The organism is Hymenobacter tibetensis (assembly GCF_022827545.1).
GTDB lineage: Bacteria > Bacteroidota > Bacteroidia > Cytophagales > Hymenobacteraceae > Hymenobacter > Hymenobacter tibetensis.
Window position 1 is genome coordinate 5353432 of the sequence record NZ_CP094669.1, and the last position, 115343, is coordinate 5468774.

The 115343-nt window shown below is 56.0% G+C and carries 97 protein-coding genes, 2 tRNA genes and 1 pseudogene (2 of these 100 only partly in view); 43 read left to right on the plus strand and 57 right to left on the minus strand.

Annotated features, from left to right (window positions below; translation table 11 throughout):
- Positions 1 to 825, minus strand: partial view of a hypothetical protein gene (locus tag MTX78_RS21585; protein ID WP_243798242.1) — the 5' portion only. Its footprint begins 507 nt before the window's first position; 825 of the gene's 1332 nt are visible here — the first part of the coding sequence; its start codon is at positions 823 to 825; the stop codon falls past the left edge of the window.
- 200 nt (positions 826 to 1025) lie between these two features.
- Between MTX78_RS21585 and proS the strand changes: the two genes are divergently transcribed.
- On the plus strand, positions 1026 to 2501 hold the full coding sequence (proS, locus tag MTX78_RS21590) for a proline--tRNA ligase (protein WP_243798243.1): 1476 nt from the start codon (positions 1026 to 1028) through the stop codon (positions 2499 to 2501).
- A gap of 67 nt (positions 2502 to 2568) precedes the next feature.
- Here proS and MTX78_RS21595 read toward each other — a convergent pair whose 3' ends face one another.
- Complete coding sequence (locus MTX78_RS21595; protein WP_243798245.1) at positions 2569 to 2820, minus strand: hypothetical protein; 252 nt, start codon at positions 2818 to 2820, stop codon at positions 2569 to 2571.
- A gap of 175 nt (positions 2821 to 2995) precedes the next feature.
- On the opposite strand from MTX78_RS21595, the gene MTX78_RS21600 reads away from it, so the two are divergent.
- The 3 genes from MTX78_RS21600 (at position 2996) to MTX78_RS21610 (ending at position 6032) form a co-directional block, all read left to right on the plus strand.
- The gene (locus MTX78_RS21600) at positions 2996 to 3499 is read left to right on the plus strand and encodes an NfeD family protein (protein ID WP_243798246.1); all 504 of its coding nucleotides are present in this window, start codon (positions 2996 to 2998) and stop codon (positions 3497 to 3499) included.
- Between the two features lie 138 nt (positions 3500 to 3637).
- Positions 3638 to 4639 carry a flotillin-like protein FloA gene (floA, locus tag MTX78_RS21605; protein WP_243798248.1) on the plus strand — a complete coding sequence of 334 codons (1002 nt, stop codon included), beginning with the start codon at positions 3638 to 3640 and terminating at the stop codon, positions 4637 to 4639.
- A gap of 169 nt (positions 4640 to 4808) precedes the next feature.
- Positions 4809 to 6032, plus strand: coding sequence for a glycoside hydrolase family 26 protein (locus MTX78_RS21610; RefSeq protein WP_243798249.1), 1224 nt, complete (start codon positions 4809 to 4811; stop codon positions 6030 to 6032).
- Positions 6033 to 6104: 72 nt separating this feature from the next.
- Here MTX78_RS21610 and MTX78_RS21615 read toward each other — a convergent pair whose 3' ends face one another.
- The gene (locus MTX78_RS21615; protein ID WP_243798251.1) at positions 6105 to 8147 is read right to left on the minus strand and encodes an OmpA family protein; all 2043 of its coding nucleotides are present in this window, start codon (positions 8145 to 8147) and stop codon (positions 6105 to 6107) included.
- A 282-nt stretch (positions 8148 to 8429) separates the two neighbouring features.
- Here MTX78_RS21615 and MTX78_RS21620 point away from each other — a divergent pair, with 282 nt between their 5' ends.
- Positions 8430 to 10541, plus strand: coding sequence for a hypothetical protein (locus MTX78_RS21620; RefSeq protein WP_243798252.1), 2112 nt, complete (start codon positions 8430 to 8432; stop codon positions 10539 to 10541).
- A 168-nt stretch (positions 10542 to 10709) separates the two neighbouring features.
- Here MTX78_RS21620 and MTX78_RS21625 read toward each other — a convergent pair whose 3' ends face one another.
- From MTX78_RS21625 to MTX78_RS21650, 6 genes are all read right to left on the minus strand, one after another.
- The gene (locus tag MTX78_RS21625; protein WP_243798254.1) at positions 10710 to 11132 is read right to left on the minus strand and encodes a response regulator; all 423 of its coding nucleotides are present in this window, start codon (positions 11130 to 11132) and stop codon (positions 10710 to 10712) included.
- Between the two features lie 137 nt (positions 11133 to 11269).
- Positions 11270 to 12976 (minus strand): ATP-binding protein, encoded by a 1707-nt coding sequence (locus MTX78_RS21630; RefSeq protein ID WP_243798256.1) that lies wholly within the window; start codon positions 12974 to 12976, stop codon positions 11270 to 11272.
- Positions 12969 to 13298, minus strand: coding sequence for a circadian clock KaiB family protein (locus MTX78_RS21635; protein WP_243798257.1), 330 nt, complete (start codon positions 13296 to 13298; stop codon positions 12969 to 12971). The genes MTX78_RS21630 and MTX78_RS21635 overlap by 8 nt, the downstream gene beginning before the upstream one ends.
- A 3-nt stretch (positions 13299 to 13301) precedes the next feature.
- Entirely contained in the window at positions 13302 to 13631 is a 330-nt protein-coding gene (locus tag MTX78_RS21640; protein ID WP_243798259.1) for a circadian clock KaiB family protein, read from the minus strand.
- Between the two features lie 7 nt (positions 13632 to 13638).
- Positions 13639 to 15378: a circadian clock protein KaiC gene (gene kaiC / locus MTX78_RS21645; protein ID WP_243798261.1), complete on the minus strand. Its 1740-nt coding sequence runs from the start codon at positions 15376 to 15378 to the stop codon at positions 13639 to 13641.
- A gap of 130 nt (positions 15379 to 15508) precedes the next feature.
- Positions 15509 to 16339, minus strand: a complete 831-nt coding sequence (locus tag MTX78_RS21650) for a hypothetical protein (RefSeq protein WP_243798262.1) — start codon at positions 16337 to 16339, stop codon at positions 15509 to 15511.
- A 143-nt stretch (positions 16340 to 16482) separates the two neighbouring features.
- On the opposite strand from MTX78_RS21650, the gene MTX78_RS21655 reads away from it, so the two are divergent.
- Positions 16483 to 17460, plus strand: a complete 978-nt coding sequence (locus MTX78_RS21655) for an isopenicillin N synthase family dioxygenase (RefSeq protein ID WP_243798263.1) — start codon at positions 16483 to 16485, stop codon at positions 17458 to 17460.
- A gap of 151 nt (positions 17461 to 17611) precedes the next feature.
- Entirely contained in the window at positions 17612 to 18853 is a 1242-nt protein-coding gene (gene chrA, locus MTX78_RS21660; protein ID WP_243798265.1) for a chromate efflux transporter, read from the plus strand.
- A 90-nt stretch (positions 18854 to 18943) separates the two neighbouring features.
- Here the strand turns inward: chrA and rfbA are convergent, their stop codons facing one another.
- The 7 genes from rfbA to prmC form a co-directional block, all read right to left on the minus strand.
- Complete coding sequence (rfbA, locus tag MTX78_RS21665; RefSeq protein ID WP_243798266.1) at positions 18944 to 19828, minus strand: glucose-1-phosphate thymidylyltransferase RfbA; 885 nt, start codon at positions 19826 to 19828, stop codon at positions 18944 to 18946.
- Between the two features lie 57 nt (positions 19829 to 19885).
- Positions 19886 to 20893 carry an SDR family oxidoreductase gene (locus MTX78_RS21670; protein ID WP_243798268.1) on the minus strand — a complete coding sequence of 336 codons (1008 nt, stop codon included), beginning with the start codon at positions 20891 to 20893 and terminating at the stop codon, positions 19886 to 19888.
- 101 nt (positions 20894 to 20994) lie between these two features.
- Entirely contained in the window at positions 20995 to 22050 is a 1056-nt protein-coding gene (gene rfbB / locus MTX78_RS21675) for a dTDP-glucose 4,6-dehydratase (RefSeq protein WP_243798270.1), read from the minus strand.
- A gap of 90 nt (positions 22051 to 22140) precedes the next feature.
- Entirely contained in the window at positions 22141 to 23169 is a 1029-nt protein-coding gene (gene galE, locus MTX78_RS21680; RefSeq protein ID WP_243798271.1) for a UDP-glucose 4-epimerase GalE, read from the minus strand.
- Between the two features lie 77 nt (positions 23170 to 23246).
- Complete coding sequence (locus tag MTX78_RS21685; RefSeq protein ID WP_243798272.1) at positions 23247 to 24542, minus strand: nucleotide sugar dehydrogenase; 1296 nt, start codon at positions 24540 to 24542, stop codon at positions 23247 to 23249.
- An 83-nt stretch (positions 24543 to 24625) separates the two neighbouring features.
- The gene (locus MTX78_RS21690) at positions 24626 to 25219 is read right to left on the minus strand and encodes an acyltransferase (RefSeq protein ID WP_243798274.1); all 594 of its coding nucleotides are present in this window, start codon (positions 25217 to 25219) and stop codon (positions 24626 to 24628) included.
- A gap of 199 nt (positions 25220 to 25418) precedes the next feature.
- Complete coding sequence (gene prmC, locus MTX78_RS21695) at positions 25419 to 26276, minus strand: peptide chain release factor N(5)-glutamine methyltransferase (RefSeq protein WP_243798276.1); 858 nt, start codon at positions 26274 to 26276, stop codon at positions 25419 to 25421.
- A 146-nt stretch (positions 26277 to 26422) separates the two neighbouring features.
- Here prmC and ribD point away from each other — a divergent pair, with 146 nt between their 5' ends.
- The 3 genes from ribD to MTX78_RS21710 all read left to right on the plus strand — a co-directional run bounded on the left by ribD (position 26423) and on the right by MTX78_RS21710 (position 28629).
- Positions 26423 to 27472 carry a bifunctional diaminohydroxyphosphoribosylaminopyrimidine deaminase/5-amino-6-(5-phosphoribosylamino)uracil reductase RibD gene (gene ribD / locus MTX78_RS21700; protein WP_243798277.1) on the plus strand — a complete coding sequence of 350 codons (1050 nt, stop codon included), beginning with the start codon at positions 26423 to 26425 and terminating at the stop codon, positions 27470 to 27472.
- Between the two features lie 124 nt (positions 27473 to 27596).
- Entirely contained in the window at positions 27597 to 28079 is a 483-nt protein-coding gene (locus MTX78_RS21705; RefSeq protein ID WP_243798279.1) for a GAF domain-containing protein, read from the plus strand.
- Positions 28080 to 28095: 16 nt separating this feature from the next.
- On the plus strand, positions 28096 to 28629 hold the full coding sequence (locus tag MTX78_RS21710) for a dihydrofolate reductase family protein (protein WP_243798280.1): 534 nt from the start codon (positions 28096 to 28098) through the stop codon (positions 28627 to 28629).
- Between the two features lie 148 nt (positions 28630 to 28777).
- Here MTX78_RS21710 and MTX78_RS21715 read toward each other — a convergent pair whose 3' ends face one another.
- From MTX78_RS21715 to MTX78_RS21740, 6 genes are all read right to left on the minus strand, one after another.
- Positions 28778 to 30295, minus strand: coding sequence for a RagB/SusD family nutrient uptake outer membrane protein (locus MTX78_RS21715; protein ID WP_243798282.1), 1518 nt, complete (start codon positions 30293 to 30295; stop codon positions 28778 to 28780).
- Between the two features lie 17 nt (positions 30296 to 30312).
- Positions 30313 to 33303: a SusC/RagA family TonB-linked outer membrane protein gene (locus MTX78_RS21720; protein WP_243798283.1), complete on the minus strand. Its 2991-nt coding sequence runs from the start codon at positions 33301 to 33303 to the stop codon at positions 30313 to 30315.
- A 924-nt stretch (positions 33304 to 34227) separates the two neighbouring features.
- Positions 34228 to 34908 (minus strand): phosphatidylserine decarboxylase family protein, encoded by a 681-nt coding sequence (locus MTX78_RS21725; RefSeq protein WP_243798285.1) that lies wholly within the window; start codon positions 34906 to 34908, stop codon positions 34228 to 34230.
- A 316-nt stretch (positions 34909 to 35224) separates the two neighbouring features.
- Complete coding sequence (locus MTX78_RS21730) at positions 35225 to 36514, minus strand: Glu/Leu/Phe/Val family dehydrogenase (RefSeq protein ID WP_243798286.1); 1290 nt, start codon at positions 36512 to 36514, stop codon at positions 35225 to 35227.
- Between the two features lie 272 nt (positions 36515 to 36786).
- A complete protein-coding gene (locus tag MTX78_RS21735; RefSeq protein WP_243798288.1) occupies positions 36787 to 37719 on the minus strand; it encodes a phosphatidate cytidylyltransferase in 933 nt (310 codons plus the stop codon).
- A 95-nt stretch (positions 37720 to 37814) separates the two neighbouring features.
- Positions 37815 to 38864 carry a CPBP family intramembrane glutamic endopeptidase gene (locus MTX78_RS21740; protein WP_243798289.1) on the minus strand — a complete coding sequence of 350 codons (1050 nt, stop codon included), beginning with the start codon at positions 38862 to 38864 and terminating at the stop codon, positions 37815 to 37817.
- A 168-nt stretch (positions 38865 to 39032) separates the two neighbouring features.
- On the opposite strand from MTX78_RS21740, the gene dusB reads away from it, so the two are divergent.
- Together dusB and MTX78_RS21750 are read left to right on the plus strand one after the other, a co-directional pair.
- On the plus strand, positions 39033 to 40022 hold the full coding sequence (gene dusB, locus MTX78_RS21745) for a tRNA dihydrouridine synthase DusB (RefSeq protein WP_243798291.1): 990 nt from the start codon (positions 39033 to 39035) through the stop codon (positions 40020 to 40022).
- Between the two features lie 76 nt (positions 40023 to 40098).
- Positions 40099 to 41058 carry a DMT family transporter gene (locus tag MTX78_RS21750; protein WP_243798292.1) on the plus strand — a complete coding sequence of 320 codons (960 nt, stop codon included), beginning with the start codon at positions 40099 to 40101 and terminating at the stop codon, positions 41056 to 41058.
- Between the two features lie 117 nt (positions 41059 to 41175).
- Here MTX78_RS21750 and MTX78_RS21755 read toward each other — a convergent pair whose 3' ends face one another.
- From MTX78_RS21755 to MTX78_RS21765, 3 genes and pseudogenes are all read right to left on the minus strand, one after another.
- A complete protein-coding gene (locus MTX78_RS21755; RefSeq protein ID WP_243798294.1) occupies positions 41176 to 42150 on the minus strand; it encodes a lipid A deacylase LpxR family protein in 975 nt (324 codons plus the stop codon).
- A gap of 188 nt (positions 42151 to 42338) precedes the next feature.
- Positions 42339 to 47225, minus strand: a complete 4887-nt coding sequence (locus tag MTX78_RS21760; RefSeq protein WP_243798295.1) for a DUF3320 domain-containing protein — start codon at positions 47223 to 47225, stop codon at positions 42339 to 42341.
- Between the two features lie 114 nt (positions 47226 to 47339).
- Positions 47340 to 49060 (minus strand): annotated as a pseudogene (locus MTX78_RS21765) (amino acid permease).
- Positions 49061 to 49349: 289 nt separating this feature from the next.
- Here MTX78_RS21765 and MTX78_RS21770 point away from each other — a divergent pair.
- The 3 genes from MTX78_RS21770 to MTX78_RS21780 all read left to right on the plus strand — a co-directional run bounded on the left by MTX78_RS21770 (position 49350) and on the right by MTX78_RS21780 (position 52088).
- Complete coding sequence (locus MTX78_RS21770) at positions 49350 to 50042, plus strand: carboxypeptidase regulatory-like domain-containing protein (protein WP_243798297.1); 693 nt, start codon at positions 49350 to 49352, stop codon at positions 50040 to 50042.
- 122 nt (positions 50043 to 50164) lie between these two features.
- On the plus strand, positions 50165 to 50938 hold the full coding sequence (locus MTX78_RS21775; protein ID WP_243798299.1) for a carboxypeptidase-like regulatory domain-containing protein: 774 nt from the start codon (positions 50165 to 50167) through the stop codon (positions 50936 to 50938).
- Between the two features lie 40 nt (positions 50939 to 50978).
- Positions 50979 to 52088 (plus strand): lipocalin family protein, encoded by a 1110-nt coding sequence (locus MTX78_RS21780; protein ID WP_243798300.1) that lies wholly within the window; start codon positions 50979 to 50981, stop codon positions 52086 to 52088.
- A 99-nt stretch (positions 52089 to 52187) separates the two neighbouring features.
- Here MTX78_RS21780 and MTX78_RS21785 read toward each other — a convergent pair whose 3' ends face one another.
- Positions 52188 to 53867 carry a T9SS type A sorting domain-containing protein gene (locus MTX78_RS21785; protein WP_243798301.1) on the minus strand — a complete coding sequence of 560 codons (1680 nt, stop codon included), beginning with the start codon at positions 53865 to 53867 and terminating at the stop codon, positions 52188 to 52190.
- 219 nt (positions 53868 to 54086) lie between these two features.
- Complete coding sequence (locus MTX78_RS21790) at positions 54087 to 55268, minus strand: ATP-binding protein (RefSeq protein WP_243798303.1); 1182 nt, start codon at positions 55266 to 55268, stop codon at positions 54087 to 54089.
- A 324-nt stretch (positions 55269 to 55592) separates the two neighbouring features.
- Between MTX78_RS21790 and hemA the strand changes: the two genes are divergently transcribed.
- The gene (hemA, locus tag MTX78_RS21795; protein ID WP_243798304.1) at positions 55593 to 56864 is read left to right on the plus strand and encodes a glutamyl-tRNA reductase; all 1272 of its coding nucleotides are present in this window, start codon (positions 55593 to 55595) and stop codon (positions 56862 to 56864) included.
- A gap of 224 nt (positions 56865 to 57088) precedes the next feature.
- Here hemA and MTX78_RS21800 read toward each other — a convergent pair whose 3' ends face one another.
- The gene (locus MTX78_RS21800) at positions 57089 to 57397 is read right to left on the minus strand and encodes an ArsR/SmtB family transcription factor (RefSeq protein WP_243798306.1); all 309 of its coding nucleotides are present in this window, start codon (positions 57395 to 57397) and stop codon (positions 57089 to 57091) included.
- A 247-nt stretch (positions 57398 to 57644) separates the two neighbouring features.
- Between MTX78_RS21800 and MTX78_RS21805 the strand changes: the two genes are divergently transcribed.
- Positions 57645 to 58874: a Glu/Leu/Phe/Val dehydrogenase dimerization domain-containing protein gene (locus MTX78_RS21805; protein WP_243798308.1), complete on the plus strand. Its 1230-nt coding sequence runs from the start codon at positions 57645 to 57647 to the stop codon at positions 58872 to 58874.
- A gap of 120 nt (positions 58875 to 58994) precedes the next feature.
- The gene (locus MTX78_RS21810; RefSeq protein WP_243798310.1) at positions 58995 to 60134 is read left to right on the plus strand and encodes a mechanosensitive ion channel family protein; all 1140 of its coding nucleotides are present in this window, start codon (positions 58995 to 58997) and stop codon (positions 60132 to 60134) included.
- Between the two features lie 109 nt (positions 60135 to 60243).
- Here the strand turns inward: MTX78_RS21810 and MTX78_RS21815 are convergent, their stop codons facing one another.
- Both MTX78_RS21815 and MTX78_RS21820 read right to left on the minus strand, forming a co-directional pair.
- Positions 60244 to 61158 carry a TerB family tellurite resistance protein gene (locus MTX78_RS21815; RefSeq protein WP_243798311.1) on the minus strand — a complete coding sequence of 305 codons (915 nt, stop codon included), beginning with the start codon at positions 61156 to 61158 and terminating at the stop codon, positions 60244 to 60246.
- Positions 61159 to 61346: 188 nt separating this feature from the next.
- On the minus strand, positions 61347 to 63917 hold the full coding sequence (locus MTX78_RS21820) for an AsmA-like C-terminal region-containing protein (RefSeq protein ID WP_243798313.1): 2571 nt from the start codon (positions 63915 to 63917) through the stop codon (positions 61347 to 61349).
- 142 nt (positions 63918 to 64059) lie between these two features.
- Between MTX78_RS21820 and MTX78_RS21825 the strand changes: the two genes are divergently transcribed.
- From MTX78_RS21825 to MTX78_RS21845, 5 genes are all read left to right on the plus strand, one after another.
- A tRNA-Val gene (locus tag MTX78_RS21825) sits at positions 64060 to 64134 on the plus strand.
- A 23-nt stretch (positions 64135 to 64157) separates the two neighbouring features.
- A tRNA-Val gene (locus tag MTX78_RS21830) sits at positions 64158 to 64232 on the plus strand.
- Positions 64233 to 64408: 176 nt separating this feature from the next.
- Positions 64409 to 66016, plus strand: a complete 1608-nt coding sequence (locus MTX78_RS21835) for a glycosyltransferase family 39 protein (RefSeq protein ID WP_243798315.1) — start codon at positions 64409 to 64411, stop codon at positions 66014 to 66016.
- 243 nt (positions 66017 to 66259) lie between these two features.
- Complete coding sequence (locus MTX78_RS21840; protein ID WP_243798317.1) at positions 66260 to 67921, plus strand: hypothetical protein; 1662 nt, start codon at positions 66260 to 66262, stop codon at positions 67919 to 67921.
- Between the two features lie 161 nt (positions 67922 to 68082).
- Positions 68083 to 69264, plus strand: coding sequence for a GNAT family N-acetyltransferase (locus MTX78_RS21845; RefSeq protein WP_243798319.1), 1182 nt, complete (start codon positions 68083 to 68085; stop codon positions 69262 to 69264).
- 13 nt (positions 69265 to 69277) lie between these two features.
- On the opposite strand, the gene coaE is transcribed toward MTX78_RS21845, so the two are convergent.
- The 8 genes from coaE to MTX78_RS21885 all read right to left on the minus strand — a co-directional run bounded on the left by coaE (position 69278) and on the right by MTX78_RS21885 (position 76309).
- Positions 69278 to 69883 carry a dephospho-CoA kinase gene (gene coaE, locus MTX78_RS21850; protein ID WP_243798320.1) on the minus strand — a complete coding sequence of 202 codons (606 nt, stop codon included), beginning with the start codon at positions 69881 to 69883 and terminating at the stop codon, positions 69278 to 69280.
- Positions 69884 to 69948: 65 nt separating this feature from the next.
- Positions 69949 to 70914 carry a YbbR-like domain-containing protein gene (locus MTX78_RS21855; protein ID WP_243798322.1) on the minus strand — a complete coding sequence of 322 codons (966 nt, stop codon included), beginning with the start codon at positions 70912 to 70914 and terminating at the stop codon, positions 69949 to 69951.
- 72 nt (positions 70915 to 70986) lie between these two features.
- The gene (gene yajC, locus MTX78_RS21860; RefSeq protein ID WP_243798324.1) at positions 70987 to 71307 is read right to left on the minus strand and encodes a preprotein translocase subunit YajC; all 321 of its coding nucleotides are present in this window, start codon (positions 71305 to 71307) and stop codon (positions 70987 to 70989) included.
- A 119-nt stretch (positions 71308 to 71426) separates the two neighbouring features.
- Complete coding sequence (locus MTX78_RS21865; protein ID WP_243798326.1) at positions 71427 to 71957, minus strand: DUF1573 domain-containing protein; 531 nt, start codon at positions 71955 to 71957, stop codon at positions 71427 to 71429.
- Between the two features lie 184 nt (positions 71958 to 72141).
- A complete protein-coding gene (locus tag MTX78_RS21870) occupies positions 72142 to 73146 on the minus strand; it encodes an isocitrate/isopropylmalate dehydrogenase family protein (RefSeq protein ID WP_243798327.1) in 1005 nt (334 codons plus the stop codon).
- A gap of 313 nt (positions 73147 to 73459) precedes the next feature.
- Positions 73460 to 73771 carry a YtxH domain-containing protein gene (locus tag MTX78_RS21875; RefSeq protein ID WP_243798329.1) on the minus strand — a complete coding sequence of 104 codons (312 nt, stop codon included), beginning with the start codon at positions 73769 to 73771 and terminating at the stop codon, positions 73460 to 73462.
- Between the two features lie 146 nt (positions 73772 to 73917).
- Positions 73918 to 75102 (minus strand): transcription antitermination factor NusB, encoded by a 1185-nt coding sequence (gene nusB / locus MTX78_RS21880; protein ID WP_243798331.1) that lies wholly within the window; start codon positions 75100 to 75102, stop codon positions 73918 to 73920.
- Between the two features lie 115 nt (positions 75103 to 75217).
- Positions 75218 to 76309 (minus strand): Glu/Leu/Phe/Val dehydrogenase dimerization domain-containing protein, encoded by a 1092-nt coding sequence (locus tag MTX78_RS21885; RefSeq protein WP_243798332.1) that lies wholly within the window; start codon positions 76307 to 76309, stop codon positions 75218 to 75220.
- A 260-nt stretch (positions 76310 to 76569) separates the two neighbouring features.
- Here MTX78_RS21885 and MTX78_RS21890 point away from each other — a divergent pair, with 260 nt between their 5' ends.
- The 5 genes from MTX78_RS21890 (at position 76570) to MTX78_RS21910 (ending at position 82457) form a co-directional block, all read left to right on the plus strand.
- Positions 76570 to 78354, plus strand: a complete 1785-nt coding sequence (locus MTX78_RS21890) for an ABC transporter ATP-binding protein (RefSeq protein ID WP_243798334.1) — start codon at positions 76570 to 76572, stop codon at positions 78352 to 78354.
- 242 nt (positions 78355 to 78596) lie between these two features.
- Positions 78597 to 79667: a peptide chain release factor 1 gene (gene prfA, locus MTX78_RS21895; protein ID WP_243798335.1), complete on the plus strand. Its 1071-nt coding sequence runs from the start codon at positions 78597 to 78599 to the stop codon at positions 79665 to 79667.
- A 149-nt stretch (positions 79668 to 79816) separates the two neighbouring features.
- Entirely contained in the window at positions 79817 to 81334 is a 1518-nt protein-coding gene (locus MTX78_RS21900; RefSeq protein ID WP_243798337.1) for a hypothetical protein, read from the plus strand.
- 5 nt (positions 81335 to 81339) lie between these two features.
- Entirely contained in the window at positions 81340 to 81765 is a 426-nt protein-coding gene (locus MTX78_RS21905; protein ID WP_243798338.1) for a secondary thiamine-phosphate synthase enzyme YjbQ, read from the plus strand.
- A 113-nt stretch (positions 81766 to 81878) separates the two neighbouring features.
- Positions 81879 to 82457, plus strand: coding sequence for a hypothetical protein (locus MTX78_RS21910; RefSeq protein ID WP_243798340.1), 579 nt, complete (start codon positions 81879 to 81881; stop codon positions 82455 to 82457).
- A gap of 71 nt (positions 82458 to 82528) precedes the next feature.
- Here the strand turns inward: MTX78_RS21910 and MTX78_RS21915 are convergent, their stop codons facing one another.
- Both MTX78_RS21915 and gpmI read right to left on the minus strand, forming a co-directional pair.
- Positions 82529 to 83080, minus strand: coding sequence for a hypothetical protein (locus MTX78_RS21915; RefSeq protein WP_243798342.1), 552 nt, complete (start codon positions 83078 to 83080; stop codon positions 82529 to 82531).
- 16 nt (positions 83081 to 83096) lie between these two features.
- The gene (gpmI, locus tag MTX78_RS21920) at positions 83097 to 84647 is read right to left on the minus strand and encodes a 2,3-bisphosphoglycerate-independent phosphoglycerate mutase (protein WP_243798343.1); all 1551 of its coding nucleotides are present in this window, start codon (positions 84645 to 84647) and stop codon (positions 83097 to 83099) included.
- 146 nt (positions 84648 to 84793) lie between these two features.
- Between gpmI and MTX78_RS21925 the strand changes: the two genes are divergently transcribed.
- The 7 genes from MTX78_RS21925 to MTX78_RS21955 all read left to right on the plus strand — a co-directional run bounded on the left by MTX78_RS21925 (position 84794) and on the right by MTX78_RS21955 (position 89572).
- A complete protein-coding gene (locus tag MTX78_RS21925) occupies positions 84794 to 85192 on the plus strand; it encodes a DUF4783 domain-containing protein (protein ID WP_243798345.1) in 399 nt (132 codons plus the stop codon).
- A gap of 171 nt (positions 85193 to 85363) precedes the next feature.
- Entirely contained in the window at positions 85364 to 86251 is an 888-nt protein-coding gene (gene nadC / locus MTX78_RS21930; RefSeq protein WP_243798347.1) for a carboxylating nicotinate-nucleotide diphosphorylase, read from the plus strand.
- 95 nt (positions 86252 to 86346) lie between these two features.
- Complete coding sequence (locus MTX78_RS21935) at positions 86347 to 86967, plus strand: hypothetical protein (RefSeq protein ID WP_243798348.1); 621 nt, start codon at positions 86347 to 86349, stop codon at positions 86965 to 86967.
- Between the two features lie 102 nt (positions 86968 to 87069).
- Entirely contained in the window at positions 87070 to 87447 is a 378-nt protein-coding gene (locus tag MTX78_RS21940) for a hypothetical protein (protein WP_243798350.1), read from the plus strand.
- A 12-nt stretch (positions 87448 to 87459) separates the two neighbouring features.
- Positions 87460 to 87720 carry a heavy metal-binding domain-containing protein gene (locus MTX78_RS21945; RefSeq protein WP_243798352.1) on the plus strand — a complete coding sequence of 87 codons (261 nt, stop codon included), beginning with the start codon at positions 87460 to 87462 and terminating at the stop codon, positions 87718 to 87720.
- 265 nt (positions 87721 to 87985) lie between these two features.
- Positions 87986 to 88735 carry a class I SAM-dependent methyltransferase gene (locus MTX78_RS21950; protein ID WP_243798354.1) on the plus strand — a complete coding sequence of 250 codons (750 nt, stop codon included), beginning with the start codon at positions 87986 to 87988 and terminating at the stop codon, positions 88733 to 88735.
- A 99-nt stretch (positions 88736 to 88834) separates the two neighbouring features.
- A complete protein-coding gene (locus MTX78_RS21955; RefSeq protein ID WP_243798356.1) occupies positions 88835 to 89572 on the plus strand; it encodes a ZIP family metal transporter in 738 nt (245 codons plus the stop codon).
- A 76-nt stretch (positions 89573 to 89648) separates the two neighbouring features.
- On the opposite strand, the gene MTX78_RS21960 is transcribed toward MTX78_RS21955, so the two are convergent.
- The 3 genes from MTX78_RS21960 to MTX78_RS21970 all read right to left on the minus strand — a co-directional run bounded on the left by MTX78_RS21960 (position 89649) and on the right by MTX78_RS21970 (position 91471).
- The gene (locus MTX78_RS21960; protein ID WP_243798358.1) at positions 89649 to 89981 is read right to left on the minus strand and encodes a chaperone modulator CbpM; all 333 of its coding nucleotides are present in this window, start codon (positions 89979 to 89981) and stop codon (positions 89649 to 89651) included.
- A 19-nt stretch (positions 89982 to 90000) separates the two neighbouring features.
- Positions 90001 to 90921: a DnaJ C-terminal domain-containing protein gene (locus tag MTX78_RS21965; protein ID WP_243798359.1), complete on the minus strand. Its 921-nt coding sequence runs from the start codon at positions 90919 to 90921 to the stop codon at positions 90001 to 90003.
- 214 nt (positions 90922 to 91135) lie between these two features.
- Positions 91136 to 91471, minus strand: a complete 336-nt coding sequence (locus MTX78_RS21970; protein WP_243798361.1) for a DUF3140 domain-containing protein — start codon at positions 91469 to 91471, stop codon at positions 91136 to 91138.
- 159 nt (positions 91472 to 91630) lie between these two features.
- Here MTX78_RS21970 and MTX78_RS21975 point away from each other — a divergent pair, with 159 nt between their 5' ends.
- On the plus strand, positions 91631 to 92062 hold the full coding sequence (locus MTX78_RS21975; protein ID WP_243798362.1) for a DUF6799 domain-containing protein: 432 nt from the start codon (positions 91631 to 91633) through the stop codon (positions 92060 to 92062).
- Between the two features lie 75 nt (positions 92063 to 92137).
- On the opposite strand, the gene MTX78_RS21980 is transcribed toward MTX78_RS21975, so the two are convergent.
- From MTX78_RS21980 to MTX78_RS21990, 3 genes are all read right to left on the minus strand, one after another.
- Complete coding sequence (locus MTX78_RS21980) at positions 92138 to 92332, minus strand: hypothetical protein (protein ID WP_243798364.1); 195 nt, start codon at positions 92330 to 92332, stop codon at positions 92138 to 92140.
- 99 nt (positions 92333 to 92431) lie between these two features.
- Positions 92432 to 92836 (minus strand): septal ring lytic transglycosylase RlpA family protein, encoded by a 405-nt coding sequence (locus MTX78_RS21985; protein WP_243798365.1) that lies wholly within the window; start codon positions 92834 to 92836, stop codon positions 92432 to 92434.
- Positions 92837 to 92964: 128 nt separating this feature from the next.
- Complete coding sequence (locus MTX78_RS21990; protein WP_243798367.1) at positions 92965 to 93792, minus strand: glycoside hydrolase family 25 protein; 828 nt, start codon at positions 93790 to 93792, stop codon at positions 92965 to 92967.
- A gap of 119 nt (positions 93793 to 93911) precedes the next feature.
- Between MTX78_RS21990 and MTX78_RS21995 the strand changes: the two genes are divergently transcribed.
- Entirely contained in the window at positions 93912 to 94190 is a 279-nt protein-coding gene (locus MTX78_RS21995) for a VF530 family protein (RefSeq protein ID WP_243798369.1), read from the plus strand.
- A 151-nt stretch (positions 94191 to 94341) separates the two neighbouring features.
- Here the strand turns inward: MTX78_RS21995 and MTX78_RS22000 are convergent, their stop codons facing one another.
- Complete coding sequence (locus MTX78_RS22000; RefSeq protein WP_243798370.1) at positions 94342 to 94731, minus strand: group III truncated hemoglobin; 390 nt, start codon at positions 94729 to 94731, stop codon at positions 94342 to 94344.
- 22 nt (positions 94732 to 94753) lie between these two features.
- Positions 94754 to 95245: a hypothetical protein gene (locus tag MTX78_RS22005; RefSeq protein WP_243798372.1), complete on the minus strand. Its 492-nt coding sequence runs from the start codon at positions 95243 to 95245 to the stop codon at positions 94754 to 94756.
- Between the two features lie 226 nt (positions 95246 to 95471).
- On the opposite strand from MTX78_RS22005, the gene ccoS reads away from it, so the two are divergent.
- A complete protein-coding gene (gene ccoS / locus MTX78_RS22010; protein WP_317258949.1) occupies positions 95472 to 95561 on the plus strand; it encodes a cbb3-type cytochrome oxidase assembly protein CcoS in 90 nt (29 codons plus the stop codon).
- A gap of 50 nt (positions 95562 to 95611) precedes the next feature.
- On the opposite strand, the gene MTX78_RS22015 is transcribed toward ccoS, so the two are convergent.
- Together MTX78_RS22015 and MTX78_RS22020 are read right to left on the minus strand one after the other, a co-directional pair.
- Positions 95612 to 96214, minus strand: coding sequence for a TlpA family protein disulfide reductase (locus tag MTX78_RS22015; RefSeq protein ID WP_243798376.1), 603 nt, complete (start codon positions 96212 to 96214; stop codon positions 95612 to 95614).
- 157 nt (positions 96215 to 96371) lie between these two features.
- Positions 96372 to 97232 carry an NAD(P)-dependent oxidoreductase gene (locus MTX78_RS22020; protein ID WP_243798377.1) on the minus strand — a complete coding sequence of 287 codons (861 nt, stop codon included), beginning with the start codon at positions 97230 to 97232 and terminating at the stop codon, positions 96372 to 96374.
- A gap of 594 nt (positions 97233 to 97826) precedes the next feature.
- On the opposite strand from MTX78_RS22020, the gene MTX78_RS22025 reads away from it, so the two are divergent.
- Complete coding sequence (locus tag MTX78_RS22025; protein WP_243798379.1) at positions 97827 to 98381, plus strand: 2'-5' RNA ligase family protein; 555 nt, start codon at positions 97827 to 97829, stop codon at positions 98379 to 98381.
- Between the two features lie 89 nt (positions 98382 to 98470).
- Here MTX78_RS22025 and MTX78_RS22030 read toward each other — a convergent pair whose 3' ends face one another.
- Both MTX78_RS22030 and MTX78_RS25295 read right to left on the minus strand, forming a co-directional pair.
- Complete coding sequence (locus tag MTX78_RS22030) at positions 98471 to 99496, minus strand: aldo/keto reductase (protein ID WP_243798381.1); 1026 nt, start codon at positions 99494 to 99496, stop codon at positions 98471 to 98473.
- Positions 99497 to 99868: 372 nt separating this feature from the next.
- Positions 99869 to 100003 (minus strand): hypothetical protein, encoded by a 135-nt coding sequence (locus MTX78_RS25295; protein WP_262924445.1) that lies wholly within the window; start codon positions 100001 to 100003, stop codon positions 99869 to 99871.
- A 487-nt stretch (positions 100004 to 100490) separates the two neighbouring features.
- On the opposite strand from MTX78_RS25295, the gene MTX78_RS22035 reads away from it, so the two are divergent.
- Positions 100491 to 103250, plus strand: a complete 2760-nt coding sequence (locus MTX78_RS22035; protein ID WP_243798382.1) for a TonB-dependent receptor — start codon at positions 100491 to 100493, stop codon at positions 103248 to 103250.
- A gap of 1004 nt (positions 103251 to 104254) precedes the next feature.
- On the opposite strand, the gene MTX78_RS22040 is transcribed toward MTX78_RS22035, so the two are convergent.
- From MTX78_RS22040 to MTX78_RS22060, 5 genes are all read right to left on the minus strand, one after another.
- Positions 104255 to 105367, minus strand: a complete 1113-nt coding sequence (locus MTX78_RS22040) for an efflux RND transporter periplasmic adaptor subunit (RefSeq protein WP_243798384.1) — start codon at positions 105365 to 105367, stop codon at positions 104255 to 104257.
- 86 nt (positions 105368 to 105453) lie between these two features.
- Entirely contained in the window at positions 105454 to 106695 is a 1242-nt protein-coding gene (locus tag MTX78_RS22045) for an ABC transporter permease (RefSeq protein ID WP_243798386.1), read from the minus strand.
- 88 nt (positions 106696 to 106783) lie between these two features.
- On the minus strand, positions 106784 to 108025 hold the full coding sequence (locus MTX78_RS22050) for an ABC transporter permease (RefSeq protein WP_243798388.1): 1242 nt from the start codon (positions 108023 to 108025) through the stop codon (positions 106784 to 106786).
- 64 nt (positions 108026 to 108089) lie between these two features.
- Positions 108090 to 108602 (minus strand): hypothetical protein, encoded by a 513-nt coding sequence (locus tag MTX78_RS22055; RefSeq protein ID WP_243798390.1) that lies wholly within the window; start codon positions 108600 to 108602, stop codon positions 108090 to 108092.
- Between the two features lie 49 nt (positions 108603 to 108651).
- A complete protein-coding gene (locus tag MTX78_RS22060) occupies positions 108652 to 109320 on the minus strand; it encodes an ABC transporter ATP-binding protein (protein ID WP_243798392.1) in 669 nt (222 codons plus the stop codon).
- 341 nt (positions 109321 to 109661) lie between these two features.
- Between MTX78_RS22060 and MTX78_RS22065 the strand changes: the two genes are divergently transcribed.
- From MTX78_RS22065 to MTX78_RS22075, 3 genes are all read left to right on the plus strand, one after another.
- Positions 109662 to 109994: a DUF6660 family protein gene (locus tag MTX78_RS22065; protein WP_243798394.1), complete on the plus strand. Its 333-nt coding sequence runs from the start codon at positions 109662 to 109664 to the stop codon at positions 109992 to 109994.
- Positions 109995 to 110142: 148 nt separating this feature from the next.
- Positions 110143 to 114537, plus strand: coding sequence for a CusA/CzcA family heavy metal efflux RND transporter (locus MTX78_RS22070; RefSeq protein WP_243798396.1), 4395 nt, complete (start codon positions 110143 to 110145; stop codon positions 114535 to 114537).
- Positions 114538 to 114565: 28 nt separating this feature from the next.
- Positions 114566 to 115343, plus strand: the 5' portion of a protein-coding gene (locus MTX78_RS22075) for an efflux RND transporter periplasmic adaptor subunit (RefSeq protein WP_243798398.1). 401 nt of this gene lie beyond the right edge of the window; the window shows 778 of its 1179 coding nt (coding positions 1–778); it begins with the start codon at positions 114566 to 114568; its stop codon lies off the right edge, out of view.

Genomic DNA, 115343 nt, shown 5'->3' on the forward strand with positions numbered 1-115343 from the left:
ACCTCTACCATTCGATGGTAGTGTAGTAGATTCCGTCAGGCCACCCGTTGCAGCGCGGCCACCGGTAGGCTCTGCAACTCCACCGAGTGCGCCACGGCTCCGGGAGCCAGTAACATTACCAGTACCGATGCTAGTGCCCGTACGGCCCGCGGTGCCAGCTTCTCCGCTACGGCTAGTACGAGCGCCATAACGCACGTTGCGCACAGTGCCTACACCGCCACCGTAATAGTTGTTGATGTTGTAGTAGTTGTTGTAGCCATAGCCACCATAGCCTCCGCCATAATAGCTGTCGTAGAGGCCATAGCCGCGTCCGTAGCGCCATGGGTTGTAGCCCCAGCCCCAAGGGTTACCAAAGCCAATGTTGATATTAACAAAGCTTCCGCCTAAGCCGCCGTACCCGTAGGCTGGGCCATAGAATGGGTCGTAGAAACCACTGCCGTAGTACGATGAGCCACCATACCAGAAGGGGTCATTATACACAAAGTCGTTGTAGCCGTAGCCGAATCCACGGTAGTAGGGCTGATGAAACCGACGAATGCGAGAAGAGTACGCATAGTCATCGTCGTAGTATTCAGTTGACTCCGTAACGGTAGAAGAGCTTCGCTGGCCTTCCGCCGTATAATCAGGATTTGATATCTCATCATCTGACTGCACCTCGGCGGGCGCAGTGGTAGCTACTGCAGCTCGCGCATTCTGCGTGGTACGGTCCTTAGAGGAATAATATACGCCGTCACTCTCCGTAGTAGTGAGGGCGCTAGTACCAGCACAACCACCCAGTGTAAGCAGGGCCAAGGCGGGCAATAGGGAAGGGAGGAAATTTTTCATGGCTGCTTGCGTGAAAAGGAAGGCTGGCGAAGTAAAGAGCAAGTGAAGCGACGAAAGGTTGTTTGGGGTAGCAAACATTCTATAAGGTCAGGCTTCAGTTTATTTATAACGTAATTTGGTGGCGAAACGGTGCCGTTTTGGATATGACAAATTTTAGGCCAAACCGGAACTTTTCCATCTGACCAAAGATACCTGAAAACATGAGCAAAGGTTTGCCCAAACGGAGTGAAGATTATTCCCTGTGGTACAATGAGTTGGTGAAGCGCGCAGGCCTTGCCGAAAACTCCGCAGTGCGCGGCTGCATGGTCATCAAACCCTATGGTTACGCCATCTGGGAGAAGATGCAGCGCACCCTCGACGACATGTTCAAACGCACGGGCCATCAGAACGCGTACTTCCCGCTTTTTGTGCCCAAAAGCTTGTTTGAAGCCGAGGAAAAAAACGCAGAGGGATTTGCCAAGGAGTGCGCCGTTGTGACACACTACCGCCTCCAAACCGACCCCGACAATCCAGGCAAGCTGCGCGTTGACCCCAACGCCAAGCTGGAAGAAGAATTGGTGGTACGTCCTACCTCAGAAGCCATTATCTGGAGCACCTACAAAAACTGGATCCAAAGCTACCGCGACCTACCGTTGCTCATCAACCAGTGGGCGAACGTTGTGCGCTGGGAAATGCGGACCCGCTTGTTTTTGCGCACTGCCGAATTCCTGTGGCAGGAAGGCCACACGGCCCACGCCACCGCCGAAGAGGCCGTAGCCGAAACCCGCCAAATGCTGGAAGTGTACGCGCAGTTTGCAGAGGAATGGATGGCGCTGCCCGTGGTGAAAGGAGTGAAAACCGAAAACGAGCGGTTTGCTGGGGCCGAAGACACATATTGCATCGAAGGCTTGATGCAGGACGGCAAAGCCTTGCAGGCGGGCACCTCCCACTTCTTGGGTCAAAACTTCGCCAAAGCTTTTGATGTGCAGTTTGCCAACAAAGAAGGCGGACTCGAACACGTTTGGGGTACCAGTTGGGGCGTAAGTACCCGCCTGATGGGGGCCCTCGTGATGGCGCACTCCGACGATGAAGGCCTAGTGCTGCCGCCCAAGTTGGCTCCTATCCAAGTGGTCATTGTGCCTATCTACAAAACCGGCCAACTCGATGAATTGCTGGAGCGCATCCGGCCCATGCAAATGGGCTTGATTGAGCGCGGCATTTCAGTGAAAATCGACGACCGAGACACCGAGCGCCCCGGCTTCAAGTTTGCGGAGTGGGAGCTGAAAGGCGTGCCCGTACGCCTGGCCGTTGGTATGCGCGACCTGGACGCTGGCACAGTAGAAGTAGCCCGCCGCGACACCAAGGAGAAAATGAATATGCCGCTGGCCGACATCGTAAACAACGTGGCCGCCTTGCTGGACGATATTCAAGCGAGCATCTACCGGAAGGCGCACAAGTTCCGCGAAACCCATACCCACCGCGTTGACACTTACGAAGAATTCAAGCAGGCGCTGGAAGGCGAAGGTGGCTTTGTAGTGGCGCACTGGGACGGAACTTCCGAAACCGAGGAGCGCATCAAAGAAGAAACCAAAGCCACTATCCGCTGCATGGCCCTTGCCGAGCCCGACGAGGATGGTGTGGATATGCTAACGGGCAAGCCGTCGAAGCGGCGCGTGTATTTCGCCCGAGCTTACTAGGCCTCACTGGCGCCCATACACAAGAAAATCCCCGCTACACTAGCTGTAGCGGGGCTTTTTGCAATAATCAGTTTCCCTGAGCGGCTGCAATAGCGTTGGTCAGCTCCTCGTCGGACAAGGTATCAAACCAGCCTTTGCTCAGTTCCAGGCGCACAGTTTGGGCTCCCCCACTTGGCGTGCACACAACTGGCACATCGCCGGCTTCGGTTTCGCTACGCTTTGTGGCCTCGGTAGCGGCACTGCTTTCCACCCCCGCATAGGCTTGCACACACGTCCAGGTGGTGGAATGTTGGTCGGTTACTTCACGTTGCTTCATCATAGGCTTGCCTACGCACCACAAGAATGAAAGTCAGCGGAGCTACCGGAATATTTCTTCTCGATTAGCAATAGCTGAAAGCCGACCAGCTTTCGCTCTTACTAGCTATTGCACTTACATATCAGCATGTTCAGCGCCATCTTTCTGCGTATCTTTTCACTTCCAACCACCTATTGCTATGGAACTGCTTGTGTGGACCCGCTTACCACTGCCTATGGACTGGCTTACAATTGCCTTGCTCTTGCTCTTCGGCCTGCTATTTCTGGTGGTTGAGGTTATCTTCATTCCGGGCACTACGGTGGTGGGCCTCATCGGCTTTGCTCTGCTGGCAGCCGGTGTTTGGTTTGGCTACCGCGACCTAGGCTCTGGCACCGGTCATGTTCTACTCATAACCTCGTTGGCGGCCACAGCGGTACTAGTGTATATTGGCTTGCGACCGAAAAATATAAGCCGGGTAGCACTCAACAACGTCAACACCTCTCATGTGCGGGATGCACGGCTACCAGACGTCCTACCCGGAACCACCGGCCGCACGCTGTCGGCTCTACGGCCAGCGGGTACGGTACTGTTCGAGGATAACCGGCGGGAAGTAACCACGCGCGGCGAATATGTACCAGCCGGCACCGAAGTTCGGGTGCTGCGCATCGAGCAAAATCGAATTGTGGTGGAAAGTGTTGTATAAAGACTACTGTCTCTGTACTTCGCTTACGCCGCCCTGGAACACCCCACTTGTGTGGGCCTGATAGCCTTCCCTTTGGGTACCCTACATTAGCGCTTCGCCCAACGCTTTTCACTAACTGAACGAGCCTACTCGCAAACGATGAACTTTCCCATCTTCCCGCTGATTGTTGGGGCCATTGTTCTTTTGGTCTTTCTGTATTTCTTCCCTATCAGCCTCTGGATAACGGCGCTGTTTTCAGGAGTGAAGGTGAGTTTGTTTCAACTGGCATTCATGCGGGTTCGGAAGGTTCCTCCATCATTGATTGTCAACTCCATGATTACCAGCACCAAAGCCGGCTTGGAGCTAACCGCCAACGACTTAGAAACCCACTACCTAGCGGGCGGCAACATTCCGAGCGTTATCAAAGCATTGATTTCGGCTGATAAGGCAAACATCCCACTCACCTTCAAGCAAGCCACTGCCATCGACCTCGCAGGCCGTGACGTGTTCGAGGCTGTTACGACGAGTGTAAATCCGAAAGTAATCAACACCCCCAACGTGGCCGCGGTGGCGCAGGATGGCATTCAGCTAATTGCCAAAGCGCGTATCACAGTGCGGGCCAACATTACGCAGTTGGTAGGAGGTGCCGGTGAGGAAACCATCTTAGCTCGTGTTGGCGAAGGTATCGTTACTAGCATAGGCTCCTCGAAATCCCACAAAGAGGTGCTCGAGAACCCCGACAAAATATCGAAGCTGGTTTTAAGCAAAGGCTTGGATGCAGGCACCGCTTTTGAAATTCTCTCTATTGATATTGCGGATATTGATATCGGAGAAAACATCGGGGCTAAGCTCCAAATCGACCAAGCCACTGCTGACCTAAAGGTGGCGGAAGCTAAAGCCGAGGAACGGCGCGCCATGGCAGTGGCTATAGAGCAGGAGAACCGAGCCAAAACACAAGAAGCCAAGGCTCGCGTAGTAGAAGCCGAAGCCGAAATTCCCAAAGCTATGGCCGAAGCCTTCCGCTCCGGCAATTTGGGCATCATGGACTACTACAAAATGCGCAACGTACAGGCCGATACCGACATGCGTGACTCTATTGCCAACCCTAGCAACCAAAGCAGCAGTTCCAAGCCCGGCCGCGACGAAACCCGGCTGAGCTAACTCACTGCTTACAACCTAATTTAACGGCGCTATCCTTATACAAAAAAAATAGTATCTCGTTATTCATACGTGCACGGCTAAATCGATTTAGCTATTTTAGAGCTTTGTTGGTCCTATAGACGTCTCACCCACACTAACCCTGGGGCCGACTATCTAATACTACAGCTCTATGAACTTGAAACTAGTGTCGCTTTTGCTACTGGTAGCCACCACTTGGTTGTGCGGCTGTGGTAGTATCCGCATGGGACGAACCTTTCGCTACCCCATCCAAATCACCGACCCCAAGGCGACGTACCAAACCAAGGCGCTTTTCTACAACCTGCAACACCCAACCTCAAACGGCATTTTGTTTGGGCAGCAGGATGTCACGCAGTATGGTATCGGCTGGAAGGATGAGCCCAACCGCAGTGATGTTAAGAGTGTATGTGGCTCTAATCCGGCGGTGTATGGTTGGGACGTAGCGGACCTCGTACGCGCTTCCCTACAAGGCAACAGCGCAGGCAACGAGGCGCTAGAGCGCAACCGTCAATTAGTCCTGCAAGCCTACGAGCGGGGCGGGCTGAACACGTTTTGTTGGCACATGCACAACTTCGTGACGGGTAAGAATTTCTACGACACCACTGCCGCAGTGGCCGCCATCTTGCCTGGTGGTGAGCAACATGCTGCGTATACGCGCAGCCTGGACGTTATTGCCGCTTATTTTCGGCACTTGAAAGCCAAAGATGGCACGTTAGTACCTGTCATATTCCGCCCGTTGCACGAGCACACCGGTTCGTGGTTTTGGTGGGGCAAGCGCCACTGTAGCCAGCAGGAGTTTGTGCAGCTGTGGCAGTTTACGGTTCAGTACTTGCGCGACAAAAAGAAGGTGCACAACCTGCTCTACGCCTACTCCCCCGACCGAGTACCCACCTCAGCCACCTATTTTGAACGCTACCCCGGCGACGCATTCGTGGATGTGCTAGGCCACGACAACTACTGGGATTTCAATGTGGTGAGCACTCCCAACAAAGGCGTACTCACCCTCGATACGCTAGTAACAGAAGCGCAAGCCCGAGGAAAGGTGGCAGCCTTGACGGAAACGGGGCTGGAAAAAATCACCAACCCTACTTGGTTTTCCGCCAACCTGCTACAGCAACTCAAGAGCAGTACCAAGGCCAGCCAAATAGCTTATCTCATGGTATGGCGCAATGCGCACGAAGGACACTTCTACGCGCCCTATCCTGGCCATAGCAGCGTACCTGATTTCCTGCAGTTTTATCAGGACTCGTTGACAACTTTCGAGAATGACAAGCCGCAGCTGTATTCGGTGCCCAAACCAACGCGGGAGCAGCGGCGGAAAGCTGCGCAAGTGGCAAACAAGCTGCCTGTACTCCGGGAACCCTCTACTCAGTGAAATTAAAGCAGCAAGGCCGGCCCCCGCAATGTGGGGCCGGCCTTGCTGCTTCGCGTGAAAAGATGCGCTTCTCTACTTCTTGGTAATCCGGAATTCCACGCGCCGGTTGAGCTTGCGGGTTTCCTCCTGGTCGTTGCTGGCTATAGGCTTGGTGTCGCCAAAACCTTCGGTAGTGATGCGGGTGTTGCTGATACCTTTCGAAACCAAGTATTTCTTTACCTCATTCACACGGTCTTGGCTTAGCTTGAGGTTTAGTGCTGGGTCGCCTTGGTTGTCGGTGTGGCCCTCAATCCTGATTTCCACGGTGCTGTATTCTTTCAGCGTACGGATGAGGCGTTGCAGCTCGGGGTAGGAATTTTCGCGCAGATAGTACTTGCTCTGCGAAAAGAAGATGTTGTTCAGCTTGATGGTCTGGCCAACTGCGAAGGGCACCAGGTATAGGTCCTGCTTCACTTCCGAGTACTTCTGGCGGTCCGTTACGTCCAAGTTGTCGGACTCAGCTAGGTAATTCTGCGCTTCAGCTCGGTAGCCGTAATGCACGCCGGAAGGCAGTACAATGGTGTAAGTACCATCAACCGGACTGGTTTCGGCCACGCCTATTTCCTCGCCCGTTAGCAGGTTCTCGTAGCGGATAGTTGCCGTTACGGGCTTTTTGGTGGCAGCGTCCAGCACTTGGCCCCGCACCAGCGTTACCACTTCGGGCTTGAACTGGGGCGTCAGGTTGATGCGGAAGATGTCCTTGGAGTTACCAGTTCCGTTACGGGTGGAAACCAGATAGGCTTCCTCACCAGCTGCAGACACCACGTAGTAGGCGTCGAAATCCGGAGAATTAACACTAGGCCCTAGGTTGCGAGGCTTGGTCCAGTTGGTCCAGGTATTATCGAGGCGCTTGGAATAGAAAATGTCGCTCTTGCCGTAGCCGCCATGTCCTTCCGAAGCGAAGTACAGGGTTTTGCCGTCGGCTGCTAAGAAGGGCGCGAATTCTGGTTTTTTGGTGTTGATGCTGGGCCCTAAGTTGATAGGGCGCCCCCAACTGGTGCCGTCGGGCTTGCGCTGGGTTACGTAGATATCCTGCGCACCCTGGCCGTCTTTGCGCTCAACGGCCATCAGCAACACGTTGCCGGAAGAGCCCAAGAAGTAGTCTACGTTTTCGGGGTCGTCGTTGTAGAAGTCGTCAATGAGAATCTTCTGCGGCTTGCTCCACCCGGTCTTGGTGCGCTTGGTCAAACTCAACCCTTTGGGGTCCAACGAGCCGTCTTCTTTATAGACGTTGATGAGCACGGCCGAATTGCCATCCGATGAAACCGATGCTAAGCCATTCGGACCAGGCGTGTTGATGGGAGCACCAATGTTCTTGGCAGGGTTCCAGGACTTATTTTTAGCGTTTGCCTGCGTTGAATACCACACGTCCTGCACGTCGTTGGCGCCGCCTACGTTCTGGGGGCTTTCCTGCCGGGCAAAGAACAAAATGCGGCCATCGGGAGAAATAACGGGATGCGTGTCCACGTATTTCGAGTTGACATTAGGCCCCAAGTTCACCATAGCCGAGTCAAACTTCACGCCGTCTTCCTCGGCCTTGAACTCCTTTTTCACCATCGTCTCCACTACGTCGGCAATACCGATGGCGTCGATCTGGTTCACGCCATTCACGGCTTTGGTGTTCATGCTCACGATTACACCAATGGTACGGTAGGTACCGGGCTCAAACGTGACTTGCAACGACCTGAACTGCTCTGGAAGGGGCCCAGGACTATCGTTTTTGTATACTTCGTGGATTTGTCCCCGGGTGTCCACCAGCTCGATTTTCGAGACAGAGCCCGGGTTGAAATTCTCCACTATCGTCACCTGTTTGGCGATAAGGGACTTCCCGAAGCGAACTTCTACAAACTCGTTAGCACCTTCTTTCTTTGGAATCCATGCTTCATTGCTGACTTGCCCCAGGGGAGTAGCATTTGGCTGGCCTAATACTTTTTCAGGCGAAAAGTCTTCTTTACCTTCCGCTTTCTGCGAAGACACGGCTACAACCTTGGCTGCCCAAATAGCATGCTGTGCTTGTACACTTCCTACTGCTCCTCCCACAATTCCCACCAACAGCAATAACTTTCTGATTCTCATAAGCTGGATGGCAAAACAATGGCTCTCTCGAAATCTGAGCCTAAAATATAAAGCGGAATTGAAAAGACGTTCAGCGGGCCCCCGAGGTTTCGAGCAAGGGCCAAGGCGAACACAAAGGTAATAAGAGCGACTGCTCCTAGATGTTTAATTTTGATTAATATCCGAAACTACTCGACAGCCACACCGCAGTAGTCGCTGAAGTAACTTGCTTGTCTTCACCCAACAGCCGGCTTTTTAGGTTGTTAACACTGGTCAGCCATACAGACGCTCTAATTGCATCTTATGAAGGTAACCTCTACTGCTGTAAGTGCTGCTGGCTGGAAAGAACACCTAAAATCGCCATACAGCCAGTTTGCAAGCAGTGGCTGGCAGTGGCTGACTTTTAACTCATATGTGGCTCTTGTGGTGCTGTTTTTCTTGGCAACCCCAAGCATAGCCCAAAGCTTGGTAGACGCCGGCAACCTGCCCCTAGTTGCACGCACCGTAGTCCCTCCCCCCGACTCTTTGCTTCTGCTTTCAAGCCGTGCCCGGCGGGTAGGCATCAGCACGTATGCTCAGCAAACTAACCTGTTGGGCTACTTGCGCCTCTCCGGGCGGCAGCAGCTACGCTACCGCCTACAGAGCGAGTGGATCTATGATTCGCGTGGGGAGCCGCCTTTTGTGCGAGAAGATTACGCGGCCGACGCCCTGCATACCATCAACCTTGGCGGAGGGTGGCATACCGGGCAGTTTGTACGCTACGAGCAAAGCCGCGCCAATGCCACGCGCACCGGCTTGTGGGTGGGGCGTCTGGGGTACGAGCACGGGGTAGCTGGCCTGCGCCCCACCGATTCGCTGTCGGTGATGCGCTACGTCGGGTTTGGAGGAGTGGTGCAGGACATACGCAATGGCCGCAATGACGTTGGTGTAGCCTACGGTGTGGATTTTTCGACGCTACTATTTGTGAAAGGTGGTGCAGCGCCTCCGTTGGCGGTGCGGCTATTAGGAACTCGGGCCCAACTGGGCCCACGTGTGTGGCAGCGTCTGGTCACCGAAGGCTATTATGAACACGCATTCGATGCCTACTCCAACGGTAGCGTACGGGCCGCGTACCGGGCGCATCGGGCCGAAGACTATGTACCAGGCAATGTCCAGCGTATTCAGAGCGACACCTTGGCCGGGCAGGCTAGTTGGGTGTACCGCGTGTCAGACAAAATTTCGTTTCGCTCCGATAACTCGTTGGCCCTGCCAAGCCGGGCGTTTCGCTACCGGCAGCTAGGGCCCGAAACTGACACGTTACAAAACCTAGGCTACCGCCAGCGAGAGCTGGACACGCGCCAGGAAGTGCGCCTCGGCAGCAAAAAGATTCAGGCGGTGGTGGTGTTTGGGTATCGGGAACGAAACCGCGCTTACCGTCTGGAGAACAACCGGCTTCTTTCTCCCAGCCGTTATGAAATAGCCTTAACCCGGGAACGAATCCGAGACATCAACGAGCAAACCACGCAGTGGCAGGGAGAGCTTACGTGGCTGCCAGCGCCGCGCCAAGTATTATCCCTCACAAGTAGTGCTCAGCTGCTGCGGGTGGCGGCTCCCAGCAAAGACAACCAGCAAGACCGCGACGAAGCCCAACACACCATGCGGCTTACCTGGACCAGCCGTTGGCGCGGCGCATTCCGGACCACCGTAGCAGTGGCGGGCGAGTACCGGCAATTTGTGTTTATCAGGGCAGCGCTGAGTGCTGAAAATTACACCGACCGCCTGCTGCACTGGGAACCAGGCTTTACGTGGGCTCCCGGCAAATTCAGCATCCGGAGCACGTACCACTTGTGGGTGAGCTACCAGGTGCGCGACCGGGCCAGTGAGCAACTGCGCAACCGAGCCAGCCGAGTGCTAGAGCAGCAGCAAAACCTTACGTATCAGCTGCGGCCGCGCCTACTCGCTACACTCGACTATTCTCGCCGAGAAAACCGGGTGGGCCTGCTTCGCTGGCCAGCTTTCAAGGAAAGCCCCCTCGATACCACCATCACGCACGACCTTAACGGAGGAATGCGCTACAGTTGGAGCGGCCGCCGATCCCAACCAACCAACAACAGTTTGCGCTTGGGCTACCGCTTTCTAGAGCAACGCACACAAGGGCGGGCCGCATTGCTTCAGGATGCGGGCGGGTCTTCCTTGATCTACTTACGGGCACTTACCCGCCAACAAGGACCCGACATAGCGTATGAGCGCCGGGCAGGTAGCTTGGCGCTTTCTACCAGCCTGTGGCTGCAGCAGTTACGTACACTCTATCGCTACCGCCCAGGCACTGGCGCTTTTGTCGGGACCAGCTACACAACCGCCGACCTTGCCCGCACCACCAACCAGCTCTACCCCTACTTCGAGGTAGCACTAGCCTGGCGTGTGCGGCAATGGTAACACCGAAGCCATAATAAGGTGCAACGCCAACAAGCAGCTATTGGCCTACTCTGTGGGTTGTTTCCGCGGGCAGCGTGAGAACTAGCGGTGTATGGACTGAATACGCGCCGGGCAAGTGTAATAGCCAAGTACAAAAGCCTTTAACACCTATAGGGCTTGAAGCTACTTCTAGTTGGTGGGCAGGTGGCGGTTGAAGTGCTGGCGCAGGATGTCGTCTATCTTTTCTTTGGTTAGGGGCTTGTTGATGAAGCCCGCAATGTGCAGTTTCTCTAAGCGGCCTACGTCCTGGGGGTGCAGGGAGGTGGTTAGCACTACGATAACAATAGCTTGCTTCTGAGCTAGCGGCAACTCGGCGTAGATTTCCAGAAACTCGAAGCCGTTCATGACTGGCATTTTCACATCCAGAAAAATCAGCATCGGGCAGGCCTCCGTTGCCTCGTGGCAATGGATTTTCAGCAAGTTCAACGCTTCTTGTCCGTTGAGTGCCACCAGCAGCTTCTCAGCCACGTCGAGCCGTTTCAAGAGCATCTGGTTCAAGTAATTGGTAGTCTTGTCATCATCAACCAACAACGCACAACTAAGCTTCTGCATAGAAAAAAAGCAGTAATGAATACCTCGGAAACGGACACGGAGAAAGCAAACAAGGTCTGGGGCTAGCTGCTACGCTGTCAATGCGTTGAGCTTATCAATGCCCGTTGCCGCCGGCCGGTTGTTTCCTCGTGTCCCGGTTATTTTTTTAGATATACTGTGAACGTAGAACCCACATCTAGTTGACTTTTTACTTCGATTCGCCCTCCCGCGTTTTCCACTATTTTCTTGACAATGTAGAGCCCAACGCCAGAGCCTTCCACGTGGTCGTGCAGCCGCTCGAACATCCCAAACAAACGAGTTTCGTTGGTCAGGTGCATGCCCAGCCCGTTGTCCTCCACGCTCAGCACGGCGTATTCTCCGGCCAGGTGGCAGCGGATGAACACCTGCGGCACGCGCTCAGGCGAACGGTACTTGATGGCATTGCTCAGCAGGTTGTAAACAATGCTGCGCAGGTTTTTTTCCGCAAACGAAAGTGGCGGCAAGTTCTGCACAGCTACCACCACCTGGGCATCACATTCCTGAATCTGGGGCAACAGGTCTAGCCGTACTGCTTCAACCAGCCGCGCCAAATCGGTCCGCTCTTCAGGCTGAATGTTTTCCTTTTGCAGCTTCGTGATGGCCGTCAGGTGCTCGATGGTGCGCTTGAACCGGTCCACCGAATCCTGCATCATGTTCATAATCGGGCGCACCGTTTCGCCGGTATCAGGCAGTTCCAACAGCAAGGCGTTTAGCAGCCCCTCGATGTTGGTGATGGGGGCTTTTAGATCGTGGGAAGCCGTATAAATGAAGTTGTCTAAGTCCACGTTGGCGCGGGTTAGCTGCGCGTTGTTTTCTTGGAGCTGCCGCTGCGCCAAATCAATACGCTCCAAGTCCAGCTTGTGCTCGTGAATGTCGGTGCAGGTGCCAATCCACTCGATGATGTGGCCGTGCTCGTTGCGCGACGGTAAAGCCCGGCTAAGCATCCAGCGGTAGTTGCCAGCGCTGTCGCGCAAGCGAAACTCCACCTCGAATATCTCACCGGATAGCAAGCACTCCTGCCACCGTGCCGCCGCGGCTTCAATGTCGGCGGGGTGCTGATAGTACTGCCATTGGTACAACCACGGTGGCCCATCGCGCTGCCCGGTGTAGTCAAACCAGCGGCGGTTGAAATAGGTGGTTACGCCTTCGGGGTCGGCCGTCCAGGCTATTTGCGGAATCCCTTCCAGCATGCGGTTGGCTTCGGCAGCAGCCTGCTCCATCATCAGGCGGGCGCTTTCCTGCACTCGTAGCTCTTCGTTCTTGCGGTCGATAACCATGTTCTGTCTGGTTACCAAGGCCTTGATGGTTCTGATTTCGCGCTGCGCCGAAAGATCGGTAGCAATAGCAGCCACCACCGATGCATCATTAAACGTCAAGACCTTCATCGACAGGGACAAAGGCCGCAACGATCCATCTTGGGTTTGTAGTGGCACCTCCCCTTTGCCGTGCCCAGCCCACCCCTGCGCCAGCAAAGTCGCCCAATAGCCTTGAAACATTTCAGGCAAGAAGCTAGCAAACGAATGACCGATGACCTGTTCTAGCCCACACTCAAGCCAACTGGCCAGACAGGCATTGCAGTACAGGATAGTCCCGTCTTGATTGAGCAGCATAGCCCCCTCATTCATCTGCTCAATTAGGTTGCGGTAGCTTTCATCGGCGCCCTGCAGCGTGAAGATGCGGGGCCCTTCAGGACTTTGAATAGCCAATGCATCCACAGACCCCGTTCGTACGGCATCGATGAGGTCCTCCGCTTCCTGTAGCCGATGACGCAGGTCCTCGTTTTCGCGAGCTAGATCTGACAGAGTGGGCGGGTCAGTTTCAGCCATGGGTAGGTGAACTAGGCAGCGCGTCAGACAGGCCAAGGGCCGCCAGCACCCGCGGCCGATTCGACAAGTCGCCGACCAAGCGGCGTACTAAGCCAGGGCGCTTCTTTATAAGGGTTGGAATACCAATAAGTTGTTCGCCCTGCGCCAATTCCGGCTGCTGGTAAATATCAACAATGACGAGTTCGTGCCGCCCCTTCAAATACAAATCACAGATTTCCTTGATATTACGCACCGCTCGCGTGGAGTTGGGAGTAGCACCACTGATGTAGAGGTACAGTACATATTCGGCACTGCTTTCAGGCTGTCTTTCATCAGACTCCATATACTACTGGTTGGCTTTGTCCCCGATCGGACGAATGTCTAACCCTACCAGTACCCGTTCCTCGTTGGAGAGGTCACCAATAATTTTGCGAATGGGTACGGGCACTTTACGTACCAAAGTGGGAATAGCTAAAATCTGGTCGCCTTCAGCAAGCTGTGGGCTCACCAGCAAATCAATCACCTCGAGTTGGTAACGGCCCTGTAAGTGTTGTTCGCAGTACTTTTTGAGGTTGGCTAATGCGGCTACCGACTTCGTGGTTTGCCCGGCTACGTACAGGCGCAGTTCCCAATAGTCCTCCTTGTTGGTCTGATCGGTTATGAGGTCATTTTCCATAGAAGGGTTATGCGTTAGGCTGCTGATCGGCGGACTTCGGAGCGGACGTGTGCGTTGGGGTGGAGGCGGCTGGCGCTTTCCCGTTTGGCGTAGCTTGCTGCCGATCTTGCTCTTGGTTGTTGAGTTGCCGAAACTCTTCTTCCACCGACTCGAACTCGGTGCGTAAGTTGGCAATGGTGGCTTCCAGCACCCGGCGGCGACGCTCCAATTCCCGGTCTTTGCGGTCCAACTCCTGCTGCAAAGCTACTGCTTGCGCCTGTTCTTGCAGCTGGCGGGCTAGGCGGCTGGCCCCCGTCACAATCCCCGTTGGGCCAACTACCACGTCCAGCAGCTGAATCCCTCGGTCGGTAATGATGAACTCCCGTACTTGGTTGGAGTGCGCCATCCCCCGCGACTTAAGAATACTCAATCCTCGGTTTCGCTCGCCTATGCCTTCCAGGTCGCGCACGCTAATCCAGGTATCTACCAAAGAAGACACGCCTTCTTCGGTGGTGTCCATTTGCAGGGTGCCACTGATGAGGGAAGTGAAAAGGGCCGTGATATTGTTCACCTTCAGGAAGTCAATTAGCCGCGTGAGCATGCTGCGTACCTCGTTCATGTTACCTACGTTGATGAGGTTGCTGATTGGGTCGATGACAACGGCTGTGGGCTTGAAGTCCGCCACCAGCTTATGGATGGTAACTAAGTGCCGCTCCAAGCCATTGAGGGTGGGCCGCGAAGCTTCAATCACAAGCTTGTTCTGCTCGATGCAAGGCGCCAGGTTCAAGCCCACTGACAGCATATTGCGCACCAACTGCTGCGGCGATTCTTCGAAGGCAAAATACAGACACCGCCCGCCTTGGCGGCAAACACTCTCTGCAAATGCGGCGGCCAGGGTTGTTTTAGCGGTACCAGCTGTACCGGTCAGCAATATGCTGCTGCCTTGGTAGTAGCCTTTGCGCCCGAACATCTCGTCTAAGGCGAGAATCCCGGTCGATACGATTTCGTTGGATACCGCGTGCCCTAAACGCAACGACGTGACCGGCAACACCGAAATACCGTCTTCACTGATCAGGTACGGGTACTCATTGGTGCCGTGGGTGCTGCCACGGTACTTCACTATCCGCAGCCGCCGGGTGGTAATCTGGTCGATAACTCGGTTGTCGAGCAGAATCACGCAGTCAGACACGTACTCTTCCAACCCCTGACGCGTGAGCGAACCGTCGCCGCGCTCAGCGGTGATAACCGTAGTTACGCCTTTGTCTTTCAGCCAACGAAACAAACGTCGGATTTCCGAACGCAACACGGCTTGGTTGGGGAAGCCAGAAAACAGTGCCTCGATGGTGTCGAGTACTACGCGCTTGGCGCCGATGGTATCAATGGCGTAACCCAACCGGATAAACAAGCCATCCAAATCGTACTCGCCGGTTTCCTCAATCTCGGAACGGTCAACGTGCACGTGGTCGACGCGCAGCATCTTTTGTTCTTGCAGCTTCGGCAAGTCGAAGCCGAGCGACGTGACGTTGGCAGCCAGTTCTTCGGCGGTTTCCTCGAAAGCCATCAGCACGCCCGGCTCTTGGTGCTCAAGGGCGCCGCGAACCAGGAATTCGATGCCCATCAAGGTTTTGCCGCAGCCAGCACTACCACATATCAGCGTTGGGCGCCCTTTAGGCAAACCTCCTTCCGTTATTTCATCGAGGCCTTCGATACCCGTGGGGGCTTTCGGCAATGCAGCAAATCCGGAGGAGTTCGTGCGGTCTTCTTGCATAAAGCGAAATGTATAGTGTTCTGCAGGCAGCTAGTGCAGAAGCAGGTAATACGTAGTTTTAATTCATTCAGATGAATTGCGCAGCTCCCGGTGGAAGATAGGCGTATTAGCCGTCTTTCCTTGTTGGGGGCTAAGGCTGCAGCGAAAAGGTGCGCGTCACCGAGTTGAAAGGGCCCGGAATCAACTTGCCGCTGCTATCAACCAGTTCCAGCTTCACTGTGTTTTCGCCCATGGGCAAGCCTTCCATCATGTACGGTGCCCATTGGTCGAGCATAAACTCATTGCCGTTGATGGTGGCCCGCACTTGCGTGCCACCGGGCTCGATGGTGGTATTCACAAGGTAGAAATCCAGCATAACCTTTTGCGTGTCCTTGCCCGTGTACACATCCTTGGGGCGGCTATAGAACAGGTGCGGCGCTTTCAGGTCGAAGGTGGGGGCGGGAGCGTTGGATGCCACTTTGCCTACCGTCACGAGGCGTAAGTCGTAGGCGCCGCGGTGCTTGAGGCTTTCATGGTAGGAACGCGACAGGAACGACAGTACCACGTGCTGGCCATCCACAATGTTTTTGGTGAATGCCGTTTCGTAGTGTGCGGAATAGGGCTCGTTATCGACGATGTTATGAATGTGCTGGCCTTTCATCGAGTTAGCCATTTCCTCGGAATGCATGCCACCCGTCATCTTGGTCAGCAGGAAATTGGTTAGCTCGTACTTGAATGGCACGGCCCCACTCGGCACCGTGGAACCTGCCGCTGGCGTGTTGAGGCGCAGCTGGGCCGTCGGATACTTAGGCGAGTCAAAGAAAGGGGTTAAACGGAGGCCATTCTTCTCTACGGCCGCAACCGTCCCGGCCGAGGGCAGGGTGTTGGTGGTAGAAGTGGCCTCAGTGACTTGTTTGGCGGCGTCGCAGGCACTTAACCCTGCTGCAGCTAACGCACTTAGAAATAGCGTAGAAACTCGCATGAAATTTTAGAAAATAGAGAAGATATGGGAACTGTGTTGTTATGGGTAAGCTTGCAGCACTAGGTAGGTCAATAACGTCATTCGTTTTTTGAGTACCTTGCGCAACTCGCATTCATTGTCCAAAAGTATAGTGATTTTCCAAGATGGAAGACAAACTGCTAGAAGAAATTCCCTCCCTCGACCTCGCCGACTTTCGCTCCGGTGACCCAGACCGCAAAGCCCGCTTCGTACACCAGCTCGGTGAAGCGTATCAGAGCATCGGCTTTGTGGCTCTCAAGAACCACGGCCTAACAGAAGAGCAAACGCAAGCGCTTTATGCCGACGTAAAAGCCTTCTTTTCTTTGCCTGATGAGCGCAAGCAACGGTATGAAAACCCTGAACTGGCGGGCCAACGCGGCTACATCAGCAAAGGTAAGGAGCATGCCAAGGGCCGCAACACCGGCGACCTGAAAGAATTTTACCACGTCGGCCAAGAGGTGGCAACCGAAGAGGACCCTATCGGGAAAGAGTACCCAGCCAATATCTGGCCCGAAGAAGTGCCTACCTTCCAGAAAAGCACTTTTACCACTTACCGCACCCTGGAAGCAGCCGGTAAGGATGTGCTTCGTGCCATTGCGCTCTACCTGGAGTTGCCCGAGGATTACTTTGATGATAAGGTGCGCAACGGCAACAGCATTCTGCGGCCGATTCACTACTTCCCTATCGAGAACCCAGATGCCGTACCTGCCGACGCCGTTCGGGCAGCCGAGCACGGCGACATCAACCTGATTACCCTGTTGATGGGTGCCAGCGCCGACGGCCTACAGGTGAAGCGCCGCGACGGCAAGTGGATTCCCATCACGGCACTCCCCGACCAGATTGTGGTGAACGTGGGCGACATGCTTCAGCGCCTCACCAACGGCGTGCTGAAAAGCACCATTCACCGCGTGGTAAATCCACCACGCGAGAAAATGAACTCGTCGCGCTATTCGGTGCCGTTCTTTATGCACCCGCGTTCGGAAATGAGCTTGGCTGCCCTTGACAATTGCGTCACGCCCGACAATCCAAAGAAGGAAGCCGACATCACCGCCGGCGAGTTTTTGAACGAGCGGTTGATTGAGCTTGGGCTCAAGAAGAAATAGCGTTTACTGCGCTGTTTTCTCTTCACAATCAACTTCTACGGTAAGTAAAAACGGCTGGCGCTGTTCGGGAGCCAGCCGTTTTTTTGCGTACTTACCAGTATATCTTGGCGGAGCAACCCCATCCTCACCGCCACAACGCCCTCTTCCGCTAGTGCTTTCCACTCCGTCCGCGCCTCCCTCCGAAGTCAAGCTCAGTCCACCGCGCGGACGTGGGAAGCGTACCCGTCGGGTACGAGGAATTATTTTCCTGAAAGACGTAGCAGCCTTGGCGTGCACTGCTTTTGGTGGCCCGCAAGCGCACACCGCCATGATGCTACGCACCCTCGTAGACAAGCGGCGCTACCTTACGTCAGCTGAGTTGCTGGAAATTATGGCACTGTGCCAGTTGCTTCCGGGGCCCACATCCACCCAAACCATCACGGCCATCGGGTTTCGGTTGGGCGGGCCTAATCTGGCGTACCTCACCCTGTTTGTGTGGATGCTGCCCGCCGTCGCCATTATGACTTCGGCGGGAGTTGCCATGAGCTACCTCGACAAAGATCAGGTGGCCCGACTGGTGCAGTATATCCAGCCTATTGCCGTGGGGTTTGTGGCATACTCTGCCTACAAGATTGCCGCGAAGGTGATTCATACCAAGACGTCGGTAGCGCTGATGGCGGCGGCGGCGTTGTTGGCGTATCGATTCCAGTTGCCTACGGTTCTGCCGGTTTTGCTGCTGGGCGGCGGGCTCGTTACCACATTTCGCTACCGGAAGCTCACCCCTATTGTCGACAAGCAGCCTTTGCGTATTGAGTGGGCCAACTTTATCCTGTGGATAGGCGTGCTGATAGGGGCTGCTATCTTGGGCCACTACACGCGGGAGTTGCCCGTTCTGCTCTTCGAGAATTTTTACCGCAACGGCTCATTGGTGTTTGGGGGTGGCCAAGTGCTGGCCCCGCTGCTATTTGCTGAGTTTGTAGAGTTCAAGCACTATCTCACGGCGCCAGAATTTCTCTCCGGTTATGGTCTTACGCAGGCATTGCCTGGTCCCAACTTCGCTTTTGCGTCCTACATCGGGGCTCTGGCTATGCGCGATTATGGCGTGGGGGGCCAAGTGCTCGGCGGATTGGTGGCAGCGGCGGGCATCTTCATGCCAGGTACACTCCTCATCTTTTTTCTCATCCGTTTCTGGGACCAACTCAAGCAGTACCGCGTGGTAAAAGCTTCGTTGGAAGGCATCAATGCGGTGTCAGCCGGACTGGTGTGTGCGGCTGTGTTCCTGCTCTACCATCCCCTCCCCGATACGCCCACCAACTTGGGACTCATTGGCGCTACATTCCTGCTGTTGCTGTGGGAAAAAGTGCCCTCCTATGTCATTGTGCTGGCTGGTCTGCTGGCGGGAGTGCTATTTTAAAGGTATAGCGTCTAACAACCGAACGCCTCCCGTCTGGCAGCCTAGTAGGCACCACAACGAAAGGCGTTCAATTAGTAGGAGTGCTCTGTCCTATAAGGAACTCTGTACCAGCAAATGGTCGGGTAAGCGCAGAAGATAGTCGCCGTAGCCGCTCTTACGCAGCGGTTCGGCTAGCTTACGGAGTTGATCGGCATCAATAAAGCCCTGACGGTAAGCGGCTTCCTCAATGGAGCCTACTTTCAGACCTTGGCGCTGCTCTAGCACCCGCACGAATTCGCCGGCTTGCATGAGGCTTTCAAACGTGCCGGTGTCCAGCCAAGCAGTACCACGACCCAAAATGCCCACCTTCAGCTTGCCGCGCCGCAGGTACTCCTGGTTGACGTCGGTAATTTCGTATTCACCGCGCGGACTAGGCTTTAGGTCGCGAGCTATTTGAATTACGTCATTGTCGTAGAAGTACAGACCAGGAACGGCGTAGTTACTTTTGGGGGTAGCAGGCTTCTCCTCTATGCTAAGTGCCTGCTTGTTGGCATCAAACTCCACTACCCCATAGCGTTCGGGGTCGTGAACGTGGTAGGCATACACTACTCCACCATCCGGATTGTTGTTGGCTTTCAACAATTCTTCCATGCCTTCGCCGTGGAAAATATTGTCGCCGAGTACCAACGCCACTTTATCAGTACCAATAAAATCAGCTCCTAGCACGAAGGCCTGGGCTAATCCATTGGGTACTTCTTGGATGGTGTATTGGAAGTTGCACCCTAGGTTTTTGCCGTCGCCGAGCAGCTTTTGAAACTGTGCTTGGTCGTGCGGGGTGGTAATGATGAGGATATCTTTAATACCCGCCATCATCAAAATCGACAAGGGATAATAAATCATCGGCTTGTCGTAGACAGGCATGAGTTGCTTGCTGACAGCGAGCGTAAGCGGATGCAACCGAGTGCCAGAGCCGCCGGCGAGGATGATGCCTTTCATCTATAAATCTAGTGAAGTAATAAAATGTGCTTTCCTAAATCCGACAACAAGGATTGCTTAATTGCGCTCAGCAATAAACTCCTCATTGGTTTTGAACCACGCTAGCGTTTGCTGGAGGCCTTCCCGAATCCGAATCTGGGGATTGTAGCCGAGTAAGGTTTCCGCCTTGGTAATATCGGCCAAGGAGTCTCGGATGTCGCCGGGGCGGTCGGGGCCGTACTCGGGGCTAATGGTGGAACCCGCCTCTTCCTTCAAAATATTGAACAGGTCGTTGAGGGAAGTGCGGTCGGCAACGGCAATGTTGTACACTTGATTTACCGCCTCCGGATTCTGGACCAGGGCCGCTTTGATGTTGGCTTGCACGCAGTTCTCCACGAAGGTAAAGTCCCGGGTTTGCCCACCGTCGCCGTTCATGCGGGGGGGCTTGCCTTCTAACACGGCATCAATGAAGAGTGGAATAACGGCTGCATATGCTCCATTTGGATCCTGGCGCGGGCCAAAGATGTTGAAGTAGCGCAGCCCAATGATTTCCATACCATACGTTTTGCCAAATACATCTGCGTACAGTTCATTGGCGTACTTGGTAACAGCGTAGGGCGAGAGAGGCTTACCAATTCGGTCTTCCACCTTTGGCAAAGCTTTGTGGTCGCCGTACGTGGAAGAAGAAGCAGCATACACGAAGCGCTTGATGCCGGCTTCTTTAGCTCCTACTAGCATGTTCACGAAGCCACCTACGTTCACATCGTTGGTGGTAATGGGGTCATTGATGGAACGCGGTACAGAACCCAACGCTGCTTGGTGCAACACAATGTCAATGCCTTTGCACGCATCAATGCAGGTCTGCCGGTCGCGGATGTCGCCTTCAATGACGCGCAACGCTGGGTTTCCTTCAAATAGCGCCACGTTCTTGCGGAAACCGTTCGAGTAGTTGTCGAGCACCCGCACTTCCTTGGCGCCGTATTTCAACAGATACTCAACCAGATTGGAGCCAATGAAACCGGCCCCACCCGTTACCAGAAAGGCTAGATTATCGAGCGGCTGGTCGTGAAAAGGAATTTCGTACACTTTGAGAGAATTAGGAAGTAAGAATCAGTGGTTAAGAATTTTATAGTCATTGAAGGCGTCTCCAACTACTACTCATTACCTCTCAACTACTAATTACCATTCTAGCGACTGGCGTATTGCGTGCGGTAATAGTCTTGATAGGCACCGCTGGTCACGTTTTGCAGCCAGGCTTCGTTTTCCAGGTACCAATCCACCGTTTGGGAAAGCCCTTGCTCGAACGTAACAGAGGGTTTCCAGCCCAGCTCGTTCATGATTTTGCTGCTGTCGATGGCGTAGCGTAGGTCGTGGCCGGCGCGGTCCGTCACGAAGGTGATGAGCTTGCGCGAAGTACCTTTCTCTTTGCCCGTTTTCTCGTCTAGCGTGTCGCAGAGCAAGTGAATTAGCTCGATGTTAGCCCACTCGTTCACGCCCCCGATGTTGTAGGTTTCACCAACTTTCCCGTTGTGGAACACGGCATCAATGGCGGTGGCGTGGTCTTTCACGAACAACCAGTCGCGCACGTTTTCGCCTTTACCATATACTGGCACCGGCTGGCCGTGCTGAATGCGATGAATGGCCAGCGGAATCAGCTTCTCGGGGAAATGGTTTGGGCCGTAGTTGTTGGAGCAGTTGCTGAGCTTGATGGGCAACCCATAGGTATGATGCCACGCCCGCACAAAATGGTCGGAGGCTGCTTTGGAAGCCGAATATGGAGAGCGAGGGTCGTAGGAGGTTTCCTCGGTGAACATCTCCGGACCAAAATCCAACGAGCCGTACACCTCATCGGTGCTCACGTGGTAGAAGGTTTTGCCTTCGTAACCCAGAGGCTTCCACAAGTTCTTAGCAGCTTGCAGCAAGTTCACGGTACCCAGCACGTTGGTTTTCACGAACGCCAACGGGTCGGTGATGCTACGGTCAACGTGGCTTTCCGCCGCTAAATGGATAACAGCATCAGGCTCTTCGTTGGCAAACAACTGGTCTACAAATGCTTGATCCGTAATGTCACCTTTCACCAAGCGGTAGTTGGGGGCATCTTCAATGTCGCGCAGGTTTTCCAGGTTGCCAGCGTACGTCAACGCGTCCAGATTCAGAATCTGATACGCTGGGTACTTGGTTACGAACAAGCGCACCACGTGCGACCCAATAAAGCCGGCCCCGCCGGTAATAATGATTTTCATTGTTTTCAGGAGTAACAGATGGACTGCGAGAGGTAGCTGTGCAGGCGAGCAACTGACTTAAGAGCCTATCTTCTACAGTTGCCCTGCCGCTTAGCTATTCTGCAACGACTGTTGCCATTTCCAGGCGCTAGCCAAGGCTTCGTCCAACGTGGAAGTGGTTTGGAAGCCTAGCACTTCAGTGGCTTTAGTTACGTCGGCGTAAATGGCGGGCACGTCGCCAACCCGAGCCTGCCCGATAGTATAGTTGAGCTTAACGCCAGTAGCGCGCTCGAACGTGTGCACCACTTCTAGCACGCTGTTTCCGCGGCCAGTGCCCACGTTAAAGGTTTCAATAGCTTCTCCCTTCTCATCGATGAGGCGTTGCACGGCTACCACGTGGGCTTTAGCCAAATCGACAACGTGCAGATAATCACGAATGTTGGTACCGTCGGGCGTGTCGTAGGTATCGCCGAAGATGGTGAGCTTCTCGCGGATACCGGCGGCCGTTTGGGTGATGAACGGCACTAAGTTTTGCGGTACTCCTAGGGGCAATTCTCCGATTCTGGCCGAGGAATGCGCACCGATCGGGTTGAAGTAACGCAGCAGAATGGTGCGCAGCTTATTATCAGGGGCAGCCGCTATGTCGGTCAGGATGTCCTCACACATCTGCTTGGTAGCACCGTACGGCGAGTTAGCCTTTTTGGTAGGTGTCTGCTCGGTTACGGGCAGGGCATCTGGCACGCCATAAACGGTGCATGACGAGGAAAACACCAGGGCCTCCACCCCAAACTCGCGCATCACCGAAGTTAGCGTCAGCAACGATATCAAGTTGTTGCGGTAGTACTCCAGCGGTTTGGCTACCGATTCGCCTACAGCCTTGAATGCCGCAAAGTGAATGACGCCGCGCAGGTCGCCTTCTTCGGCAAATACTGCCCGCAGTGCTTCTTCGTCGTTGCAATCCACGTTGTGGACTGGTACCCGCACACCCAGGATATGCTCGATGCCAGCCAGCACTGACCCTTGCGAGTTGCTGAAGTTATCGACGATGACGGGCTGAAAGCCAGCCTCATACAACTCCACTACTGCATGGGAGCCAATATACCCTGCTCCGCCTGTGACAAGAATTTTCGTGCGCTCCATAGCTTATTGGTAAGATGGTGAGGTGGTGAACCGCAGTGCACAGCAGGACATCATGTTCCAAGCCGCACTGCTTCTCCCTACAAACTCCAGTATTGCAGTTCTTTGATTTTGCCCCGGAACAGGCCTTTAATATCCACTAACACAGCATTTTCCGACGTAACCGACTTGAAGTAGGCTTCATCCTTCGCAGCGTAAGGCAAGTGGCTGACTGCCACAATTACGCCATCGTAGTCGGAGCGTACTTCGGCGGGGGGCGTGAGACGGAAACCGTACTCGTGATGCAGCTCGTCGGAGCTAGCGTGTGGGTCAATAATGTCCACGTTCACGGAGAAGTTTCTGAGTTCCTGGATAACGTCGGCCACCTTGGAGTTGCGGATGTCTTCTACGTTTTCCTTGAACGTAGCCCCCATCACCAACACACGGCTGCGGGCCACGTCTTTACCCTGCCGGATCATCATCTGCACGGTTTTGCGGGCTATGTAGGCCCCCATGTTGTCGTTGGTGGTCCGGCCACTTAGAATGACCTTGGCATCATAGCCTAATTCCTTGGCTTTGTAGGTGAGGTAGTACGGATCAACCCCGATGCAATGGCCACCCACTAGGCCGGGCGAGAACTTCAGGAAATTCCACTTGGTGCCAGCAGCCTCCAGCACCTCGTAGGTGTTGATGTTCATCCGGTCGAAAATCATCGACAGCTCGTTCATCAAGGCGATGTTGACGTCGCGCTGGGTGTTCTCGATGATCTTGGCGGCTTCCGCTACTTTGATGCTGCTAGCCCGGTGCACGCCGGCTTTCACTACCAGCTCGTACGTTTTGGCGATGTTGTCCAACGAGTCGTCGTCGCAGCCGGCTACCACTTTCACGATGCTGGAAAGCGTGTGCTCTTTGTCGCCGGGGTTGATGCGCTCGGGCGAATACCCAACCTTGAAATCGTCGGGAAACTTCAGGCCCGAAAGCTTCTCCAGTACCGGAATGCAGTCGTCTTCGGTGCAGCCTGGATACACGGTGCTTTCAAACACCACGTAGTCGCCTTTCTTCAGCACTTTTCCCACGGAAGTGGAGGCACCTAGCAACGGCTTGAGGTCGGGCTGCGCGTGCTCATCAATGGGGGTAGGCACCGCCACGATGTAGAACGTAGCCTCGCGCAGCACGTCCAGCGAATCGGTGAAGGTGATGTCGCAGCCTTGGAAGTCTTGCGTTTCCAGCTCCCCGCTTGGGTCTATATGGTTGCGCATCATCTCGACGCGCTTGGCATTGATGTCGAAACCAATCACCTGCACTTTACGGGCAAATTCGAGGGCAATGGGCAACCCCACATACCCGAGACCGATAACGGCCAGCTTCGCTTGTTTCTGAATAAGTTGCTCGTACACAGAATAGGGTCTTAAGATCTTGATGACTTAGGGTCTTGAACTGATAGTTTCAACTGGAAACTAAAAACTGGCAACGAGAAATTTTATGAGTCGGGCCGGATGCGGGATACTTGGCCGTTGGTAAGTTGGTACTGCTCGCCGCTTTCGGGGCAAGTGGCCTGGCCAGCTTCACTGAAAGCGAGCTGGTGGCCGTGTGTGCTCATCCAGCCACGTTGGCGGGCGGGGTTGCCATACACCAAGGCGTATGGCTGCACATCCTTGGTCACAACGGAGCCAGCGCCTACAAATGCATACTCGCCCAACTGCACGCCGCACACAATAGTGGCGTTGGCGCCAATGCTGACGCCTTGCGCCAACTTGGTCGGCTGGTATTCGTGCCGCCGTACCACGGCGGCGCGAGGGTTAAGCACGTTGGTAAACACCGCCGAAGGACCAATAAACACGTCATCGGCGCACTCCACTCCCGTGTATAAGCTTACGTTGTTTTGCACCTTCACATTTCGGCCCAACCGCACCCCATCTGCCACAAACACATTCTGGCCCAAACTACATCCTTCCCCCAACTCGGCACCAGCACTCAGATGGCAAAAATGCCAGATGCGGCTACCAGCCCCAATGCGGCACCCGTCGTCGAGAACGGCGGTGGGATGCGCAAAGTAGGACAACGTATCGGGCATAGAAAGGCTCTAGTTTTCAGCCGGCAAAGGTAGGGCTTTTGGAAGTTTGCCACGAAAAACAGCTGAAACTCTTTCGGTTTCAGCATGATTTTTTAACCTAATGAACGTAGATTTTTCGCTGATTTTCAGCCTGTACCTGTTAGAGGCAATTAGTCCTCGTTTAGGTACCATTCCTATTTGGCGCAGTCTTGCTCCTGCTTTAGTTGGGCCACGTTGCTCGTACCATTCGCTCTTTGTCGAACAGGTCGGGGCGGGCAGCCACTTCGGTATAGCCCAGGCCAGTCAACAGGCTAGTGGTTTCGGCGGCGTGCTGCTCGTTGATTTCGAAATACAGGCCCCCGCCGGGCCGCAGGAGGGTAGTACCCAGCGCGGCAATTCGGCGGTAGAAAAGCAGGGGGTCATTGTTGGGTACAAACAGGGCCGTAGCAGGCTCGAAGTTCAACACGTTGGGGCGCATCTGGGGGCGCTCATTTTCCAACACGTAGGGCGGGTTGCTTACCAGCACATCTAGCGTGTGAGGCGCGATGCTGCTTGGTTGCCCTTGTAAGATATCAAGCTCCTGAAAGTCGATTTCGCAGCCGTAGCGCACGGCGTTGCGGCGGGCTACAGCCAATGCTTCAGCGGAAATGTCAACGGCCGTTACCTGCGTGGGCTGCAAGGCCCGGCACAGCGCCAACGGAATGCAGCCGCTACCCGTGCCTACATCCAGCACCGACTGCACCCCCCGGCACTCCTGCACAATAAGTTGCACCAGCTCTTCGGTTTCGGGCCGGGGAATGAGCGTGGCAGGGGTTACTTCCAACGTCATATCCATAAACCAAGCCTCGCCTAGCACATACTGCAACGGCTCGTGGCGCAGCAGGCGCGCCTCCAGCGCTGGCAACTGCTCTTGCACCTCTTCCGGCACCGGCTCCTGGGCTTGCATGCGGCGCTGCAACGGCGTGACGCCCAGCAGATGCTCCAGCACGAGGCTGGCCATGCTGTCGGCCTCGGAAGCTGGGTAAATGGCTTCCAGCGTTGAAGCCAGATTGAGCGAAAGTTGACGGAGCGTAAGCATAAAACAGGCGAAAGTAACGCGAAGCTGCTGCTTCTTATTTACACGCAAAGTAAACAGACGGTATCCCGCAACTGAAGTTGCTGCGTTGGAGCTCGCATGGCTGGTACGCCAGGCTGGTGCTTCGCGTTACTTTGTTACTTTCGCTTATGTCTGCTTCTGCCTTCGACCACCTGATGATGCACCGCGCCCTCGACCTGGCACGGCTTGGTACTGGCCACACGCGCCCTAACCCCTTGGTAGGCTGCGTAGTGACGCACGAAGGCCGAATTATCGGGGAAGGCTGGCACCAGCAGTACGGCGGACCGCACGCCGAAGTAAACGCGCTGGCCGCCGTGCAAGACGCCAGCCTTCTGGCCCGCAGCCGGGTGTACGTGACCCTGGAACCTTGTGCCCACCACGGCAAAACCCCACCTTGCGCCGATTTGCTGGTTGACAAGGGCGTAGCCGAAGTGGTGGTTTGCAACCTCGACCCCAACCCACTGGTAGCCGGCCGCGGCATCGAGAAACTACGTGCTGCCGGCATCCAGGTCGAGATGGGTTTGCTGGAGGCCGAAGGCCGCTGGCTGAACCGGCGCTTTTTCACTTCGCAGGAAAAGAAGCGGCCTTACGTGGTGCTGAAATGGGCAGAAACAGCAGACGGTTACTTGGCCGGCCCTTACTACCAAACCGTCCCGATAAGTGGGGAGCTAGCCCGGGTGGCCGTGCACCAATGGCGCGCCGAGGAGCAGGCTATTCTGGTAGGCACCCGCACTGCTCTACACGACAACCCCAACCTAAACGTGCGTGAATGGCCCGGCCCCGACCCCATCCGCGTAGTCATCGACAAAAATCTGAGCCTACCGCCCACTCATCACCTCTTCGATGGCAAGCAGCCGACCGTGGTATACACGTACCGCGAGAAAGCCAACAAGCCTAACCTGGACTACGTGATGCTGTCGGAAGCCGAGGACCTGTTTCCGCAGATTCTGGGGAGCCTCCACCAGCGCAATGTGCAGTCGGTGCTGGTAGAAGGCGGGCCAACGGTGCTGAACTCACTACTGAAAGATGGCCTCTGGGACGAAATTCGGGTGCTACGCAATCCGCGGCCACTCAACGGCGGCGTGCTTTCCCCCAAGCCCGGCCTTAGTGGTTTGCGCGAACACCTGCGGCTAGGCGACGACGAGCTATTTGTGTACGTGAATGGCAGCAACAAATAAGTACCCGCACGCAACGCGTTAGTTTTGCCTTGGCTTAGGCTGTGTTTCACCTGATAGCTCGCCGGAATCCTTCTGGCCAGTTGTCGGTTATTCGTTACTTGCTTTTCTGTTACCTCTACTTGCTATGGCCGAAGAACTCACGCTCGACAGCACGCTCACCAAAACCGAGCAATATCGCCAACTGCTCCCCCAGATTGAAGCCCTCACAACTGGCGAGCCAGACTTGGTAGCGAACCTAGCCAATACGGTGGCCGCGCTCCGGCAGGCCTTCGGGTTTTTCTGGGTGGGCTTTTACCTAGTGAAAGACAACGAACTGGTGCTAGGCCCGTTCCAAGGCCCCATTGCCTGCACCCGCATCCGGCACGGCAAGGGCGTGTGCGGCAGCAGCTGGGCGCAAGCGGCTACCCTGCTAGTGCCCGACGTCGAGCAGTTTCCCGGCCATATTGCCTGTAGCTCGGAATCCAAGTCTGAGATAGTGGTGCCGGTGCTTAAGGAGGGCGTTGTAGTGGCCGTGCTCGATGTGGATAGCGACCAACTCAACGACTTCGACCACGACGACCAGCAGGCCCTTGAACAACTGATGACCTTGGCAGCCAACTGGTTTTAACCTGTACCTGTAGTGTATGCGCCGCGTTGTTTTCTATATAGCAGCTAGCCTCGACGGGTACATTGCGTCGTCGGATGGCTCGGTGGATTGGCTGCCAGCCCTAGCAGATGAGGACTACGGATACGCCGAATTCTTGGCTTCCGTAGACACCACGCTGATGGGCCGAACCACTTACGAGCAGGTGCTTACCTTCGGCGAGTGGTCGTATCCTACGCTTACCAACTATGTTTTCACCCGCCAGCCACCAGCTAAAGCTCATCCATCAGTTGGGTTTGTGGTGGAAGACCCCGTGGAATTTGTTGGCAAACTGCGCCGCGAAGCCGGAGACACCATCTGGCTGATTGGTGGTAGCACGTTAGCCGCTCCCCTGCTAGCCGCAGGTTTGGTGGACGAGCTGATGCTGTTTGTGGTTCCTCGGCTACTGGGTGCTGGCATCCCGCTATGGCACCCGCAGGAGCAACCTCGGGCGCTGCAACTACTTCACACCCGTACCTGGCCCGACGGCATGACGCTCCTGCACTACCGCTTGACTCCTGCTGACATAAGCTAATGCGGTTTGCCGTTGAGCTAGGCTAGCGTCAGAAAGCCAGGGCGTACCTGCATGCATTAGCCGGTAACTAAAAAAGCAGAGTTCCTGCCGATTGCCTCGGCAGGAACTCTGCTTTTTTATTCAGCTAGTTGGCCAGCAACTGAACTGCCTACCAGCCCGCGTTTTGCGTGATGTTGGGGTTAGTGTTCAATTCATTTTGTGGAAGAGGGAAGTAGGCGTGCTTGGCCGTAAAAAACTCGCGCCCCACTTTGTCGCTGTTCTTGATTTCCTGCTCCAATATTCCCCAGCGCTTCAAGTCATAAAAGCGTTGGCCTTCGCGGAAAAACTCCAGCATGCGCTGGTGGCGAATCTCTTCCATCATCTGCGTGTCGGAGAGCCCCGCGGTCAGTGGCGCCAGCTTGGCCCGTGTCCGGATGAGGTTAACAAGTGGGTAGGCCTCGGCTGGACGGTTTTGCATGGTCAGGGCTTCAGCATAGAGTAGCAGAATATCAGCGTAGCGCAGGGCCTTCTCGTTGATTTCCGAGATGAAGATGCCCTCATTGTTTTCGCGCCAGTTCTGATACTTACGGATCATAGAACTGTAGCCAAACACCAGTTTAAAGTCCTTGAAAGGCTTGTTGTAGTACATAGCGTCGGGGTAGTCCCACACCAGCGTGGCGTACATCCGGTCGTCGAAATCACCGCCAACTGCTTTTTCCCTCTTGAACTCGTTGAAAATCTTGTCGGTAGGCGACACCTCGAACCAACCCGACACTTCAGTGGGGGCAAACTCCTGCGCCGTCGTTACACCCAATGCCTCGTTGGCATTCTCGCCAGCCCACGGCTGCGAACCCCCTACGTTCTGGTTCTGAATCTCGAACAATGACTCGACATTGTTGTCGGTAGCTTTATTGAAGTTGTCTTCAAACTTAGGAACCAACGCGTAGGTGTAGGGCGCTTTGGCCGTGCCATCCGGTTGGGCTAGCTGCTTGAACGTATTCTCGGCATCAGCCCACTTCTTCTGATACACGTAAGTTTTGCCTAGGTATCCCAACGCTGCGCCTTTGGTGGCTCGACCCATGGAAGCGGCCGGATACGCCGCGGGCAATCCCGCCGCGGCAGCTTGCAAGTCGCTCACTGCTTGCGCCCATACGTCGGTTTCCGGCGACTTGCTGACAAAATACGCGCTCCGCTCCTTGGGCACGGTCGTGATGATGGGTACCTCCCCGAAATTGATAGCTAGCAGGAAATAGTTGACGCCCCGTATAAACTGAGCTTCGGCTATGTACTGCTTTTTCAGTTCGTCGGAAAGAGCAGTGGCCAAAGGAGCCTGCTCGATAATCTGGTTGGCGCGGAAGATACCCGTGTAGAAGCCAGTGAAAATAGACGACGGCGTACCTGTAGTAGGGTTGTTGGTGAAGGTGGACAGTTGGTACAAGTCCTTCACATCGTTGCGAATAAAGAAGTCGTCGCCCCGGCCGTTGCTTAGCTCGATGCCCCGCACGCCGTAGTACCCATTGTTCACGTCGTGGAACACCTTGTACGTAGCTGCCAAACCCGACATGAAATCGGATTCCGTCTTCCAGAAGTTAGTCAGAACAACGGAATTGGGGTTTACTTGATCTAGTTCTTCGGTGCAGGCAGTCAGGCTCAGCGCTACGAAGCAGGTATACAAGATTTTTTTCATGATCGTAGGGGTAGAGGTTAGAAGGATACTTGCACGCCAAGCAAGGAAGTGCGCGACAAGGGGTAAGCCACGTGCGGGAAGTCAACCCCGCGGTCCAGAATGCCGCCACCGGCTACTTGCCGGCCGTCCCGGTCGGTGCCGTTGTAGCGGCCCAGGTCGGGGCTAAACCCAGAGTAGTTGGTGACGGTAAACAGGTTATCAAAGCTGACATAGAAGCGGCAGCTGTTGATTTTGGCCACCGACAGCACGCCTTTCGGAAGTGTGTAGCCGAGCTGCAGCGTGCGCATCCGCAGGTACGAGCCGCTTTCCAAAAACCGGTCGGAAGTCCGGCTGTTCAGGTTAGGGTCGTTGATGACGGCCCGCGGGAAGTTGCTGGGGTTGTCGGGCGTCCAGGCATTCAGGGTGGCGGGCGAGTAGTTGAACTCCAGGTTCATGCCTTCCAAATCTTCGCGCAGACCGTTATAGATCTTGTTGCCATAGGTTCCTTGGAAGAAGAAACTCAGGTCGAAGTTCTTCCAGGAAGAGTTGGACCCGAAGCCGTAACTGAACTTAGGGTTTGGGCTGCCGCAATACTGCCGGTCGTCTTGGCTGATGGTACCGTCGCCGTTGTAGTCTACAAACCGGACGTCGCCAGGCTTGGCGCCAGGTTGGATGAGCCGCCCTTCCACGCTATGCGCATCCACTTCTTCCTGCGACTGGAAGACACCCGCCGATTTGATCAGATAGAAAGCTCCTATTGGTCCGCCCGCTTGCGTGATAGTAGCCGACTGGCCGTGGTGAGTAGGCTGGCCGCCCGAAATTTGCTGCGTGCCCGTTCCCAGGAAGTCCACGTTGTTGTCAATAGCCGTGAACGTCCCCGTTATCTGGTAGTTGAACTCGCCTACTTTGTTGTTGTAGGTCAAGGCCGCTTCTAGGCCTTTATTGGTGATTTGCCCGGCGTTGATGTAAGGAGCACTGCCGCTAGCGCCCGTGGTCAGCGGAATTGGCACCCGTAACAGAATATCCGAATTCTCTCGAATAAAATAGTCAGTTGACAGCCCCAACTTGTTTTCGAAGAAACCTAAATCAGCCCCAATGTTGGTGGTTTTAGAAGTTTCCCACCTAATATTCCGGGTCGTAAACGCTGTTTGAATAGCCCCAGGCCACAGCTGTTGCGTTTGGCCCACCACATAATTGGCATTGGAAGTAATTATAGGTTCATATGGATAATCGGTCAATTCCTGATTGCCTAACACTCCATAGCTAGCCCGGAGCTTGAGGTTGCTCACGACGCTTTGCAGAGGTTGAAAGAAGGACTCATTGACCACGTTCCAAGCCACGGCCACACCAGGGAAATTGCCGTAGCGGTAGTCGGGACTGAAGCGCGAAGAGCCGTCTCGCCGGAACGTACCCGTTACTACGTACCGGTCGCCATAGGAGTACACCAACCGCCCTAAATAGGAAACTAAGGCACTCTCAGACTGAAAACCGCCGCTCGCAATATTGGTAGTTCCAGCGTCCAGCACCTGGATGCCGCCAGGCATGCCGCTTTTCGAGCCGCTTTGCAGATCAAACTTGGTGTTTTGGTAGGTAAAACCAACCAGCCCGTTGAAGTTATGCTTTCCAATTTCCTTGTTGTAGCTCAGCGTGTGCTCCTGCAGGAAATACTCTTTTTGGCTTCGGCTCTGATACAGATCCGCATCGGCGTTATTAAACAGTGCACCCACTTTGTACGGAAAAACATAGGCATTATGTGCCCCGAACGTGTTGGTATAGCCCAGATTGAGCCGGTACTTTAGGGCATCCACTATCGAAACCTCCGCATAGCCATTCAGGATGGCCGAGGTAGTCCGGGTTTCGGGCACCTCCAAGTTCAGTTGCGCCACCGGGCTTGCAATGTTCACTACCGGCCCATAGGCCCCGCCGTAGCCGCCCACCGCCGTTGGGTCATACACTTCAAACACCGGAATCATTTTCAGGGCCGAGCCAACAGGGCCGCCTCCCTGGCCGCCCCAGCCACCTGCCATCGTGCGCCAGTATTCACGGGTCAGAATAATCGTTTCGCCAATCCGGATCCGGCCTTTGGTAAAGTCCGACTTCAACCGCAGGTTGTAACGGTCATAATCTGTTTTCTTCACAATGCCTTGCTGATCGAGGTAGCCGCCCGACAGGTTGTAGGTGAAATTCTCGCCGCCACCGCTGGCCCCCAGCGTGTAGTTCTGCATGGGGGCGGTTCGGTAGATTTCTTTCTGCCAATCCGTGCCAGCGCCTAACGATTCGGGGTTTTGGGCAATGTCCAGGCGGGGGAGGCCAGCGTTGTCGTGCGCGGCATTGCTGACGGAGGCCCACTCGGAGGCGTTCAGCACGTCTATCTTCTTAGCTATCTGCTGCACGCCATAATAGGCGTTGAAGTCGATGCGGTTCTCCCCTTTTTTGCCCCCTTTGGTGGTAATCAGCACAACGCCATTAGCGGCGCGCGATCCATAGATGGCCGCAGCAGAGGCATCTTTCAGGATATCGAACGAAGCAATATCTGTTGGTTGCAGATTGTTGATGTTGTCTACCTGCACGCCATCCACGATGTAGAGTGGGTCGTTGTTGTTGAGCGAACCGGCTCCTCGAACAATCACGCGCACACCCGACCCAGGATTGCCGCCAGACGACTCTATTTGCACTCCGGCCACGCGGCCCTGCAATGACTTCTGTACTGTATTCGTGCCCTGCGTGCGCAGGTCTTCAGCCTTCACAGTGGCAATGGAGCCCGTTACGTCTTGCCGGCGCTGCGTGCCATACCCCACTACCACCACTTCGTCGAGGGCTTTCGCATCGTTTTGCAGCGTAACGGTCAGATCAGTGCGACCATTGACTGCCACTTCCTGGTTGGCGAAGCCAATGGAAGAAATAACCAACGTAGCGTTGCCATCGGGCAGAGTCAAACTGAAGTTACCATCAGCATCGGTAGCGGTACCAAGGGTGCTTCCCTTCACTACCACTGTGGCTCCCGGAATGGCTTCTTTGTTTGGTCCCACAACGCGCCCCTTTACCGGCACTGGCACTTGTTGTGCGCCCCTGCCAGGGAGGGCTACACTGGCATAAGCAATCGATTGCCTAAAGGCACTTACCGTTTGCTCTGCTCTCTGACGCTCAGCGTAGCCACGTACCAACGCACTGGTTACCGGACTTTCTGCAACCGCCAAACCAGGTTTGGGTGCGCAGACAAGCAAAAGCGACAACAGCTTAGGAAAAGTAGAGTTGGACATAAGAAACTGTTAAGTGTTGAAGATTACGAAAACACATAGCCTCTGAAAAACAAAGACTTACAATAAGCTTGCTACTCACGGAGGGAGAGAATATGCTGACAGAGTCTCAGCTTCCCTTCATGCACCAACTGTCTACTGGGAGGGCAAACACTCGAACGACTTCGAGCTAGCCTAGCCCCGATACCTCATGACCACCTAGGGCCTACAACCAGCCACACGCCAGTTCACACCTTATGTTTACTTGTGCAAACGATTGTGATTTCATCATGCCTGCTTGGCTTTCAGAAAGCATTTCTCTAGCACCTAAAACGATTTTGCTAGCACAGCAACCCCAATCCATTCAGTCCGGGTATCCCCTCGTTTCAGTACCCTGCCATCAGCCCAAGGAAGCAACTTACCCAAGCTATATACAAGCTCGTCAGTTAAGAATCCTACTACACCTTCTACCACAAATTGCCTGAAAGCTTGCGACCGTTCACTGATTGTAGTTCGAACAGTTAGTATGAGCCGCTTACTCACACCAAGCCAGTTTATTGCTTGTGCACGCGCTTGGTTGGTATTGCTGATTCTTTACAACAGAAAAAGGGCAGGGTCCCATCTTCCGATGAAACCCTGCCCTTATATGCTAGGTGCGCTGCTAGTACTGTTGAGTTATCTGTGCAAAAGTATAGAAGCCAAACGATTGCTACCTGTTTAAAACAGGCTTGGTGACTCTGTTTTCAGTTGAGCAATGATGGTTTGACCGCCTTTTACCTTTTCACCGAGCTGTACTCTAATGTCGGTGTCGAGTGGCACAAAGATGTCGACGCGAGACCCGAACTTGATAAAGCCGAACTCTTCACCTTGGTTCACTTCGTCGCCCTCATTCACATACCATACAATACGCCGCGCCATGGCACCAGCAATCTGGCGAAATAACACAAGCGGACCGGCTTCGCTTTCCACTACTACCGTGGTCCGCTCATTCTTGGTGCTACTTTTCGGGTGCCACGCCACCAAGTAATTGCCGGGATGATACTTGAAGTACCGCACGATACCCGAAATCGGATTGCGCGTGATATGCACATTGATTGGCGACATGAAGATGCTGATCTGCTTGCGCTCATCGTTGAAGTACTCGGTTTCCTGCACGTTTTCAATAACTACCACCTTTCCGTCGGCCGGAGCGGTAATAAGGTCTTCGTGCGTGAATAGCCGACGAGCCGGACTCCGGAAAAACTGGAGCAGCGTCAGGAATACCAACACCGAGATACCGGCGAAAATCTGATTGAACGTAGCGTGGCGCGCATTCACGCGAAACAAGACCAGATTAACAGCCAGCAAGGCCAGCAGGGTGAAAAACAGAATGCGTCGACCTTCTTTGTGAATCTTCATAAATCACTGATTTGCGCTAATATAAGTTGAGTACGCTGATTCCGGCGTTTCAACCAAAGATCAGAGCAAATGGACCAGTTAAACTGGTCTAAATGCCACCGTAGAACAGAGAGTAGTGAACAGTAAATTCCCCTTCGGGATGCCCTGCTTCCTATACCTAACAAATAATAGCCCGAGCCGCCGGCCCGGGCTATTCAAAAACAAATATAGTGGGTTCAGGACCACACTTCAGCTTTGTTGCTATCCGCGTTTAAGCTGAAATAAACCGGCATTATCACCAGCGTTGAACGCTTGTGTGCCTGCTCGTGCTTACCACTTAGAAGCCGCCGCGGAACTTATACGTTTGCGCTACCTTATCGATGGCTACCACGTAGGCGGCGATGCGCATCGGTACATTATATTTTTGTGACGTGGCGTACACTTTTTCAAAAGCATCCGACATGATGCGGTCGGCCCGCTCGGTTACCATTTCTTCGGTCCACTTGAAGCCCTGCCGGTTCTGCACCCACTCGAAGTAGGATACCGTAACACCACCGGAGTTAGCCAAGATGTCGGGTACCACCATGATGCCTTTCTCATTGATAATGGGGTCGGCGGAAGCGGCCGTTGGGCCATTGGCGCCTTCTACAATCAGCTTGGCTTTGATGTCGTGGGCGTTGTGCTCTGTGATTACGTCTTCCACGGCAGCCGGCACCAATACATCTACATCAGCAATGAGAAGGTCGTCGGCATTTTCCATCAGCACTGCACCCGTGAAACCGTCGAGGCGGCCTTTGTGCGCGTTTTTGTAGGCTACTGCCTCGTCGATGTTGATGCCAGCTTCGTTCCAGTAAGCACCGCTGATATCGGAAATGCACTTGATGCGCACACCTTGCTCGCTGAGGAGTTTAGCAGCCCAGGTGCCCACATTGCCAAAGCCTTGCACGGCAGCCGAAACCTGCTTGGGGTCCATGCCCAGCTTTTTCATGGCAGCCAGCGCCGATACCATAACACCACGCCCGGTAGCTTCGGTACGGCCCAATGAGCCTCCCATTACCAGCGGCTTGCCTGTTACAACGGCCGGCGACGTAGCACCCACCGTCTTCGAGAATTCGTCCATCAGCCACGCCATTTCGCGCGGACCGGTGCCCATGTCGGGTGCAGGAATATCTTTGTCGGGACCAAACACGTCTTTCATCGACATGGTGTAGCCCCGCGTGAGACGCTCGATTTCGCCGGCGCTCATGGTGGTAGGGTCGCAGATGATACCGCCTTTTGCACCGCCGTAAGGCAAGTCAACAACGGCGCACTTCCAGGTCATCCAGGCAGCCAGGGCCTTCACCTCGTCGAGGTGGACGTTTTTATCATAACGAATACCCCCCTTGGACGGGCCGAGGATGGTATTGTGCACTACGCGGTAGCCTTCGAAAACGCGCACCTTCCCATTGTCCATGGTAACAGGGATATGCACGATTACCTGCTTATCGGGTGCTTTCAGCACTTCATAGGTTTCATCGTCGAGGCCCAGAATTTCCGTGGCCACGTTGAAACGCGACATCATGGATTCTAGAGGATTTTCGCGGTCCAAAAGAGGAGCCGGTTCTTTGTACACCGTGGTGGCAGCCATACGTGTAAGAGTGAAGGATTGGGGTGGGGAATGAGAAAAAACGGCAGCTACTAACGGTGGGATGTTGCAGCCGCGCGCGGAATTGACGGGTCAAAGGTAGGTGGTTTCGCACATACGAAAGGCAGCTCGATGAGGTGCTATGCTCTCAGCCTCAACGGGAGAGACAAGGATGTTTATTTGAGAATCACTATATTATGAACCGCTATAACACAGCTAATAGCGCTTCAGCAAATTCCAATCCGACAATTATAAAATCACATAATTTATTTTGGTTACCCAACCACTAATTGCAGCAACGCTAGTACCGGTAGAATAAAAAGGAAGGCATCGAACCGGTCGAGCAAGCCACCGTGGCCGGGCATAATGCGGCCCGAATCTTTCACGCCTACGCTGCGCTTGAGCATGGACTCGGCTAGGTCGCCGAGGGGGCCGAAGACGGCTACGACTCCTGCTACCACGAGGCGGTAGGTCAACGAAAGTTCGGGTAGCAAGTAACCCATAGCCCAGCCCATTGCCAACGTCAGCAAGAACCCACCAATGGCGCCTTCCCAGGTTTTGCCGGGCGAGATTTTAGGAGCCAGCTTGTGCTTGCCGAACGTTTTGCCGGCGGCATACGCGCCAATATCCGACGACCAGACCAAGAACAACAACGCCAAGATGCGGCGGTAATCATAGCCTACCGGGCCGTAGGCTACCAGGCTCAGGAAGCTCATCGGCAAGCTTACATACAGCAACCCGAGCAGGTTGATACCCACGTTGGCGAAAGGGTTTATCTGCTGGTTTACTCGGGGCCACGCATACATCTCCCGCATAATCAGCACAACGGGCAGCAATATCACTACGCCTATCACGGCAGAGCCTGCCAAATGAAAGTCGGCGGCAGCAACGGGCAGTGCCTCGTCCGTTAGGTGAGCAAACACGGTGACGCCCAGGATGCCGGCAAAAATCAGGAGGCTGATGCCCCCGCCCAGCAAGGCGGCCGGCTTGTACCCTGCTACCCGCATCATGCGGTAGAACTCCCATAGCATCCGCATCTGAACCAAGCCGAAAAAGGCAGCAAAGGTCCAGACGCTGTACCACACGCAGCCCAGCAGCATAACCGCCCCAATCACGCCGAAGAGGAGCCGCTGGCCAAGGTTGGACATGGGCTTTTTGCCCGGCGCAGTGGGTTGGGGAGAGGCAGTGGCGGCGGGAGCGTCGGACAAAGGAGTTGCTGATTTCTGGTTGTAAAGTTTCCGGTTGCTGCACTATCGAAGCCTAGTTGAACAGCAACCAGAACCCAACAATAAGTAAACCAAAACTAACTTTTACTTACGTCAACCCCGTCGTGGTTGATGGTGCGGCCAACAACGGGCACCCGCTGGGTGGTGTGGGCGGCTACCCCGCCGCCGCTTAGCGTGCGTAGTTCGGTGGGGTGCAGGTCGGCGGCGGGGCGCAGGGTGTGCCGGTAGAGCTGCCAGAGCAGGGCTCCGGTTATCAGCAACGACAACAACTGCAACCACCAAGGCAAGGCTTCGTTGGAATCAGGATCAAAGGTGGCAGCCGTTAGCATTTGGCGCTGCTGCAGGTAGAGCAGCACAATCTGGAAACCGTTCTGGGTGAAGTGCGCCACCATGGGCACCAGAATATTACCGCTCCACTCGTATAAGTATCCAAGTACTAGCCCTAATACAAAGCGCGGCACAAAGCCAAAGAACTGGAAGTGAATGGCGCTGAAGATAGCCGCTGCCAGCCATACCCCTACGTGCCGCGACCCAAACCATTGCACCAGGTTGCGCTGAATCACGCCCCGAAACACCAGTTCCTCGCTGATGGCTGGTACCACGGCAATGACTATCAGGCCGACTATAAACCGCCCGAAGGAAGTGAATTGGGTGAGGTACTTGGTGAGTACCTGCGCCCGATCTTCCATTTCGCGGGCCCCTTTCTCGAACTCCTGCAGAAAGCCGGGGAAATGGGCTTTGGCGTTCCACTCCACCAGCCCCGACATAAACGGCACGCTGCATATAATAATAGCGAGTGCCAGCCCTAGCCACGCCAGCGGCACCGGCCGGCGCGGCGCAAAGTAGTCGGCCCAGGTGTAGCCCGTGAGCAGCGGCAATGCAAGGGCCGCGCCCCCAAAGCCCACGAACAGAAATACGCCCTGCGTGAGCATCGAAACGCCCCAGCCGTTGGGGTAGGTGTCGGGCATGTTGGTTACGTTGCCGATTTCCAGCAGCCCCACCCCAAACAGTAGGTTGCTGAGCACGGCCATCAGAAAACCAGCCACACAAACGGCCAGCAGCATCAAGCCCACCAGCAACAGCAGATTGGCAAAGGGGTGCAATCGGCTGGACACGAAACCTTTCATAGCGAATTGGGGTCTTGGGAGCTTAAGGTCTAAGAACTTGGTTTTGGGAAGGGCAACAGCCTCTACCATCAGTATTTCGCTTGCACGAAATACAAGCGCTTGGAATCCCGAGCTTCTAAGTCCCTAGAAGACGTAAATTTGCTGAAAATCCGCTAACCTTCTCTATCCGTGGTATACATCCGCGACCTTACTCTGCCTGATTTCCCGTTGCTGCTCGCGCCCATGGAGGACGTGTCGGACCCGCCGTTTCGGGCCGTGTGCAAAGCCAACGGAGCCGATTTAATGTACACCGAGTTTATTTCCTCGGAAGGCCTCATCCGGGACGCCGCCAAGAGCCGCAAAAAGCTCGACGTGTTCGACTATGAGCGGCCCATCGGCATCCAGTTGTTCGGCTCCGACGTGGAGACGATGGGCGAGTGTGCGCGCATCAGCACCCTGGCCGGCCCCGACCTCATCGACATCAACTACGGCTGCCCGGTGAAGCAGGTGGCGTGCCGCGGTGCCGGCGCGGCCCTGTTGCGCGACGTACCGAAGATGGTGGAAATGACCTCAGCCGTGGTGAAAGCTACGCACCTACCCGTGACCGTGAAAACTCGCCTCGGCTGGGACGATGCCACCAAGAACGTAGAGGATGTAGCCGAACGCCTACAGGATATTGGTATAGAAGCGCTTACCGTACACGGCCGCACCCGCGTGCAGATGTATAAAGGCGACGCCGACTGGCGCCTGATTGCCAAAATCAAAGAGAACCCCCGCATTCGGATTCCTATCTTCGGCAACGGCGACATTGACTCGCCGCAAAAAGCCGTGGAGTACAAAAACCGCTACGGCGTAGATGGCGTCATGATTGGGCGGGCCAGCATTGGTTACCCCTGGATATTCCGGGAGGTGAAGCACTACGTGGCAACCGGCGAGCTACTGGCGCCCCCCACCGTGGAGGAACGTGTGAATATGTGCCGCATGCACTTCGATAAGAGCATCGAATGGAAAGGGCAGCGCGTGGGCATCTTCGAGATGCGCCGCCACTACGCCCAGTACTTCCGCGGCCTCGAAGGCGCCAAAAGCTGGCGCATGCGCCTCGTTGAAACCGACTCGGTGGAAGAAGTCCACTCCATTCTCGACGAAATAATTGCTGCCGAGCCCGTTTTGGTGGGGTAATTGTTTTGTCTCTGTCGTTGGGGCACGCCAGACCAGACTGGTGTGCCTTTACGGCTTTTTGCGCCGCTACTCTTGTATGTCTACCACTCCCGCCCCAGCCGTAACGGCTGCCCCTAGCACTCCACCCGTAGCGCCCCCACCCCCCGTTAAGATTCCGGCTTCGGCTTGGGGACTGCTTGTTATCCTGGCCAGCATTTGGGGCACTTCCTTTATTCTGATGAAGAAGGGCCTGGTGGTGTTCTCGGCACTAGAGCTAGGAGCGGCGCGTGTGAGTGTAGCGGCGCTGCTGTTGCTGCCGTTCGCGCTGAAGCACCTTGGCAAAGTAGATCGGGGCCGCTTTAAATGGCTGCTGCTAAGCGGCGTAGTGGGCACCCTGATTCCGGCGTTTCTGTTTGCGTACGCTGAAACCCGGCTGGCCTCTGGGTTGGCGGGTGTGCTCAATGCGCTTACTGTGGTGTTCACCTTGGTAGTGGGCGCCGCTTTGTTCGGGCAGAAACTGACGGGGTTACGGGTGCTCGGTATTACACTGGGCCTGGTGGGCACGGTGGTACTAATGCTGCTGGGCGGCAGCGGCGGGGCGGCCACCCCTTCCGGCGAAGGCAACGCCTGGTACGGGCTCTACATCGTGCTGGCTACGCTTGGCTACGGGTTCAGCGTGAACATCATCAAGCACCATTTCCATGGCATTCCGGCGGTAGCCGTCACTAGTTTGCTGCTTTTCTTTATTGGCGGACCAGCCTTGGCATTCTTGCTGGTGGGCACCGATTTTCTGTCGAAGCTGGCTACGGTGCCGGGCGCGTGGCCGGCCTTCGGGTACATTGCGCTACTAGCTACCATGAGTACAGCGGTGGCAATGGTGCTCTTCAATAAGCTCATCCAAAGCTCCACCGCTCTCTTCGCGTCTTCTAATACCTACCTGATTCCAGTGGTAGCACTTGGCTGGGGGTTGCTCGATGGCGAAGATTTCAACCTGTGGCATCTGCTTGGCATGGGCATCATCCTGCTCAGCGTAGCCATCATTCACCGGGCCAAGTAAACTGCGCGTTGTCGGTGTTCTTGCAGTAAACCGACAACCAACACTCAACCCTGCGCCCTAGGGTTCCACCACTTCTGGGCCTGCAACTTTAGCCGGCCACCCAGCAGAGAGTGGAAGCTAGAACGCCACCTGCAACCCGAATTGCACCCACTTGTGCGTGCGGCCCCCATCGAATTCCGGCGACACCCACACGGCAGAAGTTTCCAGGCGCACCCCCTCAAAGCCCAGCCCCAGCGTACCTGTCCCACGAGCTACCGTGCGGTGCACGGCGCTGGCTGGCAACGTATACGGATTGTCTTGGCGGAAAAGTCCACCCTGCAACGTAGCGTTGTAGCCAAGTACACGGCCCTCCACTTGCCCTTCCGCGTACAGTTGCGCCCGGCGCTGCCCCCTCCGACCGGCCCGGCCAGCTACGCCCAAGTTGCGGAAATACGGATTCAGCAGCCCGACCCGCAGGCGGCTCCCGGCTCCGGCATAGGTTTGTAACGTGCCCAACGAGGCTTGCGCTGAACCAACAAGCTCCACTCCACGTCCTAGGGTCAGCAGTTGTTTTTCCAGCTTTGCCTCATAGCCTAGCACTAGGTCGTTCTGAATCTGGTAGTCCCAGCCGCGGGGTGTAGGCGCATCCAGCAATTCGTGCAGCTTGGTTTGGAATCCTTTGGCTCCGGCCGCCGGCCCAATAACGCCCACGTTTAGCGCGGTAGTCAACCGAAAACGCCGCGTGGGGTGATTCACCACCCGAAACAGGTCGGCGTAGATGTAGGAGGCATAAGGCCGGTCATTCAAGCGAATAAACGCATCCTGAATGCGCAACGGGGTGAAGCCGTCGTAGTGCAGTTTGATGCCATGATAGCGGGTACTGCTCACGGGCACCGGCCCCAGTATCCGGTTGACTGGCGAATGACCCAGCCCAGGCAGCACCACGAGCAGCGTCATGCCTTGCGTGAAATAGTAGTCGGTTCGGAAAAAGGCATCGTTGGCGAAGGTGTACGCCACTAGGCGGTCGGGGCTAGTCTGGCTGCTATCGGGGCGTTGCGCTTGCGTAGTAGCTAAACTAAATAAGAGCAGGAAAAGCCCGCAGAAGTAGCGCATCAGAGAAGTGAACAACGTATGCCGTTACCTACGCACCTGCTTCCTGAGCAGCCTTACCTGTAAGCAAGTTTAATGGCTGCGGTAATGCATGCTCTTCCCGCCTGGGTGCAGCCCGCAGTTGAGTGAATAGCCCACGGATAGATGGCCGTCCGAGGTTTCGCAGCTTTCCGAGGAGGCAACGACTGCCCTTACGCCACCAGCTTGAGGATGCCTGCTACTTCTTCCAGCTCGCGGCGTTCCAACAAATTAGCCAACAGCAGGTCTAGTTGCTGGCGCATATCGTCGTTGAGGCGGCTGAAGCCCAGCAAGCGCACGGCTGCCAAGTAGGCCGCCTCACGCGGGAGAGTGAAGCTCTGCTCCACCACAGTATACAAGGCACGGGTTAGCTCTTCGGGGGCCACCAAGGACAGCTTGCGCGAAATAGCAGGCAAGCTACTCCGGTCGCGGAGCGGGGGTTGCTGCATGGTAGTTTCCCACAAGAAGTCGCCCTGCCGACGCACATATTTCAGGTTGACCGCCAGCAAGGCTGCATCCTGCCCCACCTTGCGCATCCGAGAGCCTACCTGCGTGGCCCCACTCGCCTGCGCCAGCCGACGAGTAGCTTCCTCGATGTGCACCGGGCTTTCAACACGCACGATGGTAGCCAGCCAATTAGCTAGCTGACTCAGGCCATGCTGATGCAATTCCAAGCGCCCGACTGCGGCCGGAAGCTGAGCTAGCTGATACGGTTCAGCCACGGTTGCAGCCACAGCGGACGGCTCTTCGCGGGCAATACCGCTGGGCGTTGTTTCACTGGCCGCAAGCCGTTCCTCTACCTCCTGGGGCTCTTGCGAAACACGGCGCGCTTGCTTGATGGCGTGCACCGCACGTTCCGTTTCGCGGGCCGGGTCCCGAAACCAATCGGTGCTCCAGATGCGGTGCAGCTGCCAGCCCACGTTTTCGAGCACGGTCTGGCGCAGCCGGTCCCGGTCGCGGGCCGAGCGGGCGGTGTGGTACATGGCCCCGTCGCACTCGATGCCGAGCAGGTAGCGCCCCGGGTGGTCGGGGTCTACTACCGCCAAATCGATGTAGAAGCCCTGACTGCCTACCTGCGGATGCAACTGGTAGCCCCGAGCCGTGAGGGCGGCGTGCACCACTTCCTCGAACGGCGACTCCATAACCCGGTTGGTTGCCTCGTTTTGGTTGAGGCGGCCATGCTGGGCGAACTCAAGGAAAGCTTTGAGAGCCGCCACCCCTTTGGATTGCGTGCGGCTTAGGTCGAGGTCGGCGGCGGTGAGGTTGGTGAAGACTTCGCAGCGCTGCTTGGCCCGCGTAATCAGCACGTTGAGGCGCCGCTCGCCACCGTCGCCGTTCAGGGGGCCGAAGCTCATGGTCAGGTACCCGTCTTTGGTGCGCCCGTAGCCGATGCTGATGAAGATAACGTCTCGCTCGTCGCCCTGCACGTTTTCGAGGTTCTTCACAAAAAACGGCTCGTGCGGGTGCCCGTTGAAAAACACTTCGGTTTCGGGCTGCTGGCGACGCAGCTTTTCCAGCGCATCCTGAATAGCCTGGCGTTGGGCAGTGCTAAACGCCACCACCCCTAGCGTCAGGTGAGGCTTGGTGCGGGCATGCTCTACCACGGCCGCTGCCACCGCCTGCGCCTCCAACGGATTGGTGCGGGTGGTGCCACGCTCATAGTAGGATTCGGGCAGATGCCGATACCCCAACCCTAGTTCTCCCGCACTGCCCGGGCTTGGGAAAATCACCAGTTTGTCGTCGTAGAACAGATGATTGGAGGCGGCAATCAAGGACTGGTGCAGGCTGCGGTAGTGCCAGCGTAGCATCTGCTCGGGCATCTGGCGGGCCTTGCATAGCTCCAGAATGCTCTGGATATCAGCTGTTACGTTTTCCTCGTTGATTTCTTCGTCGCTGCCCGTCAGAGAATCGAAGAACGAAGTAGGAGGCAGCTGCCGCGAGTCGCCAACTACTACCAGCTGCCGGCCGCGGGCAATGGCGCCCAAGGCATCGACGGGCTTCACCTGGCTGGCTTCATCGAACACCACCAAGTCGAACTCCACGGCACCCGGCGGCAGGTAGCTGGCCACCGACAGCGGCGACATCATAAACACGGGCTTGATGGCCTGAATAGCTCGCCCTGCTTGCTGAAGCAGCTTACGTAGCGGCAAATGCCCACGCTTGCGCGCAAACTCATTGCGGAGCAGCAGCATCTGGCCGCCGGCTTGGAGGTTGGGGAGTTGCTCGTGGTGCTGGCTCATGGCCCGCACCCGGTTGTGGTGCAGGCTATCCACATCGGCTTGACGGAAATGGGCCAGAACCTCCTGGTGGCTGGCCCGCTCGAACTGGCGCAAAGCCGGGTGCAGCTCGAAGGCCTGTTTTTGCAGAAACTCCAACCACGTTTGCCGAACTGCCAGTGTTAAACATTGGCTGGCTGGCTCCCACCGCTCGGCCAGTACCACTAATTCGGGCAGGCCATCAGTGCGTACGGTAGCGGCCACGTTGTTCCACTCAACAGCGAGGCGCACGGCCGGCACATCGGCAGCCCAGGCAGCCACACTAACTTGCTGTTGCTCAAACGAGTGAAACTGCAGCCGCCCATCGGGCCCGAAGCGGCGCGCCTCGTTCAAGTGTAGCGCATCAACTACCGCTTGCACGGCCGTACGTTGCCGAGCCAGGGCCGCTTCCAGAGCTGCTACCAGCTGCGGTAGGGCCTCTGGGCTGCGGTATCCTGGTTGCTGGGCCGCGGCGCTTTTTTCCTCGGCTAGCGCTACCCTGCTTCCTGGCAACGGCTCCAGAAAATCGGCACCGGTACGCTGGACGGTATGCGGGCCCGAGCTACCAGTATGATTTGGGGCGCTTGCTCCTGCTAGGTAGGTCCATAGGGCAGCAGGCAGCTCACCCCGGCTGATACGCTCGTGGGTGAGAGCGAGGTATTCCTGTGTTTTGGCGAGAGCCTGCCAATCGGAACGCTCTTTTTGCCAGGCGGGCCCGAACAGTTGCTGCGCTAATGGAGTGGCTGCCTCTATTGTTTCCAGGTGGCGCGCCGCTTCATGAATAGCATCAATAACCGACACTACCACCGTAGTTTCTTGGGGGAGCGTTTCTCGCCACACCCGTTGCAGTTGCTTTCGGGCACGACGGTAGTCGCCACTCAGGAAATTCCACCACTTGTCGCCATAGGAAAGCAAGGCGGCTCGTTCCGCTGCCAACTGCTGGCCCCAAGCCTCGGGCAGGAGGGTTGGGTCGTGCGCCTGACGCAGCTTGGTATAGGCCGCTCCTGCGCCTATAGCCTCCGCTAAGCGCCCAGCATGTGTCTGCCATTTGAAATCGGATGGGGCCACGCCCAATAAGGGCGGGGCCAGCTGCGCGTGCCGGGCGGCGGGCAGCAGTAGTTCAGCGGCCGTCCTTTCAATGGGGCTGGGCAGGCCCAAGTGGTGCGCGAGGGTTTGCGAAGCAGCTTGAAGTTCTGCTACGGCCGCGCTGGCTTCGCGCAGGTACCTGATTAAGGCATCTTGCTCGGGAGGCAGCAGCACGGTTAGTTCGCTGCCCCAAAACAGCATGCGGTGCGGCACTCCTATTTTCTTCAGCGTGGCCTGTACCCGATCGGCTAGAGCTTCGGCGTGGGCGGCGGCGGTATCGGTCCAGGTCGCCAGGGCCGCAAACGCCAAGCGGGGCAACTCTACGCTGCCAGCCTTCGAGCGCAGCCGCAACAGTTCGCCGGCTACCTGCTGGGCAGTTCGCCGGCTGCGGCCGATGGGTGCATTCACGGCTAGGGCGTAGTCGTTGAGAGTGGCGCGGTAGCGTGGCAGCTGCGCTATCTGGTCTTCTAAGGCGGTGGCCGGAGCCGGCCGGCCTAAGCTCAACGTAGCTTTTAGCTCGTCGTGCAGGGCTTTCTTGTTGGCCTTGTGGCTGTGCAATTCCAAACAGGCGGCCCCCAGGCCCATGCTGTCGAGGCGGCGCTTTACCACTTCCAGCGCCGCCATCTTCTCGGCAACAAACAGCACCTTTTTGCCGGCCCCAATAGCTTCCGCCAGCACGTTGGCAATAGTCTGCGACTTGCCGGTACCCGGCGGGCCCTGCACCACTAGGTTGCGCCCCTCGTGCACCGCCAGCAGCGCTAACAGTTGCGACGAATCGGCATCCAGCACTTGGTGCAGCTCATGAGCCGGGCTTTCGGTGTCGAGAAAAGCTTCTTCCCCAACAGTAGGTGGGGCGTCCTGAAAACCGGTGTCGGGGCCGAGCAGCGCCTTGATGGCGGCGTGGTCGAGCAGCGTGGCGCCGGTGGGCCAGGTGGTGGGGTCCAAATCGCGGTAGAGCATGAACTTACTGAACGAGAAAAAGCTCAGCACCACCTTGTCGGGCACCACTTGCCAGCGGGGCATGCCGGCTATGGCCGCGGCTACGGCCGCTAGATACGCCGCCACCCCAGTTTCCTCGTCTAGTTCGGGCAGGGGGATGTGCAGCCCGAAACTAGCGCGCAGCTTGGCCTGCAACGACAAATTCCCTTCCACCTCGGCCCCGGTATGGCGCAGCTTGAACCGTTCGGCGGCTGTGCCGCGCTCCAACAGCACCGGCAGCAGCACCAACGGCGCATAGCGCGGCTCCTCGCTGCTAGCCGTTTCATACCATACCAGCTGGCCTACCGCCAAGTACAGAATATTTACTCCCTGCTCTTCTAAACTGGTTCGGGCGGTGTAGTACGTGTTCAGCAGGCGCCTTTCCAGCGCTGGTAGCGGCTCGGCAGTTTGCAGCTTGTTGTCGGTGAGGGCGGCGTGGCGCTCGGCCTCGGTGGGCAGCAAGAGTGGGGCTTCGGTTAGGTAAGAGCGGAGGGCTGGCAGCTCGTCGTGGGCACCCAGGACCTTGGGGGAACTGGCGCTCTTGGCGGGTGCGGCCTGGAAATACATGGTTTTGCCTTGCCGCACCAGCACGTCGTACACCGCTGCGGCCTCCTCTTGCACCACTGCAACACCCTGCGCCTTGGACAGCCGAAAGTTTAGTAGCGGGTTGCGCAGGCCCAAGTCTAGCAACTCCTGGCGAGAAGCTTCGAGGCGAGCAGCAAGAACTGATTCGGTGGACATACTAGGCTAAAAAACAAGTGAAAGCAGCAGGCCTATCCAGCCCACTCTACACGACAAACCCGCCACCTGAACCAGGTAGCGGGCTTGTGCGAAAGGCCATATACAATGCACCACTTAGCGCCCGGTCGGCATGTGTTTCAGCCGCAGCTTGCTGTGCTTGTAGCCGTAGTTGAAGTACAGCGCCAGCCCGATAATAAGCCAGCCGAAAAACAGCAGCCAGTTGTTTACCCCCAACTGCGTCATCAGATAGAGGTTAGTTAGCAAACCCAGCGTGGGCAACAACGAGAGGCGCTTGCGGAACGACAGCCACGCCAGCGCGAGACAAAACAGCAGGAACACCAGCATGGGAATATAATGACGAGCTTCTTCGTAGCCCCCACTCAGCGCTTTCTGAAACTCCTGAATACCAGCTTGGTTGTAGGTAACTACCAATGCCACCCCCACCAGCATCAGGAGCGGCACCAGAAATTGCCCGTTGATGTAGGGCACCTTGAAACGAGCATCCGAGTTACCATACGGGTCAATTACCAGGATGCCGCCGCATACTAGCGCGAAGGCGAACAGCGTGCCGATGCTGGTTAGGTCGATAACCAGATCCATGTTGAGGAGCATCGCCGGCACGCCCACAAAGAAGCCCGTAACGATGGTGCTGAACGAAGGCGTGTGGAACCGGGGGTGCACGCGGGCAAACACCGGCGGCAGCAGACCGTCGCGGCTCATGGTCATCCAGATACGGGGCTGCCCAATTTGGAACACCAGCAGCACCGACGCCATGGCAAAGATGGCACTCACCGCCACGACGCCGGCCAGCCAGTTCAACCCTACTTTCTGAAACACAAACGCCAGCGGGTCGCCCACTCCTAGCTCGCTGTAGCTCACCATCCCCGTCAGTACCAGCGTGATAATCACATAGAGTACCGTGCAGATAATGAGGGCGTAAATCATAGCTCGGGGCAAGTCCCGCTGCGGATTTTTGCACTCCTCGGCGGTGGTGGAAATGGCATCGAAACCGATGTACGCAAAGAACACTGCCGACACGCCTTTGAGCACGCCCCCCACGCCGTTCGGCGCGAAAGGACTCCGTTCGGCGCGAAAGGACTCCAGTTGGCCGGATTGATATAAAACACGCCCACCCCAATAACGGTGGCCACCACAATCAGCTTGAGTAGTACCAGCAGGTTGGAAGCGTTTTTCGACTCCTTGATACCGATGTAGACCACTGCCGTGATGAGTAGGGTGATAAGGCCCGCTGGCAAATCAATTACCAACCGCAACCCGCCTGGCAGCTGTGGCGCAGCGGCCCAGGCCTGATAGCCAGCCAGCTGCGTAGGCGTAGCATCAGCCAGGGGCTTGCTGGCCTGCATCAGCTCCAGCACTTCGTTGTAGTGTTTGTGGGCGCTTTGCATGCCCATGGTCAGCCAGATGGGAATATGCACGCCAATTCCGTCCATGAGCCCGGTAAAGTAGTCGGACCAGGATATAGCCACCACGATGTTGCCAACGGCGTATTCCATGATGAGGGCCCACCCAATAATCCAGGCCGCCAGCTCGCCAAACGAAGCGTAGGCGTAGGTATAGGCCGAGCCACTAACGGGAATAGTAGCAGCAAACTGCGCGTAGCACAACGCCGAGAAAGCGCAAGCCACCGCCGTGAACACGAACAACAACGACACGGCCGGACCACCGTCGTGGGAGGCATTGCCGATGGTGCTGAAGATACCGGCCCCGATAACAGCCGCAATGCCCAGCGCCGTTAGGTCGCGGACGGTGAGGTGCCGGGCCAGGCCGCCCCCGGTGGAATGACCGTCCGCGTCGGCGGGCGGATTGAGCAACAGGTCGTCGAGGTTTTTGCGACGAAAAAGGCCGGTCAGGCGGCTAGGAGGAAGGGGGGTAGACAAAGCAGGATAATGGTTGAGAGGGCAAAAGATACAGAATAATGCCGGGCGGCTGCACAGCCTGCTAGCAGATCAACTCCCACTCCTTGAGTGGGAAGGATGGCTAGATAGGTGGAAGTTGTTTACTATCAGTTTGAATTCCGGCCTGGTTTTTCGGTACATTTCCTTGAGCTACGTGTGGAATTTAAGTGCCGCTGTCATCTAGTAGCTATACTTACTCTTGTTTCTTATGGCCTTCTCTGTTCCTTCGCCCTGCCCCAAGTCCTGGTCCGCCATGACGCCCACCGCCGACGGCCGCCACTGCGGTAGCTGCCAACACGAGGTAGTTGATTTCTCCCGCATGACCGAGCCCGAAGTAGTGGCCTGGCTGGCGCGCCCTGCTGCTGGCACCATCTGCGGATACTTCCGAGCCGGGCAGTTTGCGGCCCCTACCCCTACCCCGCGCTGGCGCCGCTGGCTGGTAGCTGCCGTAACGTTGCTGGGCGTAGAGCCAGTGCTTACCGCCTGCCAGACTACCGCCCCCGCCAACTCAACGTCCACCGGCGCCACCGAGCAAGCCGACACTCACGCCGACGCCCCCAAAGGCCAAGTGACCATCCGGGGCCGCGTTCTGGACGATTCCACCGGCACGGGCATAGCCGGCGCCGAACTATTCATCGGTGACACGCCGTATGGTGCCGTAACCGATGAGCAAGGCAACTTCAGCTTCACCATGCTCAGTGCCTGGTCGGCGGTGGCACAGAACACCATCCAACTGCGCGTACAGGGCAGCCCATTCGTGCACAAGCAGCAAGTGGTACCCGTAACTGTTTCGCCGGCTCCCGCTCCGCTTACGGTGCGCCTCGAATCGGTACCTGGCCGGGGCCAGATCATGGGCAAAATTGTGCGGCACGAACCACCACAAAAGCCCCCGCTGAACTAAACACCCGTTGCGCGTGGTGCCCTTACGCTTCTGTTGGGGCACCGCGGTGCCACCTATTTTATCTGGCTTGTGTGGAATCCGGTGGGGCCCGGCATCAAAGAGGTGAACCTACCACCAACCCGATGTCTGCCCCTACCACCCTTTTCGTTCCGCAGCCCTGCCATGAGAACTGGGCCGCCATGACTCCCGCGGCGCAAGGTCGCCATTGCGCCGCCTGCAACAAAGTGGTAATCGACTTCACGCAGAAGACCGACGCCGAGATTTTGGCGTTGCTACAGCACACCAGTGCACCATGTGGCCGGTTTCGGGAAGACCAGTTGCAGCGGCCGTTGCTTGTACCGCCAGTTCCTGCGCCCCGCTGGAAGGTGTGGGTGGCGGCCATGGCAACTATATTAGGACTGCGAGAGGTTAGCCCCACCGCCACCTACGCAAAACAGTCTACGCTCGTCGGTGTTCAGCCCAACTTGCCCGGTATAGCACCAGCCAGTGAGGGGCAGATTTTAGCAGCAACAACTGCCCCCGATTCGGTGGCCACTGTTGTAATCAGGGGCCGAGTTATGGATGCTCAAAGCCACGACTCTTTACCGGGCATCACGGTAATGGTAAAAAACACAACACTTGGCGTTTCAACTAAAGCTGATGGTTCGTTTGAGCTAGTTCTACCTGCTGATTTCGACCGGAAAACGCCCCTGTTGCTCGTATGTAGTTTTGTCGGCTACATAAGGCAAGAACTGGCTATTTACCCAGAGGCGCCTACTTTACTCACTATAGCCCTTGTGCCTGACTTCCAGCAACTAAGCGGGGAACTGATTGTTGTGGGCGGCATTTCTCGGAAGCCTTGGCCTTGGCACCCACGAACTTTGTGGTACCAGCTGACGCGACCATTTCGGCAGTAAGCCGTAAACCTTTCTGCCTCCAAAATCCTTATTCGGGGGTATGAAGAACTTGCTGCTTACCACTCTTATCCTGCTATTCACGGCCTCTGGCTGCTCGCTCAAACCCACCAACAAGCACGACGTGTATGCGGAGCGCGCCCAGTTGCCGCAAGAAGAAGCCGTCCATAAGCAAAACTCGTTGGAGTGGTGGTACTTCACTGGGCATCTGAAAGACAAAGCTACCGGCGAGACTTTTGGAGTGGAATACGTCTTTTTCCATTTCAACGTCACGGGCAAAAAGGACTGGCAGATGGTCAACTTCGCCCTTACTGACCCGCAACAGAAGCAGTTCCGCTATGATTACAAGGTGGAACGCTTGCCCCAGCTGCTAGCTCCTACGCTCCCCCTCAATCTGGCTACCGACAAGAAAGCTCAGCACTGGACCCTCACGGGTCAAGAAGGCCGCTACCACCTGCAAGCCCGCATGGCCGCCCACCCCGACCAAGCCATCAACCTCACCACTGCGCCCGCCAAACCCGTGCTTCTGCATAGCGGCACCGGCTACGAAAAGTACGGTCCCACCGCTACAGCTGGCTATTATAGCTACCCCCGTCTCACGGCCACGGGTACCATGGAAATAGGCGGCAAAACGCGGCAAGTGGAAGGTGAGCTGTGGTACGACCGGCAGTGGAATTGCAACAGCGTGACCACCAAAGACCTGGGTTGGGACTGGTTTAGCGTGCAGCTCGATGAGCCTCGCGAAGAAATCATGGCGTATCAGCTCTACAACAAAGCCACCGGCCAGCACATTGGAGGCGGCTCACATTATAGCGCACAGGCGCAGAACAACCACCTCAACGAGTCCGACTTCCAGCTGGAAACCACCGACTACTGGACCAGCCCGCATTCCAAGCTGCGTTACCCCAGCAAGTGGCGCCTGCGCATTCCCAGCCAGGGCTACGACCTCACCATCACGCCCGTCATGCCCGACCAGGAGCTGACGCTCAAACTGTTTGCGGGCATCAAGATGCACTACTGGGAAGGCATGTGCCGAGTAGAAGGCACGCACAATGGCAAACGCGTAACCGGCAACAGCTATGTGGAAATAACCAACCGCAATGAGGCCAAGAAAGCCAAGGAAGCCGCCGAAACAATTACTGCCAAAGAATAAGAAGCGCCCTTACTGCTTGCGGTTTATACAGCAAACAGCCCGCCTCTCTGCACAGGAGAAGCGGGCTGTTTGCTGTATGAAACTACAGACTACAGTATTCTATTGCACCACAAGGCGTCCACTGTATTGCAAACCAGCCGGATCCGTTGCGCGCAGCAAGTAGGTACCGGGCACCAGGTCTGCCACCGAAACCTGGGTGACGGCGGCAGCAGCAACCGTAATATTCTGCCGGACAGCGCGCCCCAACGCGTCAGCTAGCACGACCTTGGTGCCAACAGGTAGTCCCGACAAACGCAGAACTTCGGTGGCCGGATTTGGGCTGAAAGCCAATTTGCGCCAGCCACCACTGGCGGTTGTTGACAATGGCTGCGCAGCAAGCTTCGCCACAAACGGAGTGTATCCGCTAATCGTATGCGCGCCAAATGTGGCTTGCCCGATACTTGTACCAGTCACATACACCTGCCCAATTACATCTACCCCCACGCCGGAGCCCGTGTCAGGATTGGTACCACCCGCCTGCTGGGCCCAGCGCAAGTCACCTTGCGTGCTGTAGCACGTTATAAAGATATCCGAACCGCCTTGGCTGGTTAAAGTAGTACCGACATCCAATAAGGTAGAGCCTTCGAACTGGCCCGTTATATAAGCATCACCGGCAGGCGTAACCGCCAAGCTTTTAGCGGTAGCGTACTGACTGCCACCAATGGTACGCGCCCACTGGGTTGATCCGTTCGGGTCGAACTTCACCAAATAACCAGTACCCTGCCCTGAGGCGGCGAGAGCCAGCGAACCAAACGCGGTGGTGCCCTCATACTCTCCTGCCATATACGTGTTACCTGCTGCATCCAAGCTTACCGCATGTGGTGTAGCTTTCGTGGAGCCAGTGCTTTGTCGAGCCCATTGCAGATTGCCAGCGGCATCGAAATGCGCTACAAATATTTGGCCCTGCGTGCTAGAAGCCTGCAAAGTAGTGCCTTGCAGATTAAGGCTGCCGTCAAAGTTTCCACACAGGACGGCATTGCCAGCGGCATCAACTGCCACAGCGGTAGATCCTCCACCGTACTGCGAGGTCGAAGGGTTGGTTGTTAGTTGTCCCTGGCGCACCCAAGCTACGTCTCCGTTAGCCGCTAGCTTCAGCAGCACAGGCACTTCCCGCGAAGCAGTGCTACTTAAAGTGGTAGTACCTACTGTAGCCGTACCACGTAAGCCGCCGGCTACATAACTATTGCCAGCAGCATCTACGGCAACCCCACTGCCCGTCATTGTATCCTCGTTATCGAGCGGGCCGCCGTAGCTACGCGCCCACAATACGGTACCGTTTGCATCATAGCGCGCAACAAATAAGTCATTGCTGATAATAGAGGCTCCCTGCAAGGTGGTTGTAGCATCGAAAACAGCTGCGTGCTGCAGGGTACCCGCAATGGTTACAGTACCGGCCGCGTCCACTGCTACGCCATTTATATGTTCCGACCGGATGCCCGCTATCTGCCGTGCCCATAGCACAGCGCCTTGCGCATCTAGTTTCGCCAAGAAACCGTCCCCTTCGCTGCTATTTGCAGGGCTAGTGAACGTGGAGCTTCCAAACTGTGCCGTGCCCAGAAAACCGCCAATTACATACGTGTTGCCAGCAGCATCGGTGGTGGAAGTTCGCAAGCCTGTAGTTCCCACACTGAACCGCTGCACCTGCTGCCAAGCCAACGGTGTTTGTTGAGCGAAAGCCGATATACTACTTGTTAATAACCCCGCTACTACCGCCCCACCAAAAGTGGAAAATACCTTCATAGGTAAACATGAAAAATGATGAATAAAAACACGTAGGATAACTCAACAATCGGGCCGACTAAGCTTGAATAGCTGATCTCAACCAAGCGTTGATTTCCACTTCGAAACCACTTGTAAGCATGCTCTACCCCATGAGGATCAAACACAGCAAGTTGTGGTTGCAAGACCTATATAAAATATGTTAAATTTTATTTACTACCCTCGGCTCTGATAGCCCAGCTACCCTTTTAGCACCACTCGAAACGTGGTACCACGGCCTACTTCGCTCCACTTCACGAAAAGCTTGCCCTGATGATAATTCTCAATAATACGCTTAGCCAGCGCAAGCCCCAGGCCCCAGCCACGCTTCTTGGTGGTGTAACCGGGCAAGAACACCCGGTCGATCCGGCTCTTGGAAATACCTTTGCCGGTGTCGGTGATGTCGATGGCGATAGAGGACTTGTCGCGCACTGGGCGGCGTAAGTGCAGGGTAATGCTTCCGCGGCCATCCATAGCGTCCACGGCGTTTTTGCAGATGTTCTCAATCACCCAGTCGAAAAGCGGAATGTTGAGCAAGGCTGGCGTATCAGTAGGCAGATCGGTTTTGATTTCGAAAATCACCTTTTTGGAAACCCGGCTTTGCAGGTAAGAAATAGCATTTTGCGTGGTGCGCAAGATGTTCTCAGGCTTCAGCACTGGCACCGAGCCAATGTTGGAGAATCGCTCGGTGATGATCTGGAGTCGCCGAATATCCTTGCTCAGCTCCTCCACTATCGGCTCGTTTTTAAACCGGTCACTTTCACTCAGGTAGGTTTGCCAGGCCATCAGGCTACTGAGCGGGGTACCCAACTGGTGGGCTGTTTCTTTGGCTAGGCCCACCCAAACTCTGTTTTGCTCGGAGCGCCGCGAGTAGCTGAACGCGAAGTAGGCAATAACGCCTAGACAGGCTATGACGGCCAGCTGCACCAGCGGATAGGTCCGCAATTGGGCCAGCAGTGCCGAGTCTTTGTAGTAAATATATCCTCGTTGCTGGCCGCCTAATTCAATGATGATGGGAGGGTGTTGCAGCTTCATTACCGAGATTTCTCGCTGCAAAAAAGTTCGGGTCGCTTTCTCTCCTAATCCCTTCGGAATAGCAACATTCTTAGCGTCTACTATGTTGCCGGAGCCATCAGCCAGCACAACCGGAATGGTGGTGTTGGCATCAATAATCTCGTCCATCAAAAACGACAGATTCGACTCTTCCTCCGTATTAATGATGTAGCGCTGGGTTTTGGCGTAGAGGGCAATTTGTTGCTGTTCCCGCTCTGATACGCGCTGTACCAAGAGGTTGGTGTATATCACGGTGGCGGCCCCAATAACAAGCGCCACCGCTATAATCAGGAGCTTGATGCGAGATTTTTGGTCGTAAATGGCTATCAAGGGAGTTACAGAAGAAGTGAAAGCGCGGTGGCGGATTAATCAAAGACCAAGCAACCTAATTGCTCGTCTCTACGAGTGATAGTAGCGAACGGCTAGGCACAACGAAGGTACTGCCTGCTTGGTTTCCCCTTTCAAGCCCGCGAATTTGCTAGTATCTATTCAGGATAACTACATGATTTTAATCAGGTCTTATCTGCTTGATGTGCGCTGATACGCTAGAATCGAAGTTTAAAAAAAGCATGAACCTACGGATGCAACTCGCTGTTTTCATAGTATCGATTTGTGCCGTAATTTTGCCGCCTGCAATCGCAGTTGCCATTCGCTATGCCCCATCCATTTAAGGCCGTCAGTTTGTCCTTCAAAAAAGCTCCGCTGGAAATCCGCGAGCTGATTGCATTGGACGAAGCTGCTTGCCGCCGCTTTCTGCATACCCTTCACCACGAGCTGGCCCTCACCGACCTGCTTGTGCTCAGTACTTGCAATCGCACGGAGGTGTACTATACCGCCGACCGCGACCAGAGCCCCGCTATCATCAGCGCCCTGGGTGAACTCAAGCACTTGACCGATATCAGCCAGTACTTTCCATACTTCGATATCCTGGACTCCGCTGACGAGGCTGTACAACACCTGTTTGAGGTAGCTATGGGCCTAGACGCTCAAGTGGTTGGCGACCTGCAAATCAGCAACCAGGTGAAGCAGGCGTACCAGTGGTCAGCTGATGAAGACGCGGCCGGGCCGTTTTTGCATCGCCTATTGCACACCGTGTTCTTCACCAACAAGCGTGTGCAGCAAGAAACCTCTTTCCGCGACGGTGCTGCCTCCACTTCTTATGCTGCCTTGGAGCTGGTAGAAGAGTTGACGGCCGACGTAGCCAACCCACGCGTACTGATTGTGGGCCTTGGCGAGATTGGCGAAGACGTTTGCCGCCACTTCGGCGACAGCAAGTTCTTCACCGACGTTACCATCTGCAACCGTACCCGCTCGAAGGCCGCTATGCTGGCCGGCGAGTGCGGCCTCAAGGTCCTCGACTTCGAAAACCTGGCGCAAGGCCTCAAGGATGCTGACGTTATTATTTCGTCGATCAACGCTCCTACCCCTTTCTTCACGCGTGACCTGGTAGCCAACCTAGACGTGTTGAGCTACAAGTTCTTCGTGGACTTGTCGGTGCCACGTAGCATTGAGGGAGAAGTGGAAACTGTGCCTGGGGTACTGGTATACAATATCGATGCTATTCAGAGCAAGGCCTCGGCGGCGCTGGAGCGCCGGTTAGCTGCTGTGCCACAGGTGCGCGCCATTATTGCCGAAAGCATAGCGGGCCTTAATGACTGGAGCAAAGAGATGCTGGTTTCGCCGACCATTCAGAAGCTGAAGAATGCCTTGGAGCAGATTCGGCAGGAAGAAATGGGACGTTTCCAGAAGAAAATGAGCCCCGAAGAAACTCGGCGCATGGACGAAGTAACGAAGTCCTTGATGCAGAAGATTCTCAAACATCCCGTCATCCAGCTGAAGGCTGCCTGCAAGCGTGGTGAAGCCGATCAACTCATCGATGTTCTCACTGATTTGTTCGACCTCGAAAACCAGCCTACAGCAGCTTAGCTGACGCTGCCCTAGCGCACGTTACAGAGTTAACCCCAACAATAAAGCCCCCGCTGCATGTACATGCAGCGGGGGCTTTATTGTTGGGGTTATTGCTGCCGATGCTCACACCTTAGCTAAGATATTCGCAAGACAACGAGCATAAAAGCGAAAAGACCCTTTGGAACACCAAGGGTCTTCTCAATCGGCTGCGTAAGCAACTGATGTTACCGCCGAAGCAGATGCTACATGGTATCGCAGCACTCTTCCAAAGAGTCGATAACGTCGAGGAGCTTCGGGATGGAGAGCGAGTAATAGATTTTGGTACCTACTTTAAAAGACGACAGGATGCCCCGGTCTTTGAGAGTAATCAGGTGTTGGGAAGCAATGGCCTGAGGCAAATCGAGCGTACGGTAGATTTCCGTTACGGTCATTTTATCTTCTTTACCAAGCAAATCCACAATGGCCAGGCGCTTAGGATGAGCCAATACTTTGAGCATGGCAGCGGCCTTATCTACTTTTTTGGATTCTACGCGTGAGAGCAAGGGTTTCATACTGATGGACAACGGTGGCTGGAAATGAAAAAGAGCAGTTCCGTCAGGAATATAACTAATACGATATTTCTGATGGAAAGAGTTCCTACGGATGAAAATCCCCCACAAAAAATTTGGTTGCTCCTATAACGTGTGAGCATTCAGAATGGATGCGTTAGAAATAGAGAGACGGGAAAGCTCAACGCAGGCTGCGTACTTTTGTTCTCTAAAAATCCCCGTTTTTTCTTCTCCCCACCCACTTTTCTTCATGAAAGAGCTGCTAGCAAAATTTGAAAATAAACGCCCCGAAATTGTTTTTGAGTGGAAGGACGCCGAAACTGAAGCAGAGGGTTGGGTGGTTATCAACTCGTTACGAGGTGGCGCGGCAGGCGGCGGCACCCGTATGCGCAAAGGCCTCGACAAGCGCGAAGTGGAAAGCCTAGCGAAAACCATGGAAGTGAAATTTACGGTGTCGGGACCCGCTATTGGCGGAGCTAAATCGGGAATCAACTTCGACCCGCAGGATCCGCGCAAGCGTGGGGTGCTGGAACGGTGGTACCGGGCCGTAATTCCGCTGCTTAAGGCCTACTATGGCACCGGCGGCGACCTGAACGTAGACGAAATCCACGATGTCATTCCGATTACAGAGGACTACGGGCTTTGGCACCCGCAGGAGGGCATCGTAAACGGCCACTACCGGGCCACCGAGCCGCAGAAGATTCAGAAGCTAGGCCAGCTGCGCCAGGGGGTGGTAAAAGTGCTGGAAGACGCCAGCTTTACGCCTGACTTGCGCCGCAAGTACACCGTAGCCGACCTTATTACAGGCTACGGCGTGGCCGAGGCAGTGCGCCACTACTACGAACTGTGGGGCGACCGGTCGGTGGTAGGCAAGCGGGCCATTGTGCAGGGCTGGGGCAATGTGGGGGCCGCCGCCGCATATTACCTCGCTAGCCAAGGCGCCCGCGTTACGGGCATCATCGACAGAGCAGGCGGCCTGCTGAATCCGGAAGGCTTTACGCTGGAAGAAATTCGGACGCTGTTTTTAAACCGCGCCGGCAACGCCCTCACGGCCGACAACCTGCTTTCGTTCGAGGAAATAAACGAGCAGGTGTGGCATTCGGGTGCTGAGATTTTTATTCCGGCGGCTTCCTCCCGGCTGGTCTCGCGGAACCAAGTGGAGCAGCTAATTGCGGGCGGACTGGAAGTTATTTCCTGCGGGGCCAACGTACCGTTCCAGGACCCGGAAATCTTTTTCGGTCCTACCGGCGAGTTTGCCGACCAGCACACTTCCGTTATTCCCGACTTTGTGGCCAATTGTGGCATGGCTCGCGTGTTTGCTTACTTGATGGAAACCAACGCCGAAATTACCGACCAAGCTATTTTCGGTGATACTTCACGGGTGATTCGGCAGGCGTTGGCTCGCACTCGGCAGCAGGGCGAGGGTATCACGGGCTTGGCCCAAAAGTCGTTTGAAATGGCGCTGCGGCAACTGGTATAGAATATGAGCTCAGTACAATTGGTATGGTTTTAGTGAGGCGCGCTGAGCCAGATAATCCATATAACCAACTGTAAGCTCTCTATTTTGTACTACTATTATTTATTTCTCAACTATTGCGTGATGGCTCTACACGAATTTCTCAATCAGCGTTTCCTTGGCAACGATGTACGGGCATATTTGTGGTGCGTAGGCATTTTGCTGTTCGGGTTTGCCTTCAAAAAGCTGCTCTCCAAGCTGTTGTCGAAGCTGCTGTTTCGCTTCATCCGCACCAAGACGGAGGGAGTAGGGGAGCAGCACTTTCAGGCCTTGCTCATGCAGCCGCTGTCCGTCGTTATCTTCTTGGTAAGCACGTACTTTGCGTTTCAGATCCTTGATTACCCCGTACGGACTTCCGAACTGGAACACAACGAGCCAGCCCTGAAGGTGTTTTTCTTCCGCCTGTTCCAGTTGGCGGTTTTCTCGGGGGTAGGCTGGATTGCATTGCGCGTGATTGATTTCTCTGTGATGGTGTTTCAGCGGCGCGCCGAGTCTTCCCCGTCGCACCTCAACAACCAGCTCATTCCCTTTGCCAAAGACCTACTGAAGGTGTTGGTCATTACGGTTACGTTTCTGGCGATGCTAAGCCGGGTGTTCGGTGTGAACGTTACGGCTCTGATTGGGGGCCTGGGTATTGGTGGTTTAGCGGTGGCTTTCGCAGCCAAAGAGAGCCTGGAAAACCTGATTGCCTCGTTCACCATCTTCCTCGACCGGCCCTTTGCCGTGGGCGAACTGGTAACGGTGGGCGGCATTACGGGCACCGTAGAAAAGGTAGGCTTCCGTAGCACCCGGCTGCGCACGGCCGAGAAAAGCTACGTGACTGTACCCAATAAAAGCATGATTGATAAGCCGCTCGACAACCTATCGTTGCGGACGGCCCGGCGCGTAAGCTTTACCCTAAGCTTAAGCCAAGCCACCACCAGTGAGCAACTTCGGTCTATTGTGGAAGAAGCCCGGAACGCCATTGAAGCGCACTCGCTGGTGGAAGGAACAGCCGAAGTTAAGTTTGCGGCTCTCACCCCCACGGCCAAGGAAGTAACCGTGCAGTACTTCGTGAACACCAACAGCTACGACGAATACCTCGATACAAAAGAAGACTTGAACTACAGCTTGATTGAGGTAGTAGAGCGCAATGGGGGACATTTTGCCAACGCAGGCACCACCATCGTACAACTCTCCAACGGCGCAGCTAGCCTAGATCCAGCCACTCCTACGCTGAGCTAAGCGGGCATCCTGTTGGCTGCACACCTCCATTTGACTGTATACACAACAACGCCGGCTACTCTTCACGGAATAGCCGGCGTTGTTGTGTATACAGTCAAATGGATAGCCTTTAGCGGCCACCGAGCAGGCCGCCGAGCAAACCGCCCATGCCGCCACCGCCGCCAAGCAAGCTACCTAAGCCACCGCCGCCGGCGCTGCGTGGAGCCGAGCCAGGCTGCCCACCCAGGCCACCAAGAATAGACATAAGCGAGCCGAGGCCGCCGCTACCCACGTGAGAGCCTTGCTGTGGCATGTTACCGTAGTTGCCTTGCGCACCACCTGCACCACCAAGCACACTGCTCAGAAGGCCGCCACCGAGCAACCCGCCCAACAGGCCACCCATAGAGCTGCCGCCCATGGCTCCGCTGAGCAAGCCGCCCATGGTGCCACCACCCATCATGCCGCCGCCCATCGACTGGCCCCGGCCGCCCATCACGCGTGACAGAACCATGGGGGCTGCTACACCAAGCAGGCCAGCCATCAAGGCGCCTTTTGGAATGCCTACACCTTCTAGTTTGCTGGTTATGCCGCTCAAAAAGCCTTGCTTGGCTGGGTCGCTGGCATCATGTGGTACCGTGGAGGCTTGGTCTACTACCTGCTCCAGTGCTTGTGTTTGCTGTTGATTGATGCCGAGGTACGAGGCAATCTTGTTCACCATAGCTTCCTCATCGTTGGCATACGAGCCATCTGCACGGGCAAAGCTGATAAGGTCTGTTACGAGGGAAAACCGCAGGTCACTGTTGCGGAGTGCATCCAAGTTGGCTTGAACGCTCTGGTTGGTGGAATCCTGAGCAGCAGACAGCACCTGCTGCGTGGCACCGCTAGAGAGGCCCGCCTGCTGCGATAATGCCTGCAAAAACTCGATTTCGGCAGCTGACGCTTCGCGGTCGGCGGAGGCCAAGCTGGCAATTACGCTGAGGTAAGCCGCTTTTTCCTGATCGGAATAGTTCTGCAGAAGTTGGTCGTTGTTCATAGCGTATTTCAAGGGAAAGGGTGGATACTCACTTGATGCCCTTAACGCACCTAGCACAATTTAGTTAGTGCCTACGCCGTACCACTACCGCAGGCCACCTTCCAGAATCTGCACAGCAACCCGTCTTCGTGTAGCAAGTGCTTTTCGCTGATAGCACAGCTATGGCAGCAACGGGCCGCGGCGTACTACTCCCGGACCACTCAAAAATCGAAATACTCTCCGGTCTGGGGTTGAGCAGGCTTCTTCTCGGGCTGCTTTTTCGTTTCGAACGGCTTGCGTGGCTCCGTTGGTAGCGTGGTACTAGTAGCTGCTGCCCCCGAAGCAGCTGGCTTTAGCAAGCCATCCAGCAAGCCCGGCTTACGCGTAGCAGCAGGCGCAGTGGTAGGCTGGCGAGCAGTTTGCGCCCGGGCACGGTCATAACTCACCCGGAAGTTGTCTTCATCCCCTTGAATAGCAAGCAGCAGGCTAGGCCCGGCCGTGCTGTTACCGGGCACCACTCGGGAGAGCAGCCCAGGCAGAATAGGAATGCTCAGATGATAGTCCATCTGCTGGTCGAAGGTGTGGGTGCCTGTCACGCGCACCAAAGAAGCCGCCTTCACGTTGGAGCGAATTTCCATTTCCGGCAAATACACCGTGCGGCTCTGGATATAAACCGGCGTCGTGAGTTGGGCAAACCGGAGGTCCCGAAGCCGTTCTCGCCCGGCTATCATCGACAGCTTTTGCAACGGAGCGAAGTTGTTTAGTTCGCCGTTGCGCACCGTCATCTTCACCTCAGCTTCCAGCTTGTCGGTAAGCGGGTCCAAGCTCCCGCTGAAGTACATGTCTGATTCGGCGGAGGCGGTAAGAGTGCCGCGCAAGTGCCGGGCCGTAATAAACTGCTGGCCAAAGTCCTCGAACACGTAAAACAGACTGTCGAGGGGTAGCTGCTGACAACTGGTGCTGGAACTGAGGCGCAACAAGCTAGGCTGGCGGGCGTCAAGGGTGCCGCGGAAGCTCGCACGCCCACCAGCGGCTGCCACGGTTAGCAAAGATGCGCTTAGCACCTGGTTTTGCATCCGGAACGTACCGCGTAGTTCTTGCCCCCGGAAGCGCCGGAACCGCACGCGTTGCGCATGCGCCCGCAGATTCAAGGCTAGGCTCGTTGGCAGCCGGAAGCCATAGCCCCCGGGCTGTGCAGCAGCGGCAGTGGCCGCAGAGGTGGTGCTCGCCCGCAAACTCAACAGCTGATTGAAGTTCAACAGCCGGGATTCCAAGTTGGCATTTATCAGTAGTTGCTGGCGCGGCAGAAGCAACCACCCCAACGCATTTCCTAGCACGCCAGTCATTTGAAAGTCAGATCCGCCCACTCGGCCCGTGAAGCTACCGATGGTCACATCATTGTGGCGTAGCACGAAGTTGCCGTTCAGGTTGGAGAACGGCTGCGTGTAGTCGCGCAACCGGAGCTGCACTCCGCGCAGTGTCAACTCGCCCGTCGATTGTACGGCCGCTGTAGCAGGGCTGGCGCGGAATTCTTTCATCTTGCCCGCAAACGAGACTTTTAGCTGTGCGGTGCCGCTTCCTCCGCGTATGGCCGCCACTGGGTAGAAACGCAGCGCCCGCGCTACGTCGAGGTCGGCATTGAGTTCCAATGCAACGCTTGGGTCCTGGAAGTTGGTGTAGCGCAAACTCCCACTGAAAGGCCGGCCGTGTAACGTGCCCCGCACCCCGCGCAGATCCAGCTCTGATGTGCGCGCCGAGCGGGAGGTTCCGTTGCTGAAGCTCCCCGTCAGGAAAACCTGCTCGACTGCCTGCCGATAGTCGGGGTGGTAGAAGGATGCATTGCGGCAGCCGAACTGAAAATCCAGCCGGGGGTTGTTTTCGCCCGCTAGCGTACCCCGGACCGTACCACCAAAATATACGTCGCCGCGGCTGCGGTAGGCGCTTAGCCGGTTGGCAACCCGCGGTGGCAACAGCGCCAACACCGACTGCACATCCGTATTCCGGCCGTCTAGGCGCACATCTAGGTCCGTGGCTCCCTGGTAGCTGACTTTACCAGCTATGCCGTAAGCGGCGCGCCCAATGTTCAACTCGGAAGGCTCGATGGTAACCAGCCGCGCCGCCCTATCCACGCGCAGACGCGTCTTGATTTTCAAGGCTTTGTCGCGGAAATAGGCATCGGAACCCATTTGCAGTGCTTCCACGTGCGTATCGCCTTGGGCAGCAATGTCTACCAGCATGTCATTTACATCCAGCTCGGCTTTCATATTTTCCACCTGCACCGTGTAGCGTTGCTGCCGCAGCTGGTCGTGGTAGGTGGTATGGATGCGGGCGAGCTGCACGTTTTCCAGCCCGAAAGCCAAAGGCTTATCGGAAGGGGCAGATGTGGTGTCATACTGAATCACGTCGTAATTGGGGCGGCCTTGCCCGTCGTGCCCGACATACACCTGGCCATCGGTCAGGGTTACGGCCCGGATGCGGTAGTGGCCACGCCATAGGTCCCAGGCATCGAAAGCACAGTAGAGCCGCCGGACCCGAGCCAATGGCACCGTATCCTGCGCCAACGAGCCGCTTACCCGTACCTCGTGCAGCGTGATGGATACCCGCGGAAACTGATCGAGCAAAGACACCTCCATACGTCCCACTTTTACCGGGGTCCGCAGGTAGTGATTCACCTCCTGCACGAACAAGGCAATGATACGGTCTTGCCCCAACCACACGCCCGCTACTGCCCCGCCAAGCACCACTGCTAGGCCCAACAGAAAATAAAACGTGAATCGCCGTATCTTTTTCAATCGGTTGCTTTTTCTTGACTTTAAAAGAGTTGAACGAATTTGTCTACCCTCCAAAGGAATTTGTGGAGGTAAAGTTCGCACAAAGAGTTGCGTAATCGAAAATGACCCTGCATATTTGCAATCCCAAACGGGAAACGCCCTTGGGAGATTAGCTCAGCTGGTTCAGAGCATCTGCCTTACAAGCAGAGGGTCACTGGTTCGAACCCAGTATCTCCCACTTTTACAGTACGCATACCCCTCGGGAGATTAGCTCAGCTGGTTCAGAGCATCTGCCTTACAAGCAGAGGGTCACTGGTTCGAACCCAGTATCTCCCACCCTTTAAAAGGACAGTCGATAACGGCTGTCCTTTTTTTGTTTCTGGAGCTTTTGGTTTCTTCGTGCCACTGGCACAAATGCTGCCTCGCTGAGTTTCAGATCTTCAACAACAAGAGAAAGTAGAAGCTAGCCACTCAGGGTGTGGAACAGCTGATCGTCTCTTTTGCCGTTTCTCGTGTCCGTATCCACTACAGCCCGCAAAGTAAGTGTGGGCGCCTTTTTCAGCCTGCTGCTCGTGTTGGGCCTATGCCTGCATCGCGACTATGGCGTTTCGTGGGACGAAACCACCGACCATCAGAATGGGGCCGTAAATGGGCGCTACGTAGCGGAGTTGCTGTTCCCTGGCTTACTACGTGGCAATCCAAAGCTGGCAGCCATTCCTCCTTTAGCCAACTACCATGAGAACGACCACGGCGTCTTGTTCGAGTTGCCAGTAGCAGCCTTAGGGTTCTTACTGACCCCCAGCGATTCGCAGACCTACTTTTACATGCGGCATCTGCTGATTTTCCTCATGTTTGTAGGCGGGGTGTGGGTGCTTTATCAGTTGGGCACTATCTACTTCCAAAGCTGGCAGTGGGGGCTGCTGGCTGCGTTGCTGCTTGTGCTTTCTCCACGTTTTTTTGCCGAAGCCTTTTTCAACGGCAAAGACATTCCCTTCATGGTTTGCTTTGCTCTGGCTATGTATACCCTGTTTCGGTTCATAGCTCAGCCTACTGCATGGCGAATGGTAGCGCACGCCGTGGCTACGGCCGCCGCTATTGACATTCGAGTACCTGGCATCATGCTAATTGCTTTCACGATTGGGATGATACTCTTGGAAATAGGCTGGGCGGTTCCCGGGCGTACAGCCTCTCCGCGGCGCTGGCTTTTCCTAGCGCTCCTGTACCTAGGTCTGACGGCTATCTTGGTGGTTGCTGGTTGGCCGGCGTTGTGGACCAATCCGGTTGCACACTTCATGCAGGCCTACCAAAGCTTAAGTCATTTCAACTGGCCTGCTAAGACTAATTTCTACCTTGGGCACTATGTAGCCGTCGAGAAACTGCCGTGGCACTACATTCCGGTATGGCTGGTTAGCACGACGCCGCTGCCGTATGTGCTCGTTGCACTACTTGGTTTAGCGGCCGGACTCTACCAAGCCTGCCGCAAGGGCTGGGGCAGCTTGCGTAGCGCTACGGTACGCTTGGAATTGCTGCTAGCAGGGTGGCTGTTTGCCCCAGTCATTATCGTTGTGGCGCTGGGGTCAGTGCTTTATGATGGCTGGCGACATCTGTATTTTATTTATCCAGCTCTTCTGTTGTGGGCAGTTCGGGGAGTGAAGGTGCTGGCAGAAGCAGTTTGGCAGAAGCAGAGCACCTGGAAGCTCAGTGCGCTGGGCGTAGGAGTATTTGGGTTGAACGCGCTGTACGTCGGCGGTCAAATGATTCAACTACATCCTTATCAGAACTTATACTTCAGCGTATTGCCACCCGCAACAGCCGAGCAGCTTATGGAGCGCGACTATTGGGGGCTTGGGTTTCGAGAAGGCCTCGAATGGATTGCAGTACACGATACTTCCTCACACATCACCATCCACACACCGGCTCAATACCCGCTCTACAACAACTTGCTTATTCTTAACCCTGCCGATAGAGCCAGATTTCACTATTTCCCTTCTCCTAAATCCCGCTACTTCATCACCAACTTCCGTTGGCAGCCTGATTCCTATCTTAGCTCGCTTGGCCCTGAAGTGTACGTAATCAGAGCGGGCGGCATCAAAATATTATCAGTTTTTAGACGCCCTTAGCTTGCAAACTCAACCACGACGGCATCAGACAAAGGCAAGGCTAAAGTTCTTACCTGGTTCATTTCTGTTGGTTTGTGAAGTTGCTGCTTACGATTCTCTCTATAGCATAGTCGGTAGTTTTGATAGGTTGTCTGGCGGTTTGCTGAGTACTTGTCTGGAAAGTATGGCTCTCACGACTTTCGTGCGCTTCTTTGTTTGGCCGAATCTTGCCACGTACTTCACGTGTTGCCCAGTCAGTCTATCATGCCCGTTTTTAGTGAAGTCCGCAAGCGTAGCGTAAGTGCCTTTTTCGGTGTGCTGCTCGTAGTAGGGCTTTTCCTAGTTGGCGACTATGGCGTATCCTGGGACGAGCCCAACAACCACCTGAATGGACTGGTCAACCTGAAATACATAGCCAGCCTGGTGCTGCCAGCCGAGCAGATGCAGCAGTTTCCGGCGGCTGCCACCACGCCCGACATCCGCAATTTCCCGGATGCCCACCACGGTCCGGTGTTTGAAATTTCGGCTATTGTACTGAGTTACCTCCTCACCGACCACGACTCCCGCTCCTACTACATCGTGCGGCACTCGTTGGTGTTCGGCGTGTTTGTGGTGGGCGTATGGGCTCTTTACCAAGTGGGCCAGCGCCGCTTCCGAGACTGGCGCTGGGGCTTGCTAGGCGCCGGGCTACTGGTACTGTCGCCCCGCTTCTTTGCGGAAGCCTTCTACAACGGCAAGGATATCGTGTACATGGCGTTTTTTGCGCTGGCTATGCACACGTTGTTGCGCCTGCTAGCTCAGCCGACCCTAGGCCGGGCCGTAGTTCATGGCCTGACAACGGCGCTAGTGGTAGACGTGCGCGTACATGGGCTACAGCTGTTGCTTTTTACCACCCTAGGGCTGCTGCTAGAAAGCCGTTTCAACTCGACCACCACGCTTACAGCGCGGCGTGTCTGGCAGCTTGGGGGCACCTATATGGGCACGGCAGGGATAGGTATTGTGGCTGGCTGGCCTTATCTGTGGGCTTGGAGCGTGCCAGAGCTGCTGTCGGTGGCCTCTCACGCAGTGCGCTACCCCTGGGGCTTCACTAACTTCTACTTAGGCCAGCACCTGCTAGCCCGGCAGCTACCCTGGCACTACATTCCGGTTTGGATGCTGGTCACGATACCGGTTCCGTATTCGCTGGCAGCTGGCTGGGGATTACTTACTGGCCTTCGTGCTTGTTGGCGACAGGGAATCAGTTGGTGGCTGCGCACGCCTGAGAGCCGCACTGATCTGCTGTTGGCACTGTGGCTGGTTGCGCCCCTATTGGTGGTGATGCTGACTCACACAGTGGTATATGAAGGCTGGCGGCATCTCTACTACATCTATCCGGCGCTGTTGCTATGGGCGGTCCGTGGTGTTAGAGCACTGGTGGGGCTTGCGAAACAACGCGGGTGGCGCCGGGTAGTGAGTGGCACGGTCCTGGGGCTGGCGGCCCTCGAAACCGTGCATACGGCCGGCCGAATGCTACAGATGTACCCGCATGCCAACGTGTATTTCAGCTTTCTGCCCGGTGCTACTGCCGAGCAACTGTTCGAGCGCGATTACTGGTGCCTCTCCTACAGACAGGGCCTAGAATGGATACTGGCCAACGACACTTCTAAAACCGTGACGGTGAATGCCTTTTGGCACTACCCGATTTATAACAACTCATTGATTTTGAAGCCAGAAGAACGGGCTCGTTTGCGCTTCACTCCCAACTACACAGCCCGCTACTACTTGGCCGGTTACCGCTGGCATCCAAAGCCGTACCTCGACTCACTGGGGGCGGAAGTTTATGTTATTCGAGCGGGCGGGATGAAGGTGCTATCGGTGTTCAAGCGCCTGCCTTCCACTCCGCCACGGGAAGTAGCCCCTCCTCCCAACAGTGTGCCGTCGCGCTAGTTGGCTTCAGGGATTCTGTCTTCAGCCTTACCGCGTATAGGCTTTGGTTTTCACATTGCTACAGAATTTAAAGGCTATGGGCGGATAGAACGTCTGCTTATCCGTAATCTTTGCGGCATCGTTGCCGTTTGCCTACCCGTCTTTTCCTTCCGCTGCCTTTCATGCCTCTGCTCGAAGTCACCACGCCCGCGCATATTCGTCAGTTCCTCGACTTGCCCACTCGGCTCTACCGAGAGCATCCGCACTGGATTTCCCCGCTCGACAATGAGATTGAGGCCGTTTTTGACGCCAAACGCAACCCCAACCTGGCGGAAGGAGCGGTTATCCGCTGGATACTGACTGATGCGGCAGGAGAAACGATTGGGCGGGTAGCAGCTTTTGTGAACCCTGCCACTGCCCACGCCGATGCCACGCTACCAACTGGCGGCATGGGCTTTTTCGAGTGCATTGACGACCAAGCCGCGGCCACTACACTGTTCGAAGCTTGCCGTACCTGGCTCAGCGCGCGGGGCATGGCCGCTATGGATGGCCCCATCAATTTCGGGGAGCGGGACCGGTTTTGGGGCTTACTGGTAGCAGGCTTCACTGAGCCAAATTATGGTATGTTCTACCACCCGCCTTATTATCAGCAACTCTTTGAATCCTACGGCTTTCAGCTGTATTTCAAGCAGTACACCTGCTACCGCGAAGTGGCCCTACAGTTGCACCCAACCTTTGAGCGAGCAGCCACACGCTATGCCGAAGAGCATCCCGACTTTCGCTTTGCGCACGCCAATAAGCAGGACCCCGAACGCATGGCCCGCGACTTTCACCACGTCTATAACTTAGCCTGGGTGAATCATAGCGGGGTGGCGGCTATGTCCTTGGACAAAGCGCGTGACTTGGTGAAGCAAATGAAGCCCGTGCTCGACGACCGTCTGCTTTGGTTTGCCTACCACGGCGACGAGCCCGTAGCATTCTTTGTGAGCTTGCCCGAGTTGAACCAGATTTTCAAGCACGTCGGCCGCAACTTCAACCTATGGGGCAAACTACGTTTCCTGTGGGAAAAGCGCCGCTACAATCAGCGTTCCGACAAGAAGCTATTCGGGGTTATCTTCGGGGTGGTGCCGGCGTGGCAAGGCAAAGGAGTGGAAAGCGCGCTGATGGTGCACGCCCAACGAGAGTTTTTGCGCAGCGGCTATTCAGAAATAGAAATGAACTGGATTGGTGATTTCAACCCGCGCATGCTGGCCACTATCCGTTCCATTGGCGCGCGCATCTACAAAACGCACATCACCTACCGCTACCTGTTCGACCGGGAACGGCCTTTCGAGCGCAGCCCCATCATCCGGGGCAAAGAGTAAGCAAGCGATGCGGCTACGGCGCTATCTGCTTGCTAAATGCAGCGTGTAGCGCCACCACTTGCGGAATCAGCAGGTGGGCGTCGTCGTTGTGGAGCACGTGTTGCGCACGCTGTACTTTTTCTTCTTCACTCATCTGCTTGCCGATGATGGCCAGTATATCATCGGGGGTGCGGTGTGGGTCGCGGCGCAGCACGCGGGCTTGGCGCACAGCTAATGGGGCAAAGACGGTAATGACCTGGTCGAGCTGCCGATATGCACCTGACTCGTACAGCAAGGCCGCTTCTTTGAGCAAGTAAGGGCAACCTGCTGCCGCTTGCGCCGCCGACCATAGCGCGAAATCCCGGCCGACAGCGGGGTGCACTAAGGCGTTGAGACGGGCCAGTTGCGTGGGGTCGGCGAAAGCCACTCGTGCCAAGTACACTCGGTCAAGTTGCCCTGCGCTATCGAAGGTAGTGGGGCCGAAAGCGGCTGTCAGTTCGTCTCGCAGAGTAGCATCATGGCCCATTAGCCATTTTGCTCGCGCATCTGAATCATAAACGGGGGCGCCTAGCACCTGAAACAGCCGACACACCATGCTCTTGCCTGAGCCAATACCACCCGTAATGCCGATACGAAGCATGCTTTCCAGTTATCAGTTGTTCTGAGATTGTGCCTACCTGCTCTGCAACCCAGCACGCAGCATGGCTACTGTTTGGTGCTCACACGCACGGCACGAGTGAGAATACGGCTGCCCCTTGTAACTCCAGGCGCTTCAACCAAAGTGGGCTTCAACGTAGAATCGGGGCTCATGATGGTAGTGAAGTGGAGTTGCACTCGCACTTGGCTCCGGTCGAGTTTACTGGTGTCTTCGGTGAAGCACTGCAGCAGCACTTGCACAGTTGCAGGCTGCAATTTATACACGCGGCCATCAGGAAAGCCTTCCAACTCGGGCACCACCCGCACCGGCACGCTCACCAACGGGCGCGGCTGAAGGCGCACCTGCACTTCAGGCACATTCGTTGTGACAAGTTCCGGACCACCAATGGGCACGCGTAGTGTTCCGTTGGTACTGCTGGCGGGCGCCTGCGGCAAATGCACCGGATACGGATCAGCCAAGGCGTCTACCTGTTGGGCAGGGCCTCTGAATACAATGTCTTTGGGCTCGAACCGAGCCGCATAAGGTAGCGCGGAGCCGTCAGAGGCGGGGCTCAAAACCAGCGGCAAGCGGCGGCTAACCAATTGGTCGAAGCTCACCCACAGCGTATCGCTGATTAGGTAGTTGAACTGCAACCCCTCCATAGCGGCTTGCAATGCCGGGCGCACAGCAGCACCCGTCACGTAGCGCGTAGCAGGCAGGTTGCGTAGCAAGGCTATTTCGGCTGGTTTCACGTCCAGCATCAGCTGTTTGCGCAGCAGCTTCCAACCGCGGCCTGTTACGTTCACCGCTACTTCAGTTGGTAGCGGCTGCACTGGGATGTAACGCGTATCGTCGTAGCGCCAGGCCAGCGGGTACACAATACGCGTGGTATAGGTTTTACCTAGCGCATTGAGCAGCCAAAACGTGCTAGCGGCCAGAAAGCATGCCAGCACAGCTCGCCAATAGCCTCCCTCCTGCCCGTGAAACGGACTGGTAAACCAGCGCAGCAGACGAACAGAGCGAACGAGCGGCATAGCAACAACAGCGAAAACCCTTGTATAGTCGAAAAGCAACCGGCAACGCTGCGGTTACTGGTTGCTTTTCAGTTATTCTCCTTTCACTACTTCCCTAGCGGGCTTCACTTCCCGAGCAATGGCTGAGCGGTCGAATTTCAGCCGGGTACCTCGGTCCACTTCAATCGTAACGGAGTCTTCGTTTACGTCCAGCACCTTGCCGTGCAAACCGCCAATCGTAACAACTGTGGAGCCCTTCATAATAGACTCCCGGAACTTCTTGGCTTCTGCGGCCTTGCGCTGCTGCGGTCTGATCATGAAGAAGTACATCACTACCGCAATACCAATCAGCGGCAGAAAAGACGCCCAGCTTTCCCCAGCGGGACGGGCTTGTAAGAGAAGCGTAAGAAACATACAAACTAGGGTAAATAGGTACCTGAGAAAAAAGCAACTGAGCGGCAAAGCACTCAAGTAAATGGCCACTATCCATTAGAAGCCAACTACTTAACTACTCCGCTGCCCTGCGCTTTCACTTACTGCGCCAGCGGGCCTTGCGAGCCGTCGGGCAGGATGTTGGACTTGATGTTGATCTTGGTGATGCTCGGCGAGGTATTAGCGCGTACGGCCACTTCCTTGCTTTGGATGCCCGTCTTGCCATGGCTGTCGAACTGCACTTCAATGGTGCCTTTAGCACCGGGAGCTACCGGCTCTTTGGTCCAGTTGGGGGTAGTGCAGCCGCAAGAAGCCGTTGCATTTTCGATGAGCAGCGGCGACTTACCGGTGTTGGTGAATTCGAACGTGTGCTTCACCACCGAACCCGGCTTGATGTCGCCAAAGTCATGCTCGCTTTCAGCAAAGGTCATAACGGGGGCGTTGGGGTTGGGCACCTCGGTATCCGATACCACGTTGGGGTTGTCGATGGTAGGGTTGGCGGCGGCTTCGCTAGCATCAGTGGCTGCCGCGTTCATGCCTTCGGCGCCCACTTCGGTGGTTTTGTCGGTGTTGCAGGCGCCTACCAGCAAAACGCCGGAAAGCATAAGGGCAGAGAAAAAGGTACGTTTCATGAGGATAATAGGGGTGCCTCCCGGAGGCGAGGCGCAAAGTTTAGGTTGAAAGTACAGGTTAGTGACAGTCTGTTTTGCGCAGTTATACGCAATAAAGGATCCTTTCACAATAGAACGAGTGGTGGCTGCCTCGTCGTTCCACTGTAAAAGGATCCTTCGCGTTGGCTCGTACGCAGCTGCCGGTTTATTTTCCCAGGTTGCTGATGATGGCCTGCGCGAATTCGCTGGTAGAAGCTTTACCGCCCAGGTCGCCGGTGCATTTCTCTTTGTCTTTGAGCGTGGCTTCCAGAGCCTTCTCGATGGTGTCAGCATACTGGTGCTCGCCCAGGTGGTGCAACATCATCAGCGCCGAGCGGAGCAGCGCCGTTGGGTTGGCTTTGCCCTGGCCCGCAATGTCGGGGGCCGAGCCGTGCACTGCCTCGAAGATAGCCATGTCGTCGCCGATGTTGGCGCCTGCCACTACCCCTAGGCCACCTACCAAACCCGCGCAGAGGTCGGAGAGGATGTCACCAAACAGGTTGGTGGTCACGACTACATCAAACTGCTCGGGCTTGTTGACGAGCTGCATGCACATGTTGTCGATGATTTTGTCTTCGAATACGATGTGCGGAAACTCATTGCTGGCTTCTTTGCAAGCATTGAGCATCAAGGTACCAGCCATTTTCAGGATGTTGGCCTTGTGTGCTAGCGTCACCTTTTTACGGCCGTGGCGGTCGGCGTAGGCGAAGGCGGCGCGGCTGATTTTGCGCGACCCTTCTTTGGTAATCCGGTTGAAGGAGTCGGCAATGCCGAGTCGCTCGTCGTACACTTCCAGCCCGGAATACAAGCCCTCGGTGTTTTCGCGGAACAGCACCAAATCAATGCCCTCATAGCGCGTCACGATGCCTTCCGTGGTTTTGGAGGGCCGCACGTTCTGGTAGAGGTCGTACTTCTGGCGTAGCGTCACGTTGATGCTACGGAAGCCCTTGCCTACTGGCGTCGTGATAGGGCCTTTCAAGGCCACCCGGTTTTTCTCCAACGACGAAAGCAATGCCTGCGGAATCAGCTCGCCCGACTGGTCGAAAGTGGTTTGACCAGCGTTCTGCTCTTCCCATTGCACGGGCACCTGCGCCGCCGTGAAAATATCGGTCACGGCTTTGGTGATTTCTGGCCCAATGCCATCGCCAGGAATGAGGGTGATAAGGTGCATATGCTTCGCTATATGAGGTAGTGAGGTGATAGGTTAGTGGGGGCGTTGCTTTCAAGAAGAAAGCGGCATAAACAACAGATCTGCTAGCTTATGCTTGTTTCTTCCTGAAGCACTGGTCCGCTAAAGCGCTAGTTCACCAAGGTATATGGGCAGTTGCCTTTCGGTAGCATTGTAGCGCGAAAGCCACAAGAACCTGTTTCGCGACGAGCCAAACGAGTCCTGATGCGCACAAGCCCTAAGGAGCGGCACCAGATACGCGCTTGGCTGGTTGCGGAAATCCGTTCCGCGTCACTGTCCACCAGCCTAGGTGAAATTAAATGGTCTTGCGAGAGTTGATTTGATGGATCAGTTGGTCTACGTCACCCAGAAGTTGCTCGGCCTTGCTCTTGGCATCCTGAATCACACGCTGGCCCTCACTTTTGGCAGAAGATGGCCCAATATCCGAACGGCTAGTCACTAGGTTTTCCGTAAGGTCAGCCAGATTCTCGCGGTACTTTTCCAGCTTGTAGCTCAGCCAGCTACGGGTTTCGCGGCCCTTTTCGGGGGCGTACAGCAGTCCAACGACGGCTCCGGTGAGGGCGCCGCCCGTGAAGCACAAGAGGCCGGTAATGGTTTTGCTACCCATTTTTCGTGTCAGTATGAAGTAGTGAGAATTGAGACAGGGACAGTGAGCCTAAGTACGCAGAACTTACGGATGAGATATAAGCCATCTTCCTGTAGGTAAGAAGCGTGCTGTTGTTGGCAGCCTGTCTTGCTTCTTCTTACAGCAGGCTATTGGTTGTCCAGCAACCCACGGCCCGACTTGCGGATGGCTCCACTCGCCGTCAGATCCTGCGCCAATTTATCTAGAATCCCGTTCACAAACTGCTTGCTCTTGGGAGTGCTGTAGATCTTGCTGATTTCGATGTACTCGTTTATGGTCACTTTCACCGGAATTCCACGGAAGAGGTGCATCTCACAGAGCGCCATCTTCAGCAGAATCTTGTCGGTCAAGGCCACTCGCTCCACGTCCCAGTTTTGCGTGGATTCAGCAATGAGCTTCTCGTATTTATCGTCTTCGGCCAGCGTTTGCTTGTAGAGGCTTTCCGCAAACTCTTTGTCTTCTTGCCAATTGGCCGACAACGACATCAACTCCAGTTTCTCGTCGGCAGCTTCGTCCAGCATCTTCACCGTTTTGAGCACGAGGTTCTTAACGATGGGTCGGTTTTCTTCCCAGTTCAAGTCGTCTTCCTCGAGGTAGCGCGGCAGGTTTTCACCTTTAAAAACGTAGGTTTTGTAGAGGTGTTTGAGCATCTCCTGCTCCTCGGCGTAGTTGCCGGCTGGGGCCGCTAAGTAGCTGAGTAGCTCCGGGTCTTGCCGCATTTCGTTGCGCCACGCCAAGCGCAATGCTTCCCGCTCGTCTTCGCCCTGCCACCGCTGTGAGCGGCGAATGGTTAGGTCGAGGAGTTGCAGATTGCCGATCAGCTTCTGGATGGCTGGGTTTTGCTCTAACCGGCTGGTATCAAGCAGCGGCTCCTTGGAAGCTAGGTGCTTGCGCGCCTCGCGGCTCTTTTCCTCGTCAATGATTTGCAGCAATGACTCTGGAATATTGAGCAGGTGCAGGTACTGGTCATGAATGCTTTCGGCGGCGTGCACCATCTGGCCGGCATAGAACGTGGCGTCCTTAGCAACGGCTTTCTGGTAGTACTTGATGGCGTCCTGCACGGCATCCTGCACGTCGGCGTCGTCGCTTTTCTCTGGCTCTTCACCAGATTTGTGCCACTCCTTGAACGTGAGTTCGGCCATCTTCTGCTGCCCTTTCAACAACCGACGGTCTTGTGGTTCGGGCGAGGTAAGGTCGGGCGCGAAGGCATCCGCAATCCGGTCATTGGCCAATAAAAAATCAGACCCTACGGCCTGATGGTAGGCGTACAGGGCCTGCATGACCTTGATGCGAAGCGTGCGACGGTTGAGCATGAGTTGGTTATGATTGTTGATTACTGATTGTTAGTTGTTGATTAGTAAGCATTTGACTTGTGCGCCGCGTGCGCTACCAATCAACCATTAACAATCAGCAATCAACAACCAGCTGTTAGTAGGTTGATTTGACTTTGCCGATAGCAGCAATGCGCTCCTCTGCCTGCCGGATAGCGGCAGCCTGAGGGTGCGTATGCTCCTGCTCGGCTTTGAGAAGCACCTGCGTGGTGTAATCGAAAATTTTCTCGGTTTGAATGAGCGCGGACTGACGGCTCCCCCCAATCACTTCGGAGTAGACGTTGATCAGACCGCCCGCATTAATCAGGAAATCGGGTGCGTACACAATACCCCGGTCCACAAGGGCTGGGCCATGTACATTCTCGTCTTCCAGTTGGTTGTTGGCGCAACCGGCAATCACGCGGCAGCGCAGCCGATCAAGGGTATCGTCGTTGATGGTGGCACCCAGCGCGCAAGGCGAATAGATGTCCACGTCTTGGTCGTAGATTTCATCGAGGCCCACGGCCAGAGCACCGAAACGAGCGGCTGCTTCCAGAGCCCGGTCTTCATAATAGTCGGTCAGCACGAGCTTGGCGCCTTCCTTCTGCAAATACTCCAGCAGATACGTTCCCACGTGGCCTACGCCTTGCACCGCAATACGCTTACCAGCTAGGCTTTCTGAGCCGAATGCTTTCTTGGCGGCCGCCTTCATGCCCATGTACGTACCGTAGGCTGTCACCGGCGACGGGTCGCCGGAGCCGCCCATGCTCTCAGGTAGGCCAGCTACGTGCTTGGTTTCCATCCGAATGTACTCCATGTCCTTGGTGGTCATGTTCACATCCTCGGCCGTGATGTACTTGCCGTTCAGGTTCTGCACAAAGCGGCCGAACTTGCGCAACAAGCTCTCGGTCTTCATGGTGCGGGCATCACCGATAATGACGGCTTTGCCGCCACCTAAGTTCAAACCCGAAATAGCGGCCTTATAGCTCATGCCACGCGAGAGGCGCAGCACATCGTGCAGGGCCTCGGCATCAGAAGCATAGTGCCACATGCGGGTGCCGCCTAGTGCGGGCCCGAGTACCGTATTGTGAATGCCGATGATAGCACGCAGACCAGTTTCGTGGTCGTGGCAGAACACCACTTGTTCGTGCTGATGTTCGGCAATCTGTCCGAAGACCGAGGTATCGGTCGTTTCGTGAAACTCAACCATGAGGATGGGGATAAAAGAGTGGGTGGGATTTAGGAAGAAAGGAGCGGAACTTGGTTGTTGTATCTTTGAAGGCGGTAGCGCGAAGCAGCGTTGCTTATTATCGGCGTCTTTCGGTTGATTGACGTTTAATAGGCGCAACGCTTCGTAGTACCTCCCTCAATTCGGGTGCAAAAGTAACCCAATTTCCGGTTCCGGCCATTGGGTATGCTCTCTACGCGGCTGGCCGGCCCGCTGTTATCCTGCTTCTACCTCTCTCCCTCGTGCGCGCACTCTCTGCTACCAATAAGTATTTGTTCCGCTACAAATGGCACTTCCTGGGGGGCGTGCTGTTCGTGGCTTTAAGCACCCTGCTGGCTATTTTTCCAGCCCAGATTGTGCGCTACGCTTTCGACCTAGTTGGTGAAGGCATTGACCTCTACCACCTATTTGCGGGTACCACCGCGCAAAGTGAAGTGTACACGCTATTTGGGCGTAATGTGCTGCTGTATGGCACACTCATTATTGTGCTGGCGTTGCTGCGCGGCGTGTTTCTGTTCTTTATGCGCCAAACCCTCATTGTAATGAGCCGGCTGGTGGAAAACGACCAGAAAAACGAGATTTATCAGCACTACCAATCCTTGCCGCTGGCCTTTTACCGCCGCCATAGCACCGGCGACTTAATGTCGCGCATCTCGGAAGACGTGGGGCGGGTGCGCATGTACATCGGGCCCGCGCTGATGTACTTCATGCAGCTCGTTATTCTGTTCGTGCTCATCGTGCCGCTCATGTTCATGGTGAACGTGAAGCTGACTATTTACACGTTGTTGCCATTGCCGGTGCTAAGCGTCAGCATTTTCTACGTCAATAACCTGATTGAAAAGAAGAGCGACGAGATTCAACGGTCCTTGTCTGGCATGACGACGTTCGTGCAGGAAGCGTTTTCGGGCATTCGGGTGCTGAAGTCGTTTGTGCGGGAAGAAGACTCGCACCAGCAGTTTGCAGTAGCCTCCAATGAGTACAAGGAGAAGTCCTTGAGCTTGAACTTCGTGAACTCGCTGTTCTTCCCGTTGATTCTGTTTTTGGTGGGGCTGAGCACCATTGTAACGGTATACATTGGGGGTCAAGAAGTTATTCGCGGCACCATCACAACGGGCAGCATTGCCGAATTCCTGATTTACGTGAACTTGCTCACTTGGCCCGTTACGGCACTAGGCTGGACGAGTAGCCTTGTGCAGCGCGCCGAAGCCTCGCAGGCCCGCATCAACGAGTTCATGCACCAGCAGACGGATATCGTTTCGCAAAAGGATATCGAACAGGAAATTGTGGGCGACATCGTGTTCGACCAGGTTTCTTTTACCTACCCCGACACGGGCATCAAGGCGCTGCGCGACGTATCGTTCCGCATCCGGCCGGGCCAGACCTTGGCAGTTATTGGCAACACCGGCTCCGGCAAAAGCACCATTGCCGTCTTGCTCTGCCGCCTCTTCGACGTAACGGCCGGCACCATCCGCATTGATGGTGTAGACGTGCGCGACTTCTCGCTGAACTCGTTGCGCGAGCAAATTGGCTACGTACCGCAAGACGTGTTCTTGTTCTCAGACTCGATTCGCAACAACATCAACTTCGGCCTCAGCGACCCTACCGAGGAGCGGATGCAGCAAGCCGCCAAGGACGCCAATGTGTACGAGAACATCATCCGCTTCCCAGAAGGCTTCGAAACCAAACTTGGCGAACGAGGTATCACGCTTTCCGGCGGCCAAAAGCAGCGAGTTAGTATTGCGCGGGCCTTGGTGAAAGAGCCTAAAATCCTGATTCTCGATGACTCTCTCTCAGCAGTGGATACTAACACCGAGAATGCCATTTTGGACGCCTTGCAGCGCATCATGCATCACCGCACTAGCCTCATCATCTCGCACCGCGTCAGCTCGGTGAAGTTGGCCGACGAAATTCTGGTGTTAGACGATGGCGTGATTGTGCAGCATGGTACCCACGAGGCCTTGATGCAGGACGCCGATGGCTTGTATCGGGCCTTGTATGAGCGCCAACTGCAAAGCGAGGAGGCGTAGAGACTCTTGTCTTCTTGTGCTAGTTTTCAGAGCGGGCAGTACGGCCATAGAATTGGCAATATGTGCTTTGCTATAGGCTGTGTATTGCAAGCAGTTGCTTGCAGCAAGCTTCTTGCTGTCAAATAAAATGGGGTAGCAGCGGAATGCATTTCAAACACGTCCTGTGCGCGGAACCTCACCGCGCACAGGACGTGTTTGTTTTCAATACCTTTGCACTCCCAATACAATTCTTAGAAGGCAAGATGCTAGACAAACTGGAGGCCATCCAACAGCGGTTCAACGACGTGGCAGAGCAGCTCACGCAGCCCGACGCTATGAGCGACATGAAACGCTACAAGACGCTCAACAAAGAATACAAAGACCTGAACAAGATTGTCGTTGAGTACAAGGCCTACCAGAACGTGTTGGCCAACATCGACAGCGCCAAGGAGGTCATTGCCAACGAAAAGGACGAGGACTTCCGCCAAATGGCAAAGGATGAGCTGGAAACGCTCTACCCCGAGCAGGAACGCCTCGAAGTTCTGATTAAAGACTTGCTGCTGCCCAAGGACCCCAACGACTCGAAAGACGTCATTATGGAAATCCGGGCGGGTGCGGGCGGCGACGAAGCAGCCATTTTCGCCGGCGACTTGCAGCGCATGTACATGCGCTACGCCGAACGCCACGGCCTGAAAATGGACTTGATTGACGCCACCGAAGGCACTTCGGGCGGCTACAAGGAAATTATCCTGGCCGTGAAAGGCGAAGACGTGTACGGCAAGCTCAAGTTTGAGTCGGGCGTACACCGGGTACAGCGCGTGCCGGCCACTGAAACGCAAGGCCGCATTCACACGTCGGTAGCTTCGATTGTGGTGATGCCGGAAGCCGAGGAACTGGACGTACAGATTGATATGAACGATGTGCGCAAGGACCTCTTTATGTCGTCGGGCCCCGGTGGACAGTCGGTGAACACCACCTACTCAGCCGTGCGCCTCACCCACTTGCCTACGGGCTTGGTGGCGCAGTGCCAAGACCAGAAGTCGCAGCTTAAGAACTTCGATAAGGCGTTGCAGGTACTTCGGTCGCGCATTTATGAGATTGAGTTAGCGAAGAAAAACGAAGCCGAAGGTGCCCAACGCAAAAGCATGATTGGCGGCGGCGACCGGTCCGACAAAATTCGCACCTACAACTATCCCCAGGGCCGCGTAACCGACCACCGCATTGGCTTCACAGTGTACAACCTGGCCAGCGTGATGGAAGGCAACATCGACGACTTTGTAGAGCAACTCCGCCTTGCCGAAAGCGCTGAGCGCTTGAAGGAAGGCGTATCGTAATAACAAAGCCGAACAGCCGTTTGTACATCCTGAGTTTGCGCAGGACCTTCTCACGATAGAACATCAGGCGTACCAACGGCCAGTTTCTGCGTGAACAGGTAGTGCGCGAGCTCAGGATGTTGCTTTTTATAAAGTTATCTTGTTGGTCTATGCGCTTTTTACTCCCACTGCTACTTGTTTTTTCGGCACTGCTGTGCTTGTTGCCGGGCTGTGAGCCAAAAGAAGATTTAGTGACCACTGACTCCAGCGCCAAGCTGGAATTTTCGGCCGACACCGTGCTTTTCGATACGGTGTTTGCTCAGGTAGGCACCGTAAGCAAGCGCCTGTGGGTGTATAACCGCAACGCCCGGGCTGTGAAGGTCAGCCAGGTCCGGCTGGCAGACACCAACCCCGGTACGTACTCGCTGATCATCAACGGAGACGAAACCAAAGCCGCCAGCGACCTTGAAATTCGGGGCAAAGACAGCTTGCTGGTATTAGTGAAAGCCGTCCTTGGGCCCAACGCTACCAACAACAAACCGTTTTTGGTGGACGACCAACTGCTGTTCAACACTAACGGCAACGAGCAAGATGTGCGGCTGGTGTCATACGGGCAAAATGCTTATTTCCACGGGCCCGAAGAGCATATCACGCGCAACACCACCTGGCCCAAAAACCGCCCGCACGTTATCTACGGCGTAGTAGTGGTAGACCCAGGCGTCACGCTCCGAATCCAGCCGGGCACCCGTGTATACTCGCACGCTGGGTCGGCGATGCTAATACAGGGAACGTTGCGCATCAACGAAGCAACCAGACCTACGGCGGAATTAGCGCCCACTGACACGGCCACTTTCGTGCGCTTCCAAGGCGACCGATTAGAGCCATTCTACTCAGATACGCCCGGACAGTGGCGTGGCATTCAGTTTGACGCCACCAGTAGCCGCAACAACTTAGTGCGCTTCACTGAAATCAAAAATGCGTCGTATGGCCTGTTAATCTATAATCCGCTTAACCGTCCTCACCCGAAGGTAACCGTTGAGAACTCCATTTTGCGCAACATTTCAGGGGCGGCACTTTCCTTCGCCAGCCTTGGCGAAAACTTCGAAGGAGCTGGCATATTCGGCTTCTCCGGCGACTTCGATTTGCGCAACTGCCTGCTTACCAACTGCGGCGAATATGCTGTTCGGGGTTTTGGAGGAACATACGATTTGAATTTCTGCACGGTAGCCAATTACACTCCGCAGTTTCAGCGCCGAACCCCTTCTTTGCACTTCACTGATGCGCCTGCCGCTACACAAGCCTTACAGCCTAACACCGTTAGAGTAAGCATTGCCAACTCCATTGTGTGGGGTTCGATTGGTGATGAACTGAATTTCGAAAATGGCAGCGCTTACCGGCCCAACATAGATATCCGAAACAGTATCCTCCGGACGGAGAAGTACGCTGCTGCTACCGACGCCGGCACCACGCTGGGGCTCAACAACAACCAAAACCAACTCGACCAGACGCCCAGGTTCAAGAACTCTCCCGAGCGAGGCTTCGGTACTAAATTCGATTATCGCCTCGATACACTCTCCCCGGCCAGCAACAAAGCCGTATACAATCCGGCAATACCACGCGACTTGCTCAACAAAAGCCGGAGCACGACGTCAACGGACCTGGGCGCGTACGAGCGGGTGAATCCTTAGAACTGATGGTGTATTTTCAGAAACGTTTGCGCTTGCCGGCCGTGCGCCGCGGCTTTCATCTTGTCACGGACTTGTTGGTGGCAGAGTTACCGGAATTAGAACAGATTCGGATCGGAACGGCGCACTTCTTTATTCAGCACACCTCTGCCAGTCTGAGCGTTAATGAAAACGCCGACCCCACGGTGCGCATGGATTTCGAGTCGTATTTCAACCAAGCCGTACCCGAAAACGCACCGTATTTCCGCCACACGCTGGAAGGCCCCGACGATATGCCCGCCCACCTCAAAGCGGCTATGCTGGGCCACGCCGTTAGCCTGCCGATAAGCAACGGAGAACTGGCGCTGGGGACCTGGCAGGGCATCTACCTAGGGGAGCATCGCAACCAAGGTGGGCGGCGTTGGGTAATGGCGACACTTATGGGCACGCAGTAACGGACAAGGCAAAGCGTATTATTTCTCTACCGATACGCTATAATTTTTCGAATATAAAGCCCAGCGTTGTCGGTTTCTCGTATGAGGGTAAAAGCACTTGCTTTTCAACTCGTATGATACCCGCCCCACTGCTTTTCCGCAAGAAAATTTTCCCGGCTATGCTGCTCTACGCGGCGTTCGGTCTGGCAAGTTGCGAGGCTAAAGGCCCGCCTGTTGTTGCTGCTGCCAAACCCAAGCAGGAACGTCGGCAAGTGGCTACCCCACCACGGCAGCCAGTTGCTCCTAAAACAACCTGCACCCTTACCAACGATACGTTAGCTGGTCAGCCCTTCGGAGCCGAACCTACAGTAGAGGAGTTGCTGTCGGCTGGGGCCAAAGTGGTAAGCCGCCAGCCCTACGCCAACAAGCACGAAGCTGGACAAACCGATACTATTCTTACGCTTCGGCACCAAGGCAACTCGTTTGAGTTCTACCATTCACCTGAGAAAGACCTGCTCCGCCAAGCTACTATCACCAATTTCAAGCCCGCCTATGGCCAACGCCTGCGCTCCACGCTCAACGAGTCGGCAAGGCAGAGCGGTGGGCCCTGCGGCCAGCTTCGCATCCGCGACACCGACCGGGCCAATAGCGTGTCCGCGACCTTCACAGCCGGCCAGCCTAGCCTAGCCCGCGTACAGCCTTATCTGGATTAAGCAGTCTTTCTAGCTCGAGAGGAACCTGGTTTGATACCATCGAACTCCGCTCCTGCGTTGGAAGAACACGTTTACTCGACTATGCGTGTCCGTACAGTATAGCGTACCGTATCAAATAGTACCAACTTCTGGATACCTTCCACGCTGTAGCTTTTCACTCCACGCGCGTCAGCGCGCAAAGACAGTTTCTTCTCGGAGTAGAAGAGCGGGTTATCTTGAATGATCGTGGCGCTCATGGCTTCCGGATAGTTGGTGGCGCGCGTAATCAAAAGCTCGCGCACTGTGGCATCTACCCCAACTTTTCGTTGGTAAAGTTGGCCAGTAGTAGCCGACTGGGTGACAGCTTTCACCTCGTAGGCTCCGCGCAACGCCGGCTTATTGATGTCGGCTTGGTAGAAAATCTGGAGTTCCTTGGCCCAATCAGTTTTAGTGACGCGGGTGGTTTCCGTTTTTCCATCGCGCAGGCGCACCTGTTTCTCCACCACTGGTTGCCGGCGGTTAAGGTCTGCTACCTGCTTATCGAGGAAGCCTTTTACGTCGAAGTAGTTGGGCTTGCGGTTGGCGGGAACTGGGCGCACGCTGGCATCCTCACCCGGCCCACAGGCCGCGAGCAGTAAGAGCACGCCAAGCCAGTTGCTTCTACGCACGCGTTGCAACTCCTCCAGGTTGTAGCAAACTCACACCCTTCATGTCGGCAGGTTGCGCTAAGCCCATTAGTGCCAACACAGTAGGCGCAATATCGCCAAGCTTCCCGTCGGAAAGGGTGCCGTGGTAGTCGCTGTCGGCTAGGATGCAGGGGACCAGGTTGGTGGTATGGGCCGTGTTAGGCGAACCGTCGGGGTTCATCATAAACTCGGCGTTACCATGGTCAGCAATGACAATGCAGGCGTAATTGCTGGCTAATGCCTTTTCTATCACCGCCTTGGCGCAGGCGTCTACGGTTTCCACTGCTTTCACCACTGCCTCAAACACGCCAGTATGGCCTACCATGTCGGGATTGGCGAAGTTGAGAACCACGAAATCGGCCGATTTGGCTTGCAGCTCCGGTACCAGCGCATCGCGCAAGTCAGCGGCACTCATTTCGGGTTGCAGGTCGTACGTGGCCACCTTCGGTGAAGGACGCATGATGCGCGTTTCGCCTACAAATTCGGTTTCGCGGCCTCCCGAGAAGAAAAACGTAACGTGCGGATACTTCTCGGTTTCGGCAATACGAATCTGCTTCTTGCCATTGGCCTCTAGTACTGCCCCCAAAGTGTTTTCCAAGTTGTCTTTCTCGAAAACTGGGGTGACGCCCACAAACGTGGCGTCGTAGTTGGTCATGGTGAGGTAGTGCAGGTTCAGCCGGTGCATCTGGAAGGCGTGGAAATCCTGCTGCGTAAGCGCCTGCGTGATTTCCCGGCCTCGGTCGGTGCGGAAGTTGAAACAGATAACGACGTCGCCTTCCTCAATAGTTGCTAGTGGCAAGCCATCGGCACCCACCTTTACAATAGGTTTCAGGAACTCGTCGGTAACGCCTTCCTTATAGGAGTCCTGCATGCTTTGGATCAGGTTCTGCGAAGGAGTGCCTTTGCCGTTTACCAGCAGATCGTAGGCCACTTTCACTCGCTCCCAGCGGTTGTCGCGGTCCATAGCGTAGTAGCGCCCTACAATGGAGGCTATTCTGCCGCTAGCGCCGTGCTGTAAGTGCTGTTCCAGGTCGTTTACGTAAGCAACACCACCCTTGGGGTCGGTGTCGCGACCGTCGGTGAAGGCATGAATAAAGACTTTGTGCACATCGGCGTCATGAGCCAAGGTGCAAAGGGCCTTTAGGTGCTCGATGTGCGAATGCACGCCCCCATCGGAAAGCAGCCCCATCAGGTGCACCTTTCTGTTGTTGGTGCGGGCATACTCGAAGGCTTTTTCTATGGCAGGCGTGTTGCCTAGTTTCCGTTCCCGAATAGCTTTGTTGATGCGTACCAGTTCTTGGTACACCACGCGGCCGGCTCCAATGTTCATGTGCCCAACCTCGGAGTTGCCCATCTGCCCGTCCGGTAGCCCTACCGCTTCGCCGGATGCTTGCAGCTTGCTATGCGGAAACCGCTGAAACAATGAATCAACGAAAGGAGTCTGGGCTTTATCAACTGCCGAAACTTCTTTGTTCTTGGCCAGACCCCAGCCATCGAGAATCACCAACAATACCTGCTTGTTCATAGGCACAAAGATAGGCGTCCCGCGTCGGAACAACGGTATTTTATTGCTTATTCACTGCTCAGCACAAATAACCCGGAGGCTTCAAGCTGCGTAGGCAGTGGTTGGCATAATTTTCGCGTACCCTATGATGTATTCTATACTCTGAAATGAAACGCATTCTTTTTCAAGCTCTCGTATTCGGATGGCTACTATTGCTTTCAGTGGTGGGGCAGGCTCAGGGCGACGTATTTGGCTCCATTAGTGGAGCGTTGCGCAACGCTTCTTCCAAGGAGCTGTCGCAATATTTTGGCGCTACCGTTGAAATCAGCATCGACGGCGACCGGCAGAGCTACAGTGCCACGCAAGCCGAATTTGTAATGAAAGACTTCTTTGCGAAGACCGCACCTGCCAGTTTTGAAATTGTACACCAAGGTGGCAGTGACGGCGGAATTCCGTACGCAGTAGGAAAATATAAAAGTAAAGAAGCGATGTACCGCGTCATCGTGAAGATGCAAAATGCCAGTGGTACCCTACGCATCGAAAACATGGCATTTACCAAGGAGTAACAGCGAAACTCTTGCCATGAAGGGGGTTTTCACTTTCCCTCCGTTTTTCACCAAGCCCCTGACACTTTTGTAGTTGTTGGGGGCTTGGTGCGTTTAGGAGCCTGTGCTTCCCGCTCCCAACGCGTGGCAGGTTACCGCGCTCTGGCTGCGCTTAGGTAAGATAACGGCGTAATGGGGCCTTTTCACTATTTTTGCGCTGTGCAAAAGCCCTCCTACCTCACTCCCGAAGCCTTAACTACTTTCATTCAGACTGCTCTCCGCGAGGATGTAGGAGATGGCGACCACTCGTCGCTGGCGTCTATTCCGGCAGCGGCGCAGAAACGAGCTCGGTTGCTTGTCAAAGATGAAGGCGTATTGGCCGGGGTGGAGCTAGCCCATTTGATCTTCAATGAAGTGGACTCCACGCTGCGGGTAGAGCAACTACTCGCCGATGGCGCCCGCGTAAAGCACGGCGACGTCGTTCTGACGGTGGAGGGCCGAGCACAAAGCATTCTGACTGCGGAGCGCTTGGTACTGAACTGCATGCAGCGCATGAGCGGCATTGCGACGCACACTGCATTTCTGAACACGCTGTTAGATGGCACCAAGGCGCGCTTGCTCGATACGCGCAAAACCAGTCCCAACTTCCGGCTTTGCGAGAAGTGGGCAGTGCTTATTGGCGGCGGCGTAAACCACCGCTACGGCCTTTTCGACATGATTATCCTCAAAGACAATCATGTCGACTACGCCGGCGGTATTCGGCAAGCCATTGAAGCCACCCAAACCTACTTGCAGCAGACAGGTCGGCAACTGCCGATTGAGATAGAAACCCGCAGTCTGGCTGAAGTGCAGGAAGCTCTTGATACGGGCGGTATCGTCCGCATTATGTTGGACAATATGTCGCCGGCGCAACTGCGCGAGGCGGTGGCGCTCATCAACGGCCGCTTCCCGACGGAGGCCAGCGGCGGCATCACGGAACTCACTATTGCCGAAGTAGCCGCCACCGGCGTCGATTTTATTTCGGTCGGCGCGCTTACGCACTCAACTAAAAGTCTCGACCTCAGTTTAAAAGCTTATTAAATGGTTGAATTGCCGAATGGTTAGATGGTTGGCCGTTCAGAAACTTTGTGCAGCCAGCAACCATTACACCACGTAGTAATTCAGCAACCAATTCAATGCAACAACCCAATCAACGCGGAGGGTACCGGCAGCAGCAGACGCAAGCTGGTTCGCCACTAGCCATTCGCACCAAGAAGCACCAGCTCGACTCCAACCTGTACACCCGCATAGCCATGGGCCATGTGTGGCGCAAGGAATGGTGGTTTGCGTTAATTCCGTTTGTAGTAGGCGTGCTGCCCGCAGTTATCTGGCCGTCGTGGTGGTGGCTGGTTTTCGGGCTCGTGCTTACGCTGTTGTATGTGCTGCTGCGCTCTTCACAGATTACAGCAGTAACGCAGGTAGAGCAAACCAAACCGTTCTTCGAGCGGATGAGCTACGTTATCGACCAGCGCCAGATTGGGTTGATGCAGAACGAGAAAGAAGGCCGCGGCATGGGCGTGAACTGGGAGATGATTGGCCGGGTAAAGCGGGAGCCAGACGGCTACCTGCTGTGGTTCCGTAACCAAGATCCACCAGCTGAGCTAACGGGCTGGCGTGCCTGGGTGGCCCGTACGTTTGAAACCCCCATGTTTCTGCACGTTCCGTTTAAAATCTTCAACTCGCCCAACGATCAGAAACTTTTCGAATCGATGCTGCGGCGCAAGAATTTGCTTGCCGTAGAAGAGAAGGCGAGCTAACGGGTGCTACGTACGGAGTGGCTACTCCCGCAACGGACAGACCACCGCCCAGCACCTAGTATCAACTACATAATCAGCAACTTAACAATCAACTTCAAGATAATGACCAAGCAACTTGTCCTTTCCGCTTTGGCTGTCGCCACGCTTTCCTTGGCTGCGTGCAGCAGCGAGCCTTCAGACTGGCGCCCCGAAAACAAAGTGTCGTTGGATATGGTAGAGCCTGGCTCCCGTTCCTCCGACAATTTCGACCAGCATACGGCGGCAGCAGCTGACCAGAGCAAAGGTGGCGCCATTGAGCGGCCTATCAGCTCCCACGTAGATTTGGAAGGTCGGGAGCGGCCTAGCGCTGACGCCAACGTTTCGGCAGATGCGAAGAAGGCCGAGATGACCAAGAGAACCGAAGATCGTACTGCAGCTGGCGCCGAGCCAGTGAAAGCCGAAGACGAGCCAGCCTCTGAGGGTGGTAAAGCACAAGAATAGGTGGTGCCGTACATGAGAGGACTCTCGCTTACTCGCATTGCTGGTGCCTTGCTGCTGGCCAGCAGCCTATGGCTGTCGGTGGCGTGTGAGAGTAAGCCAGCCGCCAGCACTGCAACCTCAGCAGCCACTACAGGTGGTGAGGACCAACCGGTGGCAGCTGCTTACATCTGTCCCATGGGCTGCGAAGGCAGTGCCAGCAACCAGCCTGGCAAGTGCCCAGTGTGTGAAATGACGCTGGAGCCCAACCCTGACTACAAGCCGGCCGCTCAATAGCCAGCCAACAGCCAGAATGCCAAGAGGAACTCGAGCAGCCGAACAGCTGGGTGAGTTCCTCTTGGCATTCTGGCGTCAGGATTGTTGCAATTATTTTGTAACATTGTTGCAAATACGGAGTACTTGTTGATTGGCCCTGCCGAGCATGGCTTAGGCAAGACCAACCATCTGTTTGCTCTGCTTGCTTGTTTGTCTGAGCGCAAGTACGTGCCGGACAACCAACACCTTGCACAGCCTACTCGTTAGGGCTGGTTTTCTTTTGCGTATGCCACCTATTGCCTCTCCTGCGCCGGAATGGTTCAGCACTTGGTTTGATTCTCCGTACTATCACTTGCTTTATAGTAGCCGGAGCTACACCGAGGCAGGCACTTTCTTGGATGTGTTGCTAGCACACTTGCATCCGAAGGCTGATGCGCGGCTGTTGGATCTGGCTTGTGGCCGGGGGCGGCATGCCGTGCAACTAAGCGCCCGAGGCTACGACGTAACCGGCGTGGACCTGTCGCCGGAAAATATTGCGGCAGCCCGGCAGCATGCGCATGCGGGTCTGCGCTTCTACGTGCACGACATGCGTGACCCGCTCCCCTATGGGCCGTTTGATATTGTGCTTAATCTGTTTACCAGCTTCGGTTATTTTCAAGAGGAAAGCGAAAACGTAGTGGCCCTGCGCAATACCATGACGGCGCTACAGCCGGGCGGCAAAATGGTGGTCGATTTTCTGAACACCGAGCGCACGATACGCGAACTGGTAACGTACGAGCATAAACAGCTGGAGGGCATAGACTTCCACCTGCACCGCCACCTCGACCGAGACTTTATCGTCAAGGAAATCAAGTTTCAAACGCCTGATGGCAAGCACCACCATCACCAGGAGCGCGTAAGGGCTCTTACCCTCGAGCAGTTCGAGGACTACTTCTATCTGGCTGGGTTACGGATAGCGGAAGTGCTAGGCGACTACCACCTCCATCCTTTCGAGCAAGAGACGAGCCCGCGCATGATTTTTATTTTGAAAAAGTAGGAGCAGCCGGTGGCTGGTGGAGTGGGTAGCTAACGGCTAGTTTGGCTATCCACTCCACCAGCCGGTTGCTTATCTGAAACACCTCAAGCGTTCTGTTTTATGTGGTTTGCCGTTTTGCTGTTATTCTGCACTGTGCTGGGTGCCGGTTGGTCTACCCGCCTAGTACCGACGGCTAGTACTACCTGGATGAAGCCCCTGCTGGCTTTCAGCGGAGCATACCTTTTCACCCTTACTATTACGCACCTCTTGCCCGAAGCCCTGTTACTGGTTCCTGGCGACATGCACCGCATTGGGTATTTCGTGCTCGCCGGCTTTTTCGGGCAGTTGCTGTTGGAGGTATTCTCGCAGGGAGTGGAGCACGGGCATGTCCATCATCATACGTCTCATGCCGGGCGGGTACCGTTTATGCTGCTGGCCTCCCTGATTGTGCACTCGTTTTTGGAAGGCAGCATCCTGGTAAAAGCCCCGGAAGCTGGTACTGTGAGCGACAACTTTTACGCCATCCTTACCGGGGTGGCCCTGCACCATATTCCGGCAGCCTTTGCCTTGGTAGCCGCGCTAATGCTCCGGCTTGGCAGTTTTCAACGAGCCCTGCCTTTCCTAGTGTTGTTTGCGCTGGCCGCTCCGGTAGGCATTGTGGTCAGCAACTATGTGGTGCTAGACCAACTTCTGACGGGTGGGCTTTTTGCGGCTCTGCTTGGCTTTGTTGCTGGTAATTTCCTGCACGTTTCCACCACCATTCTTTTTGAAACCAGCCCCGAGCACCGTCTTAATTGGCCTAAGCTAGCTGCCACTATAGCAGGAACCGCCTTGGCATTGGGCGTAGAGCAGCTCTAGCACACCGTCGTAGGGGAGTGTTCTGCGTATGGGCTGCTCAAAGGGTTTGTCTGATAATCACCGCTCTTCTGGTACGCTACAGCCAGTCGTCGGCATCGAGGGTGGGGCCGGTAGTGCCTAGCAGGTGCTCGAACTGGCGGGCGCGGGCCCGTTGCAGCATCAGCTCATGCTGGAGGGCTAGCAGCCGCTGCCGCATGGCTAGCACTACATCAATGCCTTCCTTGCTTAAGCCTAGCTCGTGCTGCAGCCGCGCTAGGCGCGCCAAGTGCTCGGGCTCTTCGTTGATGGTGTCGGTGGAAGGATCAGTAGCTAGGAGGCCCAAATCTACGAAGCCGCGCAAGTCGGTTTCGCTCAGGCCGTAGCGCAGGGCGCAGTCGTGGTAGCTGATGCGGATAAGGTGCGTTTTCATAGCGCTTGAGGGTTCTGGGTTAGGCGTTACGGAGAGCCGCTAACTGCCGAAGCAGCTCCTTTTCCTGGTCGGTGAGTTGCTGCGGAAGCTGCACTGTGAGCCGCAGGTACAGGTCGCCGAACTGGCCTTCCTGCTTGTACACGGGAAATCCTTTGCCTCGCAACCGCAGACGGGTGCCGTTTTGCGTTTCGGGCTTGATATTGATTTTGACGGGCCCGGCCAAGGTTTCCACCACCTGTTCGCCGCCCAGTAGAGCGCGGTAAAGCGGCACCTGCACCTCCTGGGTGAGGTCGTTGCCGTTGCGAGCGAAACGGGGGTCGGGTAATACACGCAAGGTGATGTAGAGCGAGCCATTGGGCCCACCGTTGCGGCCGGGGCCGCCTTGGTCGCGCAGCCGGATGGTCTGACCATCTTCTACCCCGGGCTGAATGGTGATGCGTAGGCTCTTGCCGTTCACGTTGAGGGTGCGGGGGCCGCCTTGGTAAGCGTCTTCCAAGGTCAGTTCCAACTCCGCCTGGTAGTCGGAACCGGCCCCAGCTCGGCTACCGCCCGTGCGCCCTCCGCCCCGGTTGCCGAAGATGGAACCGAAAAAGTCCGAGAAGTCGGTGTCATCGCCGAAGTCAGCCGTGTTGAAACCGCCTGGTTGCGCGTACTGCGACCAGTCGAAGCCACCTGAACCGCGGCCTGCTCCGGCGCCAGCACCAGCCTGTTGGTAGCGCTGCCAATCGGCGCCCAGTTGGTCGTATTTGCGGCGCTTTTCCTCGTCGGAAAGCACTTCGTTGGCTTCGTTCACCTCTTTGAACTTGCGCTCCGCTTCCGGATTGTTGGGGTTCACGTCGGGGTGATACTGGCGGGCCAGCTTACGGTACGCTTTCTTGATTTGGTCGGTCGTAGCCTTTTTGTCTACGCCTAGGGCCTTGTAATAATCCTTGTATTCCATACCAGCAAAGTAGTGCTGAATTCACAGAAGCAAACACATCTTAGAGAAGGGTACGATGACGCCACGGGTAGATGTTGCGTGCTACCGCCGATAGGTCTTGAAAAACCAGGGGCACCTTATCAGCCACTACCTACCGATTGTCAGCAACGCCAACGGCCCCAATTCGCCGGTTGAAGACAAGTTGGGGCCGCGTTTTGCGTAGGGTAGTGGCTGCTTACTTGAGCGGGTCGTGGCCCCAGTTCATCAGGGAATAGCGCCAGCGAGAATGCTCGATGTCGGAAGCGGGCTTCTGGGCCGAGTGGCGGCTTACGTAGCTGTGCACCTTGTGCATGTGCGCTTCATCGTCGGGCGTGAGGTCGGCTTTCTTTTTGTGCAGAATGCGGATGATGTGCTCGCCGGATTTGTGTCCGATGCTGGTGCCGTCGCCGCTGTCTTGGCCCACAGAGCCCGACTCCTCGGTTTTCAGCCACTTTTCAAGCTCAGCGGCGGTCATGTTCACATCTTTTTTGAATTGCGTGTATAGCTCTTCTGCGTCTGGGGTGGTACTCATATACTACGGGCAAGAAAGGTGGAAAGATAACGTTGACACGAGCAGGGCTCGTCCATTCCAGAACGATGCCGTGCCGTGGTTGGTTGTCAGAACACAACTGGCCTTAGTTTTGTATGTTACGCTGTTATTAAGTTCCCTCCGTTTCTCCTCTATACTCACATGAACAAATTTTTCACCCTCGTATTTGCCGCATTCTTGGGTTTGAGCAGCATGTCGGTGCAGGCCCAAACGAAGTTACCGCCTCGCAAACCGGTGCAGCCCAGAGCCCGAGTTGCCGCTGCTGCCCCCAATGCCGTTCCGAGCGTTAAAGACGGCGTGATGATGAAAGAGGGCAAGGTGTACATGACCCAGAGTGGCATCACTAGCCCCCTCACCCAGGAAACCTCCCTCGTCAACGGCACCAAAATCACGGCCGACGGCACCGTGACCATGACCAACGGCACCACCGCCACGCTGAAAGAAGGCGACTACATGTCGTTGTCGGGGCGCTTGACCACGGCCGCGTCTAAAGCCCAGCAAGACAGCCTCATGCAGGCCGCCAAAGACAACAGCAAGAGCAAGTCTAAATCGAAGTCTAAGAAAAAGGGCTAGAAAGAACGGCCTGCCACCAACACGAAGCGCCCCAGACCAGTAGTGGTTTGGGGCGCTCCGTGTTGGTGGCAGGGCTCAGCGCTGGGTGTAGTCCTGTAGAATTTCCGAGGCTTCCGCATCGTCTTTGGCTTCCACTACCTCGTCTATCACAAACTGCACTTCGGCTTCGGTCCAGCCTTGGCTTTCGGCAGCTTTGATGAAGGCGTCGAGGGCAACGAAACGGCCCGACTTGAGCGGTAGTTGCCAGGCTACTTTTTTGCGAATGCGCATGGGGTTGATATTGAATAACTACCAGGGAAAGCCTGGGTAGTCGTTGATGATGGGCTGGCTCTCTTGCGGCAAGGCAAGCAATAGGCCCGGCTTGCAAAGCTAACGTTTCGCTTTCACCACTTTCAGTTGCAGGGGCGCCACGCCAGCATCAAGGATGTCGATTTTGCGCGCAGCCTTTTTAGAGAGGTCGATAATGCGCCCCTTGGCGTGAGGCCCCCGGTCTGTAACCGTGACTTTAACGGAGCGGTGGTTGCGCGGATTCGTAACGCGCACTACCGTTCCGAAGGGCAGCGTGTTGTGAGCCGCGGTGAGTTTACCTCCCCGATACGTGGTACCGCTAGCCGTTTTACGGCCCTCAAACTTATCGGCGTAGTACGAGCCTTGGCCGCTTTGCGTGAAGGTGGATTTACCGCTTGTGCAGGCGCCCAGTAAGCCGGCTATTGCTATAACCAGCCCTCGGCTAGCTGCGCGAATACGAGGACAACACGTGATGAATTCATTCATTTACAAAAGGTTACTAGCGCACTTCTCTGCTTATACTTCCGCACTGCACGAAGAAGCGAAGCTGGTCGGTACGGCTATTTACTTAATTTTCTCTGGTAGTACAGTGGCTGGTAGCTAGTAGCGGCTGCTCACTTCGCAGTTCCAGTGGCCGCCTCCTTTTCCGGGATGCGCAAAGACAACAGGCTTTGGAAGCTCCCCTGAAAAACGTTGAAATCAACAGTGCCCCGGATGCCCGGAATGTAGGACTCGTCGGAATGCTGCCAGATAATCCATTTGTCGCGCGGCAGGCGCGGCTGCTCTACCTCATAATGCGCAAGCCAGAGCGGGTACTTGTCGAAGTGACCGGCGAGGTAGCGTTTGTAGAAGCTGTAGTTGGAATAGAGAATTGGCCGCACGCCATAGTGGCGCTCTACCAGCCGCAGCCACACCGCCACGTTGCGGCGCATCACGGCTACATCATGAAACTCGGTGTGCTCTACATCAAGCACTGGAGGTAAGTCGCCGGGGGCCAGGGGCACGGTGCGCGTGAACAGGTTGGCCTGTCGGGCCCCATCGTAGGTGGGCTGAAAATAGTGGTAGGCCCCGCAATACACGCCCGCTTTGCGGGCGGCGTTCCAGTTGCGCTGGAAGCGAGAATCGCGCAACGTCACGCCTTCACTGGCTTTGATGAACGCAAATTTCACGTGGTTGCGCGACACCTCCGCCCAATCAATCCGGCCCTGGTACGACGACACATCAATACCATGCACGGTGTAACCAGCCAGCAGCGGTGACTTCTCGCGGCCGGTGAGGCGGCTGCTCACCAACGACGCCCAGGTCCGCCGGACGTGGCGGTGCAGCTGCCGGCGATACTGGCTGTACAAGGCCAGCGTTGCGACTACCAGCAACAGGGCCACCCAGCGAAGCAGCGGCCGCCACGGGGCGGGAGGCACAGAAGCAGCAGAGCGGCGTTTCATGAGAGTAGTCATGGCAAAAGTAACGCTGAAAAGCGCGGGGCTAGTGCGTCGTGTAGGCAAACTAACCAGGATTGCCCACTTTTTTACGACCTTGCCGGCGGTTTATTTTCCTTTTTGCTATGCCTACCCCCACCTCTTCCGCTTCCGATGCCCGCGACGAGAACGGCCACCTGATCCGTGAGCTGCACGGGGTTACGCTGGCGTCTATTGTCGAGTATTTGCAGGCTAAATACGGCTGGCCGGGCCTGGATGAGCGGCTGCGAATGAACTGCTTCGCAGAAAATCCAAGCGTAAAATCCACGCTTACGTTCTTGCGCCGCACCCCGTGGGCCCGCACCAAAGTGGAAGCCTTGTACATTGACGCCCGGACGGCGGAAGTACGCGCAAAAAACAAGTAGCCTCCACCAGCATCTTGCTCTTGCGCCTTATTGTCAGTAGTTCGTGGCTAACTGCGGCTTTATAATCGGCCTACGGTGCCGGAGAGTATTCAATCCAGTTCCCTGCCTCCGGGAGCGGAGTTGTGCAGGTGTAGGCAGCGCAGGCGAACGGTTACAACAAGGAAAGTGGGTTGCGCTTGCGCAAGCGGTACTCGAACATGGTGGCAATGTTGAGGGCGCGCACTTTCGCTTCTTCGGCTTTGGGGCCAGCAAATAGCTCGTCAATTGTTGCCTCAAACAGCTCCAGCCAACGCTGGAAATGCGTGGCGTCGATTGGGAGCGGCATGTGCTTGGGAAAAGGCCGGCCATGGTAGCGCGAGGTACCCAGCAGAATACTGCTCCAGAAGTCGTACATAATGGGCAGGTGCCGCGTCCAATCGACGCGGGCAAACCCGTTGAACACCGGATCAAGCAGCTGGTCCTGATGCACTTTCGAATAGAAGGTATCCACCAAAAGCTTGATATCGGCTTCGGAGTGAATATCGGGGGCGGAGTGAGTCATACCTAAAGAACAATAACGGAAGCTACGCTACTTGCTTGGCTTTGCGGTTCAGCCACTGGCTGCGTGCCACCTGCAAGGCCCAGTGGTGCGCTGCACCACCCGCCAGCAACAAGCCCAACAGTTTCACTACTTCCAGCCCAATGTAGAGTAGGTGCAGGGAATTGGGTGGAGCAGGACGGCCAGCCAGCAAAGCCTGCGCTCGCACATCAAGCCCGGGCAGCAGCCAAAAAGTTTGCAGTAACAGAATCCCCCCAACCACCGCCAGCAGAAAACCAAGACGCGCAGGAACCCGCAAGTATAAGGCACTACCCGCGGCCAATGCGGCCAGCACAAGCTCTGCTTTGTTGAGGGCGGCAAATACAATTCGGCCGATGCCCAAACCCAACGGCACCGTGATGTTGGGTGCGGTAAACTTCAAGGGTGCTTCCAGAAAGGAAATACCAGCCACTAGGCCCGCCCAAACAAACAGGGGCAGCACCAGCAGCAACGAACCAAGTGAGTGAGAACGGGACATAAAATGCGGGCAGCAAGTGGCAAGGCAGCGTGAGTATGCAACAACATCAGGCCACAAAAGTGCGCGCCGCTACGTGGGTCGTCTCTGAAATAAATCAATGGCCCACCAGACATTCGTCAGCTTTAAAATTGGCTAGGCGTGGGAGCGTTGGACTGCCATCAGCGCTAGGTGTACCTCTGCCCCACCAGGACCACTATCTTCCTGCTTATTGGCCGCACTTAGCTTCTTGGGCGCTTTTCTGTGGGCCGGGCGCTCTGGCCAGTACGAAGACGACTACACGCCTCTGGTACGCATGCTCCTCGAAGAACCTGCGTAGTGTGCTAAGCTTTGTTATGGGTTTATTGCGCTGCGGAGCAGCCGGTAGTATTAGCTCCGCGGGTAGGCAGCTAGCTTTTCCAGAGCGGCTTTGAACTCAGGCGTATCGTAGTCGGCCATGCCCTCGTGGCGGGCCGCAACCTGCCCATTAGGAGCCAGGATAACGGTAGAAGGAATGGAGTTGGAATCGAAGGGCGGCGCCAGCGGACCGGCGGGAAAGTACACCGGAAACGTGTAGCCTTTCCGCTGAAGCAGCTTGCGGGCCTTCACTGGATTTTCGTCCAGCGAAATCATTACGAAGGCTACTTTGGTTGGGTCCATCTTTTGGTAGAGCGCCTGGATGCCAGGCATTTCAGCCACGCAAGGCGGGCACCAGCTAGCCCACAGATTGACGAACACCACTTTGCCTTTCAACTCACTCAGATTCACTGGCCGGCCAGTTAAGTCCAGCAGTGGCACGTTGTGCGGATAGGCAGCAGCACCCGTCGTAACTATTGGGGCGGTAGCGGGGAGCTGTGGAGCGTCGGCCTGCCATAGGCCCGTGGCCAACAGGCCGCGCTGCAAGCCGCCGAGCACAACGGGCCGCAGATCGGTGAACATAACCACGGCGAAAAGGGCCCAAGGCAACAGCTGTAACAGGTTCTTACGGTTCATAGGAGGGGTGTAGCGTCCGGAAGCAACAAAAGAATTGCCTGGCTAACAACACACAAGGTACGGCCGTTTCACTTCCACGGAGCATAGCACCCGCCGCTATCCGGTGGCGGAGTACACAGCCCTTCCCAAACAAGTGGCAGTCGATGCCTTAGCTTCCTTAGCCGTGTTGTAGGTGCTTGAGGATGGCAATAACGTCTTGGTCCCCCAAGGTGGGCTCGGCCTGCTGGAAGGTGTCATGGACTACCGCGCCTAGGGGGGTGTTTAGCCCTTCTGCTTTCGCCAAGCGCAGGTCTTTGGCCAGGTGCTTTAAGGCAAAGGCAGCCTGGTAGTTTTCGCCCATAATGGCTTCACCTTTGATCTTGGAATACACGTTGCCCATGGCACCGTTGGCAATAATCGTCTGCATATCCTCGAGTTTCAGGCCGTGCTGCTGCGCAAAGAGCAACGTTTCGGCTAAGCCCTGCGTGTAGAAACCTAGCAACGTGTTGATGGCAAGTTTGGCGCGGTTGCCGCTGCCGATTGAGCCGAGAAGAAGCGCCAGCTTACCTAGGCGCTCAAACATCGGCTGGGCTCGTTGGAACGCTGGTTCGTCGCCACCCACCATAATGACTAGCTGGCCCGTTTCCGCCTGTTTGACGCTGCCTGAAACCGGTGCATCGAGGTAGGTGTGCCCCTTTTGTTGGCTGAGATTTGCCATTTCCTCGCTGATGCCAGGCGAAACCGTGCTCATGTTGACCAGCAGCTTGCCGCTTGCTTCGGCCTCCAGTATTCCTTGCGGTCCGGTGAATAGGTCGCGTATGGCTTGGTCGTCGGATACCATCAGGAACACCATGTCGGCTTGCTGCACTAAGGCAGCCGGCGAATCGGCGGTGGTGGCCCCGCTGGCGCGCAAGGCTTCTTCTTTGTCTTTGCTGCGGTTATACACAGCAACTGGGTAGCCCGCCTCGATCAGTCGGCGCGACATTGGAGTACCCATCGTACCGAGACCTATCCAGCCTAGTTGGAGGTGTGAGTTCATGTGCAGTGGTTGGTTGAGTGAAGTAGATAAGAACGCGGTATGCTATACCACAGAGGCCAGAATTGGTTGGCCGATGCAGCAGGAATACAGCAAGAACAAGGGCTTTTTTGCAGGGCGGCCGAGGGCAGTCTTCTGAATCCTTGTCGCAGCGTTACGCCGAGTTCAGCCTGGGGCCATTGACTGGGGGACGCGCTTCGGCCTCGAAACCAGCCGCCGCACCGAAAGCACCCTGATGACCTTGCCGGTCTAAGCAGAGTGGCCCTACAACTTCGCAGTGCAACTCAAAACTCTCCGGAAGCGGCCACTCAAGCGTGGTTGCACCAAGGCATCGATTGGCTGAGAGTAGATGCCAGCGGCCCGGTGGTGTGATGCGGCAACGGGCTTGAAGCTACATTCCTGCTCATACACAGGCTGGTTCGGGCTGGTCCGTCGGCATTCAACTTGCTGTGTCTGAGTAGCATTAGAGAATGTAATGCTCAGGTATAGAAGGTGCAGCGTATAGCCGTAGCGCGTGGGCACGCATCACCTTCCCGCCAGTGGCATCGTATGGAGAGAACCAAACCAGTTGATTTTTCATACGTCTTTGCCCGTGCCATGCATACACTTTATCTGGTGGCGGTGCTCCCGCCGGAGCCCGTATTTTCGCAAACCTGGGCGCTGAAACAAGAGGTACACCACCTCACCGGCAGCAGCAACGCCGTACGCCTGCCGCCGCATATCACGCTGGTTCCGCCGCTGCGCCAGCCCGATGAGTTTGAGGACCGGTGCGCAACGGCATTAACCGAGTTTGCGGCCACCCAGCCGCCGTTTACTGTTGGGTTACAAGATTTTGCCTGGTTCGGAAACCGGACCCTGTTTGTATACGTGCGTGAAGCGGCGGCCATCAAGGCATTTCATGCAAGTCTCACGGAGTGGTGTGCCGTTCACTTGCCAGAGGTACCGCGCGAAAACCGACCTTTTACTCCGCACCTTACCCTCGCCACCCGCGACTTGCCTGCAGCTCAGGTGCCGGAACTACAGCATCTGTTTGAATCTCGCTCCTACGCCGCCACGTTCGAGGTGCAACACCTCACGATCTTCCGCCATGATGGCCGGCAGTGGCAGCCGCGGGCAACTATTGCGTTGCAAGGTGCTGCCAGCGGCGCCTAATAACAACAACGCCCCCACTGAAAATATTCGGTAGGGGCGTTGTTGTTCGAGCTGTTGGGTGTAGCGTGACAGCGGCTTTTGCTGCTAGCTTACACGGGCAGCGGGTTTAGCTGGGGCTGGTTGCGCTGGTGCCAGTATGGGTAAACAGGTGGCGTGTCGCTGGCCTTGTCCAGGCGGGCAACCTGCTCGGCGGTGAGGTTCCAGCCCACGGCACCCAGGTTCTCGCGAAGCTGCTCTTCGTTGCGCGCGCCAAACACCAAGCTCGTTACGGTTGGACGTTGCAGCAACCAGTTAAGCGCCACCTGCGGCACCGATTTGTTGGTTTCGGCGGCTAGTTCGTCCAGCACATCCACAATATTGTATTGCAGTTCATCGGGCACGTCTGGGCCCTGGCCTCCGCCTTGCTTCAAGCGGCTGCTGTCGGGGATGGGTTGGCCGCGGCGCACCTTGCCGCTGAGGCGGCCACTCGCCAACGGCGACCAAATAATGGCGCCTACGCCTTGGTCTATGCCGAGCGGCATTAGCTCCCACTCGTATTCGCGGTTGATGAGGGAGTAGTACACCTGGTGGCCAATGTAGCGCGACCAGCCGTACCGCTCCGATACCGAGAGCGACTTCATTAAATGCCAGCCCGAGAAGTTGGAGCAGGCAATGTAACGCACCTTGCCGCTCTGCACTAGGTCGTCGAGCGCGCGGAGCGTTTCTTGAACTGGTGTGCGCCCGTCGAAGCCATGCAGGTAATACACGTCGATGTAGTCGGTTTGGAGGCGGCGCAAACTGTCTTCGCAGGCTTTGAGCAAGTGCAGCCGCGAAGAGCCGAAGTCGTTGGCGCCTTCGCCCATCGGGAAAGTGGCTTTGGTACCGATCAAGGTCTGGTGGCGCCGGCCTTCCAGGGCCTTGCCTAGAATTTCCTCAGCCATACCATGGGAGTAGATGTTGGCGGTATCGAAAAAATTGACGCCGGCTTCCAGGCAAATATCCAGCAGGCGGCTGGCTTCGGCCACGTCTGTGCTGCCCCAGGCTTTAAAGAACTCGTTGCCCCCGCCGAAAGTGGCTGTGCCAAAGCTTAGTACGGGCACATGCAAGCCCGATGCTCCTAGCTGTCTGTATTCCATGAGTTGTCTTGAAAAGAGGTTGAGACTACAAACAGCTAAAACCACCCTTGGTTATGCCCACGGCCAACCTCAACCACTACCTAAGAGAGTATAATGCGTTGCGGTAAGCGTGGTGCTCGGGCTGCTAGCTGTGTGTCCCATGCACTACGCCTCTAGCGCACCTTCAGTTGAAATAAGCTTTCCACAGAGGTATTGAACACCTGAGCCAGCCGGAGCGCAATGACTGTGGACGGCACAAATTTGCCGACCTCGATGGTGTTGATGTTTTGCGCGAAACCTTGATCAGGAACGCAAGCTCGGCGTGCGACATATTGCGCTTGGCCCTTTCCTCTTTGAGCGTGTTACTTAACTGCCCTTCTTCCATACAACTGCCTAGCGGTGATACACAAGGAAGGCTACGAACGTGGAAATCACGCCTACATATAAAGGCAGTTCGGCGCTTAGCAACGAGGAAAACGGATAGAACCCCGACACCACTTGAATGAGTGCTTGGGTGAACAACAGCATCTAAAAGCCAACGTTCAGGGCCTTCAGGCGGTAGGATACCATCAATTCGTCGTTCAGCATCTCCTGCACCTCCGGATTCGCCTTCATAGTCTTCGACAACCGTCTAATGTTGATCAAGCTAAGCAGTCAAAGAGCGGCTCCTACCAAAATCAGCGGGGTCAGACTCATCTCGTAGCTACCAGATACTACGTGTTTCTGTAGCAGACACAATCCGCCCCACGGCGCAAAGCCCGCTAGGTTCCACTTCATTCAAGTAAGGCATCTTACTTCTGCTCACTCAAGATTGTACCATAACAAGTATTTGTGTTCCAGAATTGATGCAAATAGTACTGGGGCAAGAATTCAGGATTTATACCATTTCCGTTCAACTCGTGTAGGTACCTGCTTCAACCGTGCACTATCGTGTTTCATCGAAAAGCCAAACTCGGCTGTAGGGGCGAAAGGTAAGTTTGCACCTCAATTATCAATGCACCCTTCGCACACCTCTATGAAGCCTTTTTACCCGCCAGTTCTGGCGGCTTTGCTGTTGCCAACACTGGCTACATCCGCTCCTTTTGTTAGTACTATCACCCTTCCAACACCGCGTACCACCACTCCTACTCCCGCCGAAGGCTCGTTGGCCGGGACTGTTCTTACTGATACGGGTGAACCTCTACCGGGCGCCACCGTCTTCATCAAAGGCAGCTTCATTGGCACAAGCACCGACCAGTTCGGCAAGTTTACCCTCAACGCCAGCTTCGAGAAAGGTCCCGTTACGCTGGCTGTGTCCTACGTAGGCTACGACACCCGGGAAGTGGTGTTGGACGCCCCGCAGCTTACCATCAATGTGGCCTTGCCGCCTAGCGCTACTCTGCTCAACGAAACGGTAGTATCCGCTTCGCGCATCGAGGAAAACATTTTGCGGGCGCCGGTTACCATCGAGAAAATTTCAACTCGCCAAATCGAGCGCATCACTACGCCGGAGGTGCTGAGCGGCCTGGGCCAGCTCAAAGGCTTGGATGTGAGTTCTGCCTCCATGCTGTTCACCAGCGTAAGTACGCGCGGCTTCAATACCGCCAAGTCGGAGCGGGTGGTGCAGATGGTGGACTATATGGATACGCAGCTGCCTTCCCTGAACCTGAGCCCCGGCAACCTGGTGGGCATCCCGGAGCTGGACATGGAGAGCATCGAAATTATTCACGGCCCGGCCTCGGCGCTGTACGGCTCGAATGCCTTGAGCGGCGTAATTCTATTTAATTCCAAAGACCCGTTCGTGTACGAGGGGTTGAGCGTCCGATTGCGGGGCGGCGAGCGGGACTTGCTAGACGGACAGATTCGCTACGCCAAAAAGCTAACCGACAAGCTAGCCATCAAGATCAACGCCAGCGCTTTCCGTGCCGACGACTGGGTTGCCAACAACATGGATGCTGTGCGCACCTCTGTTAACCCAGCTGGCTCGCCCTTAGGCTACAGCGCCGTGAACCGCTACGGCGACTACAACTACTCTTTCAACGCAGGCATACCCGGCACCCACCCCGAGCTGGCTGGCCGCACGGCGTACATGCCCGGGTTTACAGAAAAAGAGTTGCTAGTCAACGACACCAACACCTCGTCGTACCGCGCGCAGGGCGCTATTTCTTATTTGCTACGTGACGATTTGAAACTGACCGTGGAAGCCAAACACGCCGAGGGCACTTCCACGTACCAAAACGTGAGCCGCTTCCGGGTGAAAGGTTTGGGCACCAACCAGTACCGCGCCGAGCTTAAGAGCGGCAAAGGCTTCCTTCGCCTGTATTCAACCGAAGATTTCACAGGTAACTCCTACGAGCTAAACCAACTGGGCAACCTCATTCAGGAATCGCCGACTGCGGAAGGGGGCAGCTTAAGCTACGTGCAGCAACACTACGGTGTCTATAATGCGGCGTATACGCAGGCGCGCCGGGCCGGGCAGCCCATGGATGCAGCGCTAGCCATTGCCCAGAAGGCTGCTGATGCCACGCAATTGCAGACGTCGGACCCGCGTTTTGCTTTGTTGCGCACCACCATTTCCGAAGACGGGCAGCCGGGCCGGGGCGCCAAGGCGTACTTCAACTCTTTCCTCAACGACGTCAGCGGGCAGCGCAGCTTCCATTTGTCGGATGCTGGCACCGACCTGACCGTGGGTGCCGCTTACCGGGAATACCGCCTCGGCTCCAAGGGGTTGTTGTTTGCCGACAAAGACGGGAAGCGCATCCGCAACTACGAGTACGGTGCGTACAGCCAACTCACCCAAACGTTGCTCGACGAACGCCTGAAGCTAGCCTTAGCCGGCCGGGTAGACGAGTTCAAAAACTTCAAACCTGCTTTCTCGCCCCGGGCTGCGGTGGTGTATTCATTGGGTAAAGACAAGCAGCATAACTTCCGCGCCAGCTACGGTCAAGCGTTCCGCTCGCCTTCCCAAACCGAGCAGTATCTCTACAACGACATTCGGTCGGGCGTGCTTATTGGCAACGTTGGCAACGGATTCCAGGGCTACAACCTGAATTTGTTTAGATCCCCGCAGCTGCTGGCCGCGGCACAAACCAACCCCGCCGTATTGCAGCCCTATGAGTACAACATCAACTCGCTGAACCTGGAGCGCGTGAACACCGTGGAGGTGGGGTATAAAGGAGCCCTCATCAGCAACCTCTACGCCGATGTAAGCTACTTCCGTAGCCGCTACAACGACTTCATTGGTGCCCAAACCTTCGTTGGCAACTTGGATGGCAGCCGCCCAACGCCCCAGCAGCTAGCCACCGGCTACAGCAGCGCCTATTCCGACCAAAGCAAGCCGACGCGCGTGCTGTATGCTTACTACAACAACAACCAGCAGGTTCGGACCCAGGGTGTTACGGCTGGCATGACCTACTACATCCGCAAAGCCTTCAACCTGACCGGCAACTACTCGCTGAACGTGCTGGACCGCAGCAACCTGCCAGAGGGCTTCCAGACTTTCTTCAACACGCCCAAGCACAAGTACAACGTAGGCGCCAACGGCCAGATAGGTAACCTGAGCTACTCCGTGAACTACCGCTGGGTGCAGGGCCACTTGCAGGAAATGCCCTTCGCGACGGGTAGCATAGGCGACTATAAAACCACGGATGCGTACCTAGGATATACGGTGCCCAAGCTGGGCAGCACGTTCCAGGCAGGCGTTTCCAATGCCTTCAACACCAACAATGTACAGCTATTCGGTGGGCCACAGGTCGGTCGCCTGGCGTACCTAGGGCTGCGGTTCGACGTGAAATAGGTTTTGGTCGCTCAAGCCGCTACCCAGTTCTTGTGGTTAGCGCAACGTGAAAGAAGCCTTACAGAAGCAGCATGCTTTTGTAAGGCTTCTTTCACGTTATGCCCAGCGAAGAAACGAGCCTACCAGCAGCGCAAAACAGAGAGACTTTTGCCGAGGATGGAACCGTACTTGTGCGGCTTGCAAGCAGACAGCGGGCGTTGGTGTCTTTGCTCCCGGCAGTTTTAAGCTCCCCCGTTCGCCTGCAATTCTTACGTACTCATGCAAAGCGGCTTCTTTCAGCTGATTTTTAGCTGTTTGGGTTCGAGTGGATCTCTGCTTTATATTGTACTAGGGTGATATTGATTGCTTGGCCCCTCATCTGAGCAGCAACTTATTGCTATCCACTTGATGCAAGCGCATGTGTGTAGCCATTATGGGTACGCGCGAGCGACAAGAATAAACTCACCAGCAGCCATGCTACCCTAATAGCATGGCTGTGCACCAGTAAAAAGTTGATTAATAAGGGATGCAACAAGAGCTAACAACTCAACTTAAGCTCAACCACACTGGCCCCAAATGTCTCTTCTGGAACTATGTTCCTGCCATCTACTCTACTTAGAATAGCTTAAATTAATACTTTAATTGTTCAATGCAAACAAATATTAAGCTTTATTAATAACAGACCAGTCGCATGTACTTGCCGCTTCAATCAACATGCAACTATTTTAATAACAACCTATAATACAGCAATTTACAGGCACAAATGATTAAGATATCTTACTCGCATCTGCAATAACACTTGGCAAACATTAGCTGTTATAACTCAACTTTAGGCTGGGGATAACGACCATTTTAGATTGGTTTCCGCGCGTCTGCTGTAAGCAGAACAGTGGCTTGTTCGACAGGGTATGCTACACGCCCAGTGTAACTAGTAACAGCGCCCTATCCCTCCGTCAGTCGTCTGGTGGACGCTGGGCGTTGGGGTAGGGCGCTGGTACAACCTAACTCTGCCGGATAGTGTGAGACTAACTTTTCTTTTCGCCCTCGGCGGGCGGCCCGAGTACTTTCACTTTGTCGGACTTGGTTAGGCCCGACGTGACTTCCACGTTGATGCCGTCGGAGAGGCCAGTTTTCACCAGGCGCTTTTGGAACTGCTGCGGGCCGGTTTCCACCTCCACGAATACGCTGTCCTTGTTTTTCTTACCGAACTGGAGCAGGCTCTCCCGGATGGCTAGCACCTGCGTCCGGCGGCCTAGCACGATGTCACCGTTGGCCGAGTAGTTGGCTCGCAGGAATTGTCCGGGCTTGAGTTTCAGTCGGGCCCGCACCTGAAACTTGATGGCGCCTTCCTCGGCAATGCCTTTGGGTGCAATATATTCGAGCGTAGCCGGGAACGACTCGTTTTCGAGGGCGCCAATGGTTAGGTTGAGGTCCATGCCTTCGCGCACTTTGCCTACTTCGCTTTCGTCTATTTTACCCTCAAAAACCAGGCTCTGCATGTCGGCAATAGAAGCAATAGTGGTGCCCTCGTTGAAGTTGTTGCGCTCTACCACCGACGAACCCACTTTAATCGGTACATCCAGCAACAGCCCGGTGATGGTGGAGCGGACCAGGTTGGAGGCGCCGCCGGTGTTGCGAGAAGCGCCACGCTGGGCAATCTGAAGGTCGTTTTCGGCAGCATTCAGCGCCTGCTTCTTGGCTCGGTAGTCAGCGAGCAGGCGGTTGAACTCCTGCGCCGCAATTACTTTCTGCTCGAACAGGGGGCGCTGGCGTTCTAGCTCTATCTCGCTGGTTTCCAGTGCTACGCGGGCGGCTTGGATGCTGTTCTGGGCATTGTTCACGTTACCGGCGTTGGCTACCGTTCGGATGCGCGCGAGTAGCTGCCCTTCTTTCACTGGCTGGCCAGCTTCCACGTACAGTTCTTCTACGATACCCGAAACCTGCGGCTTGATGAGCACCTCGCGGCGAGGAACAATGCTGCCCGTTGCCACCGTCTTCTTCACGATATCCGCCACGAAGGGCTCCTCCGTTTTGTACACGATAGGGTCGGTGTGGGCTTGCTTCCAGAAGTAATAGCCCAGCCAGCCGAACCCGGCCAGCAAGAGCAACAGCAGCAGTGAAAGAAATACGCGTTTCATAGGGGTGTCTTAGGGCCTTAACTTCTTAGCAACTAGGGTGTATCGTATGCTTATGCCAGCAGCGTTTGACTTGCCGCCGCTCGAACTCATTCGTCTTTCAACGCTACTACGGGTTGCACTTGGGCGGCTTTGAGGGCCGGCACCAGTCCGGCCACCGCGCCAGCCACCACCAATAGCGCTACGGCGGTACTGGCCACTCCCACATCCACTCGTGGGTTGGCAAAAAACCCAACGTCCTGGCCGTCAATCATGGCGCTGATACCAGCCATGAGGGCGGTGCCAAACAGCAGCCCAAGCAGCCCAGCCGCGGCCGTAATGACTATACTTTCCTGCACAATCAAGCTCACGATGCTCCAGGGGGTGGCGCCCAGCGCCTTCCGAATCCCGATTTCCTTGGTGCGCTCTTTCACCACAATAAGCATGATGTTGCTGACCCCAATAATGCCCGCCAGAATGGTACCGATACTTACCAGCCAGCTGAAGCCCGATATACCCGTAAACAAGCCTTGTACCCGGGCGTACTCTTCTTCCACATTGGCCGAGCCGAAAGCCCGGTCGTCGGTGGGAGCTACCTTATGCTGCCGGGCCAAAATCTGCTTCACCTTGGTTTCAACAATGGCCGCCGGAATACCGGTGCGCGGAATGAAGGCAAAGTAGCCTACTTGGTTTACCTGGTTGAAGGTGACTTGCAACGCGGTGAGCGGAATCATGATGGTCTGGGCTTCTTCCTGCGCATTTTCGGGTTTGCCCTCGGCCTTGAATTTGCCAACCACCTGAAAGAAAATGCCTTTGATGCGAATTTCCTGGCCCAGCGGGTCGGCAGTGCCGAACAACACTTCTGCCACCCGGTCGCCAATGACAGCCACTTTGCGCCGTTCCTCGATGTCGATGTCGTTGAGGAAGCGTCCACCGGTCAGGTTCACGGCGCGCACTGCCGGGTAGCCTGGATACTCCCCGTTCACTGAAAACGACGAGCTTTTGGTGCCATACTGCACCGTGAACGTCCCGTCAAGGGAGCTACGCGGCAGAATAACCGCCGCTTCTGGCACCTCCCGCTTCAGCGTTGCTACATCGTCGTTGGTGAACCGCACGAAGCGGCCCACTTTCAGCCCGGCGTAGGGTACGCTGGTGCGCTGGCTCCACACAAATACGGCATTCTTGGCCACGTTGAACTCCTTCTCTACCCCGTTGCGGAATCCTTTGCCTGCTCCTAGCAGCACTACCAACATGAAGATGCCCCAAAACACCCCGAACGCCGTGAGGCCCGTGCGCAGCTTATGCCGCCGCACCGTGCCTAAGATTTCCTGCCATTTATCTACGTCGAACATAGGGCCGAGTGAGGCTAGAGTTGGGGTTCAGGGTTTCTGCTCCCTTGCAGCAGAAGTACCAGGCGCAGGGTGTTTATGTACTTCATTGTTAGTCAGCGCGCAAGGCTTCTATCGGTTTCACGTTGGCGGCTTTCATGGCAGGTACCAGCCCCGCTATGGCACCCGCTACTACCAGTAGCGCCGTGGCACTAAGCGCCACGCCAATATTCACTTCCGGGTGGTCGAAGTAGGACGTGGTGCCGCCGGCTTGCTCCAAGGCATAGCGGGCCGCATCCAGTAAAGCCACCCCAGCCAGCAGCCCCAAGTAGCCTGACACGCTGGTAATAACCACCGACTCCTGCACAATCATACTGACAATGCTCCAGGGGGTGGCCCCGAGCGCCTTCCGTACCCCTATCTCGCGGGTGCGCTCCTGCACAATGATGAGCATGATGTTGCTGACGCCCACCACACCTGCTACCAGCGTCAGTACCCCAATCACGCTCACAAACAGCTTGATACCCGTGAACAAGCCCTCGAAGCGCTGCACTTCTTCCTCGTTGTTTTCAAGGTAGATGGCCTGCTTGTCGGCGGGGTCGAACTTGTGGCGGCGAGCCATCAGCAGCCGCACTTGCTCTTCCAGCACCTTCACCGGCGTGCCTTTGCGGCTGCTCATCACAAAGTTCTGCACTTGGTTGTACTGGTTGAAGGTGGTTTGGAACGTGCTGAACGGTACAAAGGCACGTTCCTCATTGCGGCCGTTGTTGCCGGTGGACGTGAACGTACCTACCACTTTGAAAAACACGCCTTTCACTTGCACATATTTCCCAATGCCGCTGCTGTCACCAAATAGCACCTTGTGCACTTTCTCGCCAAGCAGCATCACCTTCCGTTGCTCTACCCCGTCGAGCGGGTTGAGCAAGCGGCCCCGCATCAGCTTCTCGCCGTTAAGCTGAAAGAACTCAGCGCTGGCCCCAAACACCTGATACGAACCGTTTTTTGTACCGTTGATGATGGTATACTCGCCGTAGAGCCGGTTGCGAGAACCCAGCAGTTCCACCCCATCCACCTGCTGCCGAATAGCCGCTAAGTCGTCGTTGGCGAACTTGATTTCGCGGCCGGGCTTCATGCCTTGCCAGGGCAACGACGTTTTGCCGGCTCCCACAAACAAGCTGTTGAGCGCACCGCCGCCAAATTCTTTCCAGATACCGTTTTCAATGCCTTTGCCCGCGCCAAGCAACAGCACCAGCATGAAAATGCCCCAGAACACCCCGAATGCAGTCAGGAACGTGCGCAGCTTGTTGCGGCGCATGGTGCCTAGTATTTCCTGCCATTTATCGAGGTCGAACATGAAGCGCTACGTCTGCGGTTGGAATGAATATCATGGGGTTTTTAAAGGCGCCGTGCTTGAGAGGCTATTCGCCGCCGCAGCTGCGCCGTACTTTTTCCAGGCGCCGGACCACGTCCTTCACTGTGGCCTCGTTGGTGGTGTGGAGGGGTAAGTTGAAGCTGGTGTTGCTGCTGCTGCCCTTCTTGTGCTTTTTGATGTTGATCTGAAAGTGCTTCCGCCCATCATCACCGGTGGTGGGCTCGTAAGTCAGCGGGCTCACATCGGCCCACTCGAAGCTCATTCTCATTTCAAACATGCCGTTGTCCATCTTCACTGCCCAGCCGGAGTTGCCGCTACCGTAGCTGACGGCCAGCGGTTTAGGCATTTGCACGTCGGCATCCCGGTCGCGGATAATCTGCTCGGCCTGGCAGCCGCTCATCGTCAGGATTACGTCTTGCTTCGGCTTTTCAGGGTCGCGCATCAGTTGGGCCAGCTGTTTGGTCAGCGCTTGTTTTTCGGCGACGGACACTTGGGCGTGCGCATCATAGCTGAAGCAACTGGCGGCAAGCAGCGCAAGAAAGAAAAAATGCTTTTTCATCGTGAGCTAAGGCAAAAGTGAAAGGATATCTAAAGGCCGGCAAGGCCGTTTACTCGTTCACAATCAAGCCGTCGCGCACCCGAATCATGCGCTGGGTTTGGTCGGCAATGTCGTTTTCGTGCGTCACAATGACTACCGTCATTCCCTCCCGGTGTACTTGCTTGAAGATGTCCATCACCTCCTGCGTGGTTTGGGTGTCGAGGGCGCCGGTGGGCTCATCAGCCAGAATCAGCTTGGGCTTGCTGATTAGGGCCCGCGCAATGGCCACACGCTGCTTCTGCCCCCCCGAAAGTTCGCTGGGCAGGTGGTCGGCGCGGTCGGCAAGGCCTACCCGGTCGAGGTACTCCAGGGCCAAACGGTTCCGCTCACGGCGGCTCACTTTCTGATAGTACAGCGGCAGGGCCACGTTTTCCAGCGCATTCTTGAAGCTCAGCAGGTTGAACGACTGAAAGACGAACCCCAAAAACTTGTTGCGGTAGTGCGCCGCCCGGGTCTGCGACAGGTTGCGGTCGATGCGGGTACCAGCCAACGTGTAGTCGCCTTGGTCGAAGTCGTCGAGGATGCCCAGAATATTGAGGAGCGTGCTTTTCCCTGACCCCGACGAGCCCATGATACTTACCAGCTCACCTTCTCGGATGTGCAGATCGATGCCCTTGAGCACCTCTAGCCGATTGGTACCCACCTCGTAGCTCTTCCGAATGTTGTGCAACTGAATCATGAGCGGCTGATAGCTACGTATGGCTTATATGCATCACCAAGTAGTATGCAATGCAAAGTAGGCGTTAGTTGTCGGGAAATCAAAGTAGCAACGCGAATATTTTCGCCGTGCCATATAGTTCTACCTCTGTCTGAAACACCGGCAATCGAATAGATGCGGTAGTTGCTACAACGGTTGCCTGCGTTTGGCTAACTCTCGAACGAGTTCCTTTTCCGAGGCTTTGCACCCACCATCCGGAGGCAACGGTAGGCCAGTTGCCCCGCAGTGTTATACCCCAGCTAGCGGGGCACTTTGCTGGCGGGGATGCGCCAGTGTGGGAAGTGCTGCGTATTTTTGGGCCGATGAGGCTGCTAGCTCTACTCTTCTCGCTTTACTTTTTGGTGCTGTCCTGCCAGGCTTGCGCCGATGACGCAGGGTGCGCTGCCTCGGTGGAAACGTACGCTACGGCGGGCCCTGCCAGCCACTCTCCCAAGGGTGTAGCCGACGACGACTGGTGCTCGCCTTTGTGCCAGTGCCATTGCTGCCCCGGTTTCGCGCTGCCCGCACCGCAGTTGGCGCCTGTAATGGTAACGCCACTCGTTGCTGCCTCGCCTGCGTATGCCGCAACGCCGGTTCCGGCTATGCCGGCGGGCTTACGTGCCGTGCTGTGGCAACCTCCCCAACTAGCTGGCTAGGTTCATTTTAATTTTACGGCATTCGCTGGCTGGCTTCGTATCTACACGGAGTTCAGTTGCTGCTACTTGCCTGTTGCGGGTTGAAATGCTGGTATGTGCTGCTACCCGTCTGTTTTTGTTGTTACCGCTTTAAACTTCCAGCCAATTTATGTTCGACCGGCTGATCTACTTTTCCATTCATAACAAACTGATTATCGGGTTGTTGACCCTGACCTTGGTGGTCTGGGGCAGCTACTCGCTGATGCGGCTGCCCATTGATGCCGTGCCCGACATCACCACCAACCAGGTGGTGGTGTACACCGTGGCTCCCTCATTAGCCGCCACCGACATCGAGCGGCTGGTGTCGTTTCCGGTGGAGCAAAGCGTGGCTACTATTCCAGGCCGAGAGCAAGTGCGCTCGTTTTCGCGCTTCGGTCTTTCGGTGGTTACCATCGTTTTCGCCGACGACGTGGACGTGTACTGGGCTCGGCAGCAGGTGGCCGAGCGGTTGCGTGAGGCCGAAAGCCAGATACCCGCCGGCATCGGGCGGCCCGAGTTGGCGCCCGTTAGCACCGGCCTCGGCGAAATCTACCAGTATGTAGTGCGGGTGAAACCGGGCTATAAAGACAAGTACTCGGCCTCCGATCTGCGTACCCTCCAAGACTGGATAGTGCGGCGCCAGTTGCTTGGTACGCCGGGCGTGGCCGAGGTCAGCAGCTTCGGCGGCCACCTCAAGCAATACGAAGTAGCCCTGGACCCCGAGCGCCTCCGCTCCCTCAACGTCACGGTAGAGGAAGTGTACCAGGCCGTGGCCCGCAACAACCAAAACACGGGCGGCGCCTACCTCGACCGTAATCCCACGGCCTACTTTATCCGCACCGAAGGCCTCGTTGGTTCGCCCGCCGACATCGGCAATATTGTGGTGCGCAGCACCAGCAACGGCCTACCCATCTTGGTGCGGGATGTGGCGCAGGTGGGCCTCGGGTCGGCGGTCCGCTACGGTGCCCTGACCCGCAACGACGAAGGCGAGGTAACCGGCGGACTGGTGCTCATGCTCAAGGGGGCCAATGCCAACGAAGTAATCAAGGCTGTGAAGGAGCGCATGGTGTCCATTCAAAAGAGCCTACCCGCCGGCGTAGTAGTGGAGCCATTTCTGGACCGCTCTACGCTGGTCAACCGGGCTATTGCCACCGTTAGTCGCAACCTGGCCGAGGGGGCACTGATTGTAGTGTTTGTCTTGGTCTTGTTTCTTGGCAACTGGCGCGCCGGGCTGGTGGTGGCTTCCGTCATTCCGCTGGCTATGCTATTTGCTATCAGCATGATGCGTCTATTTGGCGTAACCGGCAACCTGATGAGCCTAGGCGCCATCGACTTCGGATTGATTGTGGATGGGGCCGTTATCATCGTGGAAGCCATTGTGCACCGACTGGCCTTGCACAAGCTCGCCACCGATGCCGACAAACTGGCCACCGACGCCATGGACGAGGAAACGTATCAGGCCGCGTCGCGCATCCGTTCGTCGGCGGCGTTCGGCGAAATCATCATCCTGATTGTGTACCTGCCCTTGCTGGCGCTCGGGGGCATTGAGGGTAAGATGTTCCGCCCCATGGCCGAAACGGTGGCCTTCGCCATCCTCGGTGCCTTTATCCTTTCCCTGACCTATGTGCCTATGATGTCGGCGCTGGCGTTGAGCCGGAAGGCAGACACTGGCCCCAACTTTTCCGACCGGATGATGACTTTTTTCCAGCGGCTTTACGAACCAGTGCTCGGCTGGGCGTTGCGGGCACGGGCCGTAGTGCTGCTGGCGGCGGTGGCGTTGCTGGTAGGTGCGGGCTTACTGTTTCGTACCCTAGGTGGCGAGTTCATTCCGCAGCTATGGGAGGGCGACTTCGCCGTGGAAAGCCGAACCCTGACGGGCAGCTCGCTGAGTTACACCGTCGAGAAGGCCCAGCAGGCGGCCGGCATTCTGAAGCGGCAATTTCCGGAGGTGAAGCAGGTGGTCACCAAAATCGGGTCCGCTGAAATTCCCACCGACCCCATGCCCGTAGAAAGTGCCGATTTGATAGTGGTGATGCAAGACAAAGCGGAATGGACCAGTGCGGAAAGCCACGAGGAAATGGCCGCCAAGATGGCTAAGGCCGTCAGCGTCATTCCGGGGATGTCGTTCAGCTTTCAGCAGCCCATTCAGATGCGCTTCAACGAGTTAATTAGCGGCGCTAAGCAGGATGTGGTAGTGAAAATTTACGGCGAAGACCTTGACCTACTAGCCGACTACGCCCAACGGGCAGGGCGGCTGGCGCGCCGCGTGGCCGGGGCCGAAGATGTGTACGTGGAACGCGTAACGGGCCTAACCCAAATAGTGGTGGACCTGAACCGCAACCGCCTCGCGCAGTTCGGCCTCAACATCGATGATGTGAACCGCACCGTGCAAACCGCCTTCGCCGGCCAGACTGCCGGGCAGGTATTCGAGCAGGAGCGGCGCTTTGACTTGGTGCTGCGCCTGCGACAAGACTTGCGCACCGACATTAATAGTGTACGGCGGCTGTTTATTGCCGCGCCCGGCGGGCAGCAAGTCCCGCTGGAGCAGGTAGCCACCGTGGAGCTGCGTGAAGGGCCAAACCAAATCCAGCGCGACGATGCCAAGCGCTACATCACCGTGGCCTTCAACGTACGCGGCCGCGATGTGGAAACTGTGGTGCACGAGTTGCAGAACACGATAGGCCAGCACCTGAAGCTGGCACCCGGCTACTATGCCACCTATGGCGGCCAATTCGAGAACCTACGGCAAGCCACGGAGCGCCTGAGCATTGCGGTACCGGTGGCCTTGCTCTTGATTTTGGTGTTGCTCTATTTCACGTTCAGGTCGGTGAGCGAGGCACTGCTCATTTTCACGGCTATACCGCTGTCGGCTATTGGCGGGGTGGTGGCGCTGTGGCTGCGCGACATGCCGTTCAGTATTTCGGCGGGCGTTGGGTTTATTGCCTTGTTTGGGGTGGCCGTGCTCAATGGTATCGTGCTCCTCGGTCAGTTCAATCAGCTCAAAGCCGACGGTGTTACGGACTTGCTGGAACGAATCAAGCAGGGCACCGAAGCCCGCCTGCGGCCGGTGCTGATGACGGCCACCGTGGCATCGTTGGGCTTCCTGCCGATGGCGCTGGCTACCTCGGCGGGGGCAGAGGTGCAACGGCCTTTGGCTACGGTGGTTATTGGTGGGCTGGTGTCGGCCACGGTGCTTACACTGCTGGTGTTGCCGGTGCTGTATTACCTGCTTGAGAACCGCAAGCAGCACCGCACCCCCAAACCCGTCCCGACCCGAGTTGCTACGTTGGGTGCCAGTGCGCTGTTGGCTGTGTTGGCTGGCGCTAGCCAGGCGCAGCAAATTCCGGGTTTGTCGGCGGGGCAAGCGGTGCAGCAGGCCTTACAGGCCAATGGCACGGTGCAGGCCGCAGAGCGAGCCTTGGAAGCCCAACGGGCAGTGCGCCGCGCTGCGTATGACGTGGGCCGCACCACCATCCAAGCTGGCTACGGCCAAGTCAACTCTCCTCTCCGCGACAACGTGTTCAGTGTCAGCCAATCCGTTGCCCTACCCAGCTATTACCGCTCCCAGGCACAGTTGGCAGAAACTCAAATTGTAAACCGGGAGTTGCAGCTCGCGCAGGCGCAAGCCGAGCTACGACGGCAGGTGCGCCTGAGCTACCAAGCGGCCCTGCATGCCCGGCACCGGCTCCGCATTCTACGCAGTCAAGACAGCGTTTACACCGAGTTTCTGCGGGCCGCCCAGCTCCGGTTCAAAACCGGCGAAACCGCCCGCATCGAACCCGCCACGGCCCTCATTCAGCAAGGCGAAACGCAAAACCAACTTTCCCAAGCCCGCGCCGACTACCGCATAGCCGAGCGTCAGCTTCAGGCCCTGTTGCAAAGCGCTCAGCCGGTAGGCATAGCCGATAGCACTCTGCTCCCGTTGCCGCTGGCCACGCCCGCCGCCGATACCGCCGCCCTAGCAGCTACGCCGGAAGGCCGGGTGTTGCAGCAGCAACTAGCAGAGCGCCAAGCCGAAACCAAGTTAGAGCAAGCCCGCGGCCTGCCTGATGTGGTGCTCGGCTACACCAACCAGTCGTTGCGCGGCACTTACACTGAAAGCGGCACTCCGCGCACCTACGGCCCCTCTGACCGGTTTCACAGCGTACACGCCGGCATAGCGGTGCCCATTCTGCGCGGCCCCCAACGGGCCCGGGTGCAAGCGGCTCGCCTGCAAGAGCAGACAGCTTCCGTTTCCTACCAACGCTACCGCGCTGAAATAGCGGCCCGCCTCGACGAGCTACAGATTCGGCGGACTGAGCAGCAGCGGCAACTCGCCTTCTTCGAGCAAGTGGGCCTGCCGCAAGCCACCGTCATCACCCGTTTGGCTATCCGCGCCTACAAAGCCGGCGAAGCCACCTACTCCGACTATCTTCTCAACCTGGAACGCGCCCAGCGCGTGCGCACCGACCACTTAGACCTCGTACTTCAACACAACCAAACCGTAGTGGAGCTAGAGTATCTGCTGGGTGAAAACGGGAGATAACGCCGGTCAATTCGATAAACTATCCTTCATGAAATACCCAACCATGCTGCTGCTGGTTCTACTAGCCAGCAGTTGCGGAAAAAAGCCGGAAGCAGCTTCCGAAACCACAGACTCTCCCGGCGCCCTGGCCGAAACAACTGAGAAGGCGCAAGCTCCTGCAAGCGCCCCGAATGAGGTCATCTTGTCTGCCGAAGAGCAGCGGCTAGGCGGCATACAGGTGGGAGCTATCAGCCGGCGGGCTTTAGGTCAGGGCTTGAAAGTGAACGGCGTGCTAGATGTGCCGCCCGACCAGCTAGCTTCCGTTAGCACTCCGCTTGGCGGATTTGTTGATCGGACAGCTTTGCTTCAAGGCACCCGCGTTCGGAAAGGCGAGGTGCTAGCCACCATCCGCAACCCCGACTTCGCGCAATTGCAACAAGACTACCTCGAAACGCGCAGCCAGCTCACGTACGCCAAAGCCGAATACGAACGGCAAGCCGAACTCTACCGCCAGGAAGTAGCTCCCCAGAAAAACTTCCAACGCGCCCAAGCCGAATATCAAGGCTTGCAAGCCAAGTCAGAGGCCCAGGCAGCGCGGCTACGGGCCAGTGGCCTGCCCGTAGGAGGCACCATCGTCACGACGGCCGCGTTGCGGGCCCCCGTGAGTGGCTTCGTGAAGAGCGTTAATGTAACGGTGGGACAAAGCGTGACTCCTACGGATGTGCTGTTTGAAATCGTAGACCCAGAGCACTTGCACGTTGAGCTTACTGTTTTCGAGAAAGACGTACCACAACTCCACAAAAACCAACTGGTTCGTTTCACCCTTA

Bases quoted from the DNA above. Each gene is read 5' to 3' on its own strand.
- MTX78_RS21600 (WP_243798246.1), top strand. From the start codon at position 2,996: ATGGAACTGCTTGTGTGGACCCGCTTACCACTGCCTATGGACTGGCTT.
- hemA (WP_243798304.1), top strand. From the start codon at position 55,593: ATGCCCCATCCATTTAAGGCCGTCAGTTTGTCCTTCAAAAAAGCTCCG.
- MTX78_RS22025 (WP_243798379.1), top strand. From the start codon at position 97,827: ATGCATACACTTTATCTGGTGGCGGTGCTCCCGCCGGAGCCCGTATTT.
- MTX78_RS21970 (WP_243798361.1), bottom strand. From the start codon at position 91,471: ATGAGTACCACCCCAGACGCAGAAGAGCTATACACGCAATTCAAAAAA.
- MTX78_RS21740 (WP_243798289.1), bottom strand. From the start codon at position 38,864: ATGAAAGGTTTCGTGTCCAGCCGATTGCACCCCTTTGCCAATCTGCTG.
- galE (WP_243798271.1), bottom strand. From the start codon at position 23,169: ATGGAGCGCACGAAAATTCTTGTCACAGGCGGAGCAGGGTATATTGGC.
- MTX78_RS21975 (WP_243798362.1), top strand. From the start codon at position 91,631: ATGAACAAATTTTTCACCCTCGTATTTGCCGCATTCTTGGGTTTGAGC.
- MTX78_RS21840 (WP_243798317.1), top strand. From the start codon at position 66,260: ATGCCCGTTTTTAGTGAAGTCCGCAAGCGTAGCGTAAGTGCCTTTTTC.
- MTX78_RS22050 (WP_243798388.1), bottom strand. From the start codon at position 108,025: ATGTTCGACCTCGATAAATGGCAGGAAATACTAGGCACCATGCGCCGC.
- MTX78_RS21630 (WP_243798256.1), bottom strand. From the start codon at position 12,976: ATGGCTGAAACTGACCCGCCCACTCTGTCAGATCTAGCTCGCGAAAAC.
- MTX78_RS21980 (WP_243798364.1), bottom strand. From the start codon at position 92,332: ATGCGCATTCGCAAAAAAGTAGCCTGGCAACTACCGCTCAAGTCGGGC.
- MTX78_RS22045 (WP_243798386.1), bottom strand. From the start codon at position 106,695: ATGTTCGACGTAGATAAATGGCAGGAAATCTTAGGCACGGTGCGGCGG.
- yajC (WP_243798324.1), bottom strand. From the start codon at position 71,307: ATGTTTCTTACGCTTCTCTTACAAGCCCGTCCCGCTGGGGAAAGCTGG.
- MTX78_RS22055 (WP_243798390.1), bottom strand. From the start codon at position 108,602: ATGAAAAAGCATTTTTTCTTTCTTGCGCTGCTTGCCGCCAGTTGCTTC.
- MTX78_RS21785 (WP_243798301.1), bottom strand. From the start codon at position 53,867: ATGAAGGTATTTTCCACTTTTGGTGGGGCGGTAGTAGCGGGGTTATTA.
- MTX78_RS21855 (WP_243798322.1), bottom strand. From the start codon at position 70,914: ATGCCGCTCGTTCGCTCTGTTCGTCTGCTGCGCTGGTTTACCAGTCCG.
- MTX78_RS21615 (WP_243798251.1), bottom strand. From the start codon at position 8,147: ATGAGAATCAGAAAGTTATTGCTGTTGGTGGGAATTGTGGGAGGAGCA.
- MTX78_RS22005 (WP_243798372.1), bottom strand. From the start codon at position 95,245: ATGTCCCGTTCTCACTCACTTGGTTCGTTGCTGCTGGTGCTGCCCCTG.
- MTX78_RS25295 (WP_262924445.1), bottom strand. From the start codon at position 100,003: ATGCTGTTGTTCACCCAAGCACTCATTCAAGTGGTGTCGGGGTTCTAT.
- MTX78_RS21800 (WP_243798306.1), bottom strand. From the start codon at position 57,397: ATGAAACCCTTGCTCTCACGCGTAGAATCCAAAAAAGTAGATAAGGCC.
- MTX78_RS21610 (WP_243798249.1), top strand. From the start codon at position 4,809: ATGAACTTGAAACTAGTGTCGCTTTTGCTACTGGTAGCCACCACTTGG.
- MTX78_RS21770 (WP_243798297.1), top strand. From the start codon at position 49,350: ATGGCCTTCTCTGTTCCTTCGCCCTGCCCCAAGTCCTGGTCCGCCATG.
- MTX78_RS21900 (WP_243798337.1), top strand. From the start codon at position 79,817: ATGCGCTTTTTACTCCCACTGCTACTTGTTTTTTCGGCACTGCTGTGC.
- MTX78_RS21940 (WP_243798350.1), top strand. From the start codon at position 87,070: ATGACCAAGCAACTTGTCCTTTCCGCTTTGGCTGTCGCCACGCTTTCC.
- MTX78_RS22000 (WP_243798370.1), bottom strand. From the start codon at position 94,731: ATGACTCACTCCGCCCCCGATATTCACTCCGAAGCCGATATCAAGCTT.
- rfbB (WP_243798270.1), bottom strand. From the start codon at position 22,050: ATGAAAATCATTATTACCGGCGGGGCCGGCTTTATTGGGTCGCACGTG.
- MTX78_RS21945 (WP_243798352.1), top strand. From the start codon at position 87,460: ATGAGAGGACTCTCGCTTACTCGCATTGCTGGTGCCTTGCTGCTGGCC.
- MTX78_RS21625 (WP_243798254.1), bottom strand. From the start codon at position 11,132: ATGCAGAAGCTTAGTTGTGCGTTGTTGGTTGATGATGACAAGACTACC.
- MTX78_RS21905 (WP_243798338.1), top strand. From the start codon at position 81,340: ATGGTGTATTTTCAGAAACGTTTGCGCTTGCCGGCCGTGCGCCGCGGC.
- ribD (WP_243798277.1), top strand. From the start codon at position 26,423: ATGTCTGCTTCTGCCTTCGACCACCTGATGATGCACCGCGCCCTCGAC.
- MTX78_RS21865 (WP_243798326.1), bottom strand. From the start codon at position 71,957: ATGAAACGTACCTTTTTCTCTGCCCTTATGCTTTCCGGCGTTTTGCTG.
- MTX78_RS21620 (WP_243798252.1), top strand. From the start codon at position 8,430: ATGAAGGTAACCTCTACTGCTGTAAGTGCTGCTGGCTGGAAAGAACAC.
- MTX78_RS21985 (WP_243798365.1), bottom strand. From the start codon at position 92,836: ATGAATGAATTCATCACGTGTTGTCCTCGTATTCGCGCAGCTAGCCGA.
- proS (WP_243798243.1), top strand. From the start codon at position 1,026: ATGAGCAAAGGTTTGCCCAAACGGAGTGAAGATTATTCCCTGTGGTAC.
- MTX78_RS21635 (WP_243798257.1), bottom strand. From the start codon at position 13,298: ATGGAGTCTGATGAAAGACAGCCTGAAAGCAGTGCCGAATATGTACTG.
- MTX78_RS21810 (WP_243798310.1), top strand. From the start codon at position 58,995: ATGGCTCTACACGAATTTCTCAATCAGCGTTTCCTTGGCAACGATGTA.
- nusB (WP_243798331.1), bottom strand. From the start codon at position 75,102: ATGCTCAACCGTCGCACGCTTCGCATCAAGGTCATGCAGGCCCTGTAC.
- prmC (WP_243798276.1), bottom strand. From the start codon at position 26,276: ATGCTTACGCTCCGTCAACTTTCGCTCAATCTGGCTTCAACGCTGGAA.
- MTX78_RS21730 (WP_243798286.1), bottom strand. From the start codon at position 36,514: ATGGCTGCCACCACGGTGTACAAAGAACCGGCTCCTCTTTTGGACCGC.
- MTX78_RS21870 (WP_243798327.1), bottom strand. From the start codon at position 73,146: ATGCACCTTATCACCCTCATTCCTGGCGATGGCATTGGGCCAGAAATC.
- MTX78_RS21885 (WP_243798332.1), bottom strand. From the start codon at position 76,309: ATGGTTGAGTTTCACGAAACGACCGATACCTCGGTCTTCGGACAGATT.
- prfA (WP_243798335.1), top strand. From the start codon at position 78,597: ATGCTAGACAAACTGGAGGCCATCCAACAGCGGTTCAACGACGTGGCA.
- MTX78_RS22035 (WP_243798382.1), top strand. From the start codon at position 100,491: ATGAAGCCTTTTTACCCGCCAGTTCTGGCGGCTTTGCTGTTGCCAACA.
- MTX78_RS22070 (WP_243798396.1), top strand. From the start codon at position 110,143: ATGTTCGACCGGCTGATCTACTTTTCCATTCATAACAAACTGATTATC.
- rfbA (WP_243798266.1), bottom strand. From the start codon at position 19,828: ATGAAAGGCATCATCCTCGCCGGCGGCTCTGGCACTCGGTTGCATCCG.
- MTX78_RS21805 (WP_243798308.1), top strand. From the start codon at position 57,645: ATGAAAGAGCTGCTAGCAAAATTTGAAAATAAACGCCCCGAAATTGTT.
- kaiC (WP_243798261.1), bottom strand. From the start codon at position 15,378: ATGCAAGAAGACCGCACGAACTCCTCCGGATTTGCTGCATTGCCGAAA.
- MTX78_RS21990 (WP_243798367.1), bottom strand. From the start codon at position 93,792: ATGAAACGCCGCTCTGCTGCTTCTGTGCCTCCCGCCCCGTGGCGGCCG.
- floA (WP_243798248.1), top strand. From the start codon at position 3,638: ATGAACTTTCCCATCTTCCCGCTGATTGTTGGGGCCATTGTTCTTTTG.
- MTX78_RS21760 (WP_243798295.1), bottom strand. From the start codon at position 47,225: ATGTCCACCGAATCAGTTCTTGCTGCTCGCCTCGAAGCTTCTCGCCAG.
- gpmI (WP_243798343.1), bottom strand. From the start codon at position 84,647: ATGAACAAGCAGGTATTGTTGGTGATTCTCGATGGCTGGGGTCTGGCC.
- MTX78_RS21925 (WP_243798345.1), top strand. From the start codon at position 84,794: ATGAAACGCATTCTTTTTCAAGCTCTCGTATTCGGATGGCTACTATTG.
- MTX78_RS22015 (WP_243798376.1), bottom strand. From the start codon at position 96,214: ATGAACCGTAAGAACCTGTTACAGCTGTTGCCTTGGGCCCTTTTCGCC.
- MTX78_RS21935 (WP_243798348.1), top strand. From the start codon at position 86,347: ATGCAACAACCCAATCAACGCGGAGGGTACCGGCAGCAGCAGACGCAA.
- MTX78_RS21775 (WP_243798299.1), top strand. From the start codon at position 50,165: ATGTCTGCCCCTACCACCCTTTTCGTTCCGCAGCCCTGCCATGAGAAC.
- nadC (WP_243798347.1), top strand. From the start codon at position 85,364: ATGGGGCCTTTTCACTATTTTTGCGCTGTGCAAAAGCCCTCCTACCTC.
- MTX78_RS21995 (WP_243798369.1), top strand. From the start codon at position 93,912: ATGCCTACCCCCACCTCTTCCGCTTCCGATGCCCGCGACGAGAACGGC.
- coaE (WP_243798320.1), bottom strand. From the start codon at position 69,883: ATGCTTCGTATCGGCATTACGGGTGGTATTGGCTCAGGCAAGAGCATG.
- MTX78_RS22060 (WP_243798392.1), bottom strand. From the start codon at position 109,320: ATGATTCAGTTGCACAACATTCGGAAGAGCTACGAGGTGGGTACCAAT.
- MTX78_RS21690 (WP_243798274.1), bottom strand. From the start codon at position 25,219: ATGCCCGATACGTTGTCCTACTTTGCGCATCCCACCGCCGTTCTCGAC.
- MTX78_RS21595 (WP_243798245.1), bottom strand. From the start codon at position 2,820: ATGATGAAGCAACGTGAAGTAACCGACCAACATTCCACCACCTGGACG.
- MTX78_RS22030 (WP_243798381.1), bottom strand. From the start codon at position 99,496: ATGGAATACAGACAGCTAGGAGCATCGGGCTTGCATGTGCCCGTACTA.
- MTX78_RS21650 (WP_243798262.1), bottom strand. From the start codon at position 16,339: ATGCGAGTTTCTACGCTATTTCTAAGTGCGTTAGCTGCAGCAGGGTTA.
- MTX78_RS21710 (WP_243798280.1), top strand. From the start codon at position 28,096: ATGCGCCGCGTTGTTTTCTATATAGCAGCTAGCCTCGACGGGTACATT.
- MTX78_RS21950 (WP_243798354.1), top strand. From the start codon at position 87,986: ATGCCACCTATTGCCTCTCCTGCGCCGGAATGGTTCAGCACTTGGTTT.
- MTX78_RS21640 (WP_243798259.1), bottom strand. From the start codon at position 13,631: ATGGAAAATGACCTCATAACCGATCAGACCAACAAGGAGGACTATTGG.
- MTX78_RS21780 (WP_243798300.1), top strand. From the start codon at position 50,979: ATGAAGAACTTGCTGCTTACCACTCTTATCCTGCTATTCACGGCCTCT.
- MTX78_RS21960 (WP_243798358.1), bottom strand. From the start codon at position 89,981: ATGAAAACGCACCTTATCCGCATCAGCTACCACGACTGCGCCCTGCGC.
- MTX78_RS22020 (WP_243798377.1), bottom strand. From the start codon at position 97,232: ATGAACTCACACCTCCAACTAGGCTGGATAGGTCTCGGTACGATGGGT.
- MTX78_RS21965 (WP_243798359.1), bottom strand. From the start codon at position 90,921: ATGGAATACAAGGATTATTACAAGGCCCTAGGCGTAGACAAAAAGGCT.
- MTX78_RS21955 (WP_243798356.1), top strand. From the start codon at position 88,835: ATGTGGTTTGCCGTTTTGCTGTTATTCTGCACTGTGCTGGGTGCCGGT.
- MTX78_RS21655 (WP_243798263.1), top strand. From the start codon at position 16,483: ATGGAAGACAAACTGCTAGAAGAAATTCCCTCCCTCGACCTCGCCGAC.
- MTX78_RS21845 (WP_243798319.1), top strand. From the start codon at position 68,083: ATGCCTCTGCTCGAAGTCACCACGCCCGCGCATATTCGTCAGTTCCTC.
- MTX78_RS22065 (WP_243798394.1), top strand. From the start codon at position 109,662: ATGAGGCTGCTAGCTCTACTCTTCTCGCTTTACTTTTTGGTGCTGTCC.
- MTX78_RS21725 (WP_243798285.1), bottom strand. From the start codon at position 34,908: ATGAAGATTCACAAAGAAGGTCGACGCATTCTGTTTTTCACCCTGCTG.
- MTX78_RS21755 (WP_243798294.1), bottom strand. From the start codon at position 42,150: ATGCGCTACTTCTGCGGGCTTTTCCTGCTCTTATTTAGTTTAGCTACT.
- MTX78_RS21875 (WP_243798329.1), bottom strand. From the start codon at position 73,771: ATGGGTAGCAAAACCATTACCGGCCTCTTGTGCTTCACGGGCGGCGCC.
- MTX78_RS21750 (WP_243798292.1), top strand. From the start codon at position 40,099: ATGTCTACCACTCCCGCCCCAGCCGTAACGGCTGCCCCTAGCACTCCA.
- MTX78_RS21715 (WP_243798282.1), bottom strand. From the start codon at position 30,295: ATGAAAAAAATCTTGTATACCTGCTTCGTAGCGCTGAGCCTGACTGCC.
- MTX78_RS21910 (WP_243798340.1), top strand. From the start codon at position 81,879: ATGATACCCGCCCCACTGCTTTTCCGCAAGAAAATTTTCCCGGCTATG.
- MTX78_RS22040 (WP_243798384.1), bottom strand. From the start codon at position 105,367: ATGAAACGCGTATTTCTTTCACTGCTGCTGTTGCTCTTGCTGGCCGGG.
- MTX78_RS21705 (WP_243798279.1), top strand. From the start codon at position 27,597: ATGGCCGAAGAACTCACGCTCGACAGCACGCTCACCAAAACCGAGCAA.